At 69.6% G+C, this 113,586-nt stretch carries 103 protein-coding genes and 2 pseudogenes (2 of these 105 only partly in view); 56 read left to right on the top strand and 49 right to left on the bottom strand.

Annotated features, from left to right (window positions below):
- The 7 genes in view from POL72_RS52270 to POL72_RS18470 are tightly spaced (at most 40 nt apart) and all read left to right on the top strand, a layout consistent with a single transcriptional unit that may run on beyond the window.
- Positions 1-220: the final stretch of a hypothetical protein gene (locus POL72_RS52270; protein ID WP_272096738.1), read on the top strand. 605 nt of this gene lie to the left of the window's left edge; only the last 220 of its 825 coding nucleotides appear in the window; its start codon lies beyond the left edge, outside the window; it ends in the stop codon at positions 218-220.
- A complete protein-coding gene (locus POL72_RS52265) occupies positions 157-726 on the top strand; it encodes a hypothetical protein (protein WP_272096737.1) in 570 nt (189 codons plus the stop codon). The genes POL72_RS52270 and POL72_RS52265 overlap by 64 nt, the downstream gene beginning before the upstream one ends.
- Positions 686-1,129, top strand: a complete 444-nt coding sequence (locus POL72_RS18490) for an MSMEG_0567/Sll0786 family nitrogen starvation N-acetyltransferase (protein ID WP_272096736.1) — start codon at positions 686-688, stop codon at positions 1,127-1,129. The genes POL72_RS52265 and POL72_RS18490 overlap by 41 nt, the downstream gene beginning before the upstream one ends.
- Complete coding sequence (locus POL72_RS18485; RefSeq protein WP_272096735.1) at positions 1,129-2,154, top strand: sll0787 family AIR synthase-like protein; 1,026 nt, start codon at positions 1,129-1,131, stop codon at positions 2,152-2,154. Before POL72_RS18490 ends, POL72_RS18485 begins: the two co-directional genes overlap by 1 nt.
- A complete protein-coding gene (locus POL72_RS18480) occupies positions 2,151-3,347 on the top strand; it encodes an MSMEG_0565 family glycosyltransferase (RefSeq protein WP_272096734.1) in 1,197 nt (398 codons plus the stop codon). The genes POL72_RS18485 and POL72_RS18480 overlap by 4 nt, the downstream gene beginning before the upstream one ends.
- Before the next feature lie 25 nt (positions 3,348-3,372).
- The gene (locus POL72_RS18475; RefSeq protein WP_272096733.1) at positions 3,373-3,651 is read left to right on the top strand and encodes an MSMEG_0570 family nitrogen starvation response protein; all 279 of its coding nucleotides are present in this window, start codon (positions 3,373-3,375) and stop codon (positions 3,649-3,651) included.
- 40 nt (positions 3,652-3,691) lie between these two features.
- Entirely contained in the window at positions 3,692-4,603 is a 912-nt protein-coding gene (locus POL72_RS18470; protein ID WP_272096731.1) for a methylenetetrahydrofolate reductase, read from the top strand.
- 77 nt (positions 4,604-4,680) lie between these two features.
- Here POL72_RS18470 and POL72_RS18465 read toward each other — a convergent pair whose 3' ends face one another.
- From POL72_RS18465 to POL72_RS18445, 5 genes are all read right to left on the bottom strand, one after another.
- Entirely contained in the window at positions 4,681-5,844 is a 1,164-nt protein-coding gene (locus POL72_RS18465; RefSeq protein WP_272096730.1) for a flavin reductase, read from the bottom strand.
- Between the two features lie 140 nt (positions 5,845-5,984).
- The gene (locus POL72_RS18460) at positions 5,985-6,353 is read right to left on the bottom strand and encodes a cupin domain-containing protein (protein ID WP_272096728.1); all 369 of its coding nucleotides are present in this window, start codon (positions 6,351-6,353) and stop codon (positions 5,985-5,987) included.
- Positions 6,354-6,367: 14 nt separating this feature from the next.
- Positions 6,368-6,832 carry a 1,2-dihydroxy-3-keto-5-methylthiopentene dioxygenase gene (locus POL72_RS18455; protein WP_272096727.1) on the bottom strand — a complete coding sequence of 155 codons (465 nt, stop codon included), beginning with the start codon at positions 6,830-6,832 and terminating at the stop codon, positions 6,368-6,370.
- Between the two features lie 56 nt (positions 6,833-6,888).
- Entirely contained in the window at positions 6,889-7,887 is a 999-nt protein-coding gene (locus POL72_RS18450; protein WP_272096726.1) for an FHA domain-containing protein, read from the bottom strand.
- Positions 7,888-7,921: 34 nt separating this feature from the next.
- Positions 7,922-9,910, bottom strand: a complete 1,989-nt coding sequence (locus POL72_RS18445; RefSeq protein ID WP_272096725.1) for a methyl-accepting chemotaxis protein — start codon at positions 9,908-9,910, stop codon at positions 7,922-7,924.
- A 407-nt stretch (positions 9,911-10,317) separates the two neighbouring features.
- Here POL72_RS18445 and POL72_RS18440 point away from each other — a divergent pair, with 407 nt between their 5' ends.
- Positions 10,318-12,093: a sensor histidine kinase gene (locus POL72_RS18440; protein WP_272096724.1), complete on the top strand. Its 1,776-nt coding sequence runs from the start codon at positions 10,318-10,320 to the stop codon at positions 12,091-12,093.
- A gap of 288 nt (positions 12,094-12,381) precedes the next feature.
- On the opposite strand, the gene POL72_RS18435 is transcribed toward POL72_RS18440, so the two are convergent.
- The 4 genes from POL72_RS18435 to POL72_RS18420 all read right to left on the bottom strand — a co-directional run bounded on the left by POL72_RS18435 (position 12,382) and on the right by POL72_RS18420 (position 20,200).
- Positions 12,382-16,269 carry a DUF4215 domain-containing protein gene (locus POL72_RS18435; RefSeq protein ID WP_272097941.1) on the bottom strand — a complete coding sequence of 1,296 codons (3,888 nt, stop codon included), beginning with the start codon at positions 16,267-16,269 and terminating at the stop codon, positions 12,382-12,384.
- Between the two features lie 425 nt (positions 16,270-16,694).
- On the bottom strand, positions 16,695-16,904 hold the full coding sequence (locus POL72_RS18430) for a TOBE domain-containing protein (RefSeq protein WP_272096723.1): 210 nt from the start codon (positions 16,902-16,904) through the stop codon (positions 16,695-16,697).
- A 134-nt stretch (positions 16,905-17,038) separates the two neighbouring features.
- The gene (locus POL72_RS18425; protein WP_272096722.1) at positions 17,039-17,968 is read right to left on the bottom strand and encodes a phosphatase PAP2 family protein; all 930 of its coding nucleotides are present in this window, start codon (positions 17,966-17,968) and stop codon (positions 17,039-17,041) included.
- A gap of 39 nt (positions 17,969-18,007) precedes the next feature.
- Positions 18,008-20,200 (bottom strand): beta-propeller domain-containing protein, encoded by a 2,193-nt coding sequence (locus POL72_RS18420; RefSeq protein WP_272096721.1) that lies wholly within the window; start codon positions 20,198-20,200, stop codon positions 18,008-18,010.
- A 95-nt stretch (positions 20,201-20,295) separates the two neighbouring features.
- Between POL72_RS18420 and POL72_RS18415 the strand changes: the two genes are divergently transcribed.
- The 5 genes from POL72_RS18415 (at position 20,296) to POL72_RS18395 (ending at position 23,669) form a co-directional block, all read left to right on the top strand.
- On the top strand, positions 20,296-20,565 hold the full coding sequence (locus POL72_RS18415; protein ID WP_272097940.1) for a DUF4291 family protein: 270 nt from the start codon (positions 20,296-20,298) through the stop codon (positions 20,563-20,565).
- 88 nt (positions 20,566-20,653) lie between these two features.
- The gene (locus tag POL72_RS18410; protein ID WP_272096720.1) at positions 20,654-21,577 is read left to right on the top strand and encodes a DMT family transporter; all 924 of its coding nucleotides are present in this window, start codon (positions 20,654-20,656) and stop codon (positions 21,575-21,577) included.
- Positions 21,578-21,915: 338 nt separating this feature from the next.
- Positions 21,916-22,632, top strand: coding sequence for a hypothetical protein (locus POL72_RS18405; RefSeq protein ID WP_272096719.1), 717 nt, complete (start codon positions 21,916-21,918; stop codon positions 22,630-22,632).
- A 19-nt stretch (positions 22,633-22,651) separates the two neighbouring features.
- Positions 22,652-23,167 (top strand): hypothetical protein, encoded by a 516-nt coding sequence (locus POL72_RS18400; protein WP_272096718.1) that lies wholly within the window; start codon positions 22,652-22,654, stop codon positions 23,165-23,167.
- Between the two features lie 4 nt (positions 23,168-23,171).
- Complete coding sequence (locus POL72_RS18395) at positions 23,172-23,669, top strand: hypothetical protein (RefSeq protein ID WP_272096717.1); 498 nt, start codon at positions 23,172-23,174, stop codon at positions 23,667-23,669.
- A gap of 15 nt (positions 23,670-23,684) precedes the next feature.
- Here POL72_RS18395 and POL72_RS18390 read toward each other — a convergent pair whose 3' ends face one another.
- A complete protein-coding gene (locus POL72_RS18390) occupies positions 23,685-24,113 on the bottom strand; it encodes a MarR family winged helix-turn-helix transcriptional regulator (protein WP_272096716.1) in 429 nt (142 codons plus the stop codon).
- 93 nt (positions 24,114-24,206) lie between these two features.
- On the opposite strand from POL72_RS18390, the gene POL72_RS18385 reads away from it, so the two are divergent.
- The 4 genes from POL72_RS18385 to POL72_RS18370 all read left to right on the top strand — a co-directional run bounded on the left by POL72_RS18385 (position 24,207) and on the right by POL72_RS18370 (position 28,881).
- Positions 24,207-25,292, top strand: a complete 1,086-nt coding sequence (locus POL72_RS18385) for an aldo/keto reductase (protein WP_272096714.1) — start codon at positions 24,207-24,209, stop codon at positions 25,290-25,292.
- A 93-nt stretch (positions 25,293-25,385) separates the two neighbouring features.
- Complete coding sequence (locus POL72_RS18380; protein ID WP_272096713.1) at positions 25,386-27,236, top strand: SGNH/GDSL hydrolase family protein; 1,851 nt, start codon at positions 25,386-25,388, stop codon at positions 27,234-27,236.
- A 306-nt stretch (positions 27,237-27,542) separates the two neighbouring features.
- Positions 27,543-28,157, top strand: a complete 615-nt coding sequence (locus POL72_RS18375; protein ID WP_272096711.1) for an RNA polymerase sigma factor — start codon at positions 27,543-27,545, stop codon at positions 28,155-28,157.
- Positions 28,144-28,881 (top strand): hypothetical protein, encoded by a 738-nt coding sequence (locus tag POL72_RS18370; RefSeq protein WP_272096710.1) that lies wholly within the window; start codon positions 28,144-28,146, stop codon positions 28,879-28,881. The genes POL72_RS18375 and POL72_RS18370 overlap by 14 nt, the downstream gene beginning before the upstream one ends.
- Positions 28,882-29,005: 124 nt before the next feature.
- Here POL72_RS18370 and POL72_RS18365 read toward each other — a convergent pair whose 3' ends face one another.
- From POL72_RS18365 to POL72_RS18350, 3 genes are all read right to left on the bottom strand, one after another.
- Positions 29,006-29,506: a VOC family protein gene (locus POL72_RS18365; protein WP_272096709.1), complete on the bottom strand. Its 501-nt coding sequence runs from the start codon at positions 29,504-29,506 to the stop codon at positions 29,006-29,008.
- A 61-nt stretch (positions 29,507-29,567) separates the two neighbouring features.
- Positions 29,568-30,173 (bottom strand): Uma2 family endonuclease, encoded by a 606-nt coding sequence (locus tag POL72_RS18360; protein ID WP_272096708.1) that lies wholly within the window; start codon positions 30,171-30,173, stop codon positions 29,568-29,570.
- A 1,576-nt stretch (positions 30,174-31,749) separates the two neighbouring features.
- Entirely contained in the window at positions 31,750-32,004 is a 255-nt protein-coding gene (locus POL72_RS18350) for a tyrosine-type recombinase/integrase (RefSeq protein ID WP_272096707.1), read from the bottom strand.
- A 174-nt stretch (positions 32,005-32,178) separates the two neighbouring features.
- Here POL72_RS18350 and POL72_RS18345 point away from each other — a divergent pair, with 174 nt between their 5' ends.
- From POL72_RS18345 to tnpA, 4 genes are all read left to right on the top strand, one after another.
- Positions 32,179-33,066, top strand: a complete 888-nt coding sequence (locus tag POL72_RS18345; RefSeq protein ID WP_272096706.1) for a hypothetical protein — start codon at positions 32,179-32,181, stop codon at positions 33,064-33,066.
- A 5-nt stretch (positions 33,067-33,071) separates the two neighbouring features.
- Positions 33,072-35,405: a UvrD-helicase domain-containing protein gene (locus tag POL72_RS18340; RefSeq protein WP_272096705.1), complete on the top strand. Its 2,334-nt coding sequence runs from the start codon at positions 33,072-33,074 to the stop codon at positions 35,403-35,405.
- A gap of 6 nt (positions 35,406-35,411) precedes the next feature.
- Positions 35,412-36,461: a hypothetical protein gene (locus tag POL72_RS18335; RefSeq protein ID WP_272096704.1), complete on the top strand. Its 1,050-nt coding sequence runs from the start codon at positions 35,412-35,414 to the stop codon at positions 36,459-36,461.
- Positions 36,462-36,590: 129 nt separating this feature from the next.
- Complete coding sequence (gene tnpA / locus POL72_RS52160) at positions 36,591-36,878, top strand: IS66 family insertion sequence element accessory protein TnpA (protein ID WP_444547641.1); 288 nt, start codon at positions 36,591-36,593, stop codon at positions 36,876-36,878.
- Positions 36,879-37,174: 296 nt separating this feature from the next.
- On the opposite strand, the gene POL72_RS52260 is transcribed toward tnpA, so the two are convergent.
- Positions 37,175-37,579, bottom strand: coding sequence for a transposase (locus POL72_RS52260; protein ID WP_373372213.1), 405 nt, complete (start codon positions 37,577-37,579; stop codon positions 37,175-37,177).
- Between the two features lie 142 nt (positions 37,580-37,721).
- Between POL72_RS52260 and POL72_RS18330 the strand changes: the two genes are divergently transcribed.
- Positions 37,722-38,825, top strand: coding sequence for a PA4780 family RIO1-like protein kinase (locus POL72_RS18330; protein ID WP_272096703.1), 1,104 nt, complete (start codon positions 37,722-37,724; stop codon positions 38,823-38,825).
- A 33-nt stretch (positions 38,826-38,858) separates the two neighbouring features.
- Here POL72_RS18330 and POL72_RS18325 read toward each other — a convergent pair whose 3' ends face one another.
- From POL72_RS18325 to POL72_RS18310, 4 genes are all read right to left on the bottom strand, one after another.
- Positions 38,859-39,200 carry a hypothetical protein gene (locus POL72_RS18325; RefSeq protein ID WP_272096702.1) on the bottom strand — a complete coding sequence of 114 codons (342 nt, stop codon included), beginning with the start codon at positions 39,198-39,200 and terminating at the stop codon, positions 38,859-38,861.
- The gene (locus tag POL72_RS18320; RefSeq protein WP_272096701.1) at positions 39,200-40,153 is read right to left on the bottom strand and encodes an alpha/beta fold hydrolase; all 954 of its coding nucleotides are present in this window, start codon (positions 40,151-40,153) and stop codon (positions 39,200-39,202) included. Before POL72_RS18320 ends, POL72_RS18325 begins: the two co-directional genes overlap by 1 nt.
- A gap of 384 nt (positions 40,154-40,537) precedes the next feature.
- Positions 40,538-41,455, bottom strand: coding sequence for an alpha/beta fold hydrolase (locus POL72_RS18315; RefSeq protein WP_272096700.1), 918 nt, complete (start codon positions 41,453-41,455; stop codon positions 40,538-40,540).
- Between the two features lie 112 nt (positions 41,456-41,567).
- Positions 41,568-42,356 (bottom strand): SDR family oxidoreductase, encoded by a 789-nt coding sequence (locus POL72_RS18310; protein ID WP_272096699.1) that lies wholly within the window; start codon positions 42,354-42,356, stop codon positions 41,568-41,570.
- A gap of 118 nt (positions 42,357-42,474) precedes the next feature.
- On the opposite strand from POL72_RS18310, the gene POL72_RS18305 reads away from it, so the two are divergent.
- Complete coding sequence (locus POL72_RS18305) at positions 42,475-43,461, top strand: LysR family transcriptional regulator (protein ID WP_272096698.1); 987 nt, start codon at positions 42,475-42,477, stop codon at positions 43,459-43,461.
- Positions 43,462-43,591: 130 nt separating this feature from the next.
- Here the strand turns inward: POL72_RS18305 and POL72_RS18300 are convergent, their stop codons facing one another.
- The gene (locus POL72_RS18300) at positions 43,592-44,176 is read right to left on the bottom strand and encodes an RpnC/YadD family protein (RefSeq protein WP_272096697.1); all 585 of its coding nucleotides are present in this window, start codon (positions 44,174-44,176) and stop codon (positions 43,592-43,594) included.
- A 108-nt stretch (positions 44,177-44,284) separates the two neighbouring features.
- Here POL72_RS18300 and POL72_RS18295 point away from each other — a divergent pair, with 108 nt between their 5' ends.
- Both POL72_RS18295 and POL72_RS51770 read left to right on the top strand, forming a co-directional pair.
- Positions 44,285-44,614, top strand: coding sequence for a hypothetical protein (locus POL72_RS18295; protein WP_272096696.1), 330 nt, complete (start codon positions 44,285-44,287; stop codon positions 44,612-44,614).
- Between the two features lie 75 nt (positions 44,615-44,689).
- Complete coding sequence (locus POL72_RS51770) at positions 44,690-44,956, top strand: sigma factor-like helix-turn-helix DNA-binding protein (protein ID WP_373372231.1); 267 nt, start codon at positions 44,690-44,692, stop codon at positions 44,954-44,956.
- A gap of 46 nt (positions 44,957-45,002) precedes the next feature.
- Here the strand turns inward: POL72_RS51770 and POL72_RS18290 are convergent, their stop codons facing one another.
- Entirely contained in the window at positions 45,003-46,544 is a 1,542-nt protein-coding gene (locus POL72_RS18290; RefSeq protein ID WP_272096695.1) for an AAA family ATPase, read from the bottom strand.
- 693 nt (positions 46,545-47,237) lie between these two features.
- On the opposite strand from POL72_RS18290, the gene POL72_RS18285 reads away from it, so the two are divergent.
- Positions 47,238-48,893, top strand: a complete 1,656-nt coding sequence (locus POL72_RS18285) for a Shedu anti-phage system protein SduA domain-containing protein (protein ID WP_272096694.1) — start codon at positions 47,238-47,240, stop codon at positions 48,891-48,893.
- A gap of 525 nt (positions 48,894-49,418) precedes the next feature.
- Here the strand turns inward: POL72_RS18285 and POL72_RS18280 are convergent.
- On the bottom strand, positions 49,419-49,655 hold the full coding sequence (locus POL72_RS18280) for a hypothetical protein (RefSeq protein WP_272096693.1): 237 nt from the start codon (positions 49,653-49,655) through the stop codon (positions 49,419-49,421).
- A 1,019-nt stretch (positions 49,656-50,674) separates the two neighbouring features.
- Between POL72_RS18280 and POL72_RS18275 the strand changes: the two genes are divergently transcribed.
- The 9 genes from POL72_RS18275 (at position 50,675) to POL72_RS18235 (ending at position 58,111) form a co-directional block, all read left to right on the top strand.
- Complete coding sequence (locus POL72_RS18275) at positions 50,675-51,022, top strand: hypothetical protein (protein ID WP_272096692.1); 348 nt, start codon at positions 50,675-50,677, stop codon at positions 51,020-51,022.
- Positions 51,019-51,474, top strand: coding sequence for an ERCC4 domain-containing protein (locus tag POL72_RS18270; RefSeq protein WP_272096691.1), 456 nt, complete (start codon positions 51,019-51,021; stop codon positions 51,472-51,474). The genes POL72_RS18275 and POL72_RS18270 overlap by 4 nt, the downstream gene beginning before the upstream one ends.
- Complete coding sequence (locus POL72_RS18265) at positions 51,464-53,203, top strand: DNA primase family protein (RefSeq protein ID WP_272096690.1); 1,740 nt, start codon at positions 51,464-51,466, stop codon at positions 53,201-53,203. The genes POL72_RS18270 and POL72_RS18265 overlap by 11 nt, the downstream gene beginning before the upstream one ends.
- Positions 53,204-54,015: 812 nt before the next feature.
- The gene (locus tag POL72_RS18260; protein ID WP_272096689.1) at positions 54,016-54,246 is read left to right on the top strand and encodes a hypothetical protein; all 231 of its coding nucleotides are present in this window, start codon (positions 54,016-54,018) and stop codon (positions 54,244-54,246) included.
- Positions 54,243-54,620 carry a hypothetical protein gene (locus POL72_RS18255; RefSeq protein ID WP_272096688.1) on the top strand — a complete coding sequence of 126 codons (378 nt, stop codon included), beginning with the start codon at positions 54,243-54,245 and terminating at the stop codon, positions 54,618-54,620. The genes POL72_RS18260 and POL72_RS18255 overlap by 4 nt, the downstream gene beginning before the upstream one ends.
- Before the next feature lie 185 nt (positions 54,621-54,805).
- Entirely contained in the window at positions 54,806-55,192 is a 387-nt protein-coding gene (locus POL72_RS18250) for a hypothetical protein (protein WP_272096687.1), read from the top strand.
- Entirely contained in the window at positions 55,189-56,712 is a 1,524-nt protein-coding gene (locus POL72_RS18245; RefSeq protein WP_272096686.1) for a terminase large subunit domain-containing protein, read from the top strand. The genes POL72_RS18250 and POL72_RS18245 overlap by 4 nt, the downstream gene beginning before the upstream one ends.
- A 121-nt stretch (positions 56,713-56,833) precedes the next feature.
- Positions 56,834-57,490: a hypothetical protein gene (locus POL72_RS18240; RefSeq protein WP_272096685.1), complete on the top strand. Its 657-nt coding sequence runs from the start codon at positions 56,834-56,836 to the stop codon at positions 57,488-57,490.
- Between the two features lie 15 nt (positions 57,491-57,505).
- A complete protein-coding gene (locus POL72_RS18235; RefSeq protein ID WP_272096684.1) occupies positions 57,506-58,111 on the top strand; it encodes a hypothetical protein in 606 nt (201 codons plus the stop codon).
- A gap of 14 nt (positions 58,112-58,125) precedes the next feature.
- Here POL72_RS18235 and POL72_RS18230 read toward each other — a convergent pair whose 3' ends face one another.
- On the bottom strand, positions 58,126-58,368 hold the full coding sequence (locus tag POL72_RS18230; RefSeq protein ID WP_272097939.1) for a helix-turn-helix domain-containing protein: 243 nt from the start codon (positions 58,366-58,368) through the stop codon (positions 58,126-58,128).
- Positions 58,369-58,744: 376 nt separating this feature from the next.
- On the opposite strand from POL72_RS18230, the gene POL72_RS18225 reads away from it, so the two are divergent.
- The 3 genes and pseudogenes from POL72_RS18225 to POL72_RS50965 all read left to right on the top strand — a co-directional run.
- Positions 58,745-59,224 (top strand): sigma-70 RNA polymerase sigma factor region 4 domain-containing protein, encoded by a 480-nt coding sequence (locus POL72_RS18225; protein ID WP_272097938.1) that lies wholly within the window; start codon positions 58,745-58,747, stop codon positions 59,222-59,224.
- On the top strand, positions 59,221-59,481 hold the full coding sequence (locus POL72_RS18220) for a hypothetical protein (RefSeq protein WP_272096683.1): 261 nt from the start codon (positions 59,221-59,223) through the stop codon (positions 59,479-59,481). Before POL72_RS18225 ends, POL72_RS18220 begins: the two co-directional genes overlap by 4 nt.
- Before the next feature lie 56 nt (positions 59,482-59,537).
- Positions 59,538-60,623 (top strand): annotated as a pseudogene (locus POL72_RS50965) (tyrosine-type recombinase/integrase); the annotation flags it as partial.
- Between the two features lie 138 nt (positions 60,624-60,761).
- Here the strand turns inward: POL72_RS50965 and POL72_RS18210 are convergent.
- A pseudogene (locus POL72_RS18210) lies at positions 60,762-61,058 on the bottom strand (hypothetical protein); the annotation flags it as partial.
- 318 nt (positions 61,059-61,376) lie between these two features.
- Positions 61,377-62,585, bottom strand: coding sequence for a winged helix-turn-helix domain-containing protein (locus POL72_RS18205; RefSeq protein ID WP_272096682.1), 1,209 nt, complete (start codon positions 62,583-62,585; stop codon positions 61,377-61,379).
- 210 nt (positions 62,586-62,795) lie between these two features.
- On the opposite strand from POL72_RS18205, the gene POL72_RS18200 reads away from it, so the two are divergent.
- Positions 62,796-63,230, top strand: a complete 435-nt coding sequence (locus POL72_RS18200) for a fosfomycin resistance glutathione transferase (protein WP_272097937.1) — start codon at positions 62,796-62,798, stop codon at positions 63,228-63,230.
- Positions 63,231-63,424: 194 nt separating this feature from the next.
- Here the strand turns inward: POL72_RS18200 and POL72_RS18195 are convergent, their stop codons facing one another.
- Both POL72_RS18195 and POL72_RS18190 read right to left on the bottom strand, forming a co-directional pair.
- Positions 63,425-63,733 (bottom strand): hypothetical protein, encoded by a 309-nt coding sequence (locus POL72_RS18195; protein ID WP_272096681.1) that lies wholly within the window; start codon positions 63,731-63,733, stop codon positions 63,425-63,427.
- Positions 63,734-64,052: 319 nt separating this feature from the next.
- Positions 64,053-65,324 (bottom strand): glycosyltransferase, encoded by a 1,272-nt coding sequence (locus POL72_RS18190; RefSeq protein ID WP_272096680.1) that lies wholly within the window; start codon positions 65,322-65,324, stop codon positions 64,053-64,055.
- 274 nt (positions 65,325-65,598) lie between these two features.
- Between POL72_RS18190 and POL72_RS18185 the strand changes: the two genes are divergently transcribed.
- On the top strand, positions 65,599-66,711 hold the full coding sequence (locus POL72_RS18185; protein WP_272096679.1) for a hypothetical protein: 1,113 nt from the start codon (positions 65,599-65,601) through the stop codon (positions 66,709-66,711).
- 8 nt (positions 66,712-66,719) lie between these two features.
- On the opposite strand, the gene POL72_RS51230 is transcribed toward POL72_RS18185, so the two are convergent.
- From POL72_RS51230 to POL72_RS18170, 3 genes are read right to left on the bottom strand one after another with little or no spacing between them, the layout of a single operon-like run.
- Entirely contained in the window at positions 66,720-67,694 is a 975-nt protein-coding gene (locus tag POL72_RS51230; RefSeq protein WP_272096678.1) for a metallophosphoesterase family protein, read from the bottom strand.
- Entirely contained in the window at positions 67,691-68,203 is a 513-nt protein-coding gene (locus tag POL72_RS51225) for a hypothetical protein (RefSeq protein ID WP_272096677.1), read from the bottom strand. Before POL72_RS51225 ends, POL72_RS51230 begins: the two co-directional genes overlap by 4 nt.
- A 42-nt stretch (positions 68,204-68,245) precedes the next feature.
- On the bottom strand, positions 68,246-69,319 hold the full coding sequence (locus POL72_RS18170; RefSeq protein WP_272096676.1) for an ABC transporter substrate-binding protein: 1,074 nt from the start codon (positions 69,317-69,319) through the stop codon (positions 68,246-68,248).
- Between the two features lie 405 nt (positions 69,320-69,724).
- On the opposite strand from POL72_RS18170, the gene POL72_RS18165 reads away from it, so the two are divergent.
- From POL72_RS18165 to POL72_RS18145, 5 genes are all read left to right on the top strand, one after another.
- Complete coding sequence (locus tag POL72_RS18165; RefSeq protein WP_272096675.1) at positions 69,725-70,573, top strand: SDR family oxidoreductase; 849 nt, start codon at positions 69,725-69,727, stop codon at positions 70,571-70,573.
- Positions 70,574-70,607: 34 nt separating this feature from the next.
- Positions 70,608-71,186 carry a hypothetical protein gene (locus POL72_RS18160; RefSeq protein WP_272096673.1) on the top strand — a complete coding sequence of 193 codons (579 nt, stop codon included), beginning with the start codon at positions 70,608-70,610 and terminating at the stop codon, positions 71,184-71,186.
- Positions 71,187-71,438: 252 nt separating this feature from the next.
- Positions 71,439-72,665 (top strand): hypothetical protein, encoded by a 1,227-nt coding sequence (locus POL72_RS18155; protein WP_272096672.1) that lies wholly within the window; start codon positions 71,439-71,441, stop codon positions 72,663-72,665.
- A 220-nt stretch (positions 72,666-72,885) separates the two neighbouring features.
- Positions 72,886-73,809 (top strand): nucleoside hydrolase, encoded by a 924-nt coding sequence (locus POL72_RS18150; protein WP_272096671.1) that lies wholly within the window; start codon positions 72,886-72,888, stop codon positions 73,807-73,809.
- Positions 73,810-73,949: 140 nt separating this feature from the next.
- Positions 73,950-75,632: a DEAD/DEAH box helicase gene (locus POL72_RS18145; protein ID WP_272096670.1), complete on the top strand. Its 1,683-nt coding sequence runs from the start codon at positions 73,950-73,952 to the stop codon at positions 75,630-75,632.
- Between the two features lie 27 nt (positions 75,633-75,659).
- On the opposite strand, the gene POL72_RS18140 is transcribed toward POL72_RS18145, so the two are convergent.
- The 3 genes from POL72_RS18140 to POL72_RS18130 form a co-directional block, all read right to left on the bottom strand.
- On the bottom strand, positions 75,660-76,271 hold the full coding sequence (locus POL72_RS18140; protein WP_272096669.1) for a hypothetical protein: 612 nt from the start codon (positions 76,269-76,271) through the stop codon (positions 75,660-75,662).
- A 130-nt stretch (positions 76,272-76,401) separates the two neighbouring features.
- A complete protein-coding gene (locus POL72_RS18135; protein WP_272096667.1) occupies positions 76,402-77,760 on the bottom strand; it encodes an LLM class flavin-dependent oxidoreductase in 1,359 nt (452 codons plus the stop codon).
- Between the two features lie 271 nt (positions 77,761-78,031).
- The gene (locus tag POL72_RS18130; protein ID WP_272096666.1) at positions 78,032-79,072 is read right to left on the bottom strand and encodes a hypothetical protein; all 1,041 of its coding nucleotides are present in this window, start codon (positions 79,070-79,072) and stop codon (positions 78,032-78,034) included.
- Positions 79,073-79,132: 60 nt separating this feature from the next.
- Between POL72_RS18130 and POL72_RS18125 the strand changes: the two genes are divergently transcribed.
- Positions 79,133-79,345, top strand: a complete 213-nt coding sequence (locus POL72_RS18125) for a hypothetical protein (RefSeq protein ID WP_272096664.1) — start codon at positions 79,133-79,135, stop codon at positions 79,343-79,345.
- Between the two features lie 397 nt (positions 79,346-79,742).
- On the opposite strand, the gene POL72_RS18120 is transcribed toward POL72_RS18125, so the two are convergent.
- On the bottom strand, positions 79,743-80,063 hold the full coding sequence (locus tag POL72_RS18120; RefSeq protein WP_272096663.1) for a carboxylesterase family protein: 321 nt from the start codon (positions 80,061-80,063) through the stop codon (positions 79,743-79,745).
- 89 nt (positions 80,064-80,152) lie between these two features.
- On the opposite strand from POL72_RS18120, the gene POL72_RS18115 reads away from it, so the two are divergent.
- A complete protein-coding gene (locus tag POL72_RS18115; protein WP_272096662.1) occupies positions 80,153-81,061 on the top strand; it encodes a hypothetical protein in 909 nt (302 codons plus the stop codon).
- A 191-nt stretch (positions 81,062-81,252) separates the two neighbouring features.
- The gene (locus POL72_RS18110) at positions 81,253-82,443 is read left to right on the top strand and encodes a peptide-N-glycosidase F-related protein (RefSeq protein WP_272096661.1); all 1,191 of its coding nucleotides are present in this window, start codon (positions 81,253-81,255) and stop codon (positions 82,441-82,443) included.
- 129 nt (positions 82,444-82,572) lie between these two features.
- Here POL72_RS18110 and POL72_RS18105 read toward each other — a convergent pair whose 3' ends face one another.
- Positions 82,573-83,820, bottom strand: a complete 1,248-nt coding sequence (locus POL72_RS18105) for an MFS transporter (RefSeq protein WP_272096660.1) — start codon at positions 83,818-83,820, stop codon at positions 82,573-82,575.
- A 74-nt stretch (positions 83,821-83,894) separates the two neighbouring features.
- Between POL72_RS18105 and POL72_RS18100 the strand changes: the two genes are divergently transcribed.
- The 5 genes from POL72_RS18100 (at position 83,895) to POL72_RS51220 (ending at position 88,739) form a co-directional block, all read left to right on the top strand.
- Positions 83,895-84,848, top strand: a complete 954-nt coding sequence (locus POL72_RS18100; RefSeq protein ID WP_276596803.1) for a LysR family transcriptional regulator — start codon at positions 83,895-83,897, stop codon at positions 84,846-84,848.
- A gap of 114 nt (positions 84,849-84,962) precedes the next feature.
- Positions 84,963-86,183 carry an FAD-dependent monooxygenase gene (locus POL72_RS18095; RefSeq protein WP_272096659.1) on the top strand — a complete coding sequence of 407 codons (1,221 nt, stop codon included), beginning with the start codon at positions 84,963-84,965 and terminating at the stop codon, positions 86,181-86,183.
- A 189-nt stretch (positions 86,184-86,372) separates the two neighbouring features.
- Complete coding sequence (locus POL72_RS18090) at positions 86,373-86,969, top strand: DUF4291 domain-containing protein (protein WP_272096658.1); 597 nt, start codon at positions 86,373-86,375, stop codon at positions 86,967-86,969.
- Positions 86,970-87,000: 31 nt separating this feature from the next.
- The gene (locus POL72_RS18085; RefSeq protein ID WP_272096657.1) at positions 87,001-87,684 is read left to right on the top strand and encodes a hypothetical protein; all 684 of its coding nucleotides are present in this window, start codon (positions 87,001-87,003) and stop codon (positions 87,682-87,684) included.
- Positions 87,681-88,739 carry an AraC family transcriptional regulator gene (locus POL72_RS51220; protein ID WP_272096656.1) on the top strand — a complete coding sequence of 353 codons (1,059 nt, stop codon included), beginning with the start codon at positions 87,681-87,683 and terminating at the stop codon, positions 88,737-88,739. The genes POL72_RS18085 and POL72_RS51220 overlap by 4 nt, the downstream gene beginning before the upstream one ends.
- Here the strand turns inward: POL72_RS51220 and POL72_RS18075 are convergent.
- The 13 genes from POL72_RS18075 to POL72_RS18015 all read right to left on the bottom strand — a co-directional run bounded on the left by POL72_RS18075 (position 88,715) and on the right by POL72_RS18015 (position 107,248).
- The gene (locus POL72_RS18075) at positions 88,715-90,010 is read right to left on the bottom strand and encodes a tyrosinase family protein (RefSeq protein WP_272096655.1); all 1,296 of its coding nucleotides are present in this window, start codon (positions 90,008-90,010) and stop codon (positions 88,715-88,717) included. The genes POL72_RS51220 and POL72_RS18075 overlap by 25 nt on opposite strands.
- A gap of 97 nt (positions 90,011-90,107) precedes the next feature.
- Positions 90,108-90,839, bottom strand: coding sequence for a hypothetical protein (locus tag POL72_RS18070; protein ID WP_272096654.1), 732 nt, complete (start codon positions 90,837-90,839; stop codon positions 90,108-90,110).
- A 339-nt stretch (positions 90,840-91,178) separates the two neighbouring features.
- Positions 91,179-91,754, bottom strand: coding sequence for a hypothetical protein (locus POL72_RS18065; protein WP_272096653.1), 576 nt, complete (start codon positions 91,752-91,754; stop codon positions 91,179-91,181).
- Between the two features lie 315 nt (positions 91,755-92,069).
- Complete coding sequence (locus POL72_RS18060; RefSeq protein WP_272096652.1) at positions 92,070-92,900, bottom strand: DUF4328 domain-containing protein; 831 nt, start codon at positions 92,898-92,900, stop codon at positions 92,070-92,072.
- Between the two features lie 126 nt (positions 92,901-93,026).
- A complete protein-coding gene (locus tag POL72_RS18055) occupies positions 93,027-94,037 on the bottom strand; it encodes a UDP-glucuronic acid decarboxylase family protein (protein ID WP_272096651.1) in 1,011 nt (336 codons plus the stop codon).
- Positions 94,038-94,106: 69 nt separating this feature from the next.
- Positions 94,107-95,306: a CgeB family protein gene (locus POL72_RS18050; protein WP_272096650.1), complete on the bottom strand. Its 1,200-nt coding sequence runs from the start codon at positions 95,304-95,306 to the stop codon at positions 94,107-94,109.
- Positions 95,297-96,487, bottom strand: coding sequence for a glycosyltransferase family 4 protein (locus POL72_RS18045; RefSeq protein WP_272096649.1), 1,191 nt, complete (start codon positions 96,485-96,487; stop codon positions 95,297-95,299). The genes POL72_RS18050 and POL72_RS18045 overlap by 10 nt, the downstream gene beginning before the upstream one ends.
- Positions 96,474-97,766: a TIGR04295 family B12-binding domain-containing radical SAM protein gene (locus POL72_RS18040; RefSeq protein WP_272096648.1), complete on the bottom strand. Its 1,293-nt coding sequence runs from the start codon at positions 97,764-97,766 to the stop codon at positions 96,474-96,476. The genes POL72_RS18045 and POL72_RS18040 overlap by 14 nt, the downstream gene beginning before the upstream one ends.
- The gene (locus POL72_RS18035) at positions 97,763-98,851 is read right to left on the bottom strand and encodes an SDR family NAD(P)-dependent oxidoreductase (protein ID WP_272096647.1); all 1,089 of its coding nucleotides are present in this window, start codon (positions 98,849-98,851) and stop codon (positions 97,763-97,765) included. Before POL72_RS18035 ends, POL72_RS18040 begins: the two co-directional genes overlap by 4 nt.
- A gap of 923 nt (positions 98,852-99,774) precedes the next feature.
- Positions 99,775-101,136: a YciC family protein gene (locus tag POL72_RS18030; protein ID WP_272096646.1), complete on the bottom strand. Its 1,362-nt coding sequence runs from the start codon at positions 101,134-101,136 to the stop codon at positions 99,775-99,777.
- Positions 101,137-101,411: 275 nt separating this feature from the next.
- Positions 101,412-102,470: a hypothetical protein gene (locus tag POL72_RS18025; RefSeq protein ID WP_272096645.1), complete on the bottom strand. Its 1,059-nt coding sequence runs from the start codon at positions 102,468-102,470 to the stop codon at positions 101,412-101,414.
- Positions 102,471-102,567: 97 nt separating this feature from the next.
- Complete coding sequence (locus POL72_RS18020; protein ID WP_272097935.1) at positions 102,568-104,889, bottom strand: substrate-binding domain-containing protein; 2,322 nt, start codon at positions 104,887-104,889, stop codon at positions 102,568-102,570.
- Between the two features lie 124 nt (positions 104,890-105,013).
- Positions 105,014-107,248 (bottom strand): substrate-binding domain-containing protein, encoded by a 2,235-nt coding sequence (locus POL72_RS18015; protein ID WP_272096644.1) that lies wholly within the window; start codon positions 107,246-107,248, stop codon positions 105,014-105,016.
- A 295-nt stretch (positions 107,249-107,543) separates the two neighbouring features.
- On the opposite strand from POL72_RS18015, the gene POL72_RS18010 reads away from it, so the two are divergent.
- From POL72_RS18010 to POL72_RS18000, 3 genes are all read left to right on the top strand, one after another.
- Positions 107,544-108,716 carry a hypothetical protein gene (locus POL72_RS18010; RefSeq protein ID WP_272096643.1) on the top strand — a complete coding sequence of 391 codons (1,173 nt, stop codon included), beginning with the start codon at positions 107,544-107,546 and terminating at the stop codon, positions 108,714-108,716.
- Positions 108,717-108,930: 214 nt separating this feature from the next.
- Positions 108,931-109,983 carry a CE1 family esterase gene (locus tag POL72_RS18005; RefSeq protein WP_272096642.1) on the top strand — a complete coding sequence of 351 codons (1,053 nt, stop codon included), beginning with the start codon at positions 108,931-108,933 and terminating at the stop codon, positions 109,981-109,983.
- 78 nt (positions 109,984-110,061) lie between these two features.
- Positions 110,062-111,342, top strand: coding sequence for a DUF3237 domain-containing protein (locus tag POL72_RS18000; RefSeq protein WP_272096641.1), 1,281 nt, complete (start codon positions 110,062-110,064; stop codon positions 111,340-111,342).
- 79 nt (positions 111,343-111,421) lie between these two features.
- On the opposite strand, the gene POL72_RS17995 is transcribed toward POL72_RS18000, so the two are convergent.
- Together POL72_RS17995 and POL72_RS17990 are read right to left on the bottom strand one after the other, a co-directional pair.
- On the bottom strand, positions 111,422-112,453 hold the full coding sequence (locus tag POL72_RS17995) for a hypothetical protein (protein ID WP_272096640.1): 1,032 nt from the start codon (positions 112,451-112,453) through the stop codon (positions 111,422-111,424).
- 10 nt (positions 112,454-112,463) lie between these two features.
- Positions 112,464-113,586 carry the 3' portion of a glycosyltransferase family 4 protein gene (locus POL72_RS17990; protein WP_272096639.1) on the bottom strand. Its footprint extends 53 nt past the window's final position, so the window shows 1,123 of its 1,176 coding nt (coding positions 54-1,176); the start codon falls outside the window, past its right edge; the stop codon is at positions 112,464-112,466.

Genomic DNA, 113,586 nt, shown 5'->3' with positions numbered 1-113,586 from the left:
CACGCCGCGGTCGGCGGATCGCGGCGCGGCGCACCTCGCCGACTGCGCGCGCGGCATCAAGGCGCGCGTCGATCTGCCGGTGCAGGCGCAGTGCGAGCCGCCCGACGATTTCGCCTGGTTCGAGGGATGCGCGCGGCCGGCGTCGACAGCCTGGGCATGCACCTCGAGGCGGTCGAGGACGAGGTGCGCGCGGCCGCGATGCCGGGCAAGGCCGAGGTGAGCGTGGCCCGCTACTTCGAGGCGTTCGAGGCGGCCGTGCGCGTGTTCGGGCGCGGCCAGGTGTCGACGTACCTCATCGCGGGGCTCGGCGACTCGCTGGCCTCGCTGCTCGACGCGAGCGAGCGGCTCATCGCGCTGGGGGTCTATCCGTTCCTCGTCCCGCTCGTGCCCATCCCTGGGACGCCCGGGGCCGATCGCGCGCCGCCCTCGGGGGACTTCATGCGGGCGCTCTACGAGCACATCGGCCCGCTGCTCGCGCGGGCGGGGCTGCGCTCGACCGACGTGAAGGCGGGCTGCGCCCGCTGCGGCGCCTGCTCGGGGCTCTCGGGCTTCGAGGCAGAAGGCCGGCCCGCGGCGCGGCCGGGACCCGGCGCGGCATGGACACCAACCTCGGAGAGCTCCGATGACGCCACGTTACAGCTTCGAGCTTGTGCAGAGCAGGGACACGTACCTCGAGTACCTCCGCTTGCGCCGGGCCATCTTCTGCGACGAGCAAGGGCTGTTTAAGACCACCGACGAGGACGACTGGGACGGCTCCGCGTTCCCGATCGCCGCCCTGGAGCACGGGGCGCCTGGGGGCCCGCGGCTCGTCGGCACCGTGCGCATCTACGAGGCGGAGCCCGGCCTCTGGTACGGCGGCCGGCTCGGCGTCGAGCGCGCCCACCGCAAGCAGGGCGTTGTCGGCCGCGGCCTCGTCCACAAGGCGGTCACCACCGCCCACGGCTGGGGGTGCCGCCGGTTCCTCGCGCTCGTTCAGGCGGCCAACGTCCCGTTCTTCGAGGGCATCCACTGGCGCTCGCTCGAGGAGCGATCGCACCGCGAGAGGCCGCACCACCTGATGGAAGCCGACCTCGACAGCTACCCGCCGAGCGACGAGCCCCGCCCGCCGCCCGGGCAGAGGTTCCGCTGATGCTCGGCGGCATCGCGGCCGAGCTGCGCGGCGCGATCGGGATCCTCGCGAAGCGGGACGTGCAGATCCCGGCGCGGTACCTGTCCGGCGAGGCGGGCGCGGCCGGCGCAGCGCTCGCGGCCAGCGCGGGTGATACGGCTGCCGCGGCCGGCCCCGTCGCGCTGCCCGCGGCGCTCGGCGACGACTGCGCGGCCATCCCCGACGGAGACGGCTACCTGCTGCTCGCCGCCGAGGGGATCTGGCCGGCGTTCCTCGAAGGGGACCCGCGGTTCGCCGGCTACAGCGCCGTGATGGTCAACGTCAGCGACGTCTACGCGATGGGCGGCCGCCCCATCGCCGTGGTCGACGTCGTCTGGGGGACCTCGGCCGGCGCGCTGGAGCCGGTCTGGGAGGGCATGGTCGCCGCCTCGCGCGCCTACGGCGTGCCGATCGTTGGAGGGCATACGAGCGCGCGCAGCCCCTACAACGCCCTCGCCGTCGCCATCGCGGGCCGGGCGCGGCGGCTCATCACGAGCTTCGCTGCGCGCCCCGGCGACGTGCTCGTCGCGGCGATCGATCTGCGCGGCGCGATGCACGCGGAGCACCCGTTCTGGAACGCCTCGACGGGCGCGGACCCGGCGCGGCTGCGCGGCGACCTCGAGGTCCTGCCCGCCCTCGCCGAGGCGGGCCTGTGCGACGCGGGCAAGGACATCAGCATGGGCGGCGTCGCGGGGACGCTGCTCATGCTCCTGGAGACGTCCGGCGCCGGCGCGGTGCTCGATCTGGAGGCCGTCCCGAGGCCGCGCGACGTCCCGCTCGCGCGCTGGCTGCTCGCGTTCCCGAGCTACGGCTTCCTGCTCAGCGTGCGCCCCGGGGTCGCCGGCGACGTGCTCTCGGCGTTCGCGAGGCGGGGCATCGCGAGCGCGGCGGTCGGCGCCGTCGACGGCTCGCGGCGGCTCACCCTCCAGGCCGCCGGCGAGCGGCAGACGCTCTGGGACCTCTCCGCGGAGCCGCTCACCGGGCTCGCGCGCGAGGGCGCGCGATGAGCGCGCGCGCTGCCTCCGGCGCGCCGCTCTCGGTCGCGCTCCTCACCTACTCGACCAAGCCGCGCGGCGGCGTCGTGCACACGGTCGAGCTCGCCGAGGCGCTCCACGACCTCGGCGTCTCGGTCTGCATCTACGCGCTGAACAAGGACCAGGGCGGCTTCTACCGCGCGCCGCGCTGCCCCTCGGTCCTCGTGCCCGCCGCGCCCCCGCAGGCGGGGATCGACGCGGTCGTGAAGCAGCGCATCGCGGAGTTCGAGGACGGGCTGCGCCGCCTCGGGGCGCGGCACGACGTCTGGCACTCCCAGGATTGCATCAGCGCGAACGCGCTCGCGGCCCTGCGCGCCGAGGGGCGCGTCCCGCATTTCATCCGGACGGTGCACCACCTCGACGACTACGACAGCCCGTACCTGCGCGCCTGCCAGGACCGCTCCGTGCGCGAGGCCGACGCGTGCCTCGTGGTCAGCGAGGCCTGGAGGGAGGCGCTCCGGGCCGAGCACGGCGTCGGCGCGGCGATCGTCCCGAACGGCGTGAGCCTGCGCCGCTACACGTCCACGCCCGACGAGCGGGACGAGGCGCTGCGCGCGCGCCTCAATGCCACCGGATCGCCGCTCTACGTGACCGTGGGCGGCGTCGAGCCGCGCAAGAACTCGATCGGCCTGCTCAAGGCGTTCCTGTCGGTGCGGAGGCGATTGCCCCGAGCCCAGCTCGTCATCGCCGGCGGAGAGACGCTGTTCGACTACGCGCCTTACCAGCGCGAGTTCGAGGCGATCGCGCGCGAAGGCGGTGTATGGCCCCCGCCTGCAGGCGCGTCGCCGCCGCCGCTCGTCCTCGCGGGCGTGCTGCCCGACGCGCTGATCCCGCCGCTCTACCGGCTGGCCGACGCGTTCGTCTTTCCGTCCGTCCGCGAGGGGTTCGGGCTCGTCCTGCTGGAGGCGATGGCCTCCGGGGCGCCGGTGGTGAGCTCTGCGCAACCTCCCTTCACCGAGTTCCTCGCGGACGGCGAGAGCGCGCTGCTCGTCGATCCCTCGAGAACAGACGATCTCGCCGGCGCAATGGAGGCTATCCTGGACGAGGGCGTGAGGCGGCGCCTCCGCGCCGCGGGGCTCGAGACCGCGGCCCGGTACACGTGGGATCGATCGGCCCGCATCGCGGCCGGCGTGTACCGCGAGTTCCTTGGATCCCGCCGAACGTAGGACGAGCGAGCGACATATGCCGGAGATGCGATTTGTTATCGAGTGGCCGAGCGGCGAGCAGCAGGTCTGTTACTCTCCGTCGCTCGTCGTGAAGGAGCACCTCGACGTCGGGGAGAGCTACGATCTCGACGACTTCGTGTCGCGTTGCCGGACGGCGCTCGATATCGCGAGCGAGCGGGTCTTCAAGAAGTATGGGTTCCCCTGCAGCCTGGCGCGGGCCGAGGCGGCGCGCATCGCGAGCGCGGCCGCGCGGTTCCACGGCCGGAGCGGGGCCAAGGTCCGGGTCCTCAGGTTCGTCGAGTGACGGAGTCCTCAGGTTCGTCGAGTGACGGAAGGAGCAGGAGATGGTGACGAAGTCGAAGATGGAGCGCCTCCTCAGCGAGCGCCAGTTCCTCGTTTCCGCCGAGCTGACGCCCCCGCGTCACTACGATCTGGAGAAGCTGCTGAAGCACGCCCGAAATATGGCGGGCTGTGTGGATGTGGTGCAGATCAACGATCACCTGCTCTCGCAGGCGCGCTGCGCCAACATGGCAGTCGGCCATTTCGTGAAGCAGGAGGGGCTCGAGCCGGTTCTCCAGTTCTCGCTCCGCCACAAGAACAAGATCGCCCTCCAGGGCGACCTCCTCGGCATGGCGGCGCTGGGGCTCTCGAACATCATCGTCCTCGGCGGCTACCCGTGCGCCATCGGCTCCGATCCCGACGCGAAGGAGGTGAGCGACGTCGACAGCTACGCGGCGATCGAGCTGACCCGCCGGCTGACGCGCGAGGGGAAGCTCTTCAACGGCGACGTCGTCTCGCCGGCGCCCTACTTCCACGTCGGGACCATCGATTTCCCGTGCGCGGAGCAGGCGATCCCCGGGGCGATGGACCGGCTCGCCGCGAAGATCGACGCGGGCGCGAGCTTCATCCAGGTGCAGGCGGTGTTCGAGCTCGCGCCGATGCGCCGCTGGATGGCCGCGGTGGTCGAGCGCCGGCTGCACGAGCGGGCGCACTTCATCGCGGCGATCTTCCCGTTCGCGGGCGTGGATCGGCTGAGCTTCCTGCAGAAGGTGCCGGGCCTCGTGGTCCCCGAGCACCTGATCGAGCGCGTCCGCCAGAGCGGTGACGCGGAGGGGGAGAGCTACCGGATCACGCTGGAGCTCGTCCGGGGGCTCCGCGACATCCCCGGGCTCTCGGGCATCCACATGCGGTCCATCGGCGCGGAGGACTGGGTGCCCCGGCTCGTCGACGAGGCAGGGCTCCGGCGGGCGTCGTGAGCACCTAGCGCGGGGCTTCGCGCGCCGGACGAGACCGAGCGCCGGTGCGTGGCGACGGGTCGCTTCGAGGGGCGCGCTCAGGCCTTGCTGGCGATCCAGAGCAACGCGAGGCCGTTCATCCGGCGCTCGCGGCGGTCGACATGGAGCCCTGCGCCTCCCAGCTCGCCGCTGAGCTTGTCCTCGGTGTGACGGTAGGTGACCTCCGCCGCGTCGGCCCACGCCAGCATCGCGTGGGCCGTCGACGGGTTGTACCGGTGGCCGCGCAGGTAGCCGGCCATCGTGGCGCGGCTCATCGTGGCCGCGGGCTCGAGCAGCGCCAGGCGGCCGCCAGGGCGGAGGACGCGCGCCGCCTCGGCCAGCACCGGGCCCGGCTCGGGCAGGTGCAGGAGCAGGTTCGACGCGGTCACCACGTCGAACGAGGCGTCGGGGAACGGGAGCCGCGTCGCCAGCGCCTCCCGGAACGTCACGTTGTCCAGGCCGAGCGCCTTCGCCCGCTGCGCGGCGCGCTCCACCATCGCCGCCGTCGCGTCGATCCCGATCGACTCGTGGCAGCGGCGACCCATCTCGCGCGTCAGGCGCCCCGTGCCGCAGCCGAGGTCGAGGCACCGGTCCTCGACGCCCGGATCGACGAGCGTGACGAGCTCGTCGACGAGCGTCGCATAGGGGCCCTCCGCCTGCATGCGATCGAAGAAGTCGACGAGCTCGTGGAACGGGGTCGCCTGCTCCCGCGCCGCATAGCGATCGCGCCATCGCCAGACGTCGTCGAGGGCCTGGTACGTGCCCCGGTAGTACAGGAGCGGCGCGCCCGCCTCCCCCCGGCCCGACGAGAGCACGCGACCGACATAGACGATGTGATCACCCCCGTCGTACGCGTGCTCCACCTTGCAGTCGAGGAAGGCCAGCACGTCCTTGAGGATCGGGCTGCCCGACTCGGCCACATGAGCCTCCGTGAGCACCGCCTGCCGATCGATGTCCGTGCCCTTGCCGGCGAACAGATCCGAGATCTCCCGCTGCTGCTCCCGCAGGATGTTCACCGCGAAGACCCCGGACGCCGCGATGGCCGCGCTCGTGCGCGACCGCCTGTCCGCGCAGAACAGCACGAGCGGCGGGTCGAGCGAGACGGCGCTGAACGAGTTCACGGTCATCGCGTGCGGCGTGCCGTCCTGCACCGTGGTCACGAGGGTGACCCCGGTCGCGAACTGGCCCAGCACCTTCCGGAACTCCGCGGGATCGAAGAGCATGGGACATAGTACGCGCTCGGCGCCCAGCAGGGATCCAGGATCTGCGCAGCGCGCGCGCCGTCACCGCGCACCCGCGATGCGCGGATCCTGCGGCGGCGCCGCGCAGATCACGCGCCGGTGCCGCGCGCGCACTGCGGAGCTCACTCGGCGTCGCGCCGCGCCAGGTCCGGCGCGAAGGCCGGTATGCAGAGCGCGAAGTACTCGCTCTCCTCGTCGAACGGATTGCTGTAGCGGACGCGCTGATCGGGCTCCGTCCAGAGGGCCTGGCCGGCCGAGACGTCGACCGTCTCGCCCGCGATCTCGGCGCGCACACGGCCGCGGATCACGAGCGTCAGCTCGCCGAACGAAGGCGTCTGCGCCGGCTCGCTCCAGCCCGGCGGGGCCACCATGTGCGCCAGGCTGAACCCGTCCGTGCCGGTGTTCACGCGGCCGAAGAGCTCCTCGATCAGCTTGCCGCCAGGGACGGGGATCCGGGCCCTGGAAGCGACGAGACGGTAGGGATGCGCCATCGGGTACCTCGGTTTCACATCGCGCGCGTCCGATCGTCGGACACGCGGTAGAGCTGCATGAGCAGGTGACGGCCGCCGTACGGCTGCAGGTAACGGATCGCGCCGGCCTTGCTCGCCATGAAGCGATGGTAGCGCCGCGCCGGCACGGCGATGAGATCGCCCGCGCCGACCCAGATCCGCAGCCACTCGTCGTTCATGCAACGGACGTCGTAACAGCCGTGTCCCTCCACGAAGAGCCGCACCTCGTCGCCGAGGTGGCAGTGCTCATCCGCCTCTCTCGCGCTCTCCGCCTCGTCGCGCGGCTTGCTCCCGTCGCGGCGGACGTCCTCGTGCTCCGTCCATCCGCGGTCCGCGATCACGCGCTGCAAGGCGAGCGCTGCTGCGCCCGGGTCGAACGCGCCGCACTGGATCCCTTCCGCCTGAAGCTCCGCCTCGGTGGCCTCGCCCTCGCCGTCAGCTCTCATTCGGATCGCACGCATGCGCACCCCTCCGGGACTGCGCTCTTCGAACCCTGCGCGCGCGCGACGTCAAGACACTAAGAGCGCCCCAGCAGCCACAACAGACCAGCAATGCTGAGCGCCAGCACACCAAGCGCGAGCAGGGCAATGAGCGCCTCTGTGAAGCCCCATCCACTTCCCTGCGCCGCGCGAGACACCGGAGCCGCTTCAACGGGCTGCGCGAGCGGCGAACTCGTGCTCACCGAGGCAGGCGGAGGCGTCGGCGTGGAATGCGCTGCCTTCGGCTCCTCGAGCGAAGGCGGCTCGAACACCGCATCTGGACGGAGCGGCTCACACGGGCTGCGCTCGATCTCCGCGAGCGCCTCGGCGGCCGGGTGCTCGAAGACGAGCCGATCGCCCGAGATCGCGAGCACCTGTCCAGGACGCCAGATCGTATCGAACTGAGGCACTGGAGCGCCGTCGAGCGAAGCGCCTGAGCGCGATCCGAGGTCCTGAACCGAGAATTGATCGCCCCTGCGGGTAATGGCCAGATGACGGCGCGAGACGTCCGGGTCGTCGAGGACGAGATCGGTGTCCTTGGCGCGCCCGAGGATGTAGGGCCGCGCCGCCTCCTCGATCCGCAACGCGCGGCCGCTGTCGGGGCCGTCGACAACGACCACGCGCGGCGCCGGATCCTCCCCTTGCGCCGCGAGGCCGCGCGCGACGAGCTCGAGGGCGAGCTCCTTGGCGGCCGCCGCCGGCGCGGCCTTCGCGACCGCCGGCTCGATCCGGAGCAGGAGCCACACGCGCCCGATGCGGATGCGGTCGCCGGTCTTCAGGGGCATCGCCGTGCGCGGGGCGATGCGCGTCTTGCCGAGGAACGTGCCGTTGTCGCTGCCCTCGTCGAGGAGCAGGTACGCGGCGCCCCGCTGCCGGATCGACGCGTGCCGGGGGCTCACGCTGGTGTCGGGGAGGCGCACCTCGCAGCTCTCCGCGCGGCCGAGGATGATGCGGGGCGCGTCCAGCGTCAGGGAGAGCCCGCCCCCGTCCACCTTCCCCGCCCCGTCGGGCGCGAGCACCACGATCGTCAACGCCATCGATGCTGCCTGCGCGCGAGGGGGCGGCTCGGCCTCAAATCGCCGCCGTACGGCGCATCCGCTCGGAGGCGCTGAGGAGCTGGCGCACCGCCTGGTCCTGCTGCCGCGCCGCCTCCTCGATGCGCTTGCCGGCCTCGACGAGCTGCTCGCCGCCGCGCGTCTGGCTGCGGTGCGAGGCGTTGAGGCTGTGGACCATGTTCGAGATCTGCTCGATCGCGCTCGTGATCTGGCGCCCGCCGCGCGCCTGCTCCTGGCTCGACCGCTCCACGTGCTGCGTGATGGTCCGCATCTTCTCGGCGCTCTTCATGATGAGCTCCGAGCCGCGCGCCTGCTCCGCCGTGGCGGCGGCGATCTGCTGCACCGTCTCGGCGATGCGCCCGATCGCGTCCGTGACCTGCTTCGACCCCTTGGCCTGCTCGACCGTGGCGCGGGCGATGGCGCGCACCATGTTGGTCGACTTCTGCGAGCTCTCCAGGATCTTCTTGAGGGCCCGCTCGGCCTCGTTCGAGACCTCGACGCCGCGGTCGACGTTGTGAGCGCCGCGCTCGACGGCGGCGATCGCGTTCTTCGACTCGGACTGGATGGTCTTGATGAGCTCGGCGATCTCCTTCGTGCTGCCGCCGGCGCGCTCGGCGAGGTCCTTGATCTCGTCGGCGACGACGGCGAAGCCCTTGCCGTGCTCGCCGGCCTGGGCGGCGATGATCGCGGCGTTCAGCGCGAGGAGGTTCGTCTGCTCGGCGACGTCGTCGATGACGGCCAGGATCTGCCCGATCGCCTCGATGCGGAAGCCGAGGTTCGAGATGACCGCCACGGCCTCCTGGCTCGACTCCTTGATGCGGTAGATCTCGCCGATCGTCTTCAGGATCGCCTCGGCGCCCTTCTCGGCGTCGGTCGCCACCTCCTCCGAGAGCCGCGCCGTCTCGTTCGCGTTCGACTGGACCTGGTCGATCGAGACGTCCATCTGGTTCATCGAGGAGCTCGTCTCCTCGGCCGTCAGCGCCAGAGCGTCGACGTTCTTCGCGACCTCGCGGATGGAGTAGGCCATCTCCTCGATCGACGAGACCGTCTCGCGCACGCTCGACCCGAGCTCGCCGACGTTCTCGGCGACCTCCTCGTTCGTGGCCGTCATCTCGAGGATGCTCGAGCTCGACTCCTCGGCGCTCGACGCGAGCGACTCGACCGACTGCGCGATGTTGGCGAGGGCGGTCGTCATCTCGCGGATGTACACGGTCGCCTGCTCGCTCGCGTGCATGACGCTGCTCACGCCGTCGCTGAGCTTGGGCAAGAGCTCGTCGAGGAGCACCGTGGCCTGCGCCAGCTCCGAGCGGCGCTGCTTGTCGCGCAGCTCCGCCTGGGTGATCCGCTCCGCGATGCCGCTGAGCTCGGAGTAGAGGCGCGAGAGCTCCTGCGGCGAGCCCGGCGGGACGCGCACCCGCTCGCCGGCGGTGGCGCGGAGCACGGCGTCCACGAGCGAGTCGACGTCGATGTCGGGGCCGCGCTGCGCGAGATCGTTCACCTTGCGGGTGAGCGTCGTGCACTCCCGCTCGAGGGTGTCGCGCTCCTTCGCGAGCCCGTCGCGCTCCCGGCTCAGGTTGTCCCGCTCCCGCTCGATCGTGTCGCGCTCCTTCGCGATGCCGTCGCGCTCCCGGCTCAAGCCGTCGCGCTCCCTCGCGAGTTTGTCGCGCTCCTCGGCGAGCGCGTGGCGCTCCTCCGCGAGCTCGAGCTGGCGGCCGGCGATCTCGGCGATCTGCTCGTAGGTCTCGGCGACGTCGGCGGGGGCGCCCTCGGGGAGCTTGGGCCGCTTGCCCCGGGCGGCGCCGCGGAGCGCGTCGCGCAGGCCTCCGAGGGGGACGCCGCCCTTGCCCCCGAAGCTCGCGTAGACCACCGCCGCCGCCGCGGAGAAGCCGAAGACCATGAACAGCTGGCCCGAGAACTCCGCCAGCGACTTCGACGCGAAGCTCAGCCCGAGGCCGATGAACGCGAGGATTGCGGCGATGGGGATGGAGAGCTGCTTGGAGTTCATTTCGTGCGTTCCAGCGCGGTCGAGCTGCGGCGCGCGTTGGCAGGCGCGCCCCCGACGACCCCGAAGGACGACCGAGCGTAAGAGGCGAGTGCCCCCCGGTGCAAGGAGAGCGCGCGGCAGAGGCGCGGCAAGCTGCCGAGGGCAGGCGAGCCGCGAACCCAGATCTCCTGGGCAGAGGCGCAGGGGGCGGGCCCGCGCGGTTGGGGGAAACGCGATGAACTTGGACGATCTCGACCCGATGGCGTATGCACGGAGGTTGCGGCGGAGAAGGAGCCCGCCGCGGGGGCTCGGCACGGGCGCCGTTTCCTCTAGGTTCGACCGCACCGACCCTGAACACCGCCGCGGACCGCGGCGGCCGCCCGGCCGTACCGGCGGCCGCGCGGCCGGGCGGGCGTGGCCGTCCTGCCATGTCCCTCGCCGCTCGCCTCCTGCTCGCCTTCGGGCTCGTCGCGATCATCGCGACGGCGTTCGTCGGGCTGACCCTCCGCGAGGCGTCGCGCGAGATCATCGAGGGCGACTTCGCCGAGCGGATCGACGCGGCGCACGCGGGCGTCCGGCAGCAGCTCGCGTGGGAGGCCGACGCGCTGCGCGATCTCCTGCCGCCGCTCTGCCGGCACGACACGTTCGTCGACAAGGCCCACGTCGAGCTCGAGCGCGCCAAGGGCGACCCGGACGCGATGGAGCCGGGGAGCCGCATCGCCCTCCAGCGCCTGGTCCCGAGCCAGGCCAAGGCGCTGCGCCTCGACGAGCTGTCGCTCGTGGCGGGCGACGGGAGCGTCCTCGCGGCCGAGGACGCCGCGCGCATCGGCGCGCGCGACCCGCGGCTGGCGGAGCTGATCCAGGCCCCCGGGGGCGCGCCGCGGCTCCGGCCGGCGAAGGCGGGCGGCGAGCCGTCGCTGGAGGTCCACTGCGCCCTGTCGAACCACGGGGTGACCATCGGCCTCGTCGGGTCGCGGCGGATCGGCCCGGTCCTCGCGCGGATCGGCGAGGCGTACCATGTGCGCCTCACGGCGGCGCGCCAGGGGGAGCTCGCCCCCCGGAGCAGCGAGTCGGAGGTCGTGCGCGTCCTCCATTTCACGGAGATCCCGGGCCTCGACGTCGTCGCCTCGGTGCCGCGCGATCCGCTGAGGCAGGCGCTCGCCCGGCTCGATCGCGCGATCGCGCTGACCGGCGCCACGGTGCTGGCGATCGCCGTCGCGATGGCGGTCGTGCTGGCGCGCAGCCTGTCGCGGCCGCTCGTGGCGCTGGCCCGCGAGACGCGCGAGGTGATGAGCGGGGCGCCGCGGCGTGTGGAGGGGCGCGGCGGGCGGGAGATCGCGGATCTCGCGGCGGCGTTCAACGCGACCATCGACGAGCTCGCGGCGATGCGCAAGCGCCTGGCCGCGACCGAGCGCATCGCGGCGCGGCGCGAGGTCGCGCGCCAGATCGCCCACGAGATCAAGAACCCGCTGGCGCCCATCCGGGCGGCGGTGGAGACGCTGCGCCGGCTCCGGCAGCGCGACGACCCGGCGTTCGACGACTACTTCGCGGAGGCGACGTCGACGGTCCTGAACGAGGTGCACCGGATCGCGAACATCGTGACCGAGTTCACCCAGTTCGCGCGCCTGCCGCCGCCGAACCTCACCCCCATCGATCTCGTCGCGGTCGCGCGCGGGGTGGTCACGCTGCACGCCGCGCCGGCGTCGGGCGAGGCGACCTCCGGCGCGGGGTCGACCTCCGGCACCGGCGCGCCGTCGCCGCGCGTGGAGCTCGTTGCGGATCCGATCCCGGAGGTCTCGGCCGATCGCGATCAGCTGATCCAGGTGCTCACGAACCTGGTCCAGAACGGCCTGGACGCGGCGAGCGCCGTCCGGCGCGACCCGCGCGTCTCGGTGACGATCGGCCCGCTGCCGAACGACCGCGTGCGCATCGTGGTGCGCGACAACGGCCCGGGCGTAGCGGAGGAGATGGTGCCGCGCCTGTTCGAGCCCTACGCGACCAGCAAGGACAAGGGGACGGGCCTAGGCCTCGCGATCGCGCAGCGAATCGTGTTCGAGCACGGAGGGGAGATCACCTACCGCAAGGCCAAGAAGGGGGGCGCTGTCTTCGAGATCTGGCTACCCGTCGCGGGCCCTCCCCTCCTCGAGAAGCCCCTGGGCGACACCACGGTGCGCCCGCGCCCGCCCGACGCGCCGCGCTCCTGAGCGCTCGCGCTCTCACCTGAGCAGACCCCCAAGCTGCTCTCCCGCCCCTCGTGCCCCCTCTCCCGAGCGACGGCGCCAGCCGTGCGCCCTCTCCCAAGCGACGGCGACGCTCGTGCGCCCTCTCCCAAGCGACGGCGACGCTCGTGCGCCCTCTCCTAAGCGACGGCGACGGCCACCCGCAAAGGAGACGGGCCCAGATCGGCGTTTTCGGCGCGGAAGCGTACTCCTGTACGCTGAGCACCGAAAACGCCGAGGTGGGCCCGGATCCGACGCGGGTGGCCGTCTCTTCTACTGAGGCTGGCCGTCGTTCTTGCAGGCCGAGCTGCAGCCGTCGCCGCTCTTGTTGTTCCCGTCGTCGCACTCCTCGTACAGGCTCTGCCGCACGCCGTCGCCGCAGTACGGGCCGTAGACGCACCCCGGCGCGCACTTGCCGTAGCCGCCGGTGTTCTTGCCGTCCCCGTCGTCGCACTGCTCGGGGCCGTTGACCACGCCGTCGCCGCAGCGCGGGCCGTACAGGCAGCTGGGACCGCACTCGCCGTAGCCGCCGTCGTTCACGCCGTCGTCGCACTGCTCGCCGAGGTTGGTCTGCACCACCGAGTCGCCGCACTGGGCGCCGAGGCGGCAGTTCTCGCTGCAGCCGGTCGCCGCGTTCGGGGGATCGCACTGCTCACCCCAGTCCTCGTCGACGCGGCTGTCGCCGCACTTGGCCGCCGGCGTGCAGTCGGGGAAGCAGCTGCCGTAGAAGCCGTCGTTCACGCCGTCGTCGCAGGTCTCCGTGCCGTTGACGGCCGCGTCGCCGCAGTACGGCCCGTACGCGCAGTGCTGAGTGCACCCGTTGTAAGCGCCGTTGTTGTCGGCCTCGCCGAGGTCGCAGTCCTCCTCGTCGGGCTGCACCACGCCGTCGCCGCAGCGCGGGCCGTAGAGGCACATCGGCGCGCACTCGCCGTAGCCGCCGTCGTTGACGCCGTCGTCGCACTCCTCGCCGTAGCTCGCTTGCACCACCGCGTCGCCGCAGAGCGCCCCGAGCTGGCAGCCCACGCAGTTCGGGTCGGCCGGGTCGTCGCACTCCTCACCCCACTCCTCGTCGACGTTGCCGTCGCCGCAGCGGGGGGCGGGCGTGCAGTTCGGGTTGCACGTGCCGTAGAAGCCGTCGTTCCGGCCGTCGTCGCACTGCTCGGGGCCGTTCGTCGCGCCGTCGCCGCAGTACGGCCCGATCTCGCACTCGCGCGTGCAGCCGCCGTAGCCGTTCGCCGTGTTGCCGGAGCCGAGGTCGCACGCCTCGTACGGCGCGTTGACCGCGCCGTCGCCGCACCGGGGCGGGGCCACGCACCCCGGCGCGCAGGCGTTCGAGCTGTTGGCATACGCGCTGTTGTTGACCCCGTTGTCGCAGGTCTCCGGGCCGTTCCTCTGGCCGTCGCCGCAGTACGGCCCGAGCTGGCAGTTGTTGCACCCGCCGTAGCCGCCCCCGTTCGCGGTGCCGTCGTCGCACTCCTCGCCCGGCGTCACGACCGGCGGGTCGACCCCGCACTGCGGCGTGCACACCGACGTGCCGGCGCTGAAGCCCGACAGCGTGAGCTGGTAGTTCGACCCGGTGACGTGGCGCTCGGCCTGGAACACCGCGATCTCGTAGACCTTGCCCGGCTCGAGGTTCAGGTCGACGTCGTAGGGCGTGCGGGCGCCCGCAGGGCAGGTGTTCTGGGTGCAGGGGGTCACGCGGGCGTCGCCGTTGTCCAGGATGGTCACGCTCTCCTGGAGCTGCCCGTGGATGCCGCCGATGTCCGCGGTCAGCGTGTTCTTGATGAACACCCAGACGTCGTCATCGCCGAAGAAGGTGAGCACCGGATCGGCCGCGGCGCCGTTCGGCGTGAACTGGAACCAGTACCGGACCTCGCTCGTGAAGTAGTAGTTGTGCGAGGGGTTGCTCTGCTGCGCCTTCTCCAGCCCGGCGGAGACCAGGTTGTTGAGCACGGGATCGCCGTTCGGCGGGGTGGGGTCCACGGGCCAGAACGGGCTCCGCTGGTACACGTACCTGCCGGCCTGCGGGGTCAGCTCGATGGAGGTGACGAGCGTCCTGTTGTACGTCGCGTTGTCCCGGTACCACCACTGGAAGTTGTTCTGCCCCGTGGTCCACCCGTTCGCGTCGCTCGGCGTGACGAAGCCGGGGCCGAACCTGCTGACGGGCTTGCCGGCGGCGTCGAGCGTCGGCTGGACCATTTGGTCGATCTGATTGCCGCTGGGATCGATCTCGAAATCGAAGTGCCCGACGAGGGTGTCGTTCAGGTTGTTGTCGCACGCGCTGTTGCTGACGGTGCGGTCGTACGAGGTCGGGCACCAGCCGATGAAGTCGCGGATGACCATCGGCAGCCGCATCTCGGTGGGCTGAACGGTGCAGGCGTAGCCCGGCTCGATCGTGCACGTGGCGGAGCAGCCGTCGCCGCTCGCGGTGTTGCCGTCGTCGCACGCCTCGGTGGGGTCGCCGGGCAGGAGGATGCCGTCGCCGCACCTCGAGATGCACGCGCCGCTGCTGCAGTTCGGCTCGCCCTTGCAGTCCGGCGTGCAGCCGTCGCGCCAGTTGCCGTTGCCGTCGTCGCAGGCCTCGGTGCCCTCGCGGACGCCGTTGCCGCAGACGGAGTAGCCCGTGCAGTCCTGGGGCGCGGCGCTATTGCACACCCGCCCGGGCTCGATGCGGCACGTATCGTCGCAGCCGTCGCCGGAGAGGAGATCGCCGTCGTCGCACTGCTCGGCGCCGCGCTTGAGCCCGTCGCCGCAGATGGTCTTGCAGGGGAACCCGACGCGCGAGCAGTCCCAGCCCGTCTCGATCGTCTGGCAATCGGCGCTGCAGCCGTCGCCGCTGGCCGGCGGCTTCTGCCCGTCGTCGCACACCTCGGTGCCGCCGATCTTGCCGTCGCCGCACACGGGCGGCGGCGGCGGGGTGCAGCGCCCGCCAGCCGGCGGGCACGTCCAGCCGACCTCGATCTTGCACTGCGCGGTGCAGCCGTCGCCGCCCGCGGGGGACGCCCCCCCGCCGTCGTCGCACTGCTCGCCGAGCTGCACGACGCCGTCGCCGCAATAGGTCCTCACGGTGCAGGGCTGGCCCGGCCTGCAGACCCAGCCCTCCTCGAGCCGGCAGTCCGCGCTGCAGCCGTCGCCGCTCTCCGGCGGGTCATCGCCGTCGTCGCACTGCTCGTTGCCGCTCACGCGGCCGTCGCCGCACTCGTAGAGGGGGATGCAGGGCTTGCCCGGCTCGGGGCACACGTACGCCGGGTCCTTCACCTGGCAGTCGGCGCTGCAGCCGTCGCCGTCCGCGGCGTTGCCGTCGTCGCAGAGCTCACCCGGCTGCACCTTGCCGTCGCCGCACGCGATCAGCCGCACGCAGGGCGATCCGGGGGTCGGGCAGTTGTAATAGGGCTCCTGCCGGCACAGGCTCGAGCAGCCGTCGCCGCTCGCGGTGTTGCCGTCGTCGCACCCCTCGCCGGTCTCCTTGGCGCCGTTGCCGCAGACGGGCAGCCGCGTACACGGCTGACCGGGCCGGCTGCACTGGAACCCCGCCTCGCGCTTGCAGTCCGCGCTGCAACCGTCGCCGGACGCGGGCGGGTCGTCGCCGTCCTCGCACTCCTCCGAGCCGTTCACGCGGCCGTCTCCGCAGTCGTAGAGCAGGATGCACGGCTCGCCCGGCTTCGGGCACACGTACGAGGAGTCGACGTAGTAACAGTCGGCGCTGCAGCCGTCGCCATCGACGTTGTTGCCGTCGTCGCAGAACTCGCCGGGGTCGACGACGCCGTCGCCGCACGCGATGGTCAGCTCGCAAGGCTGACCCGGCGTCGGACACGCCCAGTAAGGCTCGACCTGGCACTGCCCGGAACAGCCGTCGCCCGGCAGCGTATTGCCGTCGTCGCAGGCCTCCGACGCCTGGTTCAGCGCCGCGTCTCCGCAGGCGGGCCCGGGAGGCAGGAAGCACTCGGGGGGCGGATCATCGACCTCGCACGGGTCCGGCGCACCGCCGCCGTTGCCGCCGAGCCCGATGCCGCTGCCCACCGTGAAATCGGGCTCACCGCCGGTGCCGCCGGCGCCGCCGACGCCAGGCCCGCCTCCGCCGGAGTTCGCGCCGCTCCCGGAGCCGGTCGCCTCGCTCGTGGTCGCGCCGCCCCCGCCGCAAGCGACCGTGATCTGAAGCAATCCCACCGCCAAAGCCAGATAAGAAGTCCTTAAACCCACGGCCACCTCGATAACGCACGTTGCGCTCCGCCCGAGCAAACGGCGCTAGACACACTTTATCGTAAAAGTGCACCCCGGCTCCAGGCGAAATCGGCGGCGCTGCTGTGCTCGGCGCAGGTGTTCATCGCGCTCGTCGTGCTCGCCATCGCGCTCGCCGCCGATAGCCGCCTCGGTTCTGCGCCTCGGCTTCCACCTCGGCTCTGCACCCTGGGTCTCGGTGCAAATTTCGATAATAATGTCTATTTCCACCGTGGCTCAACTCGACTTCTGCCGAGGAGCTCGCGGCTTGATGTCGAATCGAGCACGGCCGGAGTTCGATCTTGACATCGCCGGGCTCGCTGCGGATCAGAGCAGCGGCGGCGAGGTCCACGCGGATCAGCCGGCGTTCACCCGGCGATCACCATGATCTCGGTCGCCTTGATGAGCGCCTGCACCTCCTTGCCGACCGCGAGGCCGAGCTCCTTCGCCGCGTCGCTCGTGATGACCGCGACGAGCTCCGTGCCCCCCGGCCCCTCCATCACGACCTTGGCCATCACGTCGCCCACCACGAGCTCCGTGATCTTCCCGGGGATCTTGTTCCTGCCGCTGATCTGCATCTCCTGCCTCCTCCCGCGCGATCGTAACGCGGGGCGGCCGGGGCGTCGGCCCGCGCGCGCCGCGGGCCGGCGGGCGCCGGGGCCGCACAGGCCGCCTGCGACTGGCCACCTCGGGCCGGACGCGACTGGCCGTCTCAGGCGGGCAGCGACTGGCCGTCGATCCGAGCCGGCCTGCGCCGCGCGACCTCGATCCCGGAGATGCAGACGGCCAGCCACACGGTGCCTGCGGCGAACCCCGCGAGCACGTCGCTCAGGTAGTGCACGCCGAGGTACATGCGGCTGAAGCCCATCGCCACGGTCCAGCCGAGCGCGAGCGCGACGAGCGCGAGGCGAGCGCGCAGCGTCCGGAGGAACAGGAGGCCCAGGTACGAGAGCATGCCAAAGGCGACGAACGTGCCCATCGAGTGTCCGCTCGGGAAGCTCCACCCCGCGGCCACCGCCAGCGGATCGGCGAACGTCGGCCGCGGCCGGGCGAACAGCGCCTTGAGCGCGGTGTTGAGGAGCCCGCCGCCGGCGAGCGCGGAGAGCCACCCGACCGCGAGGACGCGCCGGCCCCGCCTCAGCAGCGCCGCGGCCACGACGACAGCGAGCAGCGCGAGCGCCCAGAAGGTGCCGAGGAGCGTGAAGGCGCGCAGCGCCGCCACGCCGGCGCTGCTCGACGACGCGTGGAGCGCGCGCGCGAGCGCGAGATCGACGCCCACGATCGGCTCGCCCTCGCGCACCCCCTCCGCGAGCCAGACGAACACGAGCGCGGCCATGCTGAGCGCCAGCCCGAGGCCGAGGTGGATCACGAGGTACTCGGCCGCAGAGAGCTCGCGCAGCACCCTCGCGACCAGGGGGAACCGGGCCGAGAGGCGCCGCGTGACCGGGTGCGCGGCCACCGCGGCGTACGCCCGGACGGCCAGCGCCCACAGCGCCCGCGCGTGGCGGCCGGAGAGGCGCGCGACCGCGACGAGCCCGAGGAGCACCCCCACCGTCCCGGTCACGAGCAGCGCGAGCAGCAGAAAGGGCCGCGCGCCGACCGCCGAGGCCAGCTGCTCGGCGGGGAGGCCCAGCGCTTCCATGGAGGGGGCTCTAGCACGCGGCCGCGCCGCGGAGCTCGCTCAGGGGACGAGCGACACGACGGCTTCCGGCGCCGCGAGATCGCTGATGTTGGCGACCCGGATCTCGTCCTCGGAGACGGAGTAGACGTAGTCCTCCATGAAGACGCTCCGCTTCACGAACGACGTCGCGCTGCTCCACCAGTTCCCGCAGCTCGGGCCGTTCCCGTCCGCGCTCGCGTCGGGCAGCGGGTGGGGCACGCCGCCGACGGACGTGAAGCCCGCGCCGGGATCCACCTTGTAGACGAGCAGCCCGCTGAACGTCATCGTGTCGCCGAAGTCGCCGCCGCTCCCGCCCTCGCAGATGACCATGGGGATCCCGAGCAGCCCCCGCTGGGTGAAGTAGTTGAACGCGAGGTGGTTGGTCGCGGCGTCGCTCGCGGAGCCGCGCGTCCCGATCACCTCCTTGTGCGTGAGCGTCGGCGCGTCGAGATCCGTCACGTCGAAGATCTGGAGCAGGATCCCCTGGAACCACGCGAAGTCTCCCTGGTCGTCGGCGTCGTAGCCGATGCTCATGACGTGCCCCTCGTCGATCATGTGCATGTACGTCGAGAAGCCGGGGATCTTCAGCTCGCCGCGCACCCTCGGCGCCTCGGGCTCCGAGAAATCGATGGTGTAGAGCGGGTCGGTCTTCTTGAAGGTCACGACGAACCCGACGTCGCCGTAGAAGCGGGCGGATCGGATGTCCTCGCCGGGAGCGAGGTGGTCCACCATCCCCTTGACCACGAGCTCGCCGCCCTCCTGCTTCAGCGACGCGACGGTGTTGTGCGTGTCCGGGTCGGGCAGGTGCCCGGTGGTGGTCGCGACGCGGAGATACCCCTCGTGCTCGCTGAGGGCGAACTGGTTGAGCACGCGCCCCTTCACGACGCCGCTCCCCAGGTACGCGCTCGGCGCCGCGCGCTCGCTCAGCGCGAACTTGTGGATGGTCGTCGCGTCGGGCGTCGCCTTGCCGTCGTCGTAGAACCAGCCGTACGTCTGGCCGTACTGGTGCCGGCTCGCCACGTAGAGCGAGTCCGCGGTCGCGTAGACGGCGCCGGGCCTGCCCACGATCGTCGTCTGGCCGAGCGCCTCGGCGCCGAGCTCGGTCGAGACGACCGAGAGGAAGCTCTGCCCGTCGCCCGTGTTCGACAGGTAGAAGTTCTCGCAGCTCGCGAACGGCTCGTGGCTCTTCGGGGACGCCACGCCGTCCCGGTACACCGTGTCCTCCACGCTGGGCAGCTGGATGTCGAGCGGGGCCGCGTCGATGAGGGCGATGTTCTTCTCAAGGAGCTTGTCATACGCGCTGTTCACGGCGGCCACGGTGGACGGGTTGACCCCTTGGTCGGACAGGGAGCAGACATCGAGTCCCTCTGGCCAGGTAGAGAGTCCCTCCACCGTCGGCTCGCGGGAGGCGACGATCGTGTGCACCGCGGCCCCGATGCGCCGGGCGTTGATGAACGATCCGGAGAACTTCAGCGTCCGCACGACGGTCGGCGCCGTGAGGTCGCTGATGTCGAATTCGGTGACCAGGAGCGGCGTGCCGTCGCCCGTGAACTCGCAGTCGTATCCGTACGTGCACTCACCGCTGGAGTAAGAAGCGATCTCGCCGTCAGGCGACGAGGACGGGGACAGCGAGGAGTACACGAGGGCGCGCTTCTCGTGCACGAAGAGCTTCTTCGGCTCCCCCTCGATCGCGACCGACGCGACGCGGTGGATGTCGGCGGCGGGCCACGCGTCGAAGATCTGGAATTGCCCGTGGGCCAGGATATAGACGTTCTCTCCGTCGTTCTTGATGAAGTCGGCCTCGTCGACGTCGGCTTCCTGCGTGTTCGTCGTCGAGTACTCCTTGGCACCCCCGTCGTCGACACCCCCGCCCCCCTCCTCGGTCGGCGCCGAGACGGGCCCTCCCGAGGAGGCGGAGCCGGAGCTGGAGGCGCCGACTGGCCCGCCGTCCTCTCCGAACCAGACGCACCCGGCCTCGAGCTGCTGCAGGGCGGACTCCCGCGCAGCTTCGACCGACTTGGCCATGTTCTGCTTCAGCCGTTCGCGGAGCAGCGCCTCGACATCATCGCAGCTCGTCGCGGGCGTGAGGGCGCTCTGTGCCAGGCCCGTCTGCGCGGGTCCACCAGATCCGCCCGATCCGCTCGAGCAGGCGGCGAAGCCGGCGCCGAGCGCGAGCAGAGAAACAAGCGTACAACCCCTGTAAAATGATCGCATGTGAGTCTCCGTGTCCGTCTGTCGTTCGAATCGCTGGCCGCAGGAGAAGCACTCGACATGCCGAGCCATTTCGTTAGTGATTACCGCCAGATACAATCCGCACCAGTTGGCACATGCCGGCACATAGTGCGCCTCATGCCTGCTCGCGTCGAGTCGGTGCCCTCGGTCTGCGAGGCGCGATGCTGCGACGGTTCGCCGAGGAGTGGACGGTGGGCGTGGAGGACATCTCGGAGCTCGTGGCAGCGCAGAGGGAGGTGCTGCGCGGCCGGGGTGCCGGACAGCTCGAGATCCCGCGGGAAGAGGTGTATTGGCCAACAGCCGCGGAGGCAGCGAGGCGGGTTGGGATAGAGCGCTGGGAGGCGTAGCGCGCGGACGTCGTGCTCCGGACACGGCCCGGCAGCGCCAGGGAGAAGCCCTGGCCATGGTAGCGGCGCTCCCCTACTGTCCGCGCCAATGGCCTCCACCTCTCTCGGCTTCGCCGAGTCCCGCCAGCAGCGCATCGCCCAGGTCCTGCTGTTCGTCACCCCGGCGCTCTTCACGGCCAACATGCTGCTGGCCCGCGCCACAGCCGATTTCATCCCGCCGGTGGCGCTCGCGGAGCTCCGCTGGACGGGTGTCGTGCTGGTGCTGCTGCCCTTCTGCGGCCGCGAGCTGTGGCGCGCCCGCGCCGCGCTGCGGCGGGACTGGGCCCGATATGCCCTGCTCGGCCTGCTGGGCATGGGCATCTGCGGCGCCGGCGTCTATTACGGCGCCGCCACCACCACGGCCACCAACATCGGCCTGATTTACGCGGTCTCGCCGGTGATCATCATCCTGCTGTCCCGGGCCATGTTCGGAGAGCGGCTCAGCCGGCGCCAGGGCCTGGGCGCGGCGCTGGCGCTGGCCGGCGTGCTGGTCATCGTGCTGCGCGGCGACCCGGCGGCGCTGCTGGCGCTCAGCTTCAGCACCGGTGACCTGATGATCCTCGGCGCCGCGATCTCCTGGGCGCTTTACACGGTGCTGCTGAAGCGCTGGCCAGATCCGCTGGGGGTCCAGGCGCGCCTCGCCGCGATCGCGCTGGCCGGAGCGATCCTCCTGCTGCCGCTGCTCGGCTGGGAGCTGGCCAGCCGCGGCGCGCCGCAGTTCGACCTGCGCACCATCGCCACCGTGCTGACCCTGGTCCTGGTCCCAGGCGTCGGCGCCTATGCCACGTACGGCTATATCACCGAGCATCTCGGCCCGAGCCGCACTGGCCTGCTGCTCTATCTGTCGCCGGTCTATACCGCCGTGCTGGCCTGGCTCCTCCTCGGAGAGGCGTTTGCCCTCTACCATTGGCTCGGCGCAGCGCTCGTATTGCCGGGCCTCTTCTTCGCCACCCACAAGCCGAAGGCGACCTGAGCACCCCGCGCCTCGTTTGGCGCCGTAGTGCCCTGCGCCTCATTTGGCGCCATGGCGAGGGGGCCCGCTCCGAGCCCAGGAGCTCCGCCGAGCGGGCCGCGTCCACGACCTCGGCGAGCGGGTGCGGTTCGCGGAGGACGCCGGTTACGCGACCGCGTCGGGCGTCGGTGTTCGCGGAGACGAACGCGCTGGGCTCTGCCTGGAGGGCCCGGTCGGGGAATACCTTGCCGATCCGGATGTTCGAGCTCGGCGCGAATCCGTGCGCCGCGTTCGAGCTCGAGCGCACCGCCCCGCCTGCTTGACAGAATCCCCCGTCGGCACCAGACAGATTGTTCCAGATGATGATGAAGACCACCCTGCCCGTCGTGCTCTTGACAGCCCTCGCCGTCGCGACCGTCGGTTGCGATACCAGCGGCGGGCGGTCCAAGGATCGGTGGGCGACCACCGAGAACACCAACGTCGAGCTCGACTTCGACAAGGTCAACGAAGCCTACAAGGCGGCCGAGGGGCCCGAGGACTTCGAGCGGCGCGTCAACGAGATCTACCAGGGGAGCGAGGTCATCAGCGTCGCCGTACAGGACCTGGACGCCAAGACGCAGGTCGTCACCGGGTTCTTCGACAAGAACAGCGACGGCAGCGTGCAGGACCCCGAGAAGGTGTTCACCATCCGCCGTGACGTCTCGGGCGAAGGCGCCGCGCAGATCCAGACGTCGGGGTTCGGCCACTACGGGTACTACCACTCGCCGGTGATGAGCCTGGCGTCGGGCATGCTCCTCGGCGCCATGGTGTCGTCGGCGCTGCGCCCGAATTACGTGCCCGTGTACACGCAGCCGTACGCCACGCCGCCCGGCCGCTCGCTCGATCTGCGATCGCACCGCGAGGCGTACCGCGCCTCGAACCCGTCCAGCGTCGACCACAGCAGGTCGTCGCAGACCGGGCGGCGCTACAACAACGCCGGCGGCAGCCGCTTCGGGAGCGGCAAGTCCGGCGCCGGCTCGCGCTTCGGCGTCCGCCGCGGCGAGCGAGGCCGCAGGCCCGAGCGCCTGGTCGCGTAGCCGCGCGCCGGCCGCCGCGATGCAGCCCCTGCGAAGCATCTCCGAGCTCCCGTTCCGCTGCCGTCCCGCGCTGGAGCTGCTGAACCTCGAGCAGCACCGCGACGAGCCGGACGTGGAGTCCACGCAGTTCGGCTGGTGCCGGGTGGACGCGCTCTGGCTGGATGGCCGCGCGGATCGAGGGCCGCTCCGGGTGACCGACGCGCTCGTCGTGGCCGTGCACTCCGCGGACGAGCCGGAGGTGCTGCCCGATGACGTGGAGCTCGAGTTCTTCGTCGAGGAGGTCGCCAAGGACTACTCGGTGACCGTGCTCCTGTCGGCGTTCCTCGAGCGCTGGCTGCCGGCCGCGTTCTCCGGCGAGCGCGCCATCGTGCTCGCCATGTGCAACCCCCACGCCGCGCGCATCCGGCGGCCGGAGGCGGCGGGGCGCACCCCCGTGTACTACGCCGACGGCGACGTCGACGCGTGGCTCGACACCGACCCAGACGGTCGCCGGCACATCCGCCTCGAGGCCGATGCCTGGCGCACCGCGGAGTGAGGCGATGTTCGAAGGACGCAGACAGCCTATCGTGTCGCGCGAGCAGAAGCTGGTCTATGCCGGCATCTACGTGCTGAAGAAGATGGACCTGAAGCCCGCCGATGGAGGCATGGAGATACCGCTCGTGCTGCCGTCCGAGCTGAGCCCGCTGGAGGACGTCCTTCAGGAGCTCGTGAACGCGGACCTCGTCGAGGTCAACCGCCGCAAGGCGCGGTTCGAGCTCACCAAGAAGGGGCTGGCCTACCTCGGCGAGATCATCGATGAGGCGGAGGCGCTTGTCGACGAGTTCGACGACGAGTCGCTCGAGGACGCGGTGGCCGAGCTCCGCAGGCGAAACGTGGACGTGCTGCGGGCCCGGTTTTTGTGGGGCTGGTACGACGGCGAGCTGGACGATCTGGTGCTCTTCCAGCAGCGCCGGGGCACGACGCCGGTCGAGCAGTGGTGGGCAGACTACCTCATGAGCGACGCGTTCTACGAAGAGCTGAGGCGCGACTACGAGTGAGCGCGAGGGCGGCCGTCAGCGCGGACGGGCGCGCTCCCCCATCATCCGCGTGAGGAGCCGCGCCAGCTCGGCGCGCTCGCCTGCCGAGATCCGCGCCAGCCTTCGCCCGAAGGCGTCGTCGAGGATCGCCCGCGCCGCCTCCATCGCCTTGCGCCCCGAGCGGGTGAGCGTCAGGCGAAAGCGCCGCAGATCGCCCGCCTCCGTCTCGCGCTGGATGAAGCCAGCCGCCTCCATCCGCTTCACCATGAAGGTGATCGAAGGCTTGGGCGTGAGCAGCGCGCGCGAGAGCTCGGCAGGGTAAGGGTGATCGTCGAGCTTGCCGAGGAGGAGGAACTCCTTCATCTCGAGCCCCAGCGCGCGCACCTCGGGCTCCACCTCGGCCATGACCGCCATGCTGAACTCGAAGTTCAGCGTCCAGAGCTCCCAGGGCGAAGGCTTGTCCATGTTCTCTCTGCTCGCGCTTGACGATGGAGCGGTGCAGCGCTACTAGTTTAGTATTGAACTGTTCAAAATGGAACAAGTTCCGGAGGTAATTCGATGCCGCTCGATCATTATGTCACGCTCGGCCGCTCGGGTCTGCGGGTGAGCCCCTTTTGCCTCGGCGCCATGACGTTCGGCGAAGACCTGGGCTGGGGGAGCAGCGTCAAGGACTCCGAAGCCATCCTCGACCGCTTCATCGAGCTCGGGGGGAACTTCATCGATACGGCGAACCTCTACACCAAAGGGCACTCGGAGAAGATCATCGGTGATCACCTCGGCCACGACCGGCAGAAGCGCGACCGGCTGGTGATCGCCACGAAGTTCAGCGGAAACCTGTACGTCGGCGATCCCAACGGCGGCGGCTCGAACCGCAAGTCGATCCTCGCCGCTTGCGAGCAGTCGCTCCGCCGGCTGCGCACCGACTACATCGATCTCTACTGGCTGCACAACTGGGACAAGTTCACGCCGATCGAGGAGACCATGGCGGCGCTCCACGATCTCGTCCAGTCGGGGAAGGTCCGCTATATCGGCGTGTCCGACACCCCCGCGTGGAAGGTGACTCAAGGGCAGCTCATCGCTCAGTTCCGCGGATGGGCGCCGTTCATCGGCCTGCAGATCGAGTATTCGCTCCTCGAGCGGACGGTCGAAGGGGAGCTGATTCCCATGGCCCAGGAGCTCGGGCTGGGGGTGACGCCGTGGTCGCCCCTGCGGAGCGGGATCCTGAGCGGCAAGTACACGCGGAAGAACGCCGCGACGGTCAAGCCGGAGGGGCGGCAGTGGACCGCGAGCTACCTCGACGAGCGGAGCTACACGGTGATCGACGAGCTCGAGCGGATCGCCAAGCAGCTCGAGACCACGGTCGCGCGCGTCGCCCTCAGCTGGGTGCAGGCGCGTCCGGCGGTGTCGTCCACGATCATCGGGGCGCGCACGCTGGCGCAGCTCGACGACAACGTGAGGGCGCTCGAGGTGAAGCTCACGCCGGAGCAGACGGCGGCGCTCGACGCGCTCACCGCTCCGAAGCTGAACTTCCCGGCCGATTTCCTCAATCTGGCGCACATGATCCAGGCCGGGGGGACGACGATCAACGGGCAACCGTCGCAGCTCATCCCCTTCGGCGTCACGAAGAAGGGGGATCACTACTGACGAGTAACCTCGGCCACGGCGCGATCCACGCGACGCGAGCGCGCGGCATGGGAGGCGCCGCCCGGGCGTTTTGATAGTCTCGCCCCTCGCCTCGTGGACACGCCCGCCCGCCGCCCGCTCTTCCCTCACCTGCCCGCGCTCGACGGGCTGCGCGGGCTCGCCCTGCTCGGCGTCCTCTTCTTCCACGCGAACGGGATGCTGCGCGGCGGCTTCCTCGGCGTCGATCTCTTCTTCGTCCTCTCGGGCTACCTCATCACGTCGCTCCTCCTCGCGGAGCACGAGGCGCGCGGCGCGATCTCGCTCAAGGACTTCTGGATCCGCCGCGCGCGCCGGCTCCTCCCCGCGCTCCTCGCGCTCGTCCCGGTGGTCGTGCTCCACGGGCGCCTCTTCGGGCCGCCGAGCGCGCTCGCCGGCCTCCGCGCCGATGTCCTCGCGACGCTCGGCTACGTCGCGAACTGGCGCGCCATCTACGCGCACAGGAGCTACTGGGAGATCTTCACGTCGCGCTCGCCGCTCGAGCACACGTGGAGCCTGGCGATCGAGGAGCAGTTCTACGTCGTCTGGCCGCTCGTCATCGTCTTCGTGCTCTCGCGGTGGGCGCGCCGCGGCGTGCTCGTCCTCACGCTGGCGCTGGCCGCGCTCTCCGCGATCGCGATGCTCGTCCTCTTCGCGCCGGAGAGCACGACGCGCGTGTACATGGGGACGGACACGCGCGCCTCCGGCATCCTCCTCGGCGCCGCGCTCGCGACGGTGCTCACGCCGCGCGCCGCGCTCTCCCCGCGCGCGGTGCGCCTCCTCGACGGCGCCGGCGTCGCCTCGGCGATCGGCCTCGCGATCGCGTGGTCCGTGCTCGACGGCCAGTCGTGGCTCCTCTACCACGGCGGGTTCTGGCTGACGGAGCTCGGGGCCCTCGTCCTCATCGCGTGCGCGGTGCAGGGCTCGCGGAGCCTCGTCGCGCGCGCCCTCGCGTGGCGCCCGCTCGCGTGGGTCGGCACCATCAGCTACGGCGTCTACCTCTGGCACTGGCCGGTGCACGTGTTCGTGTCGAGCGATCGCCTGCACGGCCCCGCCCTCGCCGCGCTCCGCTTCGCGATCACCTTCGCGGTCGCGCTCGTCTCCTACCGCTTCCTCGAGAGGCCGATCCGCGAGCGCGGGCTGCCGAAGGGGCGCTCGTTCTGGGCGGTGCCGGCCGGCGTCACGCTCGGGCTGCTCATCGCCGTCCGTGCGACCCACGCGCAGGACGGCGAGGCGCCGAAGGGCTCCGCGATGATCAACGCGCTCGTCACCGCGATCGTGAAGGACGAGGCCACGTTCCGCGTCGTCGTCGTCGGCGACTCGACCGCGAACACGCTCGGCTGGGCGCTCCGCGGTCTGCAGGAGCGCGGGCTGGCGGTGGACCTCCACGGGCGTGACGGCTGCACCATCATGGCGGACCTCTGCGGCATGACCGAGTGGCCCGCGCTCCTCGCGCAGGCGAAGCCCGACGCCGCGGTCCTCTACCTCGGCGGCGCCTTCATGCACGGCATCACGGTGAACGACGAGTGGACGAAGGCGTGCAAGCCGGCGTGGCACGAGCGCTTCGAGGCAAACCTCGTCACCAACCTCGACAAGCTCCGGAACCCGCACGGGCGCGTCTGGATGGCGACCGTCCCCTACGCGCTCGGCGACTGGGAGACGAAGGACGTCCATGAGCAGGTCACGTGCATCAACCGCTCGATCCGGAAGGTCGTCGCGACGCTGCCCGACGTCGCGCTCCTCGACCTCCAGGAGCACATCTGCCCCGCGGGCGAGTGCCGGCGCATGTACGAGGACGGGGCGATCCGGCCCGACGGCGTGCATTTCACGATCGAGGGGGCGCGCGGCGTGGCGAGGTGGACGCTCGCGGAGCTCCGCGCGAAGCCGCGCGTGCCCGGCTCCGCGGCGGACTCCGGGCCGCCCCGCTGAGCGGGCACGCCTCCTGGATGAGCCGCCGGGCCGCCTCGAGAGTCGGAGAAAGCGCGCCGTGAGGTGGAGCTGCAGAGATACGAGGCGCTGTTCCACTCATTCCTCGAGGACATGCCTGCCATGATGTTCGCCAAGGATCAGGACAGCAGGGATGTCGTGGTCAACGCTCAGCGACCATCGCCATTATCGACATCACGGGGGTGAGCGCCGTCGCCGGGCGGTCGTCCAGACGGGACGCAGCCGACGAATCGACCGCTCGCCTGTCACCTTCCGGCGCCTCTACCGTAGAGGAGGGTGAGCCCTGCGATGAGCTTCCTCTGGCCCTCCCGCGATGACCACCTCTGCGAGCTGATCGAGGCGTCCCGGCGCGGCGATCGCGGCGCGTTCCGGGCGCTCTACCTGGAGCTGTACGACCCGGTGGCGCGCTTCGCTTCGCGACGCGTGCGCCGGCGAGAGGACGCGGAGGATCTGGTCGCGCGGGTCTTCCACAGGCTGCTGGAGCGGCTGGGAGAGTTCGATCGGCGCAAGGGGACGCCGCGGATGTTCGTGCTGGCCATGGCCAGGAACCTGGTCATCGACCACCTGCGGGCGGCGCGGCAGGAGGCGCCGATCGACGATCTCGCGGGCGTGCTCGCGGACGAGTCCGGGACGCCGCTCGACGCGCTCGTGCGGGGCGAGGAGCTCCGCGCGGTCAGGGAGGCGCTGGAGGAGCTCGGGGCGGAGGCGAGGGAGGTGCTGGCGCTCCGGTACGGCGACGGGCTGAAACACCAGGAGATCGCGGAGCTGCTCGGGCTCCGTGCGGACGCGGTGAAGCAGCGGGCGTCGCGGGCGCTGCGCGAGCTCAAGGCGCGGCTCGAGGCGCGCGCCGAGCAGGACGCGGGTAAGTCCCGCGGAGAGGGTGTTTCCAATGCTGGACTTTGAGGTGCGACGAAAGCTGCGCCGGCTGCTCGGGGAGCCGGCGCCGCTGAGGCCAGAGCACGCGCGTGAGCTCGAAGGCGAGCTGATGGCGGCGTTCGGCCAGCTCTACCCCGAGCAGGAGATGGTCCCGATGAAGCGGCTCTGGTTGCGCAAGGTGCTGGTGGTGGCGGCGGCGGCAGTCGTGTGCGGGGCGGCGGCGTGCGTGGCTCCGGCGGACGTGGAGGTGCCCGTGGGACGGAGCATCAGCATCCAGGTGGCGGACGGCGCCGAGCTGCCCGAGCCCGAGGCGCTCATGGCGGCCGTGCGCGGCGAGGGGAAGACGGCGCGGAGGGCGCGGGTCATGGTGCGGGGGCGGCGCGGCGACGGGGCGACGACCCTGACGCTCGATGTGTGGGGCGACGAGGTGCCGGAGGGCGACGTGGCCGAGCGGATCCGGGCGGCATTCCCGGCGCTCGCCGGCGCGGAGATCCGGGAAGACGTGCTGGCGGGGACGGTGCGCGGGACGCTGGGAGCAAAGCTCGGGCACGAGCTGCTCGATCTGGACGTGCTCGACAAGGACGACGTGGAGGCGGCGCGGCGGCAGGTGATGGAGCAGCTCGCGGCGCAAGGCGTCGAGGGGAAGGTCGACGTGCAGATCGAGGGAGACGGAGAGAAGCGGAAGGTAAAGGTGCAAATAAAGCTGGACGGCCCTCCGCAGGACGAGGCGGAGATGGCGCCTCCGCCGTAGCCGAACGAGGCGGAGACGGCGCCTCCGCCATGGCCGCACGAGGCGAAGGGGTGTCCACGGAGCTCGGCAGCGCGCGAAGGTCACGCGCTCGTCGCCCGATGAATCCCGCGAAGACCGCGCCTCCTCACGCTTGCTCGGGCACGCCTCCCGGGACGCGCGCGGGCAGCGGAAGCTCGATGCCCTCGGACAGGTTGCCCTTGCCGGGCACGTGGTTGATCTCGAGCCGGATGCCGTCCGGATCCTCGAACAGGATCGAGTAGTAGCCGGCCGCCCACGCGCCGTCCTGCGGCGCGTGCACGAGCTTGCCGCCGAGCGCGGCCAGCGTGCGCTCGAAGAACGCGTGGAATGCGTCGATATCCTCGCGGCTGCGGGCGCGGAAGCACAGGTGGTGCAGGCCGGGCTTGTACTGGTGAAAGCGGATGCCGGCGTGCTCCGGGTTCACGGGGCGTATCAACAGGCCGGTCTTGCCGCCGATGTAATAAAGCATGGGCCGCTCGTTCTCGCTGCCCGGATCGTCGTACTGGCACTGCATCTCGAAATGCTCGCACAGCGCGCGGTAGAACGCGCGGCTGCGCGGGAAGTCCGTGACCGACAGCTGGATATGGGCGATTCCGGCGAGGTTCATGGCGATCACGGTAGCCCGGATCCGACCGGTGGAGCGCTCTTCGTGACTGGCCTGCGATCGGTCATCTGGTCCAGATCGCCGCCAGATCGAGCTCCACCGCATCGAACGGCTCAGCCCTCACCTTGGCGTCCTCCTCGTAGGTCTCGAGCAGCACCCACCGGCCGCCCTCGAGTCGGTACACCTCGAGCGTCCGCAGCAAGGGGCTGAGCAGCCACACGTGCCCGACACCTTCGCGCCGGTAGATCCGCATCTTCTTCCCCCGGTCGACGCGCTCGGTACGCGGCGAGATCACCTCACACACCCAGTCCGGCGGGACGTCGTAGTGCGCCGGCGTGTCCTCGTCCCCAAGGGCGTCCGGCATGCGCTCCCGCTTCCACCCTGCGAGATCGGGCACCACCTTGTCGGGCCGCGACCCAAGGTGGAGCTCCGGCTCATCCAGGAGCACCCAGCCGCCGGGCCCTCCATCGCCGAAGTCGAAGGCGCTGCCGAGCTTCATCGTCAGGCGTGATGCGCTGCGCGTATGAGGGCGGCCGGGCCGCGGAAAGGTGAAGAGCTCCCCGTCGAGGATCTCTGCCACCTGCTCGGGCGGCACCGCCGCGAATGCTGCCTCGACTTCCGGTGCGTTGCGGGCGGGATCCAGGTGGTGCGGCAGCACGCCGGTGCTCATGGCCGACCCTACCACGAGAGCGTGCTCCCGGCCGGGGCGAGCGCCTGATCGCGCACCGTCCGAGGTCGTGCGGCTGGCTCGCGATGCCAGGCCTCGGCCTGAACGCCAGCGCGTGCCGGCGGTCGCCAGAGGCGGCGCGTGGGTGTGCAGGTCGACCTCGGCGCGGTGCATCGGGCCCGGTCCTACGGTGGCTTCACGTGCTCCAGCTCCTCGTGCCGCCGACGGTCGTGGGGCTGCCGGAGGCTTGCCGAGATGGCGGCCAAAGCGGTGCGCTCGAGGCTGGATGTGCAGGGGCGCAGCGCGCCGCGAGGACCTACTCGTGGACGGCGGCATAGCGGCCGCTAGGCGTGACGATGACGTTGGCCTGGAACGGGACGTGCAGTTCCGCGGAGAGGTGGTGCAGCTCCACGGTCATCGCTTCGTCCTCGCGGGTCGACGTCGGGTCGCCGCGAGCCGCTCGCCGGGGTGGATGAGTATCCGGGCGAACACCTGCAAGAGCGGCATGCCGGCTCTGCTTCGGGCCTGTGGATCTTCGCTATTTGCCAGAGCGCCTGGTCAAAGCGGATGAGGGAGTGGGCGAAGAGGCGACACGCGAGGCGGAGGCGGGTGGCGACCATGGGGCGCGGAAGCGAGAGGGAGGCGGCGATCTCGTGCAGGGAAAGGCAAGTGGCGGCAAGCGACATGATCTCGCGGAGCTCGGAGTGGAGACGGTGGAAGAAACGGAGGACGCCGCACGCGACGAGGCGGGCCTCTGGCGTGTCAGAGACTCATGGACCACGACCCGATCAGCAGAACGGATTACAGCTGGAACGGTCGAGAATCCCCGCTTGGACCCCGTACCTGCCCTGTCGCCGCGCGGCGCGTAACTCACGTCAAGATATTGGATTCGTTATAATTTTCGCGAAACGAACCCTGGACGTAGGCGAGCACCGTACCCCCTCCTCGCGCGGTCAGAGCGGGGCTTGCCCGCGGTCCGCTTGGCCGGTCCGGGCGGGATCCGAAAGGGCGGTCCCGAACAGTGTCAGGCGAGGGGTGACCTAAGAGGAGGGCGCGGCAGCGTTGGACGCGAGCCCTGGCCTTTTCCATCGCCTCGAACGCGCCAAGACCAACGTCCGCGTCGCCGCTCTTGTAGCGATCGCCAACGCGCACGGCGTGACACCGGCTGCATTGTTTCGGCCGGGCCGGCTGCGATGCCGGAGACGACGCGCGGCACGCCGCTCAAGCGTCCGGCCAGCGCCTGACGGCCATCACCTGCTGCCCGCAGTTCGACCGCCTGCAGCCCCCGGTGCTCCTTAACGTGACGCAGGGCTGACGTGTGCTTCGATGCAGACGCTGCACCGCGCAACGGCAGACTCGACAGGCCGCGGCCAATTGGCGGACCAGGCCGTTGCAGGGCGTCATCCTCGAATCGGAGCAGCAGGCTCAAAAGCCTGTTCGCGCCGTGGATCCCGCACGCTCCTGCCTTGGTCGCCTTGACAAGGCGGGGTAGCAGTCGGGTACGCTGCATTCCACAATGAGCCAGGGCGGCACGACGGGGTGGCGTCGGAGTTCAAGGCGCTCCATGCTGAGGCGGCATTCAGCGGCTTTGGGGGTTGGTAACGCCAAGATGGCCGCGGTCGATGATGTGCGTATCGATCACCGTGGTCCGCACATCCTTATAGCCGAGCAGCGTCTGAACTATCCGGATGTCGGTACCCGCCTCGACCAGGTGGGTCGCGAAGCTGTCGCGGAGGGTATGGCATGTGAAGTGCTCGGTGAGCCCCGATGCCTGTCGTCCGTCATGGTGGTAAGCGGTGTCGGGACGGGGCGAACATTTCGATCGAGACGCCAAACGAGCCGTCAGCTCGACCTACTGCACCCACGTTCGGAAGCTGGAAGCAGACGTCAAATCACGCGGGCCAGAGCATCAACTGGCCCGCCCCCTAGATGCACGAATCGCTCGGCGTCGACGTCATATAGCGGCCAAATAAAACCATCTAGCTACCGCTAGCCCAAAGAGGTCACAATGAGCTTCGCCACACCTGACGATTATTACGATCACACGCCAGAGCCAGGGCACTCAACAGGGGACATCTGGTGTGGCCTACCATCGTACGGAGTCCTTAAGCAGGAACATATTGCCGGAATCGTCATTACGCCGGCATGCGATCTGCAGAATTCCAAAAGCAAGACAATCACTTACCTTCCCTTGCTCGCGTTCGACGCATGGCTGGCAACGTCGTCAATGCTCACAGAAGTTAGAGGCACGACGCAGAGCTGCTGGAACTCATTCCAGGAACAGCTTGGATCCAAGTCATCCATCTCGCTTCCCCGAGTGCCAGCATTATCCGATCTTTCGGCTCTACAAGCGCATGTTGAGCCGCTCGCCGATGGCGGCAAAGGGCAGCTCAAGGCGAAGATTCTTGCCGGGATCAAGGCATTGATCGCCATCATTGACCCGGTCGCACTAACCAACGACTTAAGATCCATTACAACATTATTCGGCGAACGCGACTTCAACCAAAAATGCCAAAAATTGGTCACAAATTCTCTTCGCTCAGACACACACTTTCTACCAGCGCGTGGAGGCTGGGCTACGCTCGATGACTCGTTTGCAAGCCACGCGCTAGTGATGTTTCGATATCCGCTAACGGTACCACTAGACATTCTCGAACTCGCTAGCTCCCCAAAAAGCAATTGGTCATCTGCGCTGGCTGAATATGCAGCACTGCCAGCAACTCGATTTTTTGCAAAGAGACAACCGCTTCGCGTGGCGAGACTACGGCCAAGGTTCTTTGCCGACCTGCTCTCTCGGTATACGGCACTATATGCTCGAGTCGGGTCGCCGGACTTTTCGCCGGCGGTCGCTTCGGTTCTCGCCTCACAAATCTCAGGCCATGAGGCGAGGAGTTAAATGCAATGGACTACCTAGCAATCCCTCAGACTACTGCCAGCTGGTTCACTGGAAAGAGCGCATTGATCGGTGCGCTTGCCGTTGATTTGGACAAGTTGGTGCGCGATAGCGCACTCCGCACTGGCGTCATTGCGGTCGGCCCCATCCGGGCCGCAGGCACGCCTGATGGCGTTGTGTTGGCCCTCTGGAACGTCGATTATCTCAGCGGAACGGGCGCTGAATCTTGGGGCCTTGTTCGATTAACGTCGGAATACGGACTCATGGATAAACCAGAGATGATTCGCGAGGTCCTAGCTCGCGAACTTCAGGTTATCGATCGCCGCCTCCAGGGACTTCTTCTCGATTCTGCGTGGGAAATTCGAACCGAACTAGATGACGTTAGCACTTGCATTGCAGGCGGAGGAAAGGCCTGGAGAAAGCATCGCATTGGATATGTTGAGGGCGACGGACTGGCGGACAATTCAACGATCAAGGGGGTCTTGATCGCAGGTCCGGCTTGGGAAGACAATGCGTTCCGCACCGCAATCCTGCGCGAGAATAACACTCTAGGCGCTCTCTTGCCTTGTGCGAATTCGCTTCTCGTGAATGTTACTAAACGTCCGACACTTGAATTCTCGGCGTTGACGATGGCGCCACTCCTGGTTCCGCGATCTCCCGAGCCTTCGGTTAACGATTTAGTAATTCCGGTCTCGCTTCCAGCTCTGGAGTCCGTCGCGCCTGACCAAGTATACGAGACCCTTGCTTGGACGTACGACGATTGGCTCTCGCATGAACGCCAATTGTCTTCCACGCAACGAGTGGTACTGCAACAAGACATCGTGGAAAGGCAGCCGGTACGCTTGGTCGGAGCGGCTGGCTCCGGCAAGACGCTCCTGATGATGTTGCTCAGTATTCTACAGCTTCGAAAAGCGGCCTCGTCAAAGAGATCGCTGCGGGCGCTGTACATTGCGCACAATTCAGCGATGCGCGACAACGCAGCATCACGACTGCACAACCTTGGCGCTGAAGAGTATATCGAAAGCCGCGGACCACAGAGGCTTGAGGTTCGCACTTTGTTCGACTATGCGCGCGAAGTGTTACGGATTCCGGATCTGTTGCTGATTGATCGCGACGCAGACGCCTCTAAGCGGTACCAGCGCCAATTGACACTCGAATCCATTCGGCAAGTCTTTAGCAATCATAGAGCCGATGTCGACGATAGCCCTCTGTTGGCACAGGTTTCGAGCGAACCGGAACTGATGGATCTTTTTGCCGACTTAGTCGGTGACGAGATCTCGGTGGCCATCAAGGGGCATGGCATGACGACGGCGTCTGATCCGCGTCAATACGTCGAATCCGAGAAGCGGCTGAGTCGACTACATGGCGTTTTGACCGTCTCTGAGCGTGGTCTCATGTGGGAAGTCTTCCTGCGTTATCAGGAAGAGATTGCTCAAGAAAACGGCCTATTGGATGCAGACGATCTGGCCCTGTCACTTCTCGGACGGCTTCGGACGCCGCTTTGGGAACTGCGGCGCCCGCAAGAAGGCTACGACATTATTTTTGTTGATGAAGCTCAATTGTTCAACGAGAACGAGAAGCGATTGTTTCCACTTATCGCTAAACGCGGCTCATTCGTTCCCATGGTGATTGCCTTGGATCAGGCACAACAGACACGAAGCTTGTCATCTGCAGGTCTGGGAGTTTTCGGCGTTGATGACGTGAGCAACCAGACGCTTCGCACTGTGCATCGGTGCTCCGCCGATGTTTTACGGCTCGCGTTCTACATTATTCAGCACACGACGGATCTTTTTGGCGCCGACTTTCCTGATTTTACGAGCGACACGACTTCTGGACGCCATCAGAATGGACCTTCACCGCGTGTTCAACGAGGGGCGGACGAGTCTGCTGCGGAGATTGCCGCTCGGTGCGTAAAGGAATTGCGACAGCGCAATGTGCGTCAAATTGCGGTGGTTTGTTTTGCTGCGCGGTATTGGAATGCGCTGCGGGATGAACTCCGTTCCTTGAAGGAGCCATTACGGGAAATCGAAGCAAGAGGACAGTCCTTGCCCAGTGGAGGGCAGCCGCTTGTCGTGCTTGCAAGACCTGATTCGATCGGTGGCCAAGAGTTCGATGCTGTTGTTTGCGTTGGTCTTGAACAGGGCGTCGTTCCGATCAGAGTTCATGGGAACGACGGGCTGTCCGCCGCGCTCGAGCAGCAAGCGCTCCGCGAGATGTATCTGGCTTTTACACGCGCCCGAACCGAGCTGGTCATCGTAGTTGGTCGGGGGGCGGCGCCGACGAGCATTCTTCAGGCTGCTATTCGCCAGAAGCTGCTTTCAGACCCGACTCCGAGCACTTGAGCCGCCGTGCAACTCAGCGATGGATCCGACAACCAGGCGGCGTGGGTCTGCGACCCGCGCCGCCTGGTCAGCCATCTCTTCTTGCGCGCCGCGGCGATGGGGTACCGATCGCGACGTCAGGCTCATTTACAGCTGGAACAAGTTCCGCATCATGAGACAAACGAGAGAGTCGACATGAAAATCATTCAAACGGGACCGCTTTCTCAAAACTGGCTCCACTCCACAGAAGCCATCGTTGGGGTCTTCGACATTCTCGGCTTCAAGCAGATGATGGTCGACGGCCATGGTCACTTGGTCGAACTTGCCAAACACGTCGAAACGCTCGCACGAATAGCGCGCTCCGTCGGAACAGCGGACGCTCGATTCGATAGCTTCGGTGAGCTTGGAGCTGGACCGCCCAAACTAATTCACGTATCAGACACGTTCTTCATGTACACTGCCGCCCGCCAACCCGCCGACATCGTGCGATTTCTTTGGAATGCGCATCACCTTCTATTCTACTCAATCATTCATGAGTTCCCTATGCGTGGTGCCATCGCGACTGGTGAATTGCTTGTAAACGAGACGGATCGCGTTATATTGGGGCCCGCCCTACTCGAGGCTCACCTTCTCGAAGGAGCGCAGGAATGGGCCGGTGCCGGCCTGGCCCCATCGATGTCGTCTTATCTGGGCGATATCGGTCTACGTCAAGCGATTGCACCTCTCGTTGTTCCCTATGCGGTGCCGATAAAGTCCGCCCACTCACCTCGCCTTGACTGCCAGCTCGCTCTAAACTGGCTCGCAGATCCGATGCATTTCCTTGACCCTGAGTTTCTTTCAACCAAATTTCCAACCACAAACTCCGAGAGCAGCGCATCCAGCTCGGTCTCAGCCAAAATCGAAAACACTCGCGCTTTCGCAGAACATGCTTTGACCCAAGGCAGGCTCCTGGCACCGAGTAATCGGCGAGTTGAGTTCGGAGCTCCAACGCTCGATGGGAGGCCAGTCCGTTTTGTTCTCGACGAATCTGTGCTACAGAGTCCCGAAACGGTCCCTGGGCAGGAGAAAAAAGGTTGAAATTCATTCAACAAATCACCGGAGAATCCTACCCCGTCTCCTCAGCCGACGGTAACCGCTCGACCAACGCCATCATGACCACCCGGTCGGGGCCGGTTACCAGTTCCCATCGCGACGAAGGAGGAAGCGATGGCGACGAAGGCAGAGTGGGCCGAGCGGGTGGGGCGATGGGAGCGCAGCGGGCAAAGCGCCGAGAAGTTCGCGCGGCATGAAGGGTACAAGCCGAAGCAGCTGTACTCGCGGCGCTGGAAGCTGCGATCAGACGGGGCTCCGCCGCCGTCGTCAACGGAGGCGCCGCACTTCCTACCGGTCCACGTGGTGACCGACGCATCGCCCGTCGCACCGGAACCGGTCGCCCACGAGCCAAGCGCGCGTGGAGCGCGGAAGAACGCGGCTTCAATGTCCATGCGGGCGTGACCGTGCGCACGGGCTGTCGCGACGAGCCCGAACTCCGCAGACCACAAGGCGGCCAAGAGCAAGGCCGCCAAAAGCAAATGCACAACGACGTCGCCAAGCCTGGCGGAGCACGACCGGCCCAAGCAACGCGCCTCGACAGCCCCGCCGGCGGCGGCGACGCGACCGCATACCAACCTCGGCGCCGGCGTTATGCCGCAGCGTACGCGCGCATCGACTGGGCCTCGCTGCTGCGCCGCGTTTTCTCGAAGACGTGCTCGCCTGCCCGCGCGGTGGGCGGCGAAGGATCCTGCCCGAGATCACCGAGCCGACGGCGATCGTCGCCATCCTTGAGCACGTGGGTTTACCGGCACGCGCCCCACCCATCGCAGCCGCAAGGGCTCCGGGGGAGTTCGAGGCGGCGTGACCTCGGGACAGTGACCGGGCAGGACCACGCCCCAGGCGGGCCTGCGTCCGCCGTACCGGCCCCGCGGCGTTCCGGCGCTTCGGGCACAACGGAATCCTTGGAAGCACGCTTCGACAACTTCGCAGCCGTTGCCCCTCCTCCCCGCGATCGCCCTTGTTCGTCTTATCCCCTCCGCACGCCTGATCCAGCTGCGCAGCGCCGTCTCGGTCAGGTCGAGGTCCGTCGCCACCTGGCCGATGCTCCGGTCGCCCAGCTTCGCCAGCCGTAACACCTCCGCCTTCGGCTCGGGCGTGAACACCCTCCTCTTTCACCGTCCCATTCCTGCTCTCTGGCGTCGTCCGGGGTGTCCGCGGAAGCGGCGAGGACCAATCCAGTTGCGGCGCCCCAGGCGGTGCGGCTAAAATGCGGCGAACGATCCCCGGCGGAGAAGCAAGAACGAGATGCGAATTCCCAGCAGCCTGATGTCTCTGGCCGACGAAGGGCTCATCGAGGAGGTCGTGCGCCCGCTGATGAGCGGCAAGGAAGCGGAGGTCTTCCTGGTGCGCTCCGGCGGCGAGCTTCGGGTGGCCAAGGTCTACAAAGAGGCGCAGGACCGGACCTTCAAGAACCGGGCGGAGTACACGGAGGGGCGCAAGGTGCGCAACAGCCGCGATCAGCGCGCGATCAACAAGCGCTCGCGCCATGGTCGTGCGCAGGACGAAGCGGCCTGGAGATCGACCGAGGTGGACATGATCTTCCGCCTGCGCGGCGCGGGGGTGCGCGTCCCGATACCCCACCATTTCATTGACGGTGTGCTGATCATGGAGCTCATCACCGGCGCCGACGGCGGCCCGGCCCCGCGGCTCGCCGAAGTGCGCCTGAACCCCGACGAGGCGGTGTGGGTCTTCGACCGATTGCTGGCAGAAGCGGTCCGGATGCTGAGCGCCGGGGTCGTGCACGGCGATCTGTCCGACTTCAACGTGCTGATGGGGGCGGACGGGCCGGTCATCATCGATTTCCCGCAGGCAGTGGACGCTTCCAGCAATCAGAACGCGCGAAAGCTGCTGCTGCGCGACGTCGACAACCTCCAGCGCTTCCTCTCTCGGTTCGCTCCCAATCGACAGCCCCGCCCTTACGCGCAGGAGATGTGGGAGCTCTACTCGTGCAGCCAGCTCACGCCCGAGACACGGCTGAGCGGCCGTTTCCGGGCGTCTTCGAAGCGGGTCGACACCGAGGCGGTCCTGGAGCTCATCGGCGATGCCAACCGCGACGAGCGCCGCCGCCGTGAGACGCAGGGGCTGAGCATGCGGGGCGTATCGTCCCCGCCTCGCAAGGTCGAGGTGGTGATTCTACCGAGCGGCCCGCGAGACCGCGCGCGCCGGAACGCTCAGGGAGCACAGGCGGGCGGCGCGGCCAACACGCGCCCAGCACAGGCGGGCGGCGCGGCCAACACGCGCCCAGCACAGGCGGGCGGCGCGGCGAACACGCGCCCAGCACAGGCAGGCGGCGCGAGGAACACGCGCCCAGCACAGGCAGGCGGCGCGAGGAACACGCGCCGGGCTTGACGCCTCCGAGCCGCTTGCAGGTTTTCACAGCGCTCAAATCGCCTTGTCGTCCGAGCTCCCGGAGGGCGCGTCCGGCGCGGCGCCCGCGCTGCCGGCCGGCGGCTCCGCCGGCCGTGCCTTCTGCTCCACGAGAAAGAGGACCACATCCACCGCGCCCCCCACAGCGCGGTTGACGAGGCGGATCGCCCCGTGGACGCCGGACAGCGTCGTATCGTGGATGAGTCGGATCCCCCTCACGGGCGCCTGGATCGGGGGAATCTGCTCCAGCAGGTCGAAGGGCAGCTTCGCCGCGTGCTTCTGGAGGCGCTCCACGCGCCGGGAGCCGTGGTCGACCGCGTCCTGCACGAGGTCCTTCAAGCCGCGCCACCGGTCCATCACACCACCTCCTCGCACCACGCGCGGATCTGCGCGTAGACGTCCGGGTCGTGAGCCAGGCGCAGGTGTCCGAGCGACGGCATGATCCGCGCGTGCTCTTGAGGGAAGGGCGAGCACCGGTCCTCGGCGACCGCCCGCCCCGTGGCGCTCCGCAGCGAGACCATCGCGTCCCCGAACAGGAGGGAGAGCGTCGGGTCGGCCGTGAGCGCGCCGGCGATGAGATGATGGCGAATGTGGGGGAGCAGGGGCACGGGATGGCGGCGATTCTGGAGCAGCGCGTTCGCGCTGGCGCCCTCCCAGTCCTCGCGGCGGAGATTGGCATAAGCCAGGTCTTTCATCCCGCCGCTGCGGAGGTTGACGATGTCGGCGATGAGCTTCGTGTACGGATTGTCGATGCTCGCGAGCGCCCACGTGACCACGTTGCCAAAGCGCTCCAGCGGGGCGCCGAGGTGCGGTGTGCCGAGATAGAAGGCCCGCTTGACGAGGGGCAGCCACCGTCGATCCTTGTCGCTCGCCGCGTGCGCGGCGCTGCGCGCGACGAGGCCGCCCATGCTGTGGCTGATGAGGACCAGCTCCTCCACGGCGACAGGATAGGCAGAGACGAGCTGTTCGAGGAGGACATCCAGGGCCTCGCCGTTCTCGGAGACACGGAGGCCGCTGTTGTACCGCACATAAAGCGGCGTGTACCCGAGGTCGCGCGCAAGGAGCGATCCGTAGGTCTCGCCGTCGGGCATCGTCCAGACTTCCTCGGTGCTCATCAGCCCGTGCACGAGCACAACGACGCGGGGCGTGGCCTGGGCAGAGACGGCCGCGGGAAATGCCCTGGCAAGCGGCACGGGGTGCCCGTCGCGGACGAGCTGCATCGCGGTCGCGAGGCCGTTGCTGGTCCGCTTCAGGTAGTCGCCGAGGACCCCGTTGAGCACCCCGACGACCCGCTCCAGGTGGCTTCCCATGCGACGATCCGGCCGCATCCTGGCACGGATCGGCGTCGGGGGCGACGCCGGGCCCTGCTGCGGCGGACGGTGGCGTCGGGACCTTCCGCCAGCGCGGCACACGCAGGCCGAAGTCCGCTGAGCCGGTCGCAACGGAGCTGGGACGGATCCGCGACGCGAACAGGCGGCGCGCGAGGCGGAGCCGCGTGGCGCCCAGGTCGCGAACCGTTCAAGATGCCACGAAAGATGCGACCGACGGAGCGCTGGTGCTGACACCGAGTGTGAGCTCTGCCGCGCTTGGATCGAAGCCGAGGGTTCGTGTGAGGGCGACGTGTGGAGCCGCATCGAGCTCGTCGGAGCGACCGACCGAGGTCGGGGTAGTGTCGGAAGAGGTTCTCGCTGAGCTCAGGCGCGGTCTTCCCTGAAAAACCCGCGCAGGGATCGCGCGACGAGCTCAGGGCTCCCTCCCCGATCGGCGTTCCAGGGAGCCTCGTGACCGACGCCTTCGAGCTCTGTCCGCTGGACCCTGGGGAGGATCGTCCCCAGCGCATCGAGGGCGTTCTTCAGATACCTTGGGCTCTTCGTGCCTCCGAGCAGGAGGATCTCGGCTTCGACGGCCTTGAACGAGGTGATGCTTCCTCCCCTGTCGACGACCATCTTGAAATCGAAGCGCATCGCCGGGAGCAACTCGCGCACCGGCGCGTACTGCCCCGAGCCCCTCCTGTCGTCCAGGCGGAGAAATCCCCTCGTCGCCAGCGCGAGCAGCGGGCGCGGGACCGCGGCGAGGAACCCAGGGGCGAGACGCACGATGTTGCTCACCGTGACGAGCGCCGAGGCCAGCTGCCCGCGGCGGATCTCGTCGTTGAAGCGAGCGATCTCATCAATTGGCACTCCCTCGAGATAAAACGGGGGCTCGTAGACAGCCGCCTTGCGGACGGAGGGCAAGGCGCGCGCGGCCTCGAGCGTGATGATCGCTCCCGAGCTGAGCCCGAACACGAGCTCTGCGCCGCTTCGTGAGAGGAGGCCATCGAGATCCTCGACCTCTCTCTCGATGGAGTGCCCAGCGTCGTACTCCCGCGGGCTCATGCCCCGCCCCCGCCGGTCAGGGAGGTAGACCGTGAAGTCGTCGGCCAGGGCCCTCGCGAGCTGGTCGTAGTTGGCGGCGGTCCCCATCGCTCCTTGCACCAGGATGACGCCGGGACCTCGGCCGATCTGGCGGTAGCCGATCGTGGTGCCGTCCCTGGAGGTCACGGCGCCCGCCGCGTAGGGTTCTTTCGATGTCGAGGAGCGGCCCACTCGGCCGCTTCGTGCTTCCGTCACCATCGCGCGCTCCTTCCCGGCCCTTTGTGACACGGCGGCCGATGAACCAGGCTTGCGCAGCGCCGGCGAGGGCTCCTCGTCCCGCCTGCCCCGCGCGGCATCCATCCATGGGCTTCTAGCTGCTCAGCTGCTTCATCTGCGCGAGCATCTGATCGACCGGCTTGCTGAGCTGCTTGAGGATGAAGCCCGGCGCGATGCGGCTCATGAGCTTGGAGACGTTCGCGAAGCCGACGCGGATCTCCGGGCGGTCTCTCTCGATCCCCTTCAGGGCCTCATCGACGAGCTTCGTGACGCTCATGAGCGGCGTGCCCCGGAGCTCGTCGGCGAACGTGTGGTTCAGGGGCGTGTCCACCGCCGGAGGTGCCAGCTCGAAGACCTTGACGTTCGTCTGCTTGAGCTGGACGCGCAGCGACTGCGTGAACGAGTGGATCCCCGCCTTCGTCGCGCCGTAGATCGGAGCGATCGGGTAGGGGTTGAAGGCGAGCCCCGACGACACGTTGACGATCGCCGCGTGGGACTGGGCCTTGAGGTGCGGGAGAAACTGCATCACCATCCGGATCGAACCGCTCAGGTTGATCTCGATCTCCTCCGTGATGCCCTGGAGATCGGCGCCGAAGGTCTGCAGGTTGACCTTGCGCATGATCCCTGCGTTGTTGATGAGGACGTTCATCGCGGGGAAGTCCTTCATCACGCGCTCGTGGAGGGCCGCGATCGCGTGCGGGTCTCGCACGTCGCTCCGGAGGGTCCATAGCCCAGGCAGCCTCCGCCGCGCGGCGTCGAGCGCGCCTTGGTCGCGGCCTGTCACGATGACCGTGTTGCCACGGCGGAGGAGCTGCGACGCGAGCTCGAAGCCGATGCCGCCGCTTCCACCGGTGATGAGGATGGTGTTGCCTTGGAGTTTCATGATTGGACCTCTTCTTCGAGCTCCGAGGGAGCGTTCACGCGTTCGACGCCTCCGCCGGCGCCGCGACCCACGGAAAGGAGTACGGCGGAGCAAACAGAAATGCTAATGGATAGTCGTGATGGGGAACATAAACGACGGTTATGGTCGCGATCTCGACCTGAACCTGCTCCGCGTGTTCGTGGTGGTCGCGGAGGAAGGGAGCCTCACGCGCGCTGCGTCGCGCCTCTACGTGACGCAGCCGGCCGTGAGCGCCTCGATGCGGAGGCTCGCGACCTTCGTCGGCGCTGAGCTCATCACCCGTCAGGGTCGCGGCGTCGCGCTGACGGCGCGCGGCGCCGAGCTGCTCGCGGCGGCGCGCGCGCACCTCACGCCGCTCATCGCCGCCGCGACGGCGGCGCCGCGCTTCGATCCGAAGCTCTCGACCGCCACGATCCGGTTCGGGCTCGCCGACGGGCTCGAGGCCGTGATCCTCCCGAGGTTGATAGCCCAGCTCCGCGCCGAGGCGCCGCGCATGCAGTTCATCGTGCTGCCCGTGCAGTTTCGGACCGTCGAGGAGAGCCTGCTCTCGAGCAAGGTCGACTTCGCCGTCACCGTGGCGGACGAGCTGCCGAAATCCATCCTCCGCCAGCCGCTCACCGCACACCCGAGCGGGCCGAAGGCGTTCGTTTGCCTGTACGACGGGCGCTTCACCAGGCTCCCACGCCCGCTCACCGAGCGCGCTTACTTCGCCCAGGAGCATATCGTCGTCTCGTATGCCGGCGACACGCGAGGCGTCGTGGAAGACGCGCTGGGCAAAGCCAGGACGGTCCGCGTCTCCGTGCACTCCTTCGGCTACATCGCGGATCTCGTCGAGGGCTCTCCCCTCGTGGCCACGGTGCCGTCGTTGCTCGCCGGCCACCTCATCCGGGCGCGGTCGCATCTGCGCGCGGTCCCCGTGCCGTTCTCTCTCGAGGGCGCGCAGCTCGAGCTCTTGTGGTTGCGCGCCACCGACGACGATCCGGCGAGGCGGTTCATCCGCGACGTCGTGGCGAACGTCGTCGGATCGCTGGAGGGGAAGAGCGCAAAGCCGCTCGCCCGCTCCGGCGCGGTGAAGCGCACGCGGTGAAGGAGAGTCGATCGCCCGCAGGCTGGCTGCGAGACGCAGTTCGACGCGCTCTCGAACGTCCACCAGAGGGGCGTCTTCTTCCTCTCGCAGAAGCTCCTGCCGCTCGAGGGCTTCCCGACGCTGTACGCGCTCAGGAGCCGGTCGTCGCGAGCAGCTCCCTGGCGTCGCCGACGGATGCAGCGCGGCGGATCCAGCGGTCCAGCTCGGCGGTATCCGTGCTCGCGAGGACGCGCTCCCGGACCTCGGCAGGGACCTCCAGCCCGCGGGCCTCGAGGACGGCCAGCACGGCCTGCGCCTTCCCTTCGAGGAGCCCCTGCTGCCGCCCCTGCTCCAGCCCCTTCTCCACGCCCTTGGCCACGTAGCTGCGCGCGAATTCGCTCTGAAACTCGTATCCGCTCTTCATTATCGCCTCCAATGTCCGCCTCGCCGCTGCGTTCAGCGAGGATAGCACCAGGTCCCCGTAGACGGCGCGGCGCTCCTCATCGAGCCCGGCGGCCGCCCCCAGGAACGCCACGCCGATCGCCTCCCCCGCCTCGCCCCGCCCGTGCGCCATGGCCGAGAGCACGACCACCTCGGGCGCCGCCCTCGCCTGCCCGGCATCGGTGACGACCGGGACGCCCGCGGGCCCGAGCACCAGCGGCGTCAGCGTCAAGCCGGGGTGGCCCGCGTCGATCGGCCGCGCGCACCACCGCGCGATGCCTGCATCGATCGTCACGACCAGGAGCCACGTCGGGCAGCGGTGCCGGGCCCTCGTCTGGGGGAGCAGAAGGACACGATCGGGCCGGTTTCCGCGGGTTTTAAGGAGGTCGAGGCTGGCGCCGACTTGGCGATCGTGGGCGCTAACCCCGCGATCTCTGGTCGGCCGGACGATTCCGTGACGCTTCCGGCGGCGCCCTCGGCGGCCGTGGAGCAGGCGGCGCTGGCGACCTCTGCCCGACCCGAAGCAGCCCTGATCACGCCTCCGTCGAGCAGCCCGCGCCAGGTGCTCGTCGCGACCCTGACGCAGACCATCGCCGCTGCCCATGCGGCGGGCGACCTCGCGACCGCGCAGATCGCTGCACGCACCCTCTCGGAGCTCCTCAGCGCCCCGCAGGCAACGCCACGGGTAGCGCCGATCGTCGATCTCGCTAGCGCCCGGCGTGCCCGCTCCTGAGCCCATCCTGAACGCCACCGCGCCCGCGCTGGACGTTGCTATCATCCACTAGGCCCGGAAGTATCACGACAATGCCTGCCGCCGCCGGGAGGTCGCCGTCCCGGACCCGCGGGCCTACATCGCCGGCTGGGTGCCGTCGCCCCATGGGGGGTCGAGGCACGCGCGCTCCTCGATCTGCTCTGGTTGGTGGAGCGCCGGGTGCTGATCCTCGTGGGCGAGGGGGAGCAGGTCAGCGAGGTCGCCCGGAGCCTCGGGCTTCCGCTCGGGACCGCGTTCTCACGGCTCCGTCGGGGGCGGAAGCGTCTCGCCGCTGTGCTCAAGCGGCGGCGTCGCTTGCAGTAGCCTCCACGGCAGTCCACCGAAGCTCACCCCTATCCTATCTTCTACCTTACTGGCTCGTCACGATTTGTTCGACGCGGCGGAAGAACGTTCCAAGGTCCGTGCCTGATACGTCGTCGAACCTCATGGCGCGGGCGATCTTGCGATTGTTCTTTTTGACGCTCATTCCTATTTGATCTTTGAGCGGCGTATCTGGCCTTATCTCGTTGATGGTCTGTGGAATCTGACTACTGAACACTGAGCGCAGGGAATCTAGACTGAAGTAGTTTTCGATGGCGTAGCGCTGCAGGCGAAATACCTCTATGCCAAGACGCTGGCACGCACTCGCGAACCTCGTGCGCACACCGTTGCTGCCGGGGTCTAGGTCCACCAGCGCAATGACTTTGTATCGCTCGCCAAAAACGGATAGATCGAGCTGATCCATGATGTCGCCGCCAAGCGGCCAAATCTTAATCGTGAAACGTTCGTCGAGACCAAGCTTATCTAAGAACTCTTCTACAACTGGGGCATCGGTCGGACCCTCGACGAGTATCACCAGATCAGACACGAGATTATCAGTGACTGAATACCCAAGATCATGTAGCGCTGTGGCTCTGGACGTAACGTCATCGACGTAAACGGCCGCGTTCTTGTACGAAGTAAAGAAAACCTTATCTACGGCTGCGCTATTCACGAATATGTTAGAATGGGTACTGATAAAGAACTGCTTTTTTGTTACATGTCGAAAAAACGATAGCAGTCGCCTCTGCATCTCTGGGTGCATGTGATTCTCGGGCTCTTCGATACATATCGCAGATTTGCTTTCCCACAATGCAAACGATACAATGACGAGTAACTCATGCAATCCAAGTCCACAGTTGTCTGCTGGGTGTGCACCTTCCTTGGAATAGAAGTCGATGTTGATCGAGCTGTCGCCGGTCAAGGACAAATCGAAGTCGAAACCATTTGATATTTCACGAAAATATTGTCGCACCGTGTCGTAAAAATGACGCTCGGGCGATGATTTTCTTTTATTTCTGCAGACGAACAGAAGTTGGATCAGCCCTTTTCCGTTCGGGTTTAACGTCTCAGGCTCATCGAGTGTACTTTGGGATTCTATGTATCGTCGTGCCGGTATTAGCAGGGCGCTGAAGCTGCTCGTGTATACTTGAGTGAGAATATTAAATAGCTTATTATGCAAATATGGCATGTCGATGTATAGAGCAAATTTCTTTTGGCCGTCTATTTGACTGGATTCGCTTAGCTCTTCGACGCGTTTGTTTGATGCTTCGATGATGCTTTTGACGACGTCCTGGATTTCATTTTCGGAGAAAATGTTCGTCTTCGTTGTGTCCACATGTTTCATTGCGTCTAAAACAATGGGTTCAATCGCATTCCATAAGTGTGCTTCGATCCCACCATGTCTTTGTTCCCTGCGTGCTAGACCGCGTGCCGCATCAATCATTGATTCAGGTGTTGCTGCTATTCCGGCTCCGGAGTTTGATATTGCTTCGAGCACGGTGGACTTTCCGCTGTTGTTGCGACCGCATATCACGTTGATGTGTCCTAGCCCACTGAATCTCCTCGACTGAAGGCCCTTGTGGGCGTTCACGAATATTGTCTCATGCACGTTGTGTTGGCTCCGAGGGGGAACTGAGGTCGATCGCATCTCAGACCGATGTGTGCCACCGGTAGGTTACCTGCGCTGCTTCCGGCGGGGAAGGCGCCCAGCCGCCATGCTCCCGTCGAGCGGCTCCTAGTCGTTCCGCTGCGGGTGTACGTAGGAGATTGGGATCCTGCCTGCCGCGAGGCATCACGCCTCCCCGAGCTCGATCACCCGCCACCATGCGCACGCACGCCAGGTCGCGGCGAACACTCCGCAGCCGTCGCAAGCGAGCTCCAGCACGAGGCCGGGGGCGACGGGCAGGCAGATGGGCTGACGAGATCAGCGAGGGCGGCGTAGTCAGCGAGGGCGGCGTAGGCGAGGCGGCGAGGGCGTCGGGGCCGCTCCTACCTGGAGAGGAGCGGCGAGAAGAAGCGTCGCCGCACAGCGTCGAGGTGACGTTAACGCAGCCGAGTCTACAATTCAGTGAGGACATATTTGCCGATCGACGGGTTCGACCAAATAGGAATGTAACTGGACATACATTTTGCAGTTCACATGCTCTGCATCCGCGAACTTGACGGATGGTATGCTCCCCTCCCACTTAGGGTCCACCAGTGCTGCTGAGCTCTGACTTGCGCCAGCACGAACACGAGGGACACAATAAGGCAGCCCGATGCGAACCAACATGCAGAGAAGGCAATGAAACAGATACCCGATGTCCTGCAGCGCAATCTCACCAACCACGTCATCGGAAGAGCCAGGTTGAGTCTATACAGGGACATTACGGGGCAAGATGGAGTCTTCCCTGATGTGGCACAAATTAGAAATTTCATCTTCGGCGTTCATCGAAAGAATGCGGGCTTAGGAACCGCTTTCTTAGATATTCTTAACACAAGATCAATCCATGTTGTGTCACGCGCTGACCTTGTGTGCACAGTCGACATTGATCGGCTGATGGAGGAGATCGAGAATCATCCACTTCCGACGCCGCTCTTCCTCGAAGTTGTATCGAGTATACCTGAAGACGAAGCGTTGGGGATTCTTATTCAGCGCGAGAGTCTTGCTGCTGGCGGTTACATCTATTCGGCCACCGGCATTAACGATTCGTTTCCTCGTGGGCTCGTTTTTCGTATCGAGGTACTCGCTAGCAAAAACAATCAAGAGCCGACCTTTTGGATTCTCTCTGAAGCCGGCTGGACAACAGAGGGCCGAGCTGGTTGCGCGGGGTCGGATGTGCTTCAGATGGTGGTGTGCGCTCTCAGTCGGTTAAATGAGAACCGAGGGGGGCGTGAGATGCAGCTTATCCCGCTTAAGGAAGCCGTCGAATCTGATCTAGATTTCCGAAGCCGTGCGGGAACTGAGCCTCCCGTGGATAAGACCTATGATCAATTCCTTAGGGCGGTACTACGGAGGCAGGTTCGATGCTCGACGCTAAGCATTCGCCTCGATCTCATTAGGCCGCACGACTACGACTTCTGCTTAAGTTATCCGCTGGATGTAGTGGAAGATGCGAAGAAGATGATACTTTCGGGGAAGCGCCCGGAATTGCTTGTTTATTGGGGTGGCAGCCGGTTTGTCGTGAGCGATGACTACTGCACCTATCTTGCATACCGAGCACTGGGACACAGTACCGTGCCGGTAGTTGCACTAGGTAAATTTCCGCGAAGTATCGGGCGACCGAAGAGAACTGGCTATTCAGAGCTCCTGCCGGACGTAGGCGTCATTAGAGCGGCGGCCGAGCATTTGCCAGACCCGGAGCTAAAGGACTATTTAATTGATCGTCGGCTCGAGACAAGCTCTGAAAAGAGTACAGATACGACCTTGTGGTCTTTGTACCTGGGACTATCTCGCCTGGTCCAGAATCCTCGGGTAAAGGAACGCCAGCTTCATGAGTTTATTCTCAATTTTCCGACTGTCATTGAGCCATTTGGCGCTCGCGTGCTCTCCGAGGTGTGGCTCGGAAAGAAGTATCGCATTGATTTGGCAATCCAGTACGAGCTCGATGAAAAACGCGTTCTGCTGATCGAGCTTGAGCGAGCGAGCTTGCCTCTGTTTACTATGTACGGAAGACCCAGGGACCACGTTACGCATGCTATTCAGCAGGTTGAGGACTGGATCCGGTGGTGGCGAGAGAATCCGAGTGATGTTCCTGCGTCGTTTGATAGCTCGTTTCCGGTACAGGGGATGGTTGTGATTGGTCGCAATGCAGGTATGGATAGTCAGACGCGGCGGCGACTGTTGCATCTAAACGCTGGACGCGCTGTGAAATTGATAACGTACGACGAGCTGCTCGATCGTCTCCAGGCCATGATCGGAAGTATTAAGTCGGCTCAGTCTAAGCTCGGTCGATCGTAGTGTTGCTCGTTGTTCAACTCTGTCGTTCTCATCAACGTCTCAGCTACCCCCCATTGCCATCTCGCTCTGTGCGCGCCAGCGGAGATACCGCCCCGTGTCACCGTGTCAAAACGGGGCATGCGCTCGTAGTGGGCCGCCGGCACTGTACGGGAGACGGCCAGCAGGGCAGGGCCCCCACCCGCCGCCTGCTCCCGTGCGCAGTAGCGCCTGCTCGCTCGGCCTCGCTGGCGGGGGATCGGGCATCGCAGACTCGGACCCGGGATCCACTCCGCCGGCCTGGTGCCCGCCGTGAAGCTCCGACTCTGCGAGGCCATCCGAGCCTCAGCCCCCGGCAGGGGGGCGCCCTGCCGTCCGTACACCGGGCGAGCGGTCCCTAAATCGTTCCGTTGTAGGCGTGCGTGGAGTTCTAACAGGCCCAAGTCGTCGTATACGAGTCCCAAAACAACGACGGGCGCGGAGAGCGCGGTGTGCCAGCGAGGGCAGCAAGCGCGTGCTCGATACGGTCAGCCTCTGCAGGCTTCCCGCTCAGTGGCCGCCTGCGCGAGCCTTGGCCCTGGCTATTGCCTGTACCGCGGCTTCGAGCGCAGACTTCAAATGCTCGACCTCGGCCTTCCCCACCACCGAAGCGTCGACGGCGATCAGCGGTACGCGAAGCTCGGCTCTCCCGACCTCCTGACCGCTTCGAAGGCGTGCGATTCCGGTCATCACGTATTCGTCGCCATCGATCGAATCTGTCGCCTTCGCGATGAGAATTTCGGGCATGATTCGCCCCTCATAGCAAGCATTCTCGCGCCGTCAAGGACGACCGCCGGGAGATCCGGGCCGGCTCTGGGAGACCAGCCCAGGCCGCTCGCCTGGCTCCGGGCTGGGCTGCGCCAGCACAGCGCGCAGACTCGGACCCGGGGTCGGTCTCGCCGGCTGGGTGCCCGTCGTGGAGCGCCGATCCCCAGGGGACGAAGCGGTTCGACGACAGCATGCAGGTCACCGGACGCGTGCATCCCCCTCTCGCCCCCCGCATCAGCCGCGCGATGTCGGCGGCGTTGGCCGCGTGCTCGCCAGCCCTGCCGCGGTCGAGATTCTGTCTTATGTGTAACCGCGAAGGGCCTCCGCACCACAGCGGATCACAGCACCCTCGATCTCGAGCACCACGATCAAGGAGTGGGCCCCGTCGGCACCGCCCGGCATCACGGTCGGGCGCTCCGCCCCGCCGCTCAGCTCGTCCCCGTGGCGCTCCCCCTTGCCGCGCGGCCGGCTCTGACTCGACCGGCAGGGCGCCGGACGGCGTGGGAAACCTCGACCCGTCGGCACCGGACCCCAGGGCTCCGCCCCGCAACGCATCACAGCGCTCTCGATCTCGAGCAGCATGACTTATAGAGGGCCTCGCCATCGCCCCTGGCCGGCATCTCGGTCGGGAGGAGCCTGGCGTCGTGCCCCGCCGCACAGATCGCCATGGTGGCGCCCCCGATCTGGCGGCCGGCGCCGGTCGACGGCGGGGCGCCGGAGAGGGCGGGACCTCGACTAGCGCCGGGGCCTGACCGGCGTCAGGCGCTAACGGCCCCGTAGCCGAGAGCACCCGGGCTGCCTTCCGACCTCGGCGTGCGCTTCGGGCGCCCTTCTCGTCATCCCGTCGTTCGCCTTCGGCCGCACGGCCGCGTCGGCTGTTGCCGTCGGCCAGGAGGCCCGTGTTTGGACTCGCTGTGAGGGACGGGGCCTTGCGTCAGGCTCACCGCAGGACCGTGCCGCGGCGCTCGTGTGGATCGTGCTGTTGTTCGGAGGTGCCATTGAGAAAGTCTGTAACCCAGGATGACCTGCTGAAAGCATTCGCGACGATCGCCCGCTACCTGGCCGACTCGATCCGAGAGGCGGCGAACGAGAACGCTGCCGGCGACACCAGCCCCGCCTACTACGACGCCCGGAGCTCCCCGACGGGGCCGACGACGTTCCGGCGTGCCGCGGCAGCAGGCGCGTTCCCCTCGTTCAGGGTCGGCCGCAAACTCATGGCGCGGAAGGCCGACGTTGACGCCTGGATCGCGACCCAGGCGCGCACGCCGAAGCCGAAGAAGCAGAGCGGCGACGACGCGGACGCTGCGTTCTTCGCGTCCCTTCAGCCGCGGAGGTCATCGCGATGAAGGACGCGGGCAGCATGATCATCATCGTCGACACGCGCGAGCAGCGCCCCTGGACCTTCGGCGGACGGCTCCACATGGAGCACGCAGCGCTGCCCGCCGGGGACTACTCGCTCGCCGGGTTCGAGACGAGCGTCGCGATCGAGCGCAAGAGCCTGGACGACCTCGTGCAGAGCGTCACATGGGAACGCGAGCGTTTCCTCCGTGAGTGTGAGCGGCTTCGAGCGTATGAGCTCAAGACGATCTTGGTGGAGGCCGGCGTCCCCGATGTCTGGGCGCATCGCTACCGCAGCAGGACGATGCCCCAGGCGGTGATCGCAAGCGCGCTCGCCATCGAGCAGGACTTCGGTATCAGTACGACGTGGGCAGGCTCGCGCGAGTCCGCCGAGAAGATCGCCGCGCTGATTCTCTCGCGATTTCACCGGAAGCGTGGGGAGGTGCGGGATGCACGCTGAACCGACCTCGGCACAGCCGTCGACGGCCGGACCGGAGCGACACCACGACGACGAGGCGTGCGCGGCGAACGATGTCGAGCCGAGCGACCATGGTGACGGGAACGCAGACGACGACGAGGCCGGCGACGATGAGCCGATCTCGCGCGGCGACGGGCTCTGGTTGGATGCGTGCGGCGCCTCGATGGTGCCTGCGGAGCCATGCACCGGAGGCGGTCCCGCGAACGGCAACGGGTCGCTGCAGCTCGTCGTTGTGCCGCTGAGGCAGGGCACCGCGCCGGACAGCGACCTCGCGAACGCGGAGCGCCTTGTTGCCCTGTACGGTCCTGATCTGCGCCACGTCGAAGCGCTCGGTGGTTGGCATACATGGGCCGGCTCCCGATGGTGCTGCGATCGGGCCACGGTGGCAGAGCTCGCAAAGGAGACGACGCGTCGCCTGCTGACCGATGCCGAGTTCGCGATGAACCATGCCGCGAAGCGGGTGAAGCGTGCGCACGACGACGACGAGGTGGCGAAGGCGAAGGCTCAGCACAAGGAAGCGACCGCGCTGTTCAACTGGGCGAAGCGATCGCAGTCGGCGCGCGGCATCGATGCGATGCTCCGCCTCGCGGAAACGGAGCCGATCGTCCGCGCCGAACCCGGTGACTTCGACGCCGATCCCTGGCTTCTGAACTGCCGCAACGGCGTGCTCGACCTCCGCACAGGAGAGCTGCGGGACCACGACCGCCGCGACATGATGCGCCGAATCGTTCCGGTCGCGTTCGAGCCAGGCGCGGAGCTGCCGATCTGGGATCGCTTCCTCGCTGACGTGACGGGCAACGATGAGGAGCTGATCGGGTTCCTCCGCCGCGCCGCAGGCTGCACGCTGACCGGCGACGTTAGCGATGAGGTACTCTTCTTCGTCCACGGTCCGCCGGCCTCCGGCAAGTCGACGTTCCTCGAAGCGCTGAAGATCACCATGGGCGAGTATGCGGCGAAGGCAGACTTCGAGACCTTCATCGCCCGGCGTGACTCCGGCGGTCCGCGCAACGACATCGCGCGGCTCGCGGGGGCTCGCCTCGTGCTCTCGATCGAGGTCGACGAGGGCAAGCGGCTCGCCGAAGGGCTGGTCAAGCAGCTGACCGGCGGCGACACCGTGACAGCGCGGTTCCTCTACCGCGAGTCCTTCGAGTTCAAGCCAGCCTTCAAGCTGTGGCTCGCCGCGAACGATGCGCCGCGCGTGCGGGACGATGACGCCGCGATCTGGCGCCGCATCCTCCGGATCCCGTTCGAGCACACCGTCCCAAAGGAGAAGCGCGACCCGCAGGTCAAGGCAGCGCTGCTTGATCCGGCGGTCGGTGGCCCGGCGATCCTGGCCTGGGCGGTGCGCGGGTGCAGCGAATGGCAAAAGCATGGGCTGGGCGCACCGGCGTCGATCACGCGAGCGACGGAAGCCTACCGCGCCGAGAACGACCCCTTGCGCGACTTCATCAAGGAGCGCTGCGTCGTCGCGCCGGACGCATGGGTCGAGAAAGCAGCGCTGCGTCGGGAATACGAGCGATGGAGCCAGGACAACGGCAACAAGTTCCCGATGGGGTCCAAACGCTTCGCGGATCGGATCCGGAATCTCGGCGCCAGCGAGAGCACGAAGCGCGTCCCAGGGCACAGCTCCCCGCGCGACATCTGGCGCGGCGTCGGGCTCCGCTACCACGGCGACGACCAGCCGGAAGGGGCCGGCGATGTCGGCTTGTAGGCACGTAGGCACTTGTAGGGACCAGATCCGGGAACTTCCTCTATGCAAGCGCATGCATCGATACCAGAGAGGTTTATGGAAACAGCCCCCTCGTTCGCCCTACATGCCTACAGCCGGTCGACGTGAACCTGCTCGACGTCGACCCGTCCCGGAACGCGGCACGCTTCGCTCTGCCGCTGCTCGCCGGCTGCCCTGGCATCGGGCCTGGCGGTCGGGATGCTCCTGGTGTCCGTCAACCACCTGGCCGTGCTGGATCAGGGCGGGCGCGCATGCCGATCACCGCTGGCTGGATCGCGCTCGCGACCTCGACCTCAGCGCCCTCGTTGTCGGCGGAGCGGCTCAGCATGGCGCGCTCGACCCCGGCGGAGCTCAGCGGAGCGGTGCGCTGACACTTCGCCCTGACGATTCGATCGCAAAAGGCCTTGATTTGAAGGCATTTCGGAGCGCTGTGCGTCCCATCCTATGGGGGCCGGCGCAACCCGACACGTCGGCCAGCGGCTCGATCGGCACCTCGGCGCCCGCGCTCGCGGTGCTCGACCTCGGCGCCCAGGAGGCCGAGCGCGGGATCGATGTCTTCGCCGATGGATCAGCTCGGGGTGCCGCCCAACTCCGGACGCTCCGAGGTTGGATGCGCGGCCGTTGCGCTTGTGGCTCGTCGTCGCGCTGTGCGCTCACCGGACGCCCTTGCACGTGCCGGATGGTCGAGGCTGAGGTGCAAGCCGCTCGGAGCGTCAGCGGCCCTGTAGAGGGCGCCTGCGGTGGCTTCGCAGCGCTAGTCGAGGTCGCCGGTCCACTTCCCGCTCGTCGTCACAGTGCTGGCCACCCTCGCCCAGCTGGCGGCCGAGATCGCGCTCGTCCTCCTGGCGCTCGTCGTTGACGCCCGCGAGCAGCGCATCGCAGCCGAGGGCGTTCCGGACCCAGAGGTGGCCGCCGTTACCCCGGCGGCCCGCAACTGGCATCCGTTGCCAGTTGAACAACCGCGGTATGCCGCGACGGCCGTGAGGCTGCCCACGCAGGTCTGCCCCATGCAGCGGCGCTCGTGAGCCACGGCATCGGCTCCGCACAGCGAGACCTCGTGGCGACGCTGGCCGACCATCCGGCCGGCCTGTCGCTGCGCCGGTTGCGTCGACTGCATCCTCGGCATGTCCGCCGATCTCTTCGAGCACTCGTAGCTCGTGGCGTCATCAAAGCGCCCAACAACACTGGTGAGACAATGGATAGAAATGTGCTTCAAGCGAATCTTAACATTCGAGTCAATGGAGAGCTCCGCGCCGAGATCGAGGCGGTTTCGGGGCTGATGTCACGGGATGGCTTGACCGTGAAGCGCGCCGCTGTGGCTCGTTCCGCCCTCGTTCGCGGGCTGCGCGTGATGCGGGATGAGCTCACCCGCGCAGCCGCTTCCGCCGAGGTCGCGTGATGGCGCTTCGATCCGGACATGGGCGCGGTCGCGGTCGACCGCATGTCGAGGTGCTTCCGCCGGACGAGCTGCCGGCCGCTGCGGGCTCCAAATCGGTCCGTTCCGATCGGGGCCCTGATGGGCGGTTTACCCGCGGCAACACGGCGGCACGGGCGCGACGGCTCCGCGCCGGTGCTCTCGGAGGTGTGGGCGGCATCGACTCGACGTCCGACGCCTTCAGGCCCTTCGCCAAATGGGGTCGGCGGTACGGTGCTCACCGACGCCGTGAACTCGCCGCGGCGCACGGCGGGGAGATCTCGGCCGGCGTCGGCGCGCTAGTCGAGTCGGCCGCGCTCGCCCTCGCGTCATCGCGGTACCTTCAGAACCAAGGCGCTGCGATCGGCGATCCTGAGCTGCTCAAGCGCGCGTCGGCGCTCGCCGCGGAGGCGAGGCAGAACGAACTAGCCGCATGGGAGCTCGCCGCCCGCGAAGCGAAGGCGCGCGGCTCCAGCCGCCGCACGGCGCTCGATCGCGTTCGCGAGCGTGCTGCGGCTCGACTGAACGAGCACGCCGAGGGCGACAGCGACACGTGAGCGATCACGGTCGCCGCATCCTCGACCACCTTCGCGCCGTAGACGCGGAGCTCGTGGCGCAGGGCTTCCCAGCGATCTCGGCGTGGTGGTGGTCGACCCTCGAACGCTTCTACCTCTCCGGCCGGCGCACCCTCGTGCTGCGCGTCGGACGCCGGGGGGGCAAGTCGTCCACCCTCTGCCGCCTCGCGGTGGTCGAGGCGCTGTTCGGTGAGCACGACATCCCGCCCGGCGATGTTGGGACGGTGCCGATCGTGTCGACCTCGCGGGACGAGGCAGCGTCCCGCCTGCGGACCATCGAGGCGATTCTCCGCGCGCTCGGCGTCGACTTCCGGAAGGCCGGCGAGGCCATCGAGTTGCAGCGCGACGACGGGGCGCCGGTCGCGTTCAAGGTCTTCGCCGCCTCGATCGCGGGGGTCTCCGGCTTCACCGCCATCGCGGCGATCTGCGACGAGGTGGCGAAGTGGCAGGACCGAGATACGGGAGCCAACCCAGCTGAGGAAGTCCTCGCCTCTCTCCGTCCGACGATGGCGACGCAACCCCAGGCGCGGCTGTTCCTCTCCTCGTCGCCGTTGTCGACGCTCGACGCGCACTATGACGCGTTCGAGCGGGGCGAGACGCCAACGCAGTGCGTGGCACACGCGCCGACGTGGACCGCGAACCCCTCGATCTCGGAGCAGGACACGCGCGCGCTCGAAGCCGACGCGCGGGTGTGGGCTCGCGAGTACCGGGCGATCCCCCAGGCTGCGATCTCCGCTGCATTCGATCCCGATGCAGTCGATCGAGCGTTTCGCGATCCGGGCTGCTCGTACCATGCTGGCGAACGGGTCCTCGTGCTCGACCCATCGAGCGGGCGCAATGATTCGTTCACATACGCTGTCGTCGGCTGGTCGTGGCCGCTGCTTCCGTTTGCCGCATACATGACCACTGATCTCACCGACGAGTGGGGCCGCGTGATCGCGGGCAGCTGTGCCTACGCACTCGACGCCCGCGGCAACCGGATCGTGCGAAGCGACTACACCGGCCAGATCATCCCCTTCCTCCAGGTCGACGAGATCGGCGGTATCGATGGCGCATTCTGGCAGAACATGCGCGGTGATGACGTCGTGGATCGACTCTGCGCCGTCTGCGAGGAGCACGCCATCCGTCGCGTGGTGTCCGACCAACGCGAAGCTCTCATGCTCGAAGCCGCGTTCGCGGCGCGCGGCTACAACTTCACCGCGTACGACTGGACCAACAGCAACAAGACGGCGGCCGTCGGGTTGATTCGCGGGTGGCTTCGTGATGGCGCTATCACGATCGCAACCCATGAGACCATGCGGAAACAGCTTCACGCGTTCTCGGAGAAATTCACCACGACTGGCGCGCTCACCTACGGCGCCCGCACGGGACATGACGACTACGCCGCTCTCTTGCTCACCTCCGCGATCGCGGATGCCGATGGAGCACTGAGCATGTCACCGCTCGCGACGCGCAAGCCGAGCGGGCGCAACTTCGTTACGTGGTCTGATCGCGGCCTTTGATGCCGCAGGAGATAAAGCAGATGGCACTTCCTCATGGCATGACGCACCCGTGCCAGCGCGAGCACTTCTACCCGACACCACCGCGTTTCACAAAGATGCCGGCGAGTCCTGGAGGTGATGCATGTTGACGAAGCGCACCTTTGATCTCCGCGCGCTCGGCATCGACGCCGACGTGACATGTGACGTCGTGGCGACGTCGAGCCCGACGATCACGCGCGTGCCGCTCGACCAGCACATCGCTGCCCGCGCGCGCGTCGACGAACTGATCTCCGAGGGCATTCGGCATCTCGCGAGCGCTGAGTGTAACACCTGGGAACAGCGGGAGGCGCGACAGAAGATGGAGGCATGCTTCATCGAGGCCCGGCGCATCATCTCGATCGCGTTCTACGTCACGCCGTCGATGGTCGATCCCTCCTTCGCCGCATGGGTTCGGGCGGTGCACGCCGAAGTCGTTGCGATCGAATGGGCGCGCCCCGATGCTGCTGGAAGCTTCTGGCCGAAGGCGAAGGAGCCACCGCGCACGGCGGTGCACCTCCGCGAGGTGCCCAAACGATGGAGGGACTTTCAGCGGCTGATGGAGGATGAGGAGTTCGAGTCGGCTCGTCGGGTGACTGCCGCCTCAACGCCGGAGCACCCGCACGGGTTCTACGTCCGACCTTCGGACTGCTCCGCGCCCTTCATCGCGTGGGTCAAGGCGCACGTGGAGCCGCACGTCAGTGACGGGCTGCGTGCCGATCTCGATGAGAACGGGGTCAAGATCCGCGGCTTTTTCGACTGAGAGGAGTAGCAGCACATGAGCGAGAACATCGAGAACAGCCCGATGGCGATGAGCACCTTTCATGAACTCGTCGCGAACGACCAGCCCGACGCCGCGGTAGTGTTCGCCAGAGACAACGGCTACCGCATCGAGCCGCACCTCGTCCCGGCGCCGCACCTCGACCAACTGGAGAGGTTCAAAGCCGAAGGGAAGATCACCACCGCGACGATGTACGAAACGCTTCACGCGAGGGCGATCGAAGCCGAGCGCAGCGCGCGCGTGCTCGCCCTGGAGCTCGCGAACGTCGGCGCGCCTGTCATGGCGACAGCGCCGCTCGAGACGCCGCATCTCGCGAGACTGGCTCAGCTGCGGGCTGCCGGCCAGCATGGGGCCGCGGATGTGTACGAGGCGATCCACGGCGCGGCGCTCGCGAAGGAGTGCGCTGGGCGCGACGAGCAAGCGGAGCGCGCCGAGCACGCGCGGCTGGTCGGTCACGCTTCGCCGCTCGCCGGGCTCACGACCAGCGAGAAGATCGCCCGCATCATGTCGGGACAGTCGGGCATGTCTGACGATGACGCCGTTGCAGCGCTATCTCTGCTCGGAGCGGAGAGCGACGCGCGGAGATACCAGCGGCGACCGTGAACCCAAGGCGCCTGTCACTCCGGCGCCTTTCGCGGACGACCTCGTTTTACCTCAGGCATCGTTGCGGGGCGCAGCAGGATCCCCGGAGACACCTCAAGTGCATCGGCGAGCTGCACGAGGACACCAACACTCGGGTTCACGCGACCGGCTTCGATGCGCTGAATGAAGGTCAGATGCAGGTCGGCAGCTTCGGCCAGCGCCTCTTGAGTCATGTCGCGCTTGAGCCGAATCCGTCGGACGTTCGCCGCCACGTACATCAGCACCGTGTTGACTCGGGCGCTACTCACGCCCGCAGGCGTAGCGCCACGCGCTTGCCGGATTAACAGACGATCGTCTGTATTTCGTTGACGGTCTGCAGGATGCGTGCGTACCCTGTACGGACCACAAAAAGTGCTCCCCGCGTCGGCGGCAACCGACCGGGGAGCGTGGCCGGAACCCCGCGGAACGAGGTCCGACATGGCGAAGCTACGCCCGCGGCCCGAAAAGGGCCAACAGATCGATCCGTCCAACGACAACCCCACCCATCACCCCGATCGCTTCCTTCACCGCCGAGCACGGCGGTCCAGCACCGAAACCGGCCGCCGCCCGCCTGCCGCGCGACATCCACGGAAGCGGCCGACGATCGAGGCGATCATGGCCGAGCGCGGCATCGTCCTCGCGACGCTCGCCGGCATCCCGAAGCGCGACCGCCGCGACGTGGAAGCCGAGGTGTTGCTCAACGCCTGGAACGCCATCCGTCGTGGGCTCTACCGGCCCGACCCACGGGACAAGCCGCGCGACGCGCTCCGCAAGTGGCTCCACGGCATCGCGTGGCGCCTCGCCTCGCACTACGTCAACAGCGCGTACGTGCGGCGCGCCGTGATCCATCCGTCGCCCCTCGGCCTGCTCCGCGAGCCCGTCGGCATCGACCTCCACGCCCAGATCGAGGCGCGTGAGGTGCTCGACGCCATGGCCAGCCTGCCGGGCTGGCAGCGGGAGGCGCTCCTGTCCGTGGACGACCCGAAGGGCCTCGTCGCGCACGCCAAGCGGCGCCGGATGAACCCGAGCACCGCGGCATCGCGGCTCAGGATCGCCCGGAAGGCGCTGGCGCTGTTGCTCCGGAGGCGCCGATGACCGACCGAGCCGAGAAGCGGCGCGTCCTGACGGAGGAGGACCTCTCCTACGTCGTGGAGCAGCTGGCCATCTTCGACGCGCACGCCGGGGTGCATCCGTACAACCGCGCGGAGCTCTGGGGCTCCGTGATGGAGCTCTACCTGACCGCCAAGACGCGCGCCGACCGCGAAGCCTTCGCTGAACTCGTCGGCGCCCTGCGCGTCATCGACGTGCTCGATCGCCACTTCCTGCGGCGCGAGCCGAAGGGAACGCGATGAAGTGGCGCCAGAACACATAGAAGCACGAGCTTTCATAATTACAGGGAGTAGACAACATGGCACGTGAGCGCACTGGCACCGTTTTTCGTCATGGTGATCATTGGGACGTCCGGGTTACGCTCGATGATGGGAGTCGGCCCGTCTACCACCTTCCGGCTGGCTGCTCGGAGGCGATGGCGAGGGAGAAGGCGAAGTATTGGAGCGAGAACGCGAAGGGGCTGGAGCTGAGACCAAAGCACGGCGGCAAGGCGTCGGCGGTCAGCCCGGGCGAGACGGTCTCCGAGTACTTCGAGCGCTGGAACGCCGCTCGCGACGTGCGCGGGCTGGTGTCGGTCCACAAGGAAGCTTCTACCTTCAAACTCCACATCGAGCCGATCATCGGCACGAAGCCGATCGCCAGTGTCACGCGCGCGAACATCGAAGCGGTAGTGGAGGCGATGGACGCCAAGGTCGCCGCAGGCTCGCACTCCTGGCAGACGATGCAGCGCGCATGGGTTATCGTGACCAAGATGTTCAAGGACACGCTCCGCTCCAAGATCGCTGCGCTGCGCGTGCGTGACGACAACCCGTGCGCTGACGTGGCCGGTCCGGACCGCGGCGTCGAACGGGCTAAGAGCTATCTCTACCCCTCCGAGTTCCTGGCACTCATGAACAGCGATCGAGTGCCGCTCCACTGGCGCAGGATGATCGCGCTGGCCGTCTACCTGTACCTCCGCGCCGGTGAGGTCGAAGCGCTGCGGTGGAGCGACGTCGACCTCGACCACGGCGTGATCAACGTGAACCGCGGCATAGATCGGTTGCGCGAGAAGGAGAAGTCGACCAAGGGCAAGCTCGCCCGGCGGTTCGCGATCGAAGAGAACCTGCTCCCGCTGCTGCGCGCGATGAAGGCCAAGGCCGACCCGGACGCTCGGGTTATCCGGATGGTGTGTGGCCAGAGCTTGGCGAGGATCCTGCGGCGCTACCTGACGTTCGCGGGCGTCACCCGGCCGGAGCTCTTCGTGGACGACGAGACGCGGAAGCCCATGACGTTCCACGACCTCCGTGCGACCGGCATCACGTGGATGGCCATCCGAGGCGACGACCCGCTCAAGATCATGCGCCGGGCTGGCCACGCCAACTTCGGCACGACGCAGCGCTACGTCCGGGAGGCGGAGCAGCTTGCCGGCCGGTTCGAGGCGGTGTTCCCTCCGCTCCCCGCCAGCCTGCTGGGCGACGGCGGCCATGACGATCCGTCACGCAATCGTCAGGACGACGCAGAACGCCGGGAAAATGAAGCAAATACGTCGCCTCGTCTGGGTGACATACACGGGCCAGACGTACGGCTTGTCCGGGTCCACGCCGAGCTGGACCTCGACGACGATGGCCATCGCGGGCCGCTGCTGCTCGCCGACCAGCAGCACGACAATGACGTCCGCGCGGCGGTCCGAGGGAACGATTTCGGCGAGATCGGAGGACTCGACGCGCGCCTCCGTGAACGTCGGGACCGGCTGGCCGAGCGCGTCGTGCAGCATCTCGGCGGCCAGCGTCGGCCGATTCTTGAACAGGTCCACCAGCGCTTCATGGGTCACGGAGGGCATCGGGTCGTCTCTCGGGTGGTTACAGCCACGCTGGACACGCCGGCTCTCCAGGCGGTATGCCGAGCTCATGCGTGGGGCCCGCAGGAGCCGGAGCAGCCGTGTCCTGCTCTTCAATTCCGGGCACCTCCTTCGAGTTGTCACGCCGTGTGACCTGCGTGCGCCCCGACACCAGGGCACGGGCCCGACGAGAGTGGCGCTCGGGATTGCACAATCTTTCGCGAGCCTTGAGGCCACCTCCGGCGGCGACCCGATCCCTCTCGCGAGATATGTGAAGATCGCCCTGTGGGCGCCTGGGCATACGCAGCGTGTTGTTCGTCGCTATCTGCCCGACAGGGCCCCCGCCAGCCGCTCGGCCAGGTCGCCCCTCGGCTCCACCCGCACGCGCTCCAGGCCCAGCCACGCGGCCATGGTCCGCAGCTCGCCCGCCAGCCGTTCCGGCGTCTGCGCGCCCGCCCAGGGCTCGGCGTGGCTTGCCTGCACGACCAGCACGCCCGCCTTGCGATCGGCCTTCAGGTCGACCCGCGCGGTGATCGCATCGCCCTCGAGGAACGGCAGCACGTAGTAGCCGTGGGTCCGCTTCTCCGCGGGCGTGTAGATCTCGAGCCGCACCCGCACGCCGAACATCCGCTCGGTGCGCTCGCGGAACCAGATCAGGTTGTCGAAGGGCGAGAGGAGGGCGCAGGCCTCGATCCGACGCGGCCGCCGGGCGGCGGGATCGAGGAAGGCCGGCTCCCGCCAGCCCTTCACGCCCACGGGGAGCAGATCACCGGCCTCGACGAGCTCGGCGACCCGCGCCTTCGTCTCGGCAACCCCCATGCGGAAATGGTCCCGCAGGTCCCGCTCGGTCGCCACGCCTAGGGCCCGGGCGGCGATGCGGATCAGCGCGCGCTGAGCGTCCTCGCGCGCGGGCGTCGGCGCCTCGATCACGGCCCTGGGCAGCACCTTCTCCGGCAGGTCATACACCCTCTCGAAGGTCCCCCGCCGGGTGGCGGTCGTCAGCTGGCCGATCCAGAACAGGCACTCGGCCGCCCGCTTGGCGTCGCTCCAGCCCCACCAGCCGCCCGGCCCCTTCGTGCCGATCTCGAGCTCGGAGGCGGCCAGCGGCCCGCGCTCGCGGACCTGTTCCAGCGCCCGGTCCGCCATCGGCCGGTGCTCGCGCAGGAAGCGCGCCACACCCTTCCAGACGCCCACCCCGTCGTGCGCGTCGGCCATCCGCCAGCGCAGCAGCGGCTGGGTGGTGAGCGGCAGCAGCGAGGCCTCGTGCGCCCAGTACTCGAACAGCGGCCGCTTCCTCGCCCACGCGAGCTCCTCCAGCATCGGCCGCGGATAGGCCCCCAGCCGCGAGAAGGCCGGCAGGTAATGGGTGCGCGAGACGACGTTGACGCTGTCGATCTGCACAACGCCCAGCCGCTCGATCAGCCGGGTCAGCTGCTGCTTCGTCGTCGCCGGCCCGGGTCGCTCCACCCGGAAGCCCTGCGCCGCCAGCGCGATGCGCCTGGCCTCCGCCGCCGACAGGGTGTCCTTCATCCGCGCCTTCCGTCCGTTGGGGCCCGCACCCTAGCTGGCCGTGCGGACTTGGCAACAGATCATCGACACCCTCCTCAACTCCGAGCCCGGTGCGTTCGTCGGCATTGCGCTGGAGCTCACGCCGACCGTCGCCGACGAGCCGCTCTCCTCATGCTCGACGTGCTGCCGGGATGCGCGCACGAGCCCATTATCGACTACGCTGCTGGAGCCATGGCGATCGGCGGCGTCAACCACGTGACCCTCGCGGTTCGAGACCTCGACCGCGCCGTGCATTTCTACGTCCAGGTGCTCGGCGGAGAGCGGCGAGCGCAGTGGGCCAGGGGCGCATATCTCGAGCTGGGAACGCTCTGGCTCTGTCTGGAGCTGGACGCGCGCGCCGCGCGGCAGGGCGACGACTCGCACCTCGCGTTCTCGGTCGATGCACAGGGCTTCGCCTCCCAGGAAGAGGCCATTCGCCTGAGCGGTGCCCGGATCTGGAAGGAGAACCGCTCCGAAGGAGCGTCGCTCTACTTCGAAGACCCGGACGGACACAAGCTCGAGATCCACGTCGGCGACCTCCGGACGCGCCTCGCGTCCTGCCGCGACAAGCCCTATGAAGGGATGGAGTTCTTCGACGACGGCGAGAGCGAGACGCCGGCGCGGTGAAGGTGCGCAGCTGCGCGGCGGCTCCGTGGGCGTCAAAGCGTCGGCGCTGCGCGCGCTGAGCTGCGCTTCGCGAGCCGCCGCGCAATCGACGTTGAGGTTCGACGCACGGCTTTGGCCGGGCGCCGGCGCGAGATCGGGTCGATCGCGCGCCAGCGTGCCGCGGCCGGGAGCCCGCGCCGACGTAAGGCGCCCGCTCAGCAGCGCCAGCAGATGACCCCGTAGTCCCCCGCCGTTCCGCAGCACAGCTTCAACCCAGGGGCATTGGGGCGATCGGAGCGCGCGACGGTGCTCATCAGAGAGGCGTCGTCGGCGTCGGTCACGTCAGCACTCGCATCGTCCACAGGGCCGCCGAGCTCCGCCGGCGTGGCCACGGCCGTGGTGGACTCGAGCTGCACGGCGCTCGTGGCAGAGCTCGGGCCGGTCTCGGCCGCCGAGATCGCGGGGACAGCGAAGGCGGCGAGCATGAGGGGGAGAGAGCAGAGCGCGAATCGGATCGTCTTCATGGTCATTGTCTCTTTCGGGCCTCGTGGCCCACGTGAAGGCGCCTGGGGCGCCGGCCAAGCACAGCCCGTTGCGGGCAGAAGCGCCCACAGCCAGGCATCTCCCCGCGCCGCAGCGGCTAGCGGTACGCCTGCGAGCGACCCGTACGGCGCTGCGTTCGGCGTTGGCGGAGCGGAGATGCCACCTCTACGCGGCAGCGGGCGGGTGGTTTCGCGGAAGCTCATCCTGCCGTCGTTCGTGCTCTGCCGGTTCGTTCGCGCTGAGCATCACCCCGGGTCGACCCGCGGACACGGCCCTACGAACGCGGCCATCACCCGCGGTTCACGCGGAGGCCCGCTCGACAAGGTCGGCGGCGACGGCCGTGCCATCCACCGCCACGGCGCCTGCGCTCGCTGCCGCGCGGGCAGCGACCCCGTGATCGAGGGCGCCCTCCAGCGCGGCCAGGAGGGCCTCCGCGCTCAGCGCCGCACGGGCCACGGACGTCCCGATCCCGAGCGCCCGGACGCGCGAGGCCCAGTAAGGCTGATCGGCGAACATCGGGACGATCACTTGCGGGACGCCCGCCCGCGCCGCCGTCGTGGTCGTACCCGCCCCGCCGTGGTGGACAACCGCGGCGACCCTCGGGAACAGCGCCTGCTGGTTGACGTCGCCGATCGCGATGCCGTCGAGGGCGTCGTCGACCAGGCCGAGCTCGGCCCACCCCTGCGACAGCACGACGCGGCGCCCCGCCGCCCGCACGGCCTCGATGACTATGCGGCCGGTCTGCTGGTCGACAGGCATGCTGCCAAAGCCGATGTAGACGGGCGGCTCGCCGGCGGCGAGGAACGCTTCCAGCTCGGGTACGAGCGGCGCCTGATCCCGAAGGAGCCAGGCTCCCGTCTGCGTGACCTGCAGGCCGGGCGTCGCCGGCAGCGGCCCAAGGACCGAGTCCGCCGAGAGCCACGGCGCCTTGCCCAGGACATGGCTGAGGACATCGCTCAGCGGACCCAGGCCGAAGCGCTCCCGATGGGCGTTGAGCCGCTCGAGGAGCCGCTCGTTCCAGCTCCGCGATTCGTCCTGCCAGCGTCGGAGGTTGGATTCCGGGTCGCCCCCGGGCTCCCCGCCGGGCGCATGATCCGGCGACGGCAGGGCCACCGGCGCGTACACGGCGACCATGGACGGGATGCCCAGCCGCTCCGCGATGGACCGCGCGGCGTACTGGTGCGCTCCGCCGGCCACGATCGCGTCGCATCCCTCGGCGGCCGACGCTGTCGCGTCGAACTGGTCTCTCGCGAGGTGCTCGAGCAGCGCGCGGACCTGCTCCGGCGTCGGCGGGGAGGCCGGCGCGGCGGCCCCGCTCGGTTGCCGCATCGCGATTCCGATCGGGGTCGCCGTGAAGCCCAGGCCGCGCACCCAGTCGATGAAGTTCGGCGGAACGCACAGCCTCACATCGTGCCCCCGACGCCGCATCTCGACGGCCAAGGCCACCACGGGCTGCACGTCACCGCGAGTCCCCACTCCCGTCAGCAATACCCGCATCGTCTCTCTCCCTTCGACCACGCGCGTCGCGTGGATGACGGAGGCGACGATGGCATCGCAGACGCGTTTTTTCATCGTATCAACGCCAGAGTTCCGGTATACACGCTCAAGTGGGAGGCAGGGCGAGGACGCCCGTACCACGGATCATCCGTTCAGGCCGAGACGGAGCCCCCTGGAGCTGAGTTGGCCTGTCGGGCCGTGGGAGCGGAAGGTGCTCCTCCTCATCGGTGAGGGAACGGGTCAATCCCTCTCCGCGTGACCAAGGCGATAGCCGATCTCGGCAGTGCTGCGAACGGGCTCGGCCTCGGCGCCCGCGGGGCGCGGAATGCATCTTGAACCGCCCTTATCCATGAGCGACGAGGCTGCGCATCCTGGTGACGCAGCGGGGGCCGCGGCGCTCCCGCTGCGCGAGGCGACGAGCGAAGCGGGCGTACACGTGCGCCCGGTCGGTGCATGGCTCGCGGAGGTCCTGTCCCGCGCGGTGCGCCGCTACAACCGGCGGCCTCGCCCCGCGGCCATCTCGGCGTCGACCGGCGTGACGGAGCCGACCGACGCGCGCGCGGTCATCCGGCGCGCCTGCATCGGCTCGGCGCTCGCGGGCGGCGCGACGGGGGCGCTCTCGACCGGCGCGGCCGTGGCCACGGCCGAGACGAACGGGCTCGGCGGGCTCGTCGCGATCCCCGCGGCCATGCTCGCGATGGGCGCTGAGACGGTGCTCCGGCTGCTCCTGCACGTGCGGATGCTCTGCGAGCTCGCGGATCTCTTCGGGCGCCGGTTCGATCCGGACGAGCCGGCCGACGTGTGGGCGCTGCTCGCCCTCTCGTTCGGCGTCGTGGAGCACCCCCAGGACACGGACGATCCAGCGGGCGTTCTCGTGCGCGCGGCGCGCGGGCGCAGCTCGGAGGTGGCCAAGCAGCTCGCGGCGCGGCTTGCCGGCGAGAGCGTGGCGCGCAACCTGGTGCCCGTGCTCTCGGTCGCCTCGTCGTCGATCACGAGCTGGGTAGTCACCCGGCGCCTCGGGGATACAGCGCGCCGATACCTGCGTTACCGGTGCGCGCTCGACGAGGCGCTCGGCGACGAGACGCTGCGCCCGCACCTCGATCGGCTGTTCGAAGGGCTCTGGTTCATCTTCACCGCCGACGGGCGCCTCACGCCGGAGGAGTCCGCGCTGCTCGCGGCCGTGCTGCGGCGGCTGCCGGCCCCGGCGCGCGTCGGCCTGAACGAGCGGCTCGCCGACGACATCACCTGGATCGAGCGCCTCCGCGGCGTGCCGGAGGGCGCGCGCGCCCCGCTGCTGCGCGCGCTCGAGATCGCGGCGGCCGCGGACAAGGTCGCGTCGCTGCGGGAGCGGAAGCTCCTCGTCCACGCCGCGGCGGCGCTCGGCCTCCGCGTCGACGAGGGCGGGCTCGATCGGATGATCCGCGAGTTCGAGGAGATCGGCACCCTCGGCGCGGCCGCGTAGCGCGGGCCTCAGCGCGCCGGCCAGGGAATCACGAAGTGGTCGAGGGCGGCGGCCTCTCTGCCGCCCTTGGGGAGCCCGTGGACCTCGACGGCGAGGCCCTCCGGGGCGGGCGCGATCAGCAGAAAATGAAATGGGCGGAGCGCCGGGCCGCGGGCGAGATCGTCGGGGTGGCGGCGTGCCGCGCCCTGGGCCAGCGCGGCCCGTGGGCCGCCGCCGCCGCCAGCCACGATGAAGAGCTTTCCGCCGCGCTGGAAGCGCTCGTGGTTGTGCACGTGGCCGCTGATCAGCGCCAGCGCCTTCCGGGAGCGGAGGAGGGGCGGGACGATGTGGCGCTGCACGTGGGGCTCGTCGCCCGTCACCGTGCTGTTCGTGTACGGCGGATGGTGCGTGAGCACCAGCGCCGCGCGCGCCGAAGGATCGGCGTCGATGCGGCGGAGCGCGCCCTCGTACCAGCGGATCTGGGCGTCCCACGCCGCGGGGGTGAGCTCGTCGATGTTGCTGTCGAGGACGACGATGCGGATGGGTCCATAGGCGACCTCGTACCAGTGGCGCCCGCCGAGGTGCGGAAAGCGCACGAAGAGGTGGCGCGCACCGCCGCGGCCGCCCCAGTATTCATGGTTGCCGAACGCCGCGAACACCGGGATCCCGGCGTCGCGCACCGGCGCCATCACGGCGTCGAGATCGGCCCAGTGCCGCGCCGAGCCGCCGTAGAACACCAGGTCGCCGATCACGAACACGGCGTCGGGGCGAGCGGCGGCGAGCGCCTGCACCAGCGCCGCGCGCTCGGGATCGTTCGACTCGCGCCAGAACTCCAGGTACGAGGTGCGCTGCAGATCGGCGATGACGGCGATACGGCCGCTCGTGGTCGTAAGCGGCACATCGAGGCTCCCCGCGAAGCGGCGCGGCGCGGGCAGCGGCGCGCACGCAGCGAGCAGCGCGCTCGCGGCGGCGAGCAGCGCGGCTGAGAGGACCCGCCCGCTCACGGCCCCGACGATCGGCGGAGGGCGGGTCGGCCCTCCAGGAAGACGCCGACGAGGACGCCGAGGTAAGCGCCGGCATGGAGCCCCCAGCAGACGAGGTATCTCGTGGCGGCGCCGCGGGACCACACACCGAGGCTCGCCTCGCGCACGCCGAACGGGTCGAGCGCCGCCATGAGGGCCGGGCAGAGCGCGAGCGCCGCGGCGACCGCAGCGATCATCCTGCCCAGCCAGGCGCGCCACGAGAACCGGTCGCTGCGCGCGGAGCGGAGCAGGCCCACGCCCGTGACGAGGGCGCCGAGCGGCAGACCTCCCCGGAACCCCGTCCACGCGACAGCGATCCGGAACGGCAAGCTCGACGCGGCGAGGCCCTTGCCGTCGAGGAAATACTCTGGAGAGATCGTGGCGGTGACCTGATCGAAGAGCGCGCCACAGGCGCCGGCGGCCAGCGCGCCAGCGAGGATGGCCAGGTACTCGCGAAGACGAGAGGGAGACGCGGGTGGGCTGGGCCGCACGACGCCCACGATACGACAAGCGGAGGCGTTCGCGCCGAGCACCTACCGAAGCCCGAGGGCCTCCCGCATCACGCTGTCGTCGACCAGCGGCGCGAGCTCCGCGCGGGTGCGCGGCGAGCGGTTGCTCTGGGCGGCGACCCAGCCCTCTTCTTCCTCGAGGACATCCAGGATGTCGGGCACCAGCGTGCCCTGGAACCGCTCGTCCTCCCAGACCTGCTCGAGCACGGAGGGCTCGATGCCGATCGCCTCCGAGATCCTCGGCCAGATCGCCTCTGGCTTGGTGCGATACAGCTCCTGCGCGCTCGCGAGCGATCGCACGAACGCGACGATGCCGCGCCGCTTCTCCGGATCCGCGAGCTTCTCGGCGGTGCTGTGGAGGTTCACGATCTCGCGGTAGAGCGAGCGATCCTGGAACACGACGGCGTTGCTCCCGATCGCGTTCGCCGCGAGCTGGGTCGAGGGCTCCCAGAGCGCGACGGCGTCCACGGTGCCCTCCTCGAGCATGGCCGGCAAGGTGTTCCTGCCGCAGGGCGCCGCCATGCAGATGCTCCCGGAAACAACCGTGTAGTCGGCGTCGGTCAGGCCCACCGTGCCCAGGTACTTGTGAATGAAGAAGGCCGCTGACGTGCTGGCGATCGAGCCGATCCGCTTGCCTCGCAGATCGGCGAGCGAGCCGATCCCCGCCGACCGGTTGGCCACGATCCGGTAGAACGTCTCCGTCACCGTGAAGATGATCCGCAGGTCCGGGTGAGCCACCGACTGCCTTAGCGTCTGCGTCTCCGCGTTGGTGCCGAGATCGACGCTGGCGTCGTTGAGCATGCCCACGATGCCGCCGGACTGGACGGTCGCTTCACCGGGATAGAAGTCCTGCGCCGCGATCAGCGCAGGAGTGAACTCGATGGACGCCGTGTCGCTCGAGATCTTGAGCGGAGGAAACGACGCTGCTCCGCCCTGCCCCCCCGCGCCGACCTCACCGCCCGCGCCCGCGCCGGCCTCACCGCCTGTGCCCGCGCCGGCCTCACCGCCTGTACCCGCGCCGGCCTGGCCGCCGCTGCCGCTGCTCGCGTCGGCGGCGCCGGAGCCCGCGCCGCCCGAGGACCCCGCGCCGCCAGCCACGGCCCCACCCGTCGTGCTGGAGCCTGCCGATGCTACGTCCCCATGAGGATCAGACTTGCCGTCACAAGCGATCAATCCAATCGCAGAGAAAAATACGACACGGAAGAGCGGACGCATGTTCGTCTCCTTCGACCGGCGGCTTATAGCGCAGTCTCCGGCCGGCAGGGCCGCCCGCGTGAGCGCTCGAAACGGTTCGACATCAGAGCGATCCAGCTCGGCTGACAGAGCACTTCCAGCGCGGAAGGGCACGGCGGGCAGGCAACAAACGAGCAGAGTTATTCCAACACATTGGCACGTGATCCGACATGCGGGAGGCTTTGTCGCACGTTGCTCTTCGGACGCGGCCCGCCGACGAGGCGAGGGCGGCGCGTCATGGAAGGAGAACGCGATGAAAGGGAGCGGCAGATGATCCTCGTGACCGGAGCGACAGGGAATGTGGGCGGTGCGGTGCTCGAGCAGCTCATCGACGCCGGCCAGCCGGTCCGCGCGCTCGTGCGCGATCCGGCGAGGCTGCGAGAGCTCGGCGGCAACATCGCCGTCGTGAAGGGCGATCTCTCGAAGCCCGAGACGCTCGACGCGGCGTTCGCCGGCGTGGACAGGGCGTTCCTTGTCTGCGTGGGCGGCGACCTGCCGAAGCTCGCCGGCAACGCGGCCGACGCCGCGAAGAGGGCGGGCGTGAAGCACATCGTGCTGCTCTCGTCGTCGAGCGTCGCCCGCGCGCCCGACGTCCAGATCGCCCGCTGGCACCGCGAGGCCGAGGCGAGGGTCAAGGCGTCGGGCGTCGCCTGGACGATGCTCCGGCCGGGAGGGTTCGCCTCGAACACGCTCCGGTGGGCCGCGTCCATCAAGGCGCAGGGCGCGGTGTTCCAGCCCCTCGGCGACGCCAAGGCGAGACCGATCGACGAGCGCGACATCGCGGCGGTGGCGGTGAAGGCGCTGACCTCGCCGGGGCACGAAGGCAAGGAGTACGAGCTCACCGGGCCGGAAGCGCTGACCACAGCGGAGCAGGTGGCGAAGATCAGCGCCGCGATCGGCAGACCGCTCAGGTACGTCGATGTCAGCGAGGACGCCGCCCGCGAGGGGATGGCGAAGGCGGGGCTCCCCGAGGTGTTCATCCGCGCCTTGCTCGAGGCGTTCGCGTTGATCAGGACCGGGAAGGGCGAGGAGCCCTCGCCTGCCATCGAGCAGCTCCTCGGGCGCAGGGGGCGGACGTTCGACGAATGGCTGGAACGCCACGTGAAAGCGTTCCAGTAGGGCGCGGCGGCAGATCGCGAGGTAAGGAGAGAGCATGGCATCGAGAGCGACCAGGATCCTCGTCATCGGCAAGAGGGCCGATGTCCTCGAGCGGGGCGTGGCAGCGCTGAACGCGCAGGGGCACTCGGCCGTCGGCACCTTGAGCGCGTCGCCGGACACGGAGTTCCACGCAGGCGACTTCGACCTCATCACGCTCGGCGGCGGCGTGGACGCCGCCACCCGCGCGCGCCTCCACGCGCGCTTCAAGGAGCAGAACAAGGACGTGATGGTGCTGGACGTGTACGCCCCGATCGCCAGCCAGCAGATCGCCTGGGCGCTCAGGAGATCTTCCGTCGAGGGAGAGCTCGGGAGCGCCTTCTCGGTGACGGAGGCCGACGACGCCTTCGTCGCACGCGCGACGATCGAGCGCGCCTGCACGCTGCGCCTCGACATCTACAGCTACCCCGGCGGCGCCCTGGAACCGAAGGTCACGCGCGTCGTCGACACCTCCGTCACCCAGGGAACGCACGAGTTCAGGATCGAGGAGGAGCTCGCGCGTGAGGGGTTCATGGCGGTGCTGACCTTGAACGGCGAGGAGCACCACCTGCACCGCCTGCAGCAGCACCCGGGCTGAGCCACGCGGCGCACATGCCGCGCGGCGGGCGTGCACTCCGCCGCGCGCATGGGCTCCTGCTGGTCGACACCAACGCTAGCACCCGCACATCGGCACAGGTTGACACACGGTCACGTGCGACGGGCGCGGGAACCCTCGAGAACCTCGCGGCGGCCCGGGGAGTCGCGATCGGCACGGAGTCTGCACAGCGGCGCGTGTCTGCACAGGCCCGTGCGGGTTGACCCGCGTCGGGTCGCTTGAGGAGGAACTTCGATGCCTTATTCTCGTTTCACCGCGTTGACTCTCGCCGTCATGGGAGGCCTGGGCGCTCTCGGTATCTCCCGCCCGAGCTCTGCCTGCACGCCTGCGCCGGACGGCCCCTATGCATCCGCCGTCCCGCGCGCCGTGCCGCTCGACGGGATCATCGTGGCGCGGGTCTCCTGCTACTCCCACTGCCCAGAGAGCGCGCCCGAGCTCGTGGTGAAGGACAAGGACACGGGCGAGGCCATCAGCGGCGCCCAGGAGGAGGTCGCCGACGTGCTCATCGGCCAGGGCGAGCGCTTGCTCGGCTTTCGCCCCGCGGCCCCGCTCGTCGACGGCCACACCTACCAGGTCGAGGTCGAGGGACAGAACCGCAGCGTCATTGTCTGGGAGACCCAGGCCAGCGCCGCTGTCGACATGGACGTCGGCGCCGTCCCTGTCCAGGCCAATATCACCCTAGGAGAGCGCTGGCACGGCGAGACGAGCTGCTGCACCGCCGATCTGGGCCCGGGGAGCTGCGGTCCGCAAGAGAGCTGCGTGGCAGAAGAAATGGAGCGTTACGTCACCGTCTCCCTCGATGTGAGCGGGGGAGCGGACCACGGCGTGGGGCAATACGTGCAGATCTTCACCTTCTCGAGCCCGGACGGGAAGGAGCTCGCCAAGAAGACGGTCTGGGAAGGGCACCTGAGCCAGACATACGACGTCGCGGCGACGGAGTACTGCTACCAGCTCACGTACAAGAGCCTCGTCGACGGCGCGACGGTCGAGACGGAGCGCACCTGCGTTCCGCACGGCGACGCGGGCGCGACGGGCGTCTTCCCGGCCGACGCGACGCGCATCGGCGCGGCTGTCGCGGCGTGCGCTTCTCCGCCCGAGGGCTTCGAGGAGGCCTGGTGCGACGCGAGGGCGGCGTACTGCGACGGGCGCGGCAGCCTCTGCGCCGAAGATGACGTGAGCTCCTGCGAGGACCCAGGAACGGGTGCCGGCGGCTCGGGCGGATCCGGGGCGGGCGGTGGCGGCTCCGGGGGATCCGGGGTGGGCGGTGGCGGCTCCGGGGGATCCGGGGCGGGCGGCGGTGGGGACTCTCCGGAGGACCCGGATGGCGGGGACGACAGCGGCGGCTGCTCGGTCAGCGCCGGCAGCGCGGGCCGCAGCGCCTCGCCGGGCTGGGCGCTGCCTGCGATCGGGCTCGCGCTGTCCCTCGCGAGCCGCGCGCGACGGCGCCGCGACCGCCGCTGAACGGTCCAAGCGTCGCGCCGGAGTCGATCCAGCGCGACGCGCGTCGCACGCAGCCGACGCTCTTTAGGGAGAGAATGGCAGCGGCGACGGGATGCGATTTCATGGCCTCTTGCGCCCTCGCGCCTTTGCCTTGAAATTCTCCTCGTCGCCGCCAGGCAGATCCCGGTCGGGCTCTCTCTCGCGCGCGGCGCCACCCCTCCGCGCTCGCAAGGAGCTCTTCATGACACGAACGCGCGTCCTCATGGATCACGACGGCGGCGTCGATGACTACCTCGCGCTGCTGCTCCTGTTGACGATGGACCACGTCGATGTCCTCGGCGTCGTCGTCACCCCTGCCGACTGCTACATCGAGCCTGCCGTCAGCGTCACGCGAAAGATCCTCGATCTGGTGGGCCGCCACGACGTGCCCGTCGCCGAGAGCACCGTCCGCGGGCTCAACCCCTTTCCGCCCATCTTCCGGCGCGACGCCTTCTGCATCGACAAGATCCCCATCCTGAACGAGCGCGAGGAGCTCCTCACCCGGCGCGTCCCCGAGACCGGACAAGCCTTCATGGCGAGCGCCCTGCGCGCCGCCCCCGAGCCCATGACGCTCCTCGTGACCGGGCCGCTCACCACCGTCGCCGCGGCGCTCGACATCGATCCTCGCATCGAGGGCAACATCCGCGAGATCGTCTGGATGGGCGGCGCGCTCAACGTGCCCGGGAACGTGCAGACGGCCTTCGAGAGCGGACAGGACGGCTCCGCCGAGTGGAACGTCTACTGGGACCCGATCGCCGCCGACCGCATCTGGAAGACCGCCATCCCGATCACCCTCTGTCCGCTGGACATCACGAACCTCGTCCCCGTCACCCAGGCGTTCCTCCGCCGCCTGTCCCGCCAGCGCCGATACCCCCTCTCCGATCTCGCGGGTACCTGCTACGCGCTCGCCGGCCACCAGGATTACTTCGCGTGGGACGTGCTGACGACCTCGTATGTCGGCAAGCCGGAGATGTTCACCCTCCGCGCCTGGGAGACGGAGATCGTCACCACGGGCCCCTCGCAAGGGCGCACCAGGGTCGTGCCCGGCGGTCGCCCGGTACGGGCGCTCGACCAGGTGGATCTCGAGCAATTCTACGGATACCTCTTCTCCCAGTGGTCGAGGTGACATCGATCGTTCGGGGACAGCGACGCAGTCCCGCCCGCGCCGCCCCCGGCACGCCTCGCCGACCACAGAGCGGACCGGGGCCGTGAGGCGTACGGACGGGGGCTCCGGGCTATGCTATCGCCACGCCCGCACGAGAGCTCATGACCATCCCCACGACCGTCTCTGCACCGGCCGGCCCCGGCGCGCCCGCCCTGCGCCCTTACCAGCGCGCCGCCGTCGACGCCGTGCTCGCGGCCCGCAGGCGCGGCGTCCGGCGCATGGTCGTGTGCCTCCCCACCGGCGCTGGCAAGACGGTCATCTTCTCCCATCTCGCCCGCCTCGCCAGGCGGCAGGTCCTCGTCCTCGCCCACCGCGAAGAGCTCCTCTTCCAGGCCAAGGACAAGATCGAGCGCGCCCTCGCCGGACAGGCCACGGTCGCCGTCGAGCAGGGCGAGCTCCGCGCCCCGGCGGACGCGCGCGTCATCGTCTGTTCCATACGCTCCCTCCACGAGAAGCGTCTGGAGCAGGTCACCAGCGGCCGCGATATCGGCCTCGTGATCTACGATGAATGCCACCACGCCCCCGCCGAGGACAACCGCCGCGTCCTGCGCCAGGTCGGCGCCTTCGACCCCGCGTGGACAGGCACCCTCCTCGGGTTCACCGCCACGACGGCCCGCGGCGACGGCAAAGGGCTCGACGATGTCTTCGAGGCGATCGTCTACAGCCGCTCCCTCACCGAGATGATCGCGGACGGCTACCTCGCCCCCCTCACCGGCTACCGCGTCGCCACCGCCACCGATCTCTCCCGCCTCGACGGCGGAGGACTCGACTTCGCCACGGAGGAGCTCGAGGAGGCCGTCGACCTGGAGGAGCGCAACGCGCTCGTCGCCCGATCGATTCAAGAGCTCGCCCGCGACCGCCGCACCATCGCCTTCTGCGTCACGGTCGCGCACGCCAGGAACCTCTCCAAGGCGCTCAACCACCTGGGCGTCCGATCGGCCTACGTCCACGGCGACATGCCCTCCGACCTCCGCGGCCGGATCCTCGCCGATTTCCGGGAAGAGCGCGTCCAGGTCCTCACCAACGTCGCTGTCCTCACCGAGGGCTTCGACGACCCTGGCGTCTCCTGCATCGCGATGGCCCGCCCCACCCGCTCGGATGGGCTCTACGCCCAGTGCGTCGGGCGCGGCACGCGCCTCCATCCAGGCAAGAAGGATTGCCTGATCCTCGATTTCGTCGACCTCTCCTCGCTCCAGCTGTGCACGCTGCCCTCGCTCTTCGGCATGCCCCGCGACCTCGATCTCGAGGGCAGGGACGCCTCGGAGGCGAGCCGCTTCTATCGGCAGGTGACGTTCGACTACCCCGGGTTCGAGGTCGAGGCGGGCCGCATCACGCTGCGCGAGATCCAGGAGCGCGCCGCGCACTTCGATCCGCTGAGCCTCCGCGTCGACCCCGAGGTGATGGCCATCTCGCGCAATGCGTGGGCCTCTCTCGGCCGCTTCGGCCTCGCGCTCCATTACGAGAAGAAGCCCGGCGCGATCAGCGAGGTCGTCGTCCTTACCCGCGGCGGTCGGGGGAAGCGGTGGCACGTCCTGCTGGATGGCAAGCTGGTCGAGCGCTTCTCCACCCTCGAGGAGGCGGTGGCCGCTGTCGATTACGAGGTCGCGCGCCGCGGCCCCGCGGCCGGGGCCTCGGCGCGCCACGACGCCCCATGGCGCAGAGGAAAGCCCCCCGTGCCCCTGCCGGCCGAGCCCCCGAAGGGCTATCCCCCGCCGAGCACCGTGGAACAGGCCATGATCCTTGCGGTGTGGGCGAGGGTCACCGCGCCGCGCGAGGAGCGCTGAGTCGACCAGGACCTTCATCGCGGATGCTCAAGATCGCCTCTTCGCAGTCGCCTTCCCGCCGCTCTTCGCAGCCGACGTCACCGCTGCCTTCTTCGCCGGCGCCTTCTTCGCCGGCGCCTTCTTCGCCGGCGCCTTCTTCACCGCTGCCTTCTTCGCCGGCGCCTTCTTCACCGCTGCCTTCTTCACCGACGCCTTCTTCGCCGGCGCCTCGCCCCGCTTCCGCCGCTCTCCCGGCACCTTCCCGATGCGCGGATCGCCCGCCTCGATGAGCGCGCACGCCCGCAGCGCGGCTTCCTCGAAATCGGGCGCGTCCGCCGGGAGCACCTGCCAGCCCGTCACCCCGCTCCCGAGCACCTCGATGCTCCGCATGCTCGGGAACTCAGGGCGCAGGGCCGCGTGGTGCTCCTCCGTCGTGGCGAGCCAGACGCCGTTGTCCTGCGCGGGCGCGGGCTTGTCGCGCAGGATGAGGACGATCTTGTCCTCCACATAGACCGCCAGGCAGCCGAACATCGGCCGCGTCTCGGGCCCGAGCGGGGCGAGCGCGTCGAGCACGAACTCGTGGGGTACCGGCTTGCGCTTCCTCGCAGCGAACACGTCGTCCGCAGGACCACCTCGACCGCTCGTGCCGCGCTTGATCATGGCGGCCAGGATAGACGAACCGCGCGCCGCCCGGGCGGTCGTCGACTCGCGCCTCGGCGACGCCGGTGTGAAAGGAGAACGCGAAGCGCGCGATGGGCCTGAAGGCCGTGCCGGCGGTCCCGGGGCTCGCTCAGGCCGCGCCGGCCGCGCGCCGGGCGAATCGGTTCTCCGGGCGCGGCAGCCCCAGGTTCTCGCGCAGCGTGCGGCCCTCGTACTCGGTGCGGAAGAGGCCGCGGCGGCGCAGCTCGGGGAGCACCAGGGTGATGAAATCGGTGAGCCCGCCGGGCAGGTGGGGCGGCATCACGTTGAAGCCGTCGGCGGCCTCGTTCAACAGCCACTCTTCCATCAGGTCGGCGACGGTCTCCGGCGTGCCCACGAGCTGCTTGTGCCCGCGCGCCCCGGCGATCCGGAGGTAGAGCTGGCGGATGGTGAGGTTTTCCCGCCGCGCGATATCGAGGAGGAGGGCCTGACGGCTCTTGCCGCCGTTGCTCGCGGGGAGCTCCGGTATCGGTCCGTCGACAGGGTGCTTCGAGAGGTCGAATCCCCCGATCATCCCCGACAGCAGCGAGAGCCCCACGGTCGGGTGGACAAGGTCCTGGAGGGCGTCGAACTTGGCCTGCGCCTCGGCCTGGGTGCGCCCGACGACCGGGAAGAGGCCGGGCATGATCTTCAGGTGCTCGGGGCTGCGCCCGTACTTGGCCAGGCGTCCCTTCACGTCCGCGTAGAAGGCCCGGGCCTCCGCGAGCGTCTGCTGGGCGGTGAAGATCACCTCCGCGGTGCGCGCCGCCAGCTCCTTGCCCGGCTCCGACGAGCCCGCCTGCACCCGAACCGGGTACCCCTGCGGCGAGCGCGCCACGTTGAGCGGACCGCGCACGGAGAAGTGCTTTCCCTTGTGGTTCAGCGTGTGCGCTTTGTCCGGATCGACGAACACGCCGGACTCCTTGTCGCGCAGGAAGGCATCATCTTCCCAGCTGTCCCAGAGCCCCGTCACGACGTCGATGAACTCCTCGGCGCGCTCGTACCTGCGGGCGTGCTCCACGTGGGCGTCCAGCCCGAAGTTCTGGGCCTCGGCCTGGTTGGCCGACGTGACCAGGTTCCAGCCGGCGCGGCCGCCGCTCAGGTGATCCAGCGACGCGAACTTGCGCGCCAGGTGATACGGCTCATTGTAGGTGGTGGTGACGGTCGCGATGAGCCCGATATGCTCCGTGACCGACGAGAGCGCGGACAGGAGGGTGATGGGCTCGAAGGCCGCGGCGTGGGCGCTCCGGGACAGGGAGGCGAGATCGGAGGCCCCTCCCCAGACGGCGGCGCTGTCGGCGAGGAAGACGGCATCGAACTTCGCTGCCTCGGCGGCCTGGGCGACGCGCTGGTAGTGCTTGAAGCTGTGACCTCCATCGGCGTGCGCGTCGGGGTGCCGCCAGGCCGCGACGTGGTGACCGGTGGCGGGGATGAACGCGCCGAGTCGAAGCTGCTTGCGGGGTGAGCTCATGACAAGGGTCCTGGGGCTGGGTCGTGAAGAGGGCAGCCGCCGCGGGCCCGGGGCGGGGCGGCGGGCTCGGTCGGCCCTGGTGGACCCACCGTCCGGGGGCCTGGGCAAGCGTCGTGCCGGTGCAGGTGCGCCTGAGCGGCCGCCGAGCGGCGCGACGAGAGCCCGTGGGGAAGCACAGGTGCTGCGGAGGTGCTTCCGGGGCAACACCTGGCAAGTTCCCTAATTTTGTCGTGATTTTCAGCGAAAAGAAGCTGAACAGGGAGTCTTCGGCTCAGGGAGCGAGCGCCGTCTTGTCAAGGTGACCGAAGTCCCAGACCACGGAGGAGCCTGGACCGTAGTCGACCGTCACCGGCTCCTGCGCACCGAGGCGATCGAAGGCGGCGCGCGGGAGCAGGAATTGAACGGTGTTGAGATCACCGTTCGGATGGCGAGCCGCGATGCTTCGCTCGGTGCCGACGGTGAGCACCAGGTTGGTGGCGCGGAGGTCGAAGAACTCGGCGCTGGTGAGCGTGATCTCGACAGCGTCGGCCCCGCTGCTCCTCACGCTCTGGATGGCATTGCCCGCCACGATCCGCCGCTGCTCGGGGAGGGTCGTGCCGGCGGCGCGCGCACGGGAGGCGGGCGGCGCCGCGCTCGACGCGACGGAGGCGAGCTGCCCCGAAGCCGCCAGGGCCTCGGTGGTGACACGGGTGGCGCGGATGTTCGCCAGGTACAGGCTGTTTCCGTCGAGCGGCGTGGTGAAGGTCAGACGAACCCCGCGCACCGACGCGAGCGTGGCGCCGCTGAATGAGGACAGCGGAATGCGGGCAGCCGGCAGCGTGGTGCCGCCGCGCGGCGGTGGACCGAGCTCCAGGAACTCATCGATGGCGACGGCGCTCGAGCGGGTATCGTCGGCGTTCACGAGCTCCACAAGGAACGAAGCCTCGGTCGGATCGGAGCCCCAGCTGCGGTCGGCGCGAAGATCGAGGGTGTCGTACCCCGTGAGATCGAAGCCGGTGCCGACGGAGGACCAGTTCGACTGGAAGAACGTCGAGCTGCCCGCGACCACGTCGTGGATCCAGGCGCCCGAGAGCGAAGGGTCGTGTCCGCTCAGGGCCGTGTGCTCCACCGAGAGGGTGCCGCCGGTGGTGTTCGGCAGGCCGTAGGAGCTCGTGCCGGTCGGATTGATGAAATCCTCGAGCAGCAGGCTGTCGGCGGCGTCTCCGCCCGGATGATAGCCGCGGCGGACACGGTACGGGACGTCCGGAAAGGGGAAGGCAGGGTCGAACAGGGCGTTCGCGGCCCGATGTGCGCGCAGTACCCCTGACCCCACTGCGAATCCATCACGCGATCCGCGCTGATCCCGTTCGCGCCCTGCAGCGCGGCCTGCGATGTGCCGATCGGCTCCGCCGAGCCGTCGCTGCATGCCGGCAGCAGCGACAGCGCTGCAGCGGCCATCCACATGTCCCATCTGCTCTGGAAGCTGAAGTTGTGCATGGATCTTACCCAAGTTGGTGGTGAAGCGTCCGGTCGTCGCGCCTCGTTCGGCAGGGCGACGAACCACCCCGTGCGCCGCGCAGATCTGCTGACGCTCGAACCGATCTAGCGTCCGGACTCATGGCCTGGCAAGCGCCGGGGATGACCCAATGCGCATGCCCGATGCCGTGATTCAGCGGTGATGCCGGGGCTCACACCTGCACGACGCACGCCGCGCTCGTACCGGCGTGGCGGGCCGTCGCTTTCGGTGCGACGAACGCTATTGGCAAACAAAGGAGCCTTGTCAGGCTCAGCAGTTCGAAATCATTTCTCCCATCGCCCTACGGCCGACGGTGGCGCATTGCATAGTCGCTTTTCGGCACGTGCGCCAGTAGGGTTCTTCCGGACTTCGGCACGGATCCTCAGGCGCTTGGCGTGCCACCCGTCCTCGGCGACATGGCTGCACGCAGGTCGCGCGATCTCGTTGATTCAGCTTCGAAAACTATCGCGTGAAATAAGGCAAAGAATCATGAATTTGATTGCGTCCGAGCGCCTGAGGCGGCGCGGCGGTGTCGCACGGCCCGCTCTGGATGATCGCGCGCTGGAACAGGCCCTGGCTCCTCGGGGGACACGAGGTGCATGCAGGTGCTGATGCCGCCGGCGGACTCGCCGAACGGGGTGACCTTGCCCGGATCCCCGCCGAAAGCGGCGATGTCGACCTTCACCCACTCGAGCGCTGCGCGCTGATCCTCGAGACCGTACTCCCCCGTCGAGGGGAGATCGGGGTCCTGCGATCTGAGCTCGGGGAGCGCGGACCCGGCCGACGGGGACGCTGCTACGGCGCGCATCGCGGTCGGAACCAGGTGCGCATGCGTATACCTCCGCGACGCTGCGTGGTGTACGCTTCGCGGTAGAAACGTCGCCGAGCCGAGGAACGATGACCCCCTATCGCGATCCCGCTCTTCCCCGTAGCACCATCGTGCGCGCTCGTGCGCAGACGCGCACGCTGATCGCCTACATCATCGCTCTCGCTTTGGCGTGCGCTGGCCTCACGCTCGCGGCCGCGCTGGACTGGACGGAAGATTCGTTCATCGCCGGGATGGGAGCCTTTCTCTGCGGGTGTGGCGCTGTCGGCATCCTGGTCGGCGAGGTGCTCGCCGGGGCCGGGAGCGCGCCCTGCCCCGTGTGTGGCGCGAAGATTCACGACGTCGAGCGCACGAGGCGCGTCGACGGCATCCTCTGCATGCAGTGCAGCCGCTTCCTCCGCGCGGAGGCCGGGGAGCTGCGGCCTGTGGATCCGGGCAGCGTCGCCGACGAACCAATCTTCGGCGCCGCGTTGACCGACCGCTACCGATGGCCGCCGGGCTGCGTCGTCTGCGGCGCACCAGCCACACAAGTTCTCCCTGTGCAGACCATGAAAACCGACGTCGGGACGAGCGTGGGTATGGCGGCCGTCGGCCTTGCCATGACAGCGGCGATCGGCGTTGGCTTCTGGGTGTACAAGGGCAAGCGAATCGCAGTGGGCGTGCCTCACTGTGCCGAGCACGACGACGGCGCCATCCTCGCCGAGGGAGGGCCGACGGGTTTCCTGTTGGTATTTCGCTCCTATCCATATCAGCGGGAATTTTGCGAGTTGAACCACACGCAGGCCGTTGAGTCACCAGGGACCGGCCGATCGGTCGGCTCGCGCTCTCGGGCGCGCAAGCAGATGGGGACCCGCCCTGCAAGCCCGCGCCAAGCCGCGATCGGTCGGGCCCGTCGGACACGGCGGACCAGAGCACCACTCGACTCGAAGACCGAGAAGGATCAGGCCGGAGCCGGTGACGATCCGGATGCGGACGATTGATCATCGCGATGCCGTGATTCAGCGGTGATGCCGGGGCTCACACCTGCACGACGCGCGTTACGCTGGTGCAGGCGCGGCGGGCGGTGCTCCTCGTGGAGGGTCGTCTCACACTTGTCGAGCTCCCCCACGCGATGGCTAGATATGCTCGCCTGAGGAACGCGCGCGACGCCGCCATGGCGTAGGATGAGAGCATGCGATCGACGCGCGCCTTGCTCCCGCTGCTCCTCGTTGTCTTCGCGGCCGCATGTAGCAGCAGCGAGACCAGCCGCGGCAGCACCACCGGCTCGGGCGGGGCCAGCCCCGGCAGCACCACAGGCTCGGGCGGCGCCAGCCCCAACAGCACCACGGGCTCGGGCGAAGGCGCATCCGGCGGCGCGGGCAGCGCGGAGGGCGCAGGTGGCGCCGGGGGCATGGTCGAGGGACCGGGCACCGACACGACGGTGACCCCGTTCGACAAGACGCCCTTCTACTTCACCAGCGACGACGACCGGCGCGTGGTCGACGCGCCGGCGTCGTTCCCGAGCACCGGCACCTACGAGAGGATCACCTTGCATCTCTCGCTCGAGTGCCCGCCGGGCGGCTGCGACTCGTGGGCTCGCCTGGCGTCGCTCGGCCTCGTCACGGCCAAGGATCCCGCGGGTGACACGGTGATCGAGCTGATGCGCTTCTTCACGCCTTACCGTGTGGGTGCGAGCTGGGATCTCGACGTCACCGACCTGCGCCCGCTGCTCGCCGGCGAGGTCACCTTGCGCGCCTTCATCGATACCACGGTGGGGCCGGGATCGCCGTACGGCGACGGCTGGCTGCTCCATGCCAGCTTCGATATGAAGGGCGGTGTGCCCGCGAAGATCCCGGTCGCCGTCATCCCCGTGTGGAGCCCACGCCGCGTGGTCTACGGCGACCCCGCCAGGCCCATCGCCGGGGCGGCTCCGCCCGCCGACATCCCGCTCCCCGCGGGCGCCTCGTCCTTCGCGCTGCGCTCGTTCATCACCGGCCATGGGCAGGGAAACGCCGACAACTGCGCCGAGTTCTGCGAGAGGGAGCACACCCTCACTGTCGGCGCCGTGCCCCACGCCGAGAGGATCTGGCGTGACGACTGCGCCACCACGGCCGCACCCGGTCAGCAGGGCACCTACCGCTACCCGCGCGCCGGCTGGTGCCCGGGCGCCGACGTGCGGCCATGGACCATCGAGTTCACGGCCGACGTCGCGGGGACCGGGGCGGCGAAGGTGGCGTATGACGTCGCTGGCTACGAAAACACCTGTCGCCCCGACAGCCCCAGTTGCGATGGGTGCACGCTGGGGGCCGGGTGCGCCTACGATGGCGGGACCCATACGGAGCCGGGGTACGAGCTGTCGACGGTGCTGATCGGGTATCGATGATCCTCATGTCGAGGGGCCCTGTCCCGCCTGAGCGCACCGGCAGCGCTCGCTCTCGTCGCTGCGTATGTGGCCGTCCTCGTGATCCCTGGCCCGCGATTCGACATCAGGGCCGCCAGTTCAGGCGAGCGGTCACGCGCGCGGCGGCGTGCGCGCCGCCGGCCAGAGCCGCACGAGGAGCGCGCTGGCCGCCGCCGACGAGGCGAGGGCCGTCACCGCCAGCCAGCCCCACCGGGCGAAGAGCACGCTGCCCAGCGCGGCGCCGGCGGCCATACCGACGAACATGCCGACGACCAGCACGGCGTTGACGCGGCTGCGCGCGCCGGGCTCGATGCCATAGACGATGGTCTGATGCGCCACGAGCGCGGCCTGGATGCCGAGGTCGAAGGCCACGGCGCTGGCGCCGAGCAGCCACAGCCGCCCATGGGCCGACAGCAGGGGCGACAGCGCCATGGCGGCGAAGGCCACGAACGCGAGGGCGGCGCCCATGCGCGTCACCCGTTCGGGCCCGCTGCGGTCGGCGATGCGGCCGGCCAGGGGCGCCGCCACCGCGCCGGCCGCTCCGGCCAGGCCGAAGGCGCCCGCCACCGCGCTGCCGAGGTGGAACGGCGCGGCGTGCAGCATCACGGCGAGCGTGGACCAGAACGCGCTGAACCCCACCGACAGCAGCCCCTGGGCCAGCGTCGCGCGGCGCAGGGCGCCGTGGCGCTTCCACAGCTCGGCCAGCGAGCCGAGCAGCGCGGCGTAGCTCAGCTGCGTCGTCGGCTCGAAGCGCGGCAGGCTGCGCCACATCGCCGCGCCGAGCAGGGCGATGCTGGCCGCGGCGGCGACGAACACCGCGCGCCAGCCGAAATTCTCCGCCACGAAGCCGCTGATCACGCGCGACAGCAGGATGCCCAGCAGCAGGCCGGTCATCACGGTGCCGACCACCTTGCCCCGATGCGCCTCCGGGGCCAGCGTCGCGGCGGCGGGCACGATGTCCTGCGCCAGGGTCGCGGCCAGGCCGGTGACCAGGCTTGCGACCAGCAGCGTGCCGATCGCGTGCGCGGCCCCGCCGAGCAGCAGCGCGGCCGCCAGCAGGGCAGCCTTGGCCAGGATGATGCGCCGCCGGTCGTAGCGGTCGCCGAGCGGCGCGAGCAGCAGGATGCCCAGCGCATAGCCCAGCTGCGTGAGCGTCGGCACGAGGCCGAGCGCGCGGTCGGAGGCGCCGATCTCGGCCCCCAGCACGCCGAGCATGGGCTGGCTGTAGTAGATCGAGGCCACGGCCAGGCCCGCTCCGGTGGCCAGCAGCAGCACCAGGGCGGCGGGCAGGGGCGGCGCGGACGCGGCGGGCGGCGGCTGGTTGGCGGGGGCTGTATGCGTCAACTGAATGGCGTGCATGGTACACCGAGTATGGGAAGCATCGCTCGAGCGCTGTAGTGGCATGCAACGCACGATGGTTATACCGTCGGCGTATGACCAGACCGGCGCCCCCCTCGCCCTCGTCGCTCGACCCCATCGGCTTGCTGCAGACCTTCGTGAGGATCGTCGAGGCGGGCAGCCTGTCGGCTGCGGCCACCCTGCTGGGAACGACGCAGCCCACCGTAAGCCGGCGCCTGCAGGCGCTGGAGCGCTCGCTGGGGCTGCCGCTGCTGCAGCGCACCACGCACACGATGAAGCTGACCGAGGACGGCGAACGGTGCTTCGAGCGCGCCAAGGCGCTGCTGGCCAGCCTGGAGGCGTTCGCGTCGGACATGCGAGGCGACCGCGACCAGCCCGACGGGACGCTCCGCGTGGTCGTTCCGCACGCGTTCGGCCAGCACCAGCTGGTCAAGCCGCTGGCCGACTACCTGCGCCGCTACCCGCGCGTCTCGGTCGAGTGGCTGCTGCACGACCGGCAGCCGAACTTCATCGCCGACGGCATCGACTGCGCGATCCTGGTCGGCGCGGTGGCCGATCCGGCCGTGGTGGCGATCCGCCTGACCGAGGTGCCGCGCATCGTGGCCGCCGCGCCCTCGGTGCTGGGCCGGGGAGCACGGCCGGCTCATCCATCGGACCTGGCGGACCTGCCTTGGCTTGCGCTGCGCACCTACTACCGCGACACGATCGCGCTGACCCACGCGTCGGGGGGTGAACGGGTCGAGCTCGCGATCCGCCCGCGCATGAGCACCGACAGCCTGTATGCGCTGCGCAGCGCAGCGCTGATGGGCCTCGGCGTCTGCGTGGCCTCGTCCTGGCTTCTGACCGACGATCTGGCGCAGCGGCGGCTTCTGCACCTCGCGCCGTCGTGGCAGGCGGATCCGCTGCCGGTCCACCTGGTCTACCCGCAGGCCCGCTTCTATCCGGCCCGGCTGCGTCGCTTCATCGAGGCGATGCGGGAGTCCGTGCCGGCGGTGGTCGACGGCGCCGCGGCGGCCCGTCGCGGTTGATCCGCCGGAGGTTCGCGGCCTACATGCGGGGATGGGATAGGCCATGCGCCGCGATGGATCGCGACGCCAGCAGGACGCTTCGCGCGGAACGTAAGACACAGGAGCTGATCATCCGTGGAACATCGTACTGTTTTGATCTCGGGCGCGAGCATCGCCGGTCCCGCCCTCGCCTTCTGGCTTGCGCGCTACGGATTCCGACCCGTCGTCGTGGAGCGTGCCGGCGCGCTCCGGCTCGGCGGGCAGAACATCGACGTCCAGGGCGCGGCGCGGGAGGTCGCGCGCCGCATGGAGATCGAAGACGACATCCGAGCCGCCACGACGGGGGAGCAGGGGCTCCGCTTCGTCGACGATCACGACGTGACCGTGGCCGAGTTCCCCGCGGCGACCTCGGAGAGGGTCGGGTTCACACAGGAGCTCGAGATCCTTCGCGGCGACCTCGCCAGGATCCTCTACGAGCGCACCCGAGACACGACGGAGTATCTCTTCGGCGACCAGATCACGGGCCTCCGAGATCACGGCGACCGGGTGACGGTCACCTTCGAGCATGGCTCGGAGCGCGACGTCGACCTCGTGATCGCCGCCGATGGCATCCGCTCGCGGACCCGTACGCTCATCGTCGGCGAGGAGCCCAGGATCCGCCCGCTCAACCTCTATGGCAGCTACTTCACGATTCCCCGCGGAGCGTCCGACAGCGCCTGGGCTCGCTGGTACCTCGCCCCCGGCAGACGATCGATCATCCTGCGTCCAGACAATGTGGGCACCACGCGGGCGTCGCTGTGGTTCCTGTCGCCCCCGCGCGGCTACGAGAGGTTGAGCTCCGCCGAGCAGAAGGCGCTCATCGCGAGCGTCTTCGCCGATGCAGGTTGGGAATCGCCGCGGGTGCTCGCCGCGCTGCGTGACGCCGAGGATGTCTATTTCGATGCCGTCAGCCAGGTCATGGCGCCGCGCTGGTCCCACGGCCGCGCCGCGCTCGTGGGCGACGCTGCGTACTGCGCGTCGCCGCTCAGCGGAATGGGCGCGAGCCTCTCCCTCGTCGGCGCTTACGTGCTCGCGGGAGAGCTGTCGCGGCACGCCGACCATCGAGACGCCTTCGCGGCCTATGAAGAGCTCATGCGGCCCTATGTCGACCGGGCCCAGAAGCTCCCGCCGGGTGTCCCCTGGATCGTGTACCCGAGGTCGAGGCTCGGCGTTTCACTCCTCCACAGGGTCCTCCGGCTTGCGTCCAGTCCCCTGTTGCGGCGCGGCGCGGGGTGGATCGGCTCCTCGGCGGACGACGCGATCGAGCTCCCCGATTACTCGAAACCCGGCCCCTCCGCGCGGGCGCGAGCGCGGTGATCGGATCTCCGGCGGCCGCTCATTCGCGCGCTCGTCGAGGTCCACGCGCCTGGGCCGGCCGCGCACGGCGGCGTGGTCGTGCGGCGCGCCGCGCGCGCGGACGCCTCATGCTCATCAAGTCGTTCGCCTGAGCGCCGTCTTCGGGGGTAATCTCCCCTCAGACCACAGCGATCGCGACGAGCGGACCGCATGCCGAAGCTTCACGAGATCCGAGCGGACTACGACGCGGAGACCATCGTCATGTACCAGGCCTACGCGCCGGCCATCGCCGAGCCTGCGCTCGCTGCCCAGCGCTTCGTCGCCCCGTTCTCGTTCGGCCGCATGACATGGATCAAGCCGTCGTTCCTCTGGCTCATGCACCGCAGCAACTGGGGGCGCAAGGCCGGGCAGGAGCGGATCCTCGCCGTCCGCATCCGGCGGACAGGCTGGGAGCAAGCCCTCTCCCTCGCCGTCCTCACGTCGCCCGAAGCGAGGGTGTTCCGCTCGCCGGACGAGTGGAGCAAGGCGTTCGCCGAAGCCAGGGTCCACATTCAATGGGACACCGAGCGCAACCTCCGAGGCGGCCCGCTGCCTTGCTACAGCATCCAGGTCGGCATCGGCCGCGATCTCATCCGCGAGTACGCGGAGAGCTGGGTCGTCGCCATCGAGGATCGAACTCCCCTGGTCCGGAAGATGTACCAGCAGATTCAGGCCGGCCACGCGGACAGCGCGGCCAAATCGCTGCCTCGCGAGAGGCCCTACGCCGTCGATGAGAGGATCGCCAGGCGGCTGCTCATCGACCCATGACGAGGCACGCCGCCTCCGGACACCGAGGAGCATGCTCGCATTTCTTCATACTTCCCCCGTCCACGTCGAGACGTTCAGCCGCCTCGTCCGGGACGCAGACGACTCGATTTTGGTCCGGCATGAGGTCCAGGAGAGCCTCCTCGCGGATGCGCTGGCGGCCGGTGCGATCACCGACGGCATCCGCTCGGCCACCGCCGCCGTCGTTCGGGCGCTCGCGAACGAGGGCGCGAGGGTCATCGTGTGCACCTGCTCGACGCTCGGCGGCGTCGCGGAGGCTGTCCCCGTGTCGGACTGTCTCGTGATGCGGATCGATCGCCCGATGGCAGAGCAAGCCGTCGCGAGCGGCCGCCGGATCCTCGTCGTGGCCGCGCTCCGGAGCACCTTTCAGCCCACCGGCGCGTTGCTGGGTCAGATAGCCTCCGACGCGGGGCGCTCGATCGATGTCGTCGACGTCCTGTGCGAGCGAGCGTGGCGCCTCTTCGAGCGGGGTGACCATCCTGGTTATGCCGGCGAGATCGCCGGGACGATCGAGGCGACGGCGCTCCCGGGCGATCTCGTGCTTCTGGCCCAGGCGTCGATGGCCCCCGCGGCCGAGCTGGTCCGTCACCTCGGGATCCCCGTTCTGAGCAGCTCGAGATCGGGCGTGGAGGCCGCCGTGTCGCGTTATCGATCGAGAACGGAACACGATGTTTCCCAGCTCCGCGGAGAGCCGTGAGCGACATCTCCGTGAAGGTCTTCCAGGCCGTCGTCGCCGGCGCGGCGGCCGACGGCGTGGCCCCCGCGGAGCTGCTCGCCGCCGCCGGGGTCGATCCGGGGGACCTCGCCGATCCGGACATGCGCTTTCCGCGGGCGATCGAGGCCCGGCTCTGGAGCGAGGCCGCCCGGCTCGTCCGCGACGACAGCTTCGGCCTGCGCCTCGCGCAGAGGCTGCCGGTGGGCAGCCTCGGGGCGCTGGGGTTCGCGGTGCGGAGCAGCGCCACCGTCGGGGAAGCCTACGCGCGCGCGGCCCGCTACCTCCGCGTCGTGGCCATCGGCCCCTCCCTCGACATCCGGATAGAGGGCGATGTCGCCCTGCTCCGCCACGAGCCGCCCCGGAGCAGCCCCGCGCCCTCGCGCCACGCGGTCGAGTTCTTCCTTGGCAACCTCGTCGTCCTCGCGAGGCGGGGCGCGGACCCGGCGTTCATCCCGCGCGCCGCGCGGTTTCGCCACGCCGCGCCCGGGCGCGTCGACGAGCACCGCCGCCTCTTCGGCGCCGGCCTGCGCTTCGGGGAGGCCCACGATGAGCTGGTGATCGATCGCGCTCTCCTCGCGAGGCCCCAGGCGCACGCCGAGCCCCTGCTCTGCGAGGTGCTCGACCAGCACCTCGCCTCGCTGGCCGCAGCGCTGCCGGCCGAGGCGAGCTTCCTAGAGCGCGCGCGCGCCGCGATCGCGGCCGAGCTCGCCCACGGCGAGCCGGGGCTGCCGGCGATCGCGGCGCGCCTGCGCATGAGCCCGCGCAGCCTCCAGCGGCGGCTCAAGGAGGAGGGCACATCGCTCTCGTCGGTCCTCGATCGGCTGCGCGCCGATCTCGCCGTGCGCTACCTGAGCGAGTCGCGCGACGCGATCTCGGAGATCGCGTTCCTTCTCGGGTTCTCCGAGGTGAGCACGTTCCACCGCGCCTTCAAGCGCTGGACCGGTGTGACGCCGGCCGCCTACCGCCGCGGCGCGGGGCGCCGAGCGCGAGAGCTCCCCCGCGCGGCGGCGCGTCACCCGTCGAACAGCACATCGTAGACGTACGGCAGCGCGTCGTGCGCGGTGAGATCGTCGAGCGTGTACGTCTCTCCGCCGCCGTACCAGGCGCCCTCGCTCGCGGTGAGCGGGTTGAAGCTCCGGTCGTCGCCCTCGAGCGGCGGCTCGTCCGCGTGCGTCTTCTCCCACGTATACCAATAACGATCGAGCTCGCCGTGGAGCATCCAGAACACGGGATCCACCGTCAGCTCGTTGAAATACGTCACGGTGCCGCGCACGTCCGCGTTCGCCGGATCGAGCCCGCCCGCCCACAGGTGCATCCGGACGTGGGGCATGAAGTTGAAGAGGCTGTAAACATCCTTGACGGCACCGACGAGCTCGGTGTCCGGCGCCGCCTTCTGCGCCTCGACGGCTCCGATCCAGCCGATCTCGAAGAGGGCATTGGTCGTCTCCGCGCCCTGCTGCGAGCTGCTCGGGGGTCCGCCGAAAGCGTCGACGAGCGTCTGGACGGCCGCGCTGTCCGGCAGCTTCACCTCGAGCACATCCAGCGCCGCCTGCGCCTTGGGATAGTTCTCGATGCGGAGCTCGGGGGTGACGTCGAGCGCATCGTAGAAATCGGCGAACGTGCGCTCGGCGAGTATGCGCTCGACGTCTTCGGGCGCCTGCAGCGTATCGAAGACCAGGTTCTTGCCCGGCCAGCGCCCGAAGACGATGTCGTAGCGCTCGCCCACCGCCTTGCCGTACCCGGCGTGCCCCTCGGGCAGGCCGGGCGGCACGATGGCCGTCCCGCCCTTGGGCTCGAAGCCGTGGACCCAGTGCGGCAGGTCCTGATCGTGCGCCGCGTCCCAGTACGGAATGAACAGGAGATCGGCTTCGCTCGGGTCCATGCCCTCTTCCTGGTCTCGCTGGCGGAGGGCGGCGCGGAGCATCTGCTCCGCCTCGAGGAGGAAGGCCCGGTGCCACGGCAGGAGCCGGTAGCCCGACGTTTCGTCCATGACCATGATGGTCATCGGCGAGGTGGCCTGCAGGTCGGCGCCGTGGTGGCGATGCCGGTGGTGGTCGTAGTGCTCGTCGTTGAAGACGTCGAAGAAGCCGCTCGCGACGGCATACTCGTAGGCTCGCTCGAACCTGTCGATCTCTTCGCTGGTCATCGCCGAGGCGCTCTTGCGGACGATCGCCTGGGCTCCCGGGCTCGCGTCGCCGGCGTCCACCGAGGTGTCGGCGCCACAGCCGAGCGAGAGCCCGAGCCACGCCGCCGACGCCGCCGCGATCATCCCACGCACGAACGCTCGTCGATGCAACTCACGTGTCATGTCCTGCCTCCTTCGGACGGGAGCTCCGTCGTTCATGAGGCGTTTATAAAGACGCGAGCGCGCCCCCGCATTGGCCGAGCGCGACGAAAGCGTTGGCCTACCGCGCCAGCGGGCGGCCACGTCTCCGCGCGGGCGCGTCCTGCTCTCTCGAACGGGCAAATCGGATGGATAGATGGTCGCCGACGGCCAGCGCCGGACGACTCCAGTCCAGGCATTCGTCCGTGCGGTAGTCCCGCCCGCCGACCGAGAACCAGAAATGGCTGGGGACGTCGCTTCGCGTAGGTCCGGCCCAGGTGATCAAGGACATCACATGACCACGGCGCGGTACCCCCGCGACACAGACTCGCCGCGAATTCAGCTCGACGAGGACGGCGCGCTCTGCGCGCGCGCCAGGCGGACGAAGAGCGCGGCGCGCCATCGCGGTCGCGGTCCTCGAGAGAAGGTCCCGGGCGCTCCGGGAGATGGTCGCGAGTTGCCTTCGTGGATCGCGCAGCATCGGCCCGGCGAACGCGCCCAGCGCGGTACGGACCTGGCGGAGCAGCGTGGCGCGATACGACTCGGCGCTCGGCGTGCGTTTCAAGGGGGGGTCGACGGTGTCGGCGTCGAGGACCTCGATCCCGATCTCGTCCCCGACCCTGAGCGCGCGGGAAGGCCACACCAAAAACTCTTGCCGGTCGGAGGCCAACCCGCAGATGCTCACGTCGCCGTCCCTGAGCAGCGCCTCCGGAGAGCCGGCGACCCGCCTGACCATGATCGTCAGAACACCGGTCGGGCCGACGCCCGCGGTGCACACCTTCGTTCCATTGACCGAGACACGGAATGTGATCATTGCTCCCCCGCGCGCACGCTTTGTTAATTGTATATCCCAACGCGTCACGCGGTGCCATCGCCAGCTGGGGATGCCGTGAAGCGGGCGTCGCGAAGGCGATGAGGCGCTCGCGGAGAGCGCGGTGCTCTTGTCGCGCGGCTGAATCAGGAGAGAAACCGCAAGGGGCGCGAGGGGCGCAAGGGAACAGAGATGAAATCTCTTCCCCTTTTCCCCTTGCGCTCCTCGCGGTTTCTCTCCCCCATCTGCTGGTTTTTTTTCGAGATTTGACGTGATCGAAATGAGCGAACGCGTTCACATGCGCACGTGAACGCGTTCACATACGCATGTAACGCGCGTGGTTCAGCGGCACACCTGCTGGTAGTCGGGGCAGCAATCCCCGGACACCGTGCACAGGTTGTCGCAGAAGCACACCGGGCCTCCACCCGCGTCCTGAGGGCCGGCCCCGCCGCAGTAATTCCTGGTCCTGCCGGCGCAGGTGTAGAGGTTGCTGCGCGCCTCGAAGCTCGTGGCCGTGCACGTTCCTCCGCCCCAGAAGGCGTTCGTGTGCACATGGAGCCTCGCGCGACAGTCGGCCGGATTGCCAGGGTTGACCCAGCCGGCGAACTCGCAGGCTCCGTTCCCGTTCCAGCTCACGTCGACCCTGACCCGCTCATACCCAGGAGCGCACATGCCGCCGAACTCCGGGTAATGGTCCTCCTCCACGATGTTCCCGCCGTAATGCTGGCTGAAGCTCGCACGCCGCCGCGGCGCGCCGACGGCGAGCGCCTCGGCGTCGCTCCCGACGGCCCCCTCGTCCGCGGCGCCGTCGAGCTCCACGCGATCCTCATCGAGATCGCCCGTGTCCCCAGCGTCGACGGCGCACCCGAACCCGAGCAGCGAAGCCAGAACGACCGCACACGTATTACGGATCAACATAGTTTGCTCCTCACGAAGAAGAAAATTGCGATGGTCAGCGCGACAGATCGGGCGCTCTTCAGCGCCCCCGTTCATCGTGTCGTCGCGACGCAATGCCATTGAGCAACAGCCATGCCGGGTGTGAATTCGGCTGTTTTTCCGGTGCCCCGCTCGCCCCTGGGCTGCTCCGCCACACCGCCTCGTGGCTGCCATGCTCGCGGAGGCCCGACGCCGGGGCCGGCCTGGGTGCAACCGGGTGCAACGGGTGCAACGGGTGCAACACCGCCGCTCTGAAGCCGCCACGCCGAGAGAGGTCTCAGCCGGGAGGCGCGGGCCCTACTCGCGATCGTCGAAGTCGGCGATCTTCGCCATGTCCCGCCGCAGCTGGAGATCGCGCTCCACGAGGAGCTGGTCGAGCTCGTCTTCGGAGGCGTACGCCAACCTTCGATGGCGCTCCGCGACCCGGCTGTCGATCGCCCGGACCATCAGCACTGCGAGGCACGCAGCAGCGATCGACGCCGCGTCGGACGCAATGAACGCAACCCGGGACCGGATGAACTCCGCCGTGGTCAGATCCGGCATGGACGAGGCCAACCACCCGAGTCCGCGGCTCGCGACATAGAGCCCCCACCACGCGCCGAGCGCGGCATGGTGCACCGCGCCGGCCCGTGGGGCGCGCGCCACCTCGACGCGCCGGTAACCACCCCCGCCGTCCAGGAGAGGTCGCGGCGCAGGCTCGGGCACCCCCGCCGGAGCAAGGCCGTCGTGCAGATCGCGCAGCACCCTGTACGGCTGCACCAGGTTCACGAGGGGAATGAAGAATCCCAGGACCGCCTCGGACGGCGTCCAGTGAAACCCCCGCACCGGATCCAGCTCGCCCGCCAGCGCGACTGTCCTGGAGAGCCAGCGCAGGAACACAACGCTCGCAAGGAGCCCGAGCCCCAGCTCGAGCAAACCCCCGACCTCACGGAGCGTGTTGGCGAGCCGCCACGTCGGCGCCGAGACGTCCGTCGAGCCGAGCAACACGACGTGCCACGCCCCGACCAGCGCCGTGAACGCCGCCACCGCCCCCATCGCGATCAGCCCGGCAATCGCCAGACGAGCGCGCCGGCGCACGACGCGGACGTCGCGGCTCCACCCCTCCCGAGCTTCGGCCCAACCGCTCACGGTGAGCGAGGCTATCAGCGTAATGCGCCGCATCGCAACCGATGCGGCCGAGGAGCACACGTGGCAATCGTGCGCTTCGAGGCGCCCGCTCCTCCCCCGACACCGCAATCGCTGGGCGGCAATCCGTCAGCTCGCCATCGCCGGCTCCCCTCGCCGCGCGCATTCGTCCAGCCCCGCCATCGCGCGCCGGAAGCTCTGTATTGTCGCGTAGAGCCCCTGCCGGAGCGGCACCCGCGGCTCGAACCCCAGCGCCCGCCGCGCCAGATCGATCGCCGGGCGCCGCCGCATCGGATCCCCCTCCGGCAGCGGGCGGAACGCGATCCGGCTCGCGCTCCCCGTGAGCCGCACGATCTCCTGCGCCAGCTCGAGCACCGTCACCTCCACCGGATTCCCCAGGTTGACGGGCCCCACCTCCGCCGGGTGCTCCATCAGCCGCAAACATCCCTCCACCAGGTCGTCGACGTGACAGAAGCTCCGCGCCTGCGACCCGCTCCCGTACACCGTCAGCTCCTCCCCCCGGAGCGCCTGGGCGATGAAATTGCTCACCGCGCGCCCGTCGTCGATCGCCATCCGCGGCCCGTAGGTGTTGAAGATCCGCGCGATCCGCCCCGACGCACGCCCCTGACGGTGAAAGGCCATCACCAGCGCCTCCGCGCAGCGCTTGCCCTCGTCGTAACAGGCGCGCACGCCGACCGGATCCACCCGCCCGAGGTAGCTCTCCGGCTGCGGGTCGACGTCGGGATCGCCATACACATCGCTCGACGACGCCAGCAAGAGCCGCGCGCCGTGCCGCTCGGCGCACAGGAGCGCGTGCAGCGTGCCCATCACGTTCGTGAGCGTGGAGCGCACCGGATCGCCCCGCCAGCGCGCAGGGCTCGCCGGCGACGCCAGGTGGTAGACCCTGTCGACCTCGTAATCGAACGGCAGGGCCACGTCGTGCTCGACAAGCCAGAAGCGGCTGCTGCGCATCAGGTGAGCCACGTTGGCCGGCGAGCCCGTCGAGAAATCGTCGAGCGCGATGACCTCGTGGCCGTCCACGAGGAGCCGCTCGCACAGGTGCGAGCCGATGAAGCCGGCGCCCCCCATCACCAGGACGCGCATGCCGCTCCCCACCGTCCTCCCGTTCGCGTCACCCATCGGAACACCTCCGTCGTCGCAACACCGCCCCTCGAGAACCGCCGAGACCGCCCTGCGCCGCGCAGCGCCTCACGCGAGCGGGCTCCGGTAGCGGCCCGGGTCGCAGCGGCGAACGCCGGACGCAGGGCCGCTCCGCTCCACGTCGTCGTCCGCCGCCTCGCCGAGCCGGTAACACGGCAGCAAGAGCAGCTCGTCGATCAGGTCGAGGAGCGTGTCCACGCGGTGCGCGCACGTGTGGCGCGCGAGCACCGTCCGGCGCCCGTGCTCGGCGACGCCGCGCGCGAACTCCGGGTCCGAGAGGAGCGCGCGGAGGTGCTCCGTCATCTCCGCGCCCGTGCGCGCGACGAGGTAGTCCCGGCCAGGCGAGAAGAGGCGCTCGACGTCGGTCCACGGCGCGCTCACGAGCGGGATCCCGCACGCGAGCGCCTCGAACGGCCGGATCGTGGGGATGCCGGGGAGCCACGCGGCGTACGGCCGCCGCGGGACGTGCACCGTGATCCGGGCGCGCGCATAGGCGTCCGGGACGCGGTGGTTGGGGAGCCAGCCGGCGTACTCGATGCCAGCGTCCGCGAGCGCCGAGAGCGCGCGATCGGGGTAACGCACGCCGTGGACCCGCGCGCGGAGCCCGAGCGCCCTCACGGGCTCGACGAGGAACTCGTGGAGCTCCGCCGTCCGCTCGCCGTCCCCCCAGTTGCCGATCCACACGAGATCGCGCTCCTTCTCGACCCCGGGCAGCGGCCGGAACAGGCGCACGTCCGCGGCCTCGTGCCACACCACAGCGCGCCGCGCGACGCCGCGGCTCAGGTAGAGATCGCAAACGCTCTTTCCAAAGCCGAGCACGCAGTCGTACCCCGAGAGATCGCGCCGCACGATCGCGGCCGGATCGGTGATGAGCCCGTGGTGCGTGTCGTGAAAGAAAAGGCGATAACGATCCGTGCGCGCGCGGTGCTCGCCGAGCCGCCGCACGAGCTCCGGGTCGCTCCGCTCGTGGACGAGCACGACGTCGACCCCGGCGAGCGCGGCGTCGAGGTCCAGCGTGGAGAGCGCGTAACGGCGCGGGCGGAGGCGCGGATAGACGGCCGCGGCCTCGCGCAGCGCGTCCGGGCCGTACGCCGCGACGAGGCCCAGGGCGCTCCAGGCGTCCTCGGGCTCGAAGGCGAGGACGTCATGGCCGCGCGCGTCGAGCTCGGCCGCGATCCCGCGGAGGAAGTGCGCGTCCGCGTGGTCCCAGTCGGAGAGCAAGGAGTGGCAGAAGAGGGCTATTCGCATGGTGTCCCGCAGGGTGAAGGCGACGACGGAGGGCAGACCCGCCGGGGGGCCGGCGGGCGGGCGGCGAGCGCGACGGCGTAGACGTCGAGGTAGCGGCGGGCCATGGCGCGCGGGCTGAAGCGCACCGCGCGCCGGCGGGCGAGCGCGCCGAGCGCCTCGCGGCGCGCGGCGTCCCGGACGAGGTGGTCGAGCGCGGCGTGGAGCGCGCGCGCGTCGTCCGCGGGCACGTAGAGGGCCGCGTCGCGCCAGACCTCGCGCAGGCTGGGCAGATCGCCGAGCACGAGCGCGCAGCCGGAGAGGGCGGCCTCCAGCGTGGCCATGCCGAACGGCGCGTACCGCGCCGGGGAGGCGTAGATCGCGGCGCGCGACATCCACCACGCGAGCTCCGGCTCGTCCACCCACCCGAGGGAGCAGAGGCTCTCCCCGGCGCGGCGGCCGACGCCGCCCGGCGCGACGTCGCTCCCGGCCACGATCACGGGCCACGCGAGGTGGGGCGCGACCTTCTCGAGGGCCGCGAGGTTCTTGGCCTCGTCCCAGAGCCGGCCGGCCGCGAAGACGAACGGCTCCTTCGGCGCCGGCGCGAACCGCCTGCGGTCGCGCGCGTGCGGGATGACATGGCCGCGGCCCAGGCCGAGCGCGCCGTACTCGCCCGCGAGGGCGCTCAGCATCGCCGCGCTCGGCGCGACGACAGCGTCCGCGGCCCGGAGGCCCTCGGCGACCCGCGCGCGGTAGCGCTCGTAGCGGACCGGCGCCGGCCGGCGGTGCACTGCGCGCCACCACGACAGCACGCAGGCGTGCGCGACGACGACGCGAGGCGCCCGGAACGGCAGGGCCGCGTGGCAGTAGCCGTTCAGGTGGACGAGGTCCGGCCGCACCCGCTCCTCGAGGTCGAGCAGCCAGTCGCCGGCGGCCGCGACGTCGTCCCACGGGTCATCCATCCATTCGAGCCGATAGGCGCTCTCGACGAGCTCGAGGCCCGGTATCGCGGCGGCCGCCGCGCGCGCCGCAGGCGACAGCGGCCCGCCCATGATCGCGAGCACCGTGGCCACGCCGGCGCGAGAGAGCGCCAGCGCGAGCTCGATCGCGACCGTCCACACGCCGCCCTGCGTGTCGGCCGTCATCAGCACCCGGCCGGGCCGCGGCGCCGCGGCGCCCGGGGATCCGCGGTCAACGCGCGCCATGCTCGAGCTCCGTGAGCGGCAGCGGCCGGCTGTCCGGCAGATCCCCGAACGTCCGGTGCTCGGCGATATAATGGGCGTGCGCCCGCTCCCAGGCGCCGTCGTCCGGCGCCCCCCAGCGCCGGGTGTACGCGGGGGAGCCGGGGTACGGGAACGCGGGGACCGGCTCGTTGGCCCACACGCCGAGCCCGAGGAGGCGCTGCCGCCACGACGCGGTCTCGGCCGGATCGCCGGAGCCCGCGTCGCTCAGGTTGGCCTGCACGAAGGGCACGCTCCGCCGGGCGTGGACGAGCAGCGCGGTGAGCTCCTCGGTCGACGCGCTGCACCGCCTGGTGAGCGGGTCCATCCCCTCGATCGACGGGCGCTCGACGCTGGCCTCGATCGAGACGCAGCCCGCGCGGCCGAGGAGATCGAGCATCTCGCGCGACCAGCTGTCGATCCTGAGCTGGACGCCGAACACCACGTCCCGCGCCCAGAGCTCCTCGAGCAGGGCCCGGTCGGGCAGGAAGCGCTCGTCGATGAAATAGACGTGGCGCACGCCCTCGGCGAGGAGCGCGTCGAGCTCGTCGAGCACCGTCGCGAGCGGGCGCTTCCGGAGCCTGTCGCGCGCGCCGTCCCTGGCGCAGGAGGCGCAGCGGCAGGGGCTGCCGCGCGAGGTCTCCATCTCGGCGCTCGGCCCGTCGGGCACGGCGTCGAAGCGGTGGTGGTGGTGGACGTGCCGCGCGATCGTCGCGCCGTCCCACCGCAGGGCCGGCAGCGTCCTCAGGCAGGCGGCGTAGGGGCCCCCCTGCACGTGGTCGATGCCGTTCCTGCGGTAGGCGATCGACGGGATCTGCCAGAAGCGCGACTCGGTCGCGCCGGCGAGCATGACGAGGATCTCCTCGCACTCGCCGAGGACGATGACGTCCACGCCGAGCTTGCGGAGCGCCGCGCGCGGGGTCGCGGAGCCGTGAGGGCCGACGGCGACGAGGAGGCCGCCGTGGCCCCGCAGCGCGGCGACCGCCGCCATGGGCACGCGCAGCTCGGGCGGGGGGCTGCGCCACGAGAGGTAGCTCGGCGCCGTGGCGATCACCGTCATGTCGGGGCGGAGCGCCGCGACCTCGGCGCGCAGCGCGATGAGGTCGATCCCGCGCGCCTGGGCGTCGACGAGCGCGGCCTCGTGGCCCGCGCGCTCGAGCAGCGCCCTGGCGTACCCGAGCTCGATCGGCAGGTGCGGCTCGCGGCAGCCGAGGTAGACGCTGCCGTGGAAGGTCCAGGGCGGGTTGACCAGCGCGACCTTCACGAGGCGGCCTCCAGCCGGTCCATCCGGACAGACGCGGGGATGTCCGCGTAGACGGCCCCGAGGCGCGCCTCGACGCCGAGGCGCCATTGATAGAGCGCGCGCAGCCCGTCGCGCAGGGCGACCCGCGGCGCCCAGCCGGTGAGCGCCTGGAAGGCGCGGCAGTCGGAGACGTAGTACCGCGGATCGCCGGCCCTCCACGCGGCGAGCGAGACGACCGGGCGGCGCCCGTCGAGCTCCGCGAGCAGATCGAGCAGCTCGACGAGGCTCACCGCCGTGTCCGGGCCGCCCCCGATGTTGAAGGCGCGGCCCGAGGCGGGCTTGAGCGCGCGCCGCGCGCGCAGGAGGGCGTCGACGAGGTCCTCGACGAACAGCGCGTCGCGGACCTGCAGCCCGTCGCCGTAGAGGGTGATCGGGTCGCGGCGGATGGCGCGCGCGACGAAGTGGGCGATCCACCCCTGGTCCTCGTTGCCGAACTGCGGGGGTCCGTAGACGCAGCTCACCCGGAGCACCGCGGCGTGGAGGCCGAAGGTGCGGGCGTAATCGAGGACGTACTGGTCGGCGGCGCCCCGCGAGCACCCGTAGGGGCCCCGGAGATCGAGCGGCTGGCTCTCGGAGATGCCGTGCTCGCGCGCGCCCTCGCACAGGGGTCGATACCGCTCCTCGCCGCGCTCGACCGGCAGATCGGGCAGCGCGCCATAGACCTTGCTGGTGGAGGCGAAGAGGAGCGGCGGAGGGCGGTCGAGCTTCCGGAGCGCCTCGAGCACGTTCAGCGTGCCGCGCGCGTTCACCTCGAAGTCGAGCGCCGGGTCCGCGACGCTCCTCGCGATGGCGACCTGTGCGGCGAGGTGGAAGACGAACGAGGCGCGCCGCACGGCGTCGCTCACGGCCTGCTCGTCCCGGACGTCGCACACCCGGACCTCCACGCCGGCGCCGTGACGCCCCTTGAGGCGCTCGACGTTGCGCTCGACGAACCCGCGCGAGAGGTTGTCGAGGACGAGGACCGGCTCCCCCTTTCGGAGCAGCTCGTCGGCCAGGTGAGAGCCGATGAAGCCGGCTCCCCCCGTGATCAGGACATGGTCAGGCATAGGATGCTCCGTTCCGGTCTGGACGACCTGCGGGCGAGCGGGCGATGAGAGAGCGCGCCTCGCGAGCGGACGGCGCACGACGGCGCAGCGCGACAGGCAGACCGAACGCCCGCCCGCCGCGCGGGGTCCCCCCCGGCTCTGCGCCTCGCTGCGCGGGAGTCGCTGAGGAGACACCGATTAACATGCGAGCTGGAGAGCCGCAATCGATCGAAGGAGCTTTGTCTGACGATCGATATCGCGACTTCCGCGGCTCCTGGAGAGGGTACGGCGCCGCCGGATGGCAGCGGAGACTCGATGTGTCGCAAAGGGGGTTTGTGGGGAGGAGCGCCCCTCGGACAGGCGATGAGAGCGGACGGGGACGGGGGGGAGAAGGGAGGCGCGCGCTCGGCGCGGGGCGGAAACGAAGGGGGACCTCGGTGTTAGCCAGGCCCGTTCAGTCGCGCTCGCCGCCCAAAGCCCGAGCCCCGGCATTGCTCGCCAACGCGGTCGTGGTCGTGAACGCGGTCGTGGTCGTGGTCGTGGTCGTGAACGTGGTCGTGGTCGTGGTCGTGGTCGTGGTCGTCAACGGCTAGGTCGTGAACGTGAACGTCACCCGGAAGTCACGGCTCTCATTCGTTGACCAAGGTTTCGGCAGAACGTTTACGTCCACGTCGTGTCGTCGACGACCACGACCACGACCACGTCCACGTTCACGTCCACGACCACGTTCACGTCCACGACCACGTTCACGTTCACGTTCACGAACACGTTCACGTCGGCGTCGACGTTGGTGAGGGATGGTTGGGGACGGGGGTCAGGCTTCGTGCCCCGAGCGCGACCGAACGAGCTTGGCCAAGCGCGATGAGCGAAAGGTGATGAGGCGAGAGCGCGGGGTGCGCGGCTTGCAGGACGGAGGGCTGCGCGGGAGCGTGCCCTCGTGAGGCTCAGCTCGCGGTCGGCTGGCCCGTCAGGCGCAGGTAGATGTACGCCAGCCCGATCGCGACGACCGGCCCGGCCACGAGCGTGCCGAGGCAGCAGGCGAGCACGCCCGCAAGCACGAGCGCGCAGGCGAGCAGGCCATAGACGAGGAGGCCGCCCTTGTGGCCGGTCGTGATTCGCCAGCTCTCCTTCATGGCGTCGATGGCGCCCAGGTTCTTATCGACGATGCACAGCGTGGTCATGCTCAGGCCGAGCCCCAGGATGACGCCGGGGACGATCAAGAGGAGCGCGCCGACGCCGACAGCGAGGCCGGTCAAGAGCTGGGCGCCCAGGATGGACAGGAACCACCGCCCGCCGCCAAGGAGGTCGCTGAACGAGTACGGCTCGCCGCGCGCGACCTTCAGGAGGAGGTTGTTCATGCCTCCGGCGAAGTAGGCGCCGACCACGAGCGCGACGCCCTGCATCAGGAACTGGATGGCCGCCCCCGCGGAGGGCGCGTCCCTCGCGAGCGCCGCCTGGATGCCTCCGCCGATGCCGTTGGGGACGCTCGACGCGAGCCCGACGACCACGATGGCGCCGATGAGGACAGCGGGGTCGCGCTTCAGGCGCTCCCAGCCGAAGGACGCCGCATCTCCCGCTCCCCACGACGCCGAGCCGCCCATGCCCGGGGGTGAGCCGTAGCCCGCGCCGCCGCCCGGGGGCTGGTAGGGGTTGGCCCCACCCCAGCCGGCGCCGCCGCCCGGAGGCGGGCCGTAACCGCCGCCTCCCGGAGGCTGGCCCCAGCCGCCACCCCCTCCCGGGGGCGGGCCGTAGCCGCCGCCGCCCGGAGGCTGGCCCCAGCCGCCGCCGCCCGGAGGCTGCCCCGGCGGCTGACCGTAGCCGCCGCCCGGGGGCTGCCCCGGCGGCTGGCCGTAGCTGCCGCCCGGGGGCTGCCCCGGCGGCTGGCCGTAGCCGCCGCCCGGGGGCTGCCCCGGCGGCTGGCCGTAGCCGCCGCCCGGGGGCTGCCCCGGCGGCTGACCGTAGCTGCCGCCCGGAGGCTGCCCCGGCGGCTGACCGTAGCTGCCGCCCGGGGGCTGCCCCGGCGGCTGGCCGTAACCGCCGCCCGGAGGCTGCCCCGGCGGCTGGCCGTAGCCGCCGCCCGGAGGCTGGCCGTAGCTACCGCCCGGAGGCTGGCCGTAACCACCACCCGGAGGCTGCCCCGGAGGCTGGCCGTAACCACCGCCCGGAGGCTGACCGGGGCCAGCGCCCCCGGGTGGCTGTCCGTAGCCGCCGCCCGGAGGCGGACCGTAGCCACCCCCCGGCGGTTGCCCGTAACCACCACCGCCCTGACCGCCCCCTGATCCCCCGCCCCAGCCACCTTGGCTCATCTTGTCTCCACTGGGTGTGAATACCGACTACCCCCAACCAACTACCCCCCACTATACGTGGAGGGCGCCGGCACGGAACAACTAACTTCCGGCGCGCGGCGCCCGGTGCGCGCCCGCACCGCGCCGCGCGCCACGCAGGAGTGCGACGACCGAATGCCGCGCGCGCTCCGCGATTGCGGACAGCGCAGCAATCGCGGAGCGCGCAGCATTCGGCGATCAACAGCGATTGAGCGCTCGATGTCCATTGCTGGACGCGGCGGCGAAACACGCGCAGATCACCTCGGTGGCGGGCCGCTCAGGCACAGCCCGGCGATGCTGCTCGTGAACGACGTCCCATCCTCGCGCCGGACCTCGACGGAGTTGCCCGTGAGCGGCGACGAGAACACCCCCTGAACGACGCCTGCCCCCTGCTTCGCCGTCACGGAGCGGCCGACGAGGGATCCGGGCGACACGGCCTCGATCGGAGCTCCCGGCGCGATCGCCTGCTCCTCGGGCAGCTCGTCGCGCCGGAACCCGCCGAACCGCACCGCCGCGCCGCCGCCCTTTCCTGGCACGCTCTTTCCGATGCACTGCCCGAGCGGCGTGCCGACGACCGCGTACGTCACGGCGGCGTCCACCGGCAGCCGCCTCGATTCGCCCACCAGGGTGACGGTGACGCCGAGGGCGAACGAGGCAACAGGGACCGCGAGCGCGGTCGCCACGACGACCGCGGCGGCGCCGGACGTCGCCCTGCCGAACGCGGCGAGCTCGGCGCTCACGGCCTGCTCGAACGACCGCAGGATCACGACCTGGCGCGCGCGCACCCGCTCGAGGACGGCCGCGGCGACCAGGTTGTCGGCGGCGCAGAAGCCGCACCGCGCGATCGCGCCGTCGCCCGCGCCGAGCGGCGCGCCGCACACGTGGCACGCCGCCGGCTCGCCCGGGGCCGCCGGTGGGCGCGCGGCGCACGCCTCCTCGAGCCGCCGCTGCTTGCTGCGCATGACCGCGAGCACGGCCGCGCCGGTCCCGACGGTGCCGAGCCACGCCGCCACCGCCATGCCGCCGGTGATGAGGTTCCCCTCCGTGTCGGGGCTGACCCAGACCCCCAGCGCGATGAGCGCGCCGAGCAGGGTGATGGGCACCGACGCGAGCGCGAACACGACGAGCAGCCGCGCGTGCCGCTGCGACGCCGTGATCAGCCTCCGCCGCAGCGCCTCCGAGAGCTGGCGGCGGCGCACGTCGGTCTGGAAGACCGCGTGCGCCGCGGCGCGCAGGCCCTGCGCCGCCTCCGCGGGCAGCGGGCCGCGGTAGTGGCAGGCCGCGCAGGCCATGAGATCCGGGCTGGCGAGGGACACAGGCGCTGGTCGCCCGCAGCGCGGGCAATGCACGGCGAGCACGGACCGATTCTACGCCAGCCGCGTCTCGGCGGGTCAAGGCGCCTCGCCGCGCGGCTCACGGCGCCCCCCGCCTCGCCTTGCGCGCGCGCCGCCCCGCCGGCGCGAGCTCGCTGAGCGCGGCCGACAGCGAGGAGAACGTGCCCAGGACGCCGAGGTCGACGCCGACGAGGCTCATCGCGATCTCGGGGCGCACGCCGACCAGATAGACCCGCGCCCCGAGCAGCGCGGACGCGCGGCTGGTCATGCCCACCGTGTCGGCGACCCGGGCATCCACGAACGGCACGCCCGTGAGATCGAGCAGCACGGAAGATGCCCTGTGCCGGCTCACCCCCTCAGACACCTTCTCGAGCACCTGCCTGGCGCGGCCGCCGTCGATCATCCCGATCAGCGGCACGAGCAGCACGCCGGGCAGGAGCGGGATGAGCGGACAGCCCAGCTCGCGCACCGTCTCCGAGAGCGCGCGCTCGATCTCGTACGCCTTCTGCAGGTCGGCGTGCTGCGACGACAGCGACTCCAGCAGCGCGTCGCGCTCCAGGGCCGCACCGAGCAGCGTCCCCCAGATCGCGACCGTCCCCTCGTCTCCGGCCATGGCGACGAGGGTCGGGCCGACGAGCACCAGGATCCCCCAGTCGCGCCGGGCAGAGCGTATCGGCAAGAGCAGCACCATGTGCGTGCCGTCCTCCGCCGACGGCGGCAGCATCGCCGCCGGCAGAAACGCCTCCGGTCGACAGCGGCGGCCGATCGGCGGGGTCGGGCTGCCGTCGCGGCTGTAGGCGCCGGCGACGACGAGGCGCGCGCGCGCCTGCGGATCATCCCACAGCGCGAGGCAGCCCCAGACCACCGTGGTCGTCTCGAGCCACGAGAGCGACCGGGACGCCTGCTGGGTGCCGCCGAGCAGGGCAAAGCTCACATCGTAATTGGTCCTCGCGAGCACCCCGAGCTGGCGGACATACTGACTCTCGGCCTCGAGCCGGGCCCGCGCGATCGCGAGGCGCACGAGCTCCAGGAACGCCTCCACCCGCCGCCTCGCCGTGTCGTCCAGGGACGCGCCGCGCCGCTCGTGAAACTGGCCGAGCAGGCGGATCGTCGCCAGCAACGTCCCCACATCCATCGTGATGTCGACCGCCTGCCGGCAGGCGCCCCCGAGCTCGGCCGCCGAAGGCAGCGCGGCGCCCCGGAGCGCCGCGAAATAGCCGTCGATCAACGACGTGACCGCCGGCCATACCTCGGTCGGCGGGAGGTCGGGCGGGAGCGGCTGGGGCAGGAGCAGGAGCTCGACCATCTGCCGGGCCAGGACGCCGCCGGCGTCCTCCTCGGGCGCCGCGTCCTCCTTGTCGAGGAACTCCTGGATCGTGTTGCACCCGCACGAGCTCCGCACGGCGAGCGTGTTGGCCGTGCGCACGCCCTCGGCCGGGAAGGCCTCGCCGGCGATCATCGACGCGAGGAGATCGCACGCGGCGCTCCCCATCATCTCGAACCGCTGGCGCACCGTGGTCAGCGGCGGATCGGCGCTCTCCGCGTCCGCGATGTCGTCGAAGCCGATGATCGCGAGATCCTCGGGGATGCGGACGCCCGCCGCCTTCAGCAGGGGCATCGTCCCGAGCGCGTTCTTGTCGGTCGCGAAGACCGCCGCCGTGCACCCGGGCAGCCGCGCGAGGAGCGCCGGCGCGGCGCTCTGGCCGCCGCTGTACCAGTTGTTGTCGCTCCGGATGACCAGATCGGGGTCGAAGGCGATGCCCGCCTCGGCGAGCGTGTCCTTGTAGGACGCGAAGCGCTCGCGCACGTCGTATGCATCGAAGTAGCCGACGAACGCGATGCGCCGGTGCCCGTGCTCGATCAGGTGGCGCACCGCGCTCCGCATCCCGCCGTGGTTGTCCGGGATCACGGCTGGACAGGCGACATCGAGGGCGCGCGTGCCGACGGTGATGAACGGGACCCGGCCGCGCGCGAGCGCCTCGAGGCCATGCAGCTCGATCAGGACGATCCACCCGTCCACCTGCTCCCCTGCGAGCGACGGCGCGTGGACCTCGAACGGCGTACCGCGCATCACCAGCGTGCGAAACCCGCGCTGCTGGGCCGAGTCATGGATGCCCAGCAGGACAGGGTTCCAGAACGAGCCGTCGAGAAAGGGGGAGATCACCCCGAGGGTGCGAGGGCGGGCCGCGGCGCCGTCTGCCGGGACATGGAGCGGCGGGGCGTCGGTGCGGCGCGCCGGAGGGAGAGACGAGCGCCGCGCCGGAGGGAGAGACGAGCGCCGCGCCGGAGGGAAAGAAGAGCCGGTGCCGCGCCCCGAGCCCGCCGCCTGCCCCGGAGCGCCGGAAAGCTCGCCCCACTGCTCCGGCACCACGATGCCGCTGTCGCGGCGCCCCTGATCCATCCTCGCGCTCCCTCCCGCCCTGCTCGCCCACGTCCGGCCGAGCCTCTCCACTTCCGTGGCGAGCGCCATCCTTAATCGATTTCGGGCGGGAGGTGAGGAAAGCGACAGTTCCCTGGCGCGCCCCTCACCTCGCCTTGGGCGCGCCCCCGGCCGCCGGCGTGAGCTCGAGGAGCGCCGTCGCGAGCGAGGAGAACGTGGCCAGCTCGCCGAGGTCGACGTCGATGAGGCTCTCCGCGATCTCGGGGCGCACGCCGACCAGGTAGACCCGCGCGCCGAGCAGGGCAGCCGCGCGGCTGGTCATGCCCAGGAAATGGGCGACCTGGATGTCCACGAACGGAACGCCCGTGAGGTCGAGCAGCACGGACAGCGCCTCGTGCCGGCTCACCCCCTCGGCCACCTTCTCGAGCACCTGCTGGGCGCGGCCGTTGTCGAGCATCCCGATCAGCGGCACGAGCAGCACGCCGGCGAGGAGCGGGATGATCGGGCAGCCCAGCTCCCGCACCGTCTGCGACAGCGCGCGCTCGCTCGCGAACGCCTGCTGCAGGTCGGCGTGCCGCGCCGACAGCGACTCCAGCAGCGCGTCGCGCTCGAGGGCCGCACCGAGCAGCGTCCCCCAGATCGCGACCGTCCCCTCGTCCCCGGTCATCGCGACGACCGCCGGGCCGATCAGCACGAGGATCCCCCAGTCGCGCTCCACGGAGCGTATCGGCAGGAGCAGCACCATGTACGTGCCGTCCACGGCCGAGGGCGGCAGCATCTCCGCCGGCGGGAACGCCTCCAGCCGGTGGCGGCTCCCGTTCGCGGGGACCGGGCTGCCGTCGCGGCTGTAGGCGCCCGCGACGACGAGGCCCGTGCGCTCCGCCGGGTCGTTCCACAGCGCGAGGCAACCCCAGACCATCGTGGTCGTCTCGAGCCACGAGAGCGACCGGTACTCCTGCTGGGTGCCGCCGAGCAGGGCGAAGCTCACATCGTAATTGGTCCTCGCGAGCACCCCGAGCTGGTGGACGGAGTGGGTCTCGGCGTCGAGCCGCGCCCGCGCGCTCGCGAGGCGCGCGAGCTCCACGAAGTCCTGCACCCGCCGCCTGGCCGCGGCGTCCAGGGACATGCGGCGCCGCTCCGGGAGCTGGTCCATCAGGCGGGCCGTCGACAGCAGGGCCCCCAGATCGGGCGTGATGGCGATGGCCTGGCGATAGGCTCGCTCGAGCTCGGCGGCCGGGGCGGGCGCGGTGCCCCGGAGCGCCGCGAAATACATGTCGACCACCCGCGTGACCGCCGGCCAGACCGCGGCCGGCGGGGTCTCCGGCGGCAGCGGGCGCGGCAGGAGCAGCTGCTCGACCATCTGTCGGGCCAGGGTGTCGGCGGCGTCCTCCCCGGAGGCCGCGTCCTCCATGTCGAGGAAGTTCTGGACCACATTGCAACCACACGAGCTCCGCAGGACGAGCGCGTTCGCCGTGCGCACGCCCTCGGGCGGGAAGGGTTCGCCGGCGATCATCGACGCGAGCAGCTCGCACGCCGCGCTCCCCATCATCTCGAACCGCTGGCGCACCGTGGTCAGCGGCGGGTCGGTGCTCTGCGCTTCCACGACGTCGTCGAAGCCGATGATCGCGAAATCCTCGGGGACACGGACGCCCGCCGCCTTCAGCTCCGCCATCGTCCCGAGCGCGTTCTTGTCCGTCCCGAAGACGGCCGCCGTGCACGCGGGCAGCTGCGCGAGGAGCGCCGGCGCCGCGGCCCGGCCTCCGCTGTACATGTTGTTGTCGCACGGGATGACCAGATCGGGGTCGAAGGGGATCCCGGCCTCGGCGAGCGTGCTGATGTAGGCGTCGCGGCGCTCGCGCACGTCGTACGCGGTGAAGTTGCCGACGAACGCGATGCGCCGGTGCCCGTGCTCGATCAGGTGGAGCACCGCGTTCCGGACGCCGCCGTGGTTGTCCGGGAGCACCGCAGGACAGCGGAGGTCGACGGGGCGGGCGCCGAGCGTGATGAACGGGACCCCCGCGCGCTCGAGCGCCTCGAGACCGCCGAACTCGACGACGACGATCCACCCGTCGACCTGCTCTCTGCCGAGCGAGGGGGCCAGGACCTCGGACGGCGTGCCGCGCAGCACCAGCGTGCGGATCCCGCGCCGCTGGGCCGACTCATGGATGCCGAGCAGGATAGGGCCCCAGAACGCGCCGGAGAGAAACGGGGCGACGACGCCGAGGGTAGGAGGGCGAGCCGCCGGGTGCGCGCTCTCGGACCGGCGCGCATCAGGGCCGGAGGCGCCGGCGTTTCCCCTGGCCTTCCACCGCGCGGCGCCAGGCAGCTCGCCCCACTGCTCCGGCAACGGTACTGCACTGCCCTGGCGACCCTGACCCATTCCCGACGGCCTCCTGCTCCACAACCTGACCGCCCTCCCCACGACCGCTGAGGACCGGCTACATCGTATACGCTGCGCCGCCGGCCCGGGCGAGAAGTCTTGCGTTCTGCCGTGGAATCCGGCGCGTGACGTCGGACTGCGGACATGGCCGCCCCACACGCTGCGTGCGTGTCGAAGCGCTTCGACGCGTCTCCACGCGTTTCGACGACCGGCGCGCCGCCGGTGCGGGCGAGCTGGTCGGTGGTATCGTCGAGCAATGCAATACCGCGACGAACGAGACGCGCTGCGAGGGCGTGTGGACAGCCTCGAGGAGCAGCTCGCGGCGGCCACGAAGGAGCTCGAGGAGCACCGCGACGGCGATCGGGCGGCGCGCGTCGAGCAGATCGAGCGCCAGATGGCGGAGGCCCGCCGCGTGCTCGACCAGCTCGGCAGGGAGCTCGACGCGGTGCGCGGCCAGCCGAAGCGGTCGTCGGCGGTGCCGCTCCTGGTGACGATGGCGGGCGTGGGGCTCTGCGCGATGGCCGCGAGCTATCTGCTGGCGCGGTCCGGGCGCGAGACGATGGCGATCGTCCAGCAGCCGGCGGTGCCCCCGCCTCCCCTTCCCCTCCCGGAGCAGCCTCCCCTCCCCGAGCCGCCGGCGCCTGTCCCCGAGCCAGCGCAGGCGCCGCCGGAGCCGGCCGCGCCGGCGAGCGAGGCGCCGTCACGGACCGCGACCGCGACCTGGAGGGCGACCGTCACGCGCGCCACGGGGCTCCCCCTCGCGGCCGGCGCGGCGTGCACCGTCGAGGCGGAGCTCGCGAGCTCGGGCAGCGACATCCGCGTGCCGGCGCTCCGGGTCCTCTGCGGCGGCAAGCCGATCTACAGGTCGAGCGATCCGCTGAACGGCATGTCGATGTTCAGCGCCGGCGTGGAGGAGGACTCCGGCCCTGCGCCTGGCACGGTTGCTTATGCCCTCTCGTACCAGGACAAGGGCTCGCGCGCCGGGGAGCGGGCCGAGGTCTCGCTCGACAGCATCCGCAAGGCCGGCGCCGTCTGGCGCGACTCGGTGCCCGCGTACCGCGTCGAGTTCACGCTGGCTTACCAGAGCCTGCCCGTCGCGGGGGAGCCGCTCCTCGACGCGACCCGGAAGGCGCTGCGCCGGTCCGCGCGCGTGACCGAGTCCACGGGACCGAGCCCGGTGAAGGCGGGCGCGAGGTGCGCGCTGCTCGTCTCGCCGCTCCCGCGAGGCGGCAAGTGCCTCACGCGCCTCGCGTGCGCCGGCCGCATGCTCTACGGCGCGGGCACGACCGGCGTCTCGGAGTGCACGGTGGAGGGCGACAAGGTCGTCCGCGTCCACGACGGGAACACGACCCCGAACGGCGGCGACCCGGCGTTCGAGCTCGACGCCGCGACGGGGCGCGTCACCGTCAAGGACGAGGCGGGCGGCGCCGCGTGGACGGTCGGCCTGCAGCTCGATCCGAGCGGCTGAACGCTTGTCGCCGGATCCCGCATCGTCCAGTCCGCCCATCCGGGCGTGACGTCTCGCATTGCGTCATAGGCGAGTATGCCTATGCCTCAGGGCCGACGCATAGGCGAGTATGCCTATGCCTCGGCCCTGAGGCATAGGGTACGACCTCGTTGCGGTCACCCTCATCGGTGATGCGAGGACGGACGGCGATCTTAGAATAGAGAGGCGAGGACGAATGAAAACGCTTCGCAATTTCGGCGTGATCGCTCCAGGGCTCGTTGCGCTCGCGGCGTTCGCGGCGCTGGGCTGCTCCAGCGAGGGAGAAGCGACGACCGAGGCATCTTCCGGCGGCAGCGCAGGAGGGCCCGGTGGGCCCGGATCCAGCGCATCCGGCGCCACGGGTGGCTCGTCGGCAACCGGTGGCCCGTCGGCGACCAGCGGCTCGTCGGGGGCGGTCAGCGGCGCAGGCGGCAGCGGCGGGCGCCCGGACTCGGGGGAAACTGGCGCGGGCGGCGGGAGCGTTGCCGGCTCCGGATCGAGCGGCGCTGGAGGAGACGCGCAGAGCGCGGGCTGCGGCAGCGCGACCGCGCCGAAGAGCGGCCGTTTCAGCATCGATGTCGGGGGCACGACGCGCGAGTACATCCTCGCCGTGCCGGACGGCTACGATCCGAACCACCCTTATCGGCTGATCTTCACCTGGCATCCCCGAGGCGGCTCGGCCCAGCAGGTCGCGACCGGGTTCGGCGGCGGCTACTACGGCCTCCAGAGTCGCGCCAACGGCTCGACGATCTTCGTCTCGCCCGAGGGCATCGACCAGGGCTGGGAGAACCCGGGGGGCCGCGACATGACGTTCCTCCGCGCCATGCTCGACCGCTTCCGCGCCGAGCTCTGCATCGACGAGAGCAGGATCTTTTCGACGGGGTTCAGCTACGGCGGCATGATGTCCTACGCGGTCGGCTGTGCGATGGGCGACGTCTTCCGCGCCATCGCCCCCATGTCCGGCGCGCTCTACAGCGGCTGCGAGGACGGCGACCATCCCGTGGCCATGTGGGGCTCCCACGGCAACGCCGACAGCGTGGTTCCGGTCAAGAACGGTCAGAGCGCTCGCGATGTCTTCCTCGAGCGAAACCACTGCGGTCAGCAGACCACGCCGGTCGAGCCGAGCCCCTGCGTCAGCTACGAGGGCTGCGACGCGGGCTACCCCGTCGTCTGGTGCGAGTTCGACGGGGACCACGCCCTGCCGAACAACTCCGGCGCGTCGATCTGGAGCTTCTTCTCGCAGTTCTGAAGCGGGCGTCGCTCGAACCAGCGCCCCGTTTCAGGGTGCATCGAATCGCAACGTGCGATTGAACGGATGGGTCCGGCAATGGTGATCAAGAATCTGCCAGCGAAGCTCTTGATAACTGGAATCCTGGGCATCTGCTCTGGAGGCTGTGGTTCGTCGACCGACGATACCAGCGGAGGGACGACGAGCAGCAGCTCCGGCGGCGCGGCGTCGAGCGGTTCCGGCGGAGCGACCGGCACGGGCGGCGACGCCGGTGTGGGCGGCGCGGGTAGCGGAACCACCGCGGGTAGCGGAACCACCGCGGGCAGCGGAACCACGGGAACCGGTGGCGCCGAGGAGACGGGCAGCAGCAGCGGCGGCGCAGGCGGGGCGCCCGGCGCCGGCGGCGGCGACAACGGCAGCGAGGAGGCGACGATCGTCCCCGATCCCTCGTGGACCTGCGGGATGCCGAACGGCATTCCGCTCCCCACGCGCGGCGAGCTCGTCCTTCGGGCGACGCTCCAGCTCGGCCAGACCCACGATGTCGGGACCACCCAGTTCGGACACCGCCGCCTCCTCGACGTGAAGGGGGGCACGCTCACGGGCGACAAGATCCAGGCCACGTTCCTCACGGGCGGCATGGATCTCGAGCTCACGCTGTCGAACGGATCCGTCGAGCTCGAGGAGATCAACATCCTGAAGGCGAGCGACGGCACCCCCATCTTGCTGCGGACCTGCGGCGTGGCCGCCGCCGGCGATGACGTCGTCCGGATCGTCCCGGACTTCGAGGTCGCCACCTCGAGCTCGCTCGCGTGGCTCAACACCGGGAAGTTCGCGGGCACCCGCGTCGTCGACGCCGCGGCGGGCACGATCCAGCTCGACATCTACGACATCAGCAAGGTGGACGCCGGAGAGCCGAAGATCCAGCTCAAGGATCCCGCGGGCGTCCCGAACCAATCGTGGGAGTGCTCGACGGCGACCGGGGCGAAGGGCTCCAGCGTGTTCACCGAGTCCGTCTCGCTCGGCGCATCCGTGTCTGTCGGCGCGAGCAAGCGCGGCACGCGCAACATCATTCCCATCACCGGGGGCACGGTCACCGGCGGAATGCTGCTGAGCGGCCTGTCGGGCTCGGTGCTCCCCGGAGGCGCGGATTACCAGCTCATCGGGTCGACCACGGTGCTGGACGCCCGGTACGCGCTGTCCTCGAAGGACGGCGAGGTCATCGTGGTGAGGAACTGCGGACCGTTCGGCGCGCTCGTGCCTGTCTTCGAGACGCGCGCGGACGGCCCCTATGCGATCCTCAACACGAAGTCCTATGTGAGCTCCGACCCGGGTGGCGCGGCGGGCGGCGGGGTGAGCCTCACCTTCTACGAGCGCAAATAGAACAGCAGAGCCGCGGTGACACCGGCGCCTCCGGGAGGCCGGAGCACACCGACCACGGAGACTGGCACCTCGGGTAAGGCTACCAGGGCCTCGGGATGTGGTCGGCCATCGCCTCCGACGTCTCCCGCGCGGCGCGGACCGCCGCGAGCCAGTGGACCTGGGCCGGATCGCCGTCCCATGGCGGCGCCTCGCGCCAGCGCGCGTCCCAGTACTCGCGCGCGGCCGCCTCGGCCGTCGCGAGCTCGCTCTCGTCCTCGGGCGCGTCCTCGACGCGATCCGCGAAGGCCAGCCATGGTTTCGCGTCGTCGTGGAATGGCCTCAGCGAGGGTGGCGCAGGCTCCCCGTCGAGGATTCCGTCGCTGCTCCGGAGATATGCCTCGTAGGCGCTCTGCGCCACCGCATCGCGCCGGTGGACGGTGACCCAGTGCGCGCACGACTCGCGGTACGCCTCGGCCCACGCGCGATCGTCCTCGGGCACATCATCGCGCCACGCGCTCGCATGGAGCTCGCGCAGTGCTCGCTGGCTCGCCTCCACGTCCTCGCGACTCGCGCCGCTCGCGCGCCATGCGGCCACGAGGGCTCGCTCGCGAGCTGCGCTCGGCCCCAGCAAGTTCGCCTCCGCCTGCTGGCGGTACCAGTGATAGGGAGGATCCACCATCCGGGGGATGTTCCTCTTCGTGGAGAAGGGTCTCTGGCTTCGTCCCAGCCGGAAGCCCCGCTGGAAGGCGCGGAGCGCCTCGGGGCCGTGGCTCTGGGCCACATCCTCGGCCGTCAGCAGCTTCCAGAGATAGGTCCTGTCCAGGCGCGCGAGCGCCTCGGCCTCCGTGGTGGGCTTTCGCTCGAGAGCCCCATAGCCGGCGACGAACGCGCGCTTCACGGCGGCGATCAGCATCGGCCACGGCGGGGCGGCTCTGCCGTCGACCCAGTGGTGGAACTCTTTCCGGTGCGCCTCGGCCCACGCGCGATCCTCCTCCTCTGACAGATCGTCTCGCCATGCCGCGCCGCACACCTCGCCCAGGTTCTGGAGGTAGGACTTCCATTTTCGTGGGTCCTTGGTCCTGAACATGACCGACCCATTGCCCGCCTCGTGCACGACGAGATGACGTTTCACGGTTGATCCCCTATCGCCCAAGAACCTCGTCATAGAGGTCCTCGTACGCGCGCGCCATGCGGTCGAGCCCGAACCGCTCCATCACCCGCGCCCGCCCGCGCAATCCCATCTCCGCGCGATCATCCCGCACCGCCACCGCCTCGAGCGCGCCGGCGAGGGTTTCCGGCGCTCCAGGCGGCACCAGCATCCCTGTCTCGCCATCCACCACGATCTCCGGATTGCCCCCCACCCGCGTCGCGACGATAGGCAACCCCGCCGCCGCCGCCTCGATGAGCGTCAGCGAGATCCCCTCCGTCAACGACGCGAGCGCGAACACATCGAAGGCCGGCAGCAGCTCTGCCACGTCCCCGCGCGTCCCCGTGAACGTCACCGCCCCGCCGAGCCCGAGCCGCGCCGCCTGCGCCTCGAGCGCAGGCCGCCGCGGGCCGTCGCCGATCAGCGTCAGATGCGCGTCGGGCCGCGCCGCGCGGAGCCGCGCGAACGCGTCGAGCAGCGTCGCGTGGTCCTTCTCCGGCGACAGCCGCGCGACACACCCCACGTGGTAGCCCGACGCCGGCACCCCGAGCCGCGCCCGCGCCGCGACCGCGTCGCCCGGCCGGAACACGTCCGTGTCCACGCCGTTCAATATCGTCACGACCTTGGCCGGATCGACGTGCTCCACCTCGAGCGCGACCGCGCGCGCGTCGTCGCTCACCGCCACAACCCGGTCCGTGAGCGCCGCGGCCAGCCGGTTGACCAGCACCTTTCGCTTCTGCTTCGGGTAGTTGCGCCCGTGCTTCGTGTGGATGACGCGCGGCCCGCCGCCGCCGGGGAGCGCCGCCGCCCGCGCCAGGGCCGCCGCGAGCGCGCCATAGAGGTGCGGCCCCGGGTTGTGCGTGTGCACGAGCCCGATCCCCTCGCGGCGCAGCCACGCCGAGAGCCGCACCGGCAGCCCCGGGTCGAGGCCGGGCTTCCGCGAGAGCACCACGAGCGGCACGCCGAGCCGCGCCAGCTCCTCGGCCAGCGCGCCGGGCTCCTGGAGCGCGCACACCACCGGCGCGAACCGGTCGCGCGCCATCCTGTCGAGCAGCCGGAGCACCACCCGCTCGAGCCCACCCACGTTGAGCGACAGCACGACGTGGGCGACCTTCGCG

The sequence above is a fragment of the Sorangium aterium genome, from assembly GCF_028368935.1.
In the GTDB taxonomy this organism is placed as follows: domain Bacteria; phylum Myxococcota_A; class Polyangia; order Polyangiales; family Polyangiaceae; genus Sorangium; species Sorangium atrum.
This window is presented reverse-complemented; position numbering and strand designations above follow the sequence as displayed.

Bases quoted from the DNA above. Each gene is read 5' to 3' on its own strand.
- POL72_RS18200 (WP_272097937.1), top strand. From the start codon at position 62,796: ATGGCGATCGGCGGCGTCAACCACGTGACCCTCGCGGTTCGAGACCTC.
- POL72_RS18450 (WP_272096726.1), bottom strand. From the start codon at position 7,887: ATGGCGTTGACGATCGTGGTGCTCGCGCCCGACGGGGCGGGGAAGGTG.
- POL72_RS18045 (WP_272096649.1), bottom strand. From the start codon at position 96,487: ATGGCGCGCGTTGACCGCGGATCCCCGGGCGCCGCGGCGCCGCGGCCC.
- POL72_RS18475 (WP_272096733.1), top strand. From the start codon at position 3,373: ATGCGATTTGTTATCGAGTGGCCGAGCGGCGAGCAGCAGGTCTGTTAC.
- POL72_RS18050 (WP_272096650.1), bottom strand. From the start codon at position 95,306: ATGCGAATAGCCCTCTTCTGCCACTCCTTGCTCTCCGACTGGGACCAC.
- POL72_RS18405 (WP_272096719.1), top strand. From the start codon at position 21,916: ATGATGATGAAGACCACCCTGCCCGTCGTGCTCTTGACAGCCCTCGCC.
- POL72_RS18160 (WP_272096673.1), top strand. From the start codon at position 70,608: ATGGCATCGAGAGCGACCAGGATCCTCGTCATCGGCAAGAGGGCCGAT.
- POL72_RS18240 (WP_272096685.1), top strand. From the start codon at position 56,834: ATGTTGACGAAGCGCACCTTTGATCTCCGCGCGCTCGGCATCGACGCC.
- POL72_RS18345 (WP_272096706.1), top strand. From the start codon at position 32,179: ATGAGCTTCGCCACACCTGACGATTATTACGATCACACGCCAGAGCCA.
- POL72_RS18020 (WP_272097935.1), bottom strand. From the start codon at position 104,889: ATGGATCAGGGGCGCCGCGACAGCGGCATCGTGGTGCCGGAGCAGTGG.
- POL72_RS18230 (WP_272097939.1), bottom strand. From the start codon at position 58,368: ATGTACGTGGCGGCGAACGTCCGACGGATTCGGCTCAAGCGCGACATG.
- POL72_RS18320 (WP_272096701.1), bottom strand. From the start codon at position 40,153: ATGGGAAGCCACCTGGAGCGGGTCGTCGGGGTGCTCAACGGGGTCCTC.
- POL72_RS18390 (WP_272096716.1), bottom strand. From the start codon at position 24,113: ATGGACAAGCCTTCGCCCTGGGAGCTCTGGACGCTGAACTTCGAGTTC.
- POL72_RS18285 (WP_272096694.1), top strand. From the start codon at position 47,238: ATGAAACAGATACCCGATGTCCTGCAGCGCAATCTCACCAACCACGTC.
- POL72_RS18065 (WP_272096653.1), bottom strand. From the start codon at position 91,754: ATGTTGATCCGTAATACGTGTGCGGTCGTTCTGGCTTCGCTGCTCGGG.
- POL72_RS18425 (WP_272096722.1), bottom strand. From the start codon at position 17,968: ATGGAAGCGCTGGGCCTCCCCGCCGAGCAGCTGGCCTCGGCGGTCGGC.
- POL72_RS18455 (WP_272096727.1), bottom strand. From the start codon at position 6,832: ATGCGTGCGATCCGAATGAGAGCTGACGGCGAGGGCGAGGCCACCGAG.
- POL72_RS18470 (WP_272096731.1), top strand. From the start codon at position 3,692: ATGGTGACGAAGTCGAAGATGGAGCGCCTCCTCAGCGAGCGCCAGTTC.
- POL72_RS18360 (WP_272096708.1), bottom strand. From the start codon at position 30,173: ATGAGCACCGGCGTGCTGCCGCACCACCTGGATCCCGCCCGCAACGCA.
- POL72_RS18195 (WP_272096681.1), bottom strand. From the start codon at position 63,733: ATGAAGACGATCCGATTCGCGCTCTGCTCTCTCCCCCTCATGCTCGCC.
- POL72_RS18370 (WP_272096710.1), top strand. From the start codon at position 28,144: ATGCTGGACTTTGAGGTGCGACGAAAGCTGCGCCGGCTGCTCGGGGAG.
- POL72_RS18005 (WP_272096642.1), top strand. From the start codon at position 108,931: ATGAAAACGCTTCGCAATTTCGGCGTGATCGCTCCAGGGCTCGTTGCG.
- POL72_RS18120 (WP_272096663.1), bottom strand. From the start codon at position 80,063: ATGCGCGCCGTAGCAGCGTCCCCGTCGGCCGGGTCCGCGCTCCCCGAG.
- POL72_RS18105 (WP_272096660.1), bottom strand. From the start codon at position 83,820: ATGCACGCCATTCAGTTGACGCATACAGCCCCCGCCAACCAGCCGCCG.
- POL72_RS18075 (WP_272096655.1), bottom strand. From the start codon at position 90,010: ATGACACGTGAGTTGCATCGACGAGCGTTCGTGCGTGGGATGATCGCG.
- POL72_RS18165 (WP_272096675.1), top strand. From the start codon at position 69,725: ATGATCCTCGTGACCGGAGCGACAGGGAATGTGGGCGGTGCGGTGCTC.
- POL72_RS18030 (WP_272096646.1), bottom strand. From the start codon at position 101,136: ATGAGCCAAGGTGGCTGGGGCGGGGGATCAGGGGGCGGTCAGGGCGGT.
- POL72_RS18430 (WP_272096723.1), bottom strand. From the start codon at position 16,904: ATGCAGATCAGCGGCAGGAACAAGATCCCCGGGAAGATCACGGAGCTC.
- POL72_RS18365 (WP_272096709.1), bottom strand. From the start codon at position 29,506: ATGAACCTCGCCGGAATCGCCCATATCCAGCTGTCGGTCACGGACTTC.
- POL72_RS18225 (WP_272097938.1), top strand. From the start codon at position 58,745: ATGGCCGAGCGCGGCATCGTCCTCGCGACGCTCGCCGGCATCCCGAAG.
- POL72_RS18485 (WP_272096735.1), top strand. From the start codon at position 1,129: ATGCTCGGCGGCATCGCGGCCGAGCTGCGCGGCGCGATCGGGATCCTC.
- POL72_RS18085 (WP_272096657.1), top strand. From the start codon at position 87,001: ATGCTCGCATTTCTTCATACTTCCCCCGTCCACGTCGAGACGTTCAGC.
- POL72_RS18440 (WP_272096724.1), top strand. From the start codon at position 10,318: ATGTCCCTCGCCGCTCGCCTCCTGCTCGCCTTCGGGCTCGTCGCGATC.
- POL72_RS18035 (WP_272096647.1), bottom strand. From the start codon at position 98,851: ATGCCTGACCATGTCCTGATCACGGGGGGAGCCGGCTTCATCGGCTCT.
- POL72_RS18055 (WP_272096651.1), bottom strand. From the start codon at position 94,037: ATGGGTGACGCGAACGGGAGGACGGTGGGGAGCGGCATGCGCGTCCTG.
- POL72_RS18000 (WP_272096641.1), top strand. From the start codon at position 110,062: ATGGTGATCAAGAATCTGCCAGCGAAGCTCTTGATAACTGGAATCCTG.
- POL72_RS18220 (WP_272096683.1), top strand. From the start codon at position 59,221: ATGACCGACCGAGCCGAGAAGCGGCGCGTCCTGACGGAGGAGGACCTC.
- POL72_RS18140 (WP_272096669.1), bottom strand. From the start codon at position 76,271: ATGATCAAGCGCGGCACGAGCGGTCGAGGTGGTCCTGCGGACGACGTG.
- POL72_RS18340 (WP_272096705.1), top strand. From the start codon at position 33,072: ATGGACTACCTAGCAATCCCTCAGACTACTGCCAGCTGGTTCACTGGA.
- POL72_RS18385 (WP_272096714.1), top strand. From the start codon at position 24,207: ATGCCGCTCGATCATTATGTCACGCTCGGCCGCTCGGGTCTGCGGGTG.
- POL72_RS18265 (WP_272096690.1), top strand. From the start codon at position 51,464: ATGCACGCTGAACCGACCTCGGCACAGCCGTCGACGGCCGGACCGGAG.
- POL72_RS18150 (WP_272096671.1), top strand. From the start codon at position 72,886: ATGACACGAACGCGCGTCCTCATGGATCACGACGGCGGCGTCGATGAC.
- POL72_RS18400 (WP_272096718.1), top strand. From the start codon at position 22,652: ATGCAGCCCCTGCGAAGCATCTCCGAGCTCCCGTTCCGCTGCCGTCCC.
- POL72_RS18305 (WP_272096698.1), top strand. From the start codon at position 42,475: ATGGGGAACATAAACGACGGTTATGGTCGCGATCTCGACCTGAACCTG.
- POL72_RS18480 (WP_272096734.1), top strand. From the start codon at position 2,151: ATGAGCGCGCGCGCTGCCTCCGGCGCGCCGCTCTCGGTCGCGCTCCTC.
- POL72_RS18235 (WP_272096684.1), top strand. From the start codon at position 57,506: ATGAGCGAGAACATCGAGAACAGCCCGATGGCGATGAGCACCTTTCAT.
- POL72_RS18280 (WP_272096693.1), bottom strand. From the start codon at position 49,655: ATGCCCGAAATTCTCATCGCGAAGGCGACAGATTCGATCGATGGCGAC.
- POL72_RS18465 (WP_272096730.1), bottom strand. From the start codon at position 5,844: ATGCTCTTCGATCCCGCGGAGTTCCGGAAGGTGCTGGGCCAGTTCGCG.
- POL72_RS18325 (WP_272096702.1), bottom strand. From the start codon at position 39,200: ATGGACCGGTGGCGCGGCTTGAAGGACCTCGTGCAGGACGCGGTCGAC.
- POL72_RS18115 (WP_272096662.1), top strand. From the start codon at position 80,153: ATGACCCCCTATCGCGATCCCGCTCTTCCCCGTAGCACCATCGTGCGC.
- POL72_RS18205 (WP_272096682.1), bottom strand. From the start codon at position 62,585: ATGAAGGACACCCTGTCGGCGGCGGAGGCCAGGCGCATCGCGCTGGCG.
- tnpA (WP_444547641.1), top strand. From the start codon at position 36,591: ATGGCGACGAAGGCAGAGTGGGCCGAGCGGGTGGGGCGATGGGAGCGC.
- POL72_RS18270 (WP_272096691.1), top strand. From the start codon at position 51,019: ATGAAGGACGCGGGCAGCATGATCATCATCGTCGACACGCGCGAGCAG.
- POL72_RS18070 (WP_272096654.1), bottom strand. From the start codon at position 90,839: ATGATCACATTCCGTGTCTCGGTCAATGGAACGAAGGTGTGCACCGCG.
- POL72_RS18090 (WP_272096658.1), top strand. From the start codon at position 86,373: ATGCCGAAGCTTCACGAGATCCGAGCGGACTACGACGCGGAGACCATC.
- POL72_RS18460 (WP_272096728.1), bottom strand. From the start codon at position 6,353: ATGGCGCATCCCTACCGTCTCGTCGCTTCCAGGGCCCGGATCCCCGTC.
- POL72_RS18135 (WP_272096667.1), bottom strand. From the start codon at position 77,760: ATGAGCTCACCCCGCAAGCAGCTTCGACTCGGCGCGTTCATCCCCGCC.
- POL72_RS18015 (WP_272096644.1), bottom strand. From the start codon at position 107,248: ATGGGTCAGGGTCGCCAGGGCAGTGCAGTACCGTTGCCGGAGCAGTGG.
- POL72_RS18445 (WP_272096725.1), bottom strand. From the start codon at position 9,910: ATGAACTCCAAGCAGCTCTCCATCCCCATCGCCGCAATCCTCGCGTTC.
- POL72_RS18155 (WP_272096672.1), top strand. From the start codon at position 71,439: ATGCCTTATTCTCGTTTCACCGCGTTGACTCTCGCCGTCATGGGAGGC.
- POL72_RS18420 (WP_272096721.1), bottom strand. From the start codon at position 20,200: ATGCGATCATTTTACAGGGGTTGTACGCTTGTTTCTCTGCTCGCGCTC.
- POL72_RS18375 (WP_272096711.1), top strand. From the start codon at position 27,543: ATGAGCTTCCTCTGGCCCTCCCGCGATGACCACCTCTGCGAGCTGATC.
- POL72_RS18100 (WP_276596803.1), top strand. From the start codon at position 83,895: ATGACCAGACCGGCGCCCCCCTCGCCCTCGTCGCTCGACCCCATCGGC.
- POL72_RS18190 (WP_272096680.1), bottom strand. From the start codon at position 65,324: ATGAAAAAACGCGTCTGCGATGCCATCGTCGCCTCCGTCATCCACGCG.
- POL72_RS18410 (WP_272096720.1), top strand. From the start codon at position 20,654: ATGGCCTCCACCTCTCTCGGCTTCGCCGAGTCCCGCCAGCAGCGCATC.
- POL72_RS18330 (WP_272096703.1), top strand. From the start codon at position 37,722: ATGCGAATTCCCAGCAGCCTGATGTCTCTGGCCGACGAAGGGCTCATC.
- POL72_RS18110 (WP_272096661.1), top strand. From the start codon at position 81,253: ATGCGATCGACGCGCGCCTTGCTCCCGCTGCTCCTCGTTGTCTTCGCG.
- POL72_RS18315 (WP_272096700.1), bottom strand. From the start codon at position 41,455: ATGGTGACGGAAGCACGAAGCGGCCGAGTGGGCCGCTCCTCGACATCG.
- POL72_RS52265 (WP_272096737.1), top strand. From the start codon at position 157: ATGCACCTCGAGGCGGTCGAGGACGAGGTGCGCGCGGCCGCGATGCCG.
- POL72_RS18310 (WP_272096699.1), bottom strand. From the start codon at position 42,356: ATGAAACTCCAAGGCAACACCATCCTCATCACCGGTGGAAGCGGCGGC.
- POL72_RS18145 (WP_272096670.1), top strand. From the start codon at position 73,950: ATGACCATCCCCACGACCGTCTCTGCACCGGCCGGCCCCGGCGCGCCC.
- POL72_RS18185 (WP_272096679.1), top strand. From the start codon at position 65,599: ATGAGCGACGAGGCTGCGCATCCTGGTGACGCAGCGGGGGCCGCGGCG.
- POL72_RS18395 (WP_272096717.1), top strand. From the start codon at position 23,172: ATGTTCGAAGGACGCAGACAGCCTATCGTGTCGCGCGAGCAGAAGCTG.